Below are 115343 nucleotides of genomic sequence, written 5' to 3' on the forward strand. Positions count from 1 at the left end.
TCCATGACATGAGCATTGACGGTTCCGCAGCATTACCGACTAAAGCACCTCTAAACATCAGAAAAGGATTATCATCCTTATCAAAGGTAATGAAGAAGCTGTCTTGAACTGTATCCACTTTTCTGCTCGTCTTACCATCATTCCAACTGAAATCAGAGATAGTAGATACTGGTCTCCACCACTTATGTTCATCATTATAATTCTTAAAGCTTACTTTACCTGAGCTATTCTTATAAGCAACATAAAGCTTGTCCTTACTGTCTATTCCGAGCGATATAGCTGAGCTCCCTAATCCTCCCGCTTTTTCAAGATCGCTTTGATTGCCAAAGGACTGCCACTTGCCTCCCTTATATTGCATCACAAATACTTCGTAATTGTCCTTTATATAAGCCACGTAAGGAGTCCCTTGACTGTCGAAAATGACATTGGACTTACTATTCAATTCCAACAAGTCACCTACTTGCAGCCACGATGTCATGGTCCACTTCGCGTACAGAGTGATGTTTGACGTCACCGGCGTCATGAAGTCGTAGACGATCTCCAGCTCGGGATCGCTGTACCAACCTTCAAATCGATACCCTGCCCACTTCAGTGCAGCAGGTGCCACAGCTTTGTCGCCAGTAACCACCGTCTGACTACCTACTGCTGCCCCACCGTTACTGTCAAAGTCCACCGTGCGGCTGTTAAATGTCCACTTCGCGTACAGCATGAGATTACCCGTCACCGATGTGGTGAAGCTGTAGGCTTCATTCAGTCCAGCGTCGCTGTACCAACCGTTGAACGTGTAACCATCCCTCGTCGGTACGGCAGGCTCCGTAGCATTACCGCCGGTTTGCATATTCTGTTCAGCCACCAGTGATCCGCCGTTACTGTTGAAGGTGACCGTATATATAGCCGTCCACTTCGCGTACAGCGTGAGGTTATTCATCACAGGTGTCATGAAGCTGTAAGATTCATTCAGACCAGCATCGCTATACCAGCCTTCAAATATATGCCCTGCACGGGTCGGTGCGTCAGGAACTGTTGCCGTGTCACCTTCACTCACGGACAGACTGCTCACCGACGATCCGTTGTTACTGTTGAAGCTCACTGTGTAGCTGTTCTTTGTCCACTTCGCGTACAGCATCACATTCGCCATTACACCTTCTGTGAAACCATAAGGTATCATCAATTCGCTATCGCTATACCAGCCGTCGAACGTATACCCTTCCAGCATCGGAGCGCCAGGAGCAGTAGCCACGGCACCTTCATTCACAGTCTGTTCTGTGACCAACGATCCGCCGTTACTCTCGAAAGTTACAGTGTAACTATTCGGTACATATACCGTCCACTTCGCGTACAATGTCAGGTCTCCCGTTACCACCATAGTCGTGAAATTGTAGGCGTTCATTAGCTCACTATCGCTGTACCAGCCGCTAAACACATAGCCGTCTTTCGTCGGAGGGGCAGGAGCCATAGCCTTGACGCCTTCATTCACTGTTTGGGCATCTACTACCGACCCTTCATTACTCTCGAAGCTTATCGTGTAAGGGATCAGCCACTTCGCATACAGTGTGAGATCTGCCGTCACCGCTGCAGCGAAGTCGTAAGCATTCGTCAACGTGTTATCACTGTACCAACCGCCGAATACATAACCATCTTTCGTCGGTTCAGTCGGCGTACTAATCGTGGCGCCAAACCCTACAGTCTGAGCCGGCACGTCTTCGGACCCACCGTTACTGTCGAAATTTACAGTGTAGTCGTTAATTGCCCACTGAGCGGTAAACTGGACATCTTCGGCAGGCATCGTGGTCGGAGGCGTTGGCGACCAACCCGTAAAGCTATATCCCTGCCATGTCGGAGTGCCTAGACGCAACAGCATCGTCGCTCCGAAAGGAACATTATCCGTTTTATTTGTTGCCCCAGAACCGTTATAATCAACCGTCATTTGGTATACATCACGCTTATAATATACCTTCAACGCCGTTTTGCCGTTGCTCGTGATTAGATCCGTCAGTACCGAAATGCTGTCGTCCCGCACGAAGCCCTCATAGGATCTCGGCTTGACATCCGCCAAATTCGCCTCGGTACCCGTAACTCCACGATACGATTCCGTATCTGCAACCGTATAGGTGTCACTTCCGATATTTTGTAGCAAGTACACGACCTGATAAGGCGTACCCTCTCTCCCCGTCCACTTCGCTGTATACGTAGTATCCTCAATCGGCATCGTACTTGGAGCTTCTGGCGACCAACCGGCAAACGTATATCCCTGCCTTGTCGGCACAGGTATACGAGCAGCAATGTTCTTGCCAACGGCTTCCGTTAGCGAGATTTGGGGCGCACCGGCATAACCCCCAGCGAAGGTCATCTTTCGATTCTCCGGATAGTAATTAACTCTTACGACTGTCGAGCCGTCTCCCTTGATTAATACGCCGCTTACCGTTCCGGTCGCATAGCCCTGCTCCTTAAACCTGTCGGAGCTGATTCGAATCTCTGTGTCCGTTGTTCCAGTTCTATTTTCAGTATCCACAGGCGGAGCCTGTATTCTGCTGTTCGGGTCTAGCACATAATACTCAACCGTATACGGCGTATTCTTGTTCGCAATCCAGTGCGCGTACAGTTTCCGATCCTCCGCAGCCATTCGGCTCGGAATCGTAATCTTCGTGCCGCCGGAAGCGGCCGTATACCAGCCGTCAAAGGTGTATCCTGGATATACCGGGGTGACCACGCTGATTGGCGCGTTATAAGGAGCCGCCACAACCTGGGTCACTCCGCTGTTCTGTGGATCCAGCTGAAGGATGTAGTCACCCACTCTGGCAAGCCAGCTTAACTGAATCGTACGCTTGAGTGGCTCGGACATGAACGACGCCGGTGCCCCCTTCCAGGTGATAACCAGATTGCCATCACTCACCTGAATGTTCTTGTCCACCACTTCAATCATCCCGTTTGCTGCGTCATACTTGAAGTTTGGATTGTCCACCTGAATATCGAAATTCGAGCGATCATACGCCTGTTCATCCGTATCGCCTGTCTTCAGATCAAAGGTATTCATCGTGACCCACAACTCCGGTACAGCGATGGATGACGCAGAACCCGCCATGTTCACTTTGAGCGACTTATCCTGTGGATAGGCGAAGTCGTAGACGTTCTGTTCTTCTCCAATCGTATACAGTGGCCACTCTTCATCGACCAGCTCCACTCCACCTGAGAGCGCTCCATCTCCTAATTGAGCGCCGAGTTCGACCTCCAAATAGATGCCAATCTCAACGAACAGAGCACCTAGAGACTTCGTACTCTCCACCCCGCTAATATTTTTCAATTGATAATAGAAGTAACCCCACAGATTCACATACACACCAGGTTCTACAGCAAGCCCGATACTATTCAACTTGACGCTTCCAACCCCCGCTTTGACCTCCATATGAATACCAGCTCGTAAACCGATCGTCCCCATTACATAGAAGGTAAATTGGTAATCTCCGTCTCCCGGCAAGCTAACCGTATTGCTCGAACCACTGAAACTCAATACGCGCAAGCTAACCGAGTAGCGCTTGGCCATCTTATAGTAGAAATCTGCCCCCACCGTCAGGTTCACCTGGGCGCTGACCACAAACTCCGCTTCAAATTTGACTTCCACAATACCTAAAGCCACGCGTACGCTCTTTTCAAAGAGCTCTTTCTTGATTAACGGAACCCACTCCGTGTCTTGCTCCAACATCTCTTGATACTTTTCCTTCAACGATTCCGCATCTACGGCAGTATCCTGCACACCCGCCATTACCGCTTTAATCTGTGTCGCAATGTCCTGAACCTTTCCCAACCTGCCAGCGTTCTTCTCGCCCAGCCAGTCATTCAGTGCATCATTTAACTTATCGTGTTCAACAAGAGCTATCTCTGCCGTGATGTTCATTCCGGTATAGCTATAAGCATCCAGATTCGCCGTAATTACATAATCATCAATGCTGTACCAGTAAGGAATTCCCCACTTTTTCAGCCAGTGCCCTTTCATATCCCCATTGATACCGAGGTCCAGGCTCATCTCCTGAACGAATGTACCCGTCATATGGATGACAAGATCGCTGTCTTCATTGATATTGACAACAATATCGGCACCCACTTGTAATGTAGCGCTTACGCCCGAGGTTCGGCCGTCAATATTCTTCAGCCTCGTGCCGAGTGAAGCAACAACGGTCAGATTCTCCACACTTACCCGGCTCCCTTTACCGGACGCTAGGGAGGACTGAGCCTTGATCTCCTGAATTTCCTTCGTCTCCATGGCGATGTCAGACAGATAATCCGCGGCTTCATTGACGAATCCGCTGTCTCTCGCTTGCTGCTCAATTTGCTCTTCGAGCTCCGCGATCTGCTCTTCCGATAACAGATCGTCGCCGTCAATCGCTTGCTTCTGATAGATGTTGAAGACATTCTCAATATCTTCAATCGTGGCATCAGTATATTCGATGACGTCCATTTCTGCTATAGGCGTAATCGAAGTGATACGTCCATAACTGACAATTCGAGAACCTTCTTCAGCAAAGTTGCCTTCGTAAAAGCCGATAAAGTCACCCACATCCACCGTGGTTAACTCATCCAAGCCGAAAGGCTCATACAGGCTGTCGCTATAATTCATCTGGGTATGCTCAACTGTGATGGAGTTGTTATTCGGATTTCCATCTGTGTCCGCTTCCACACTCACCGGCAGAACATCCGGCTTGAGCAACACTTGCTTGGTATCTGCATGGTCATAGGTATAGGTGTTTCCGTCTACCTCTGTGATCTGGACATAGGCAACATCGCCATTGTCTTCATCCGTTGTTGCTAATGTACGCAGATCAGGGCGAACCCCTTGATAGATGGCGACTGTATTGCCCACTTGAATCACGGTGCTGCCGGAATATACGAACGTTCCGCTGCTTGCATTCGCTTCGGCAAGCGTATCTTCGCTACCGCCCACCGTCGTGGTAACTACCGGAATCGATGGTGAACCCACAGCTGCACCATCCAGCATCATATTCGTTACATCCGCAAACCGAAGGTAGATCATGTTCGGGTTCAGCGGAATGTCCAGAACCTCTTGCTTAGCGACACTAAAAACGTAAATGCTCGTTGTCTCATCATGTCCTTGGAAGGACAGGTTATCGCTATTCAACGTCAGTTGATACGTATTACCTTCGACGAATTTTCCATCTTCAGCTGCGGACGCTACCGTGAAGGCCCCGTTCCCGCCAGTGACCGTAACTCCCGCAAAGTCGGGATTCGCCGTGTCTGTGAACGTCATACCCGCTTGAACCTCGGATACTGTCAGGTTTCCTGATGCATCGTGTACCGCGATCGTGAAGTCTGGTGCCACATCCAGCACCGAATAGCTTGGTGTGCTCTGTACGGCATTATCTATGCTATCCGTATACTTCGCATACAACTTCATATCCTCAGTTAGCGTACTCCCCTCTGCAAAGATGAGCGAGAAATCGCTATCTGTAAACCACCCTTGGAATATATATCCTTCTTTTGTAGGAGCCGGCAGGTTATTTAGTACCTGGCCTTTTCGTACCGTCTGCGCAGCAATCACCGTGCCTCCGTTGCTCTCAAACGTGAGCGTATACGCAGTGGAACCCGTGCCCGGGTTACCTCCGTTATCTCCAGGCGTTACGCCACCGTTATTACCGCCGGATGTTGGTGTCACCGGCGATGTTGGTGTTGGCGTTGGATTAGGCGTTACAGGCGATTGATTCTGATTTTTCCACGCCTCCACAACCTCGTTGTTGCGCATGAAAAGAACCGCTGCTTCCGCGCGAGTCGCTTGCGCACGCGGATTGAAGTTGCCCTTGGCGTCTCCGGTGAACACACCGGCTTGCCACAGCTTGACGACCGCGTCAGCCGCCCAAGGCGAAACATCCACAAGATCGCCCGGCTCTGTCGTGACCGGGTTCTCGGTCTGATATGGAATCTGTTCACTTTCGAAATACCGCAACGTCATCGTTGCCATCTGCTCCCGAGATACGGTGGCATTTGGCGAGTATTTCCCTCCGCCTGTACCGTCGGTAATTCCTTGCTTAACTGCCCACTCAACATACGGCGCATACCAACTTCCCGCCTGTACATCGGCAAAGCTTGAAGTAGAATACATCCCTGTATCCACCCCGGCCATCCGTCCGAGTGCCGTCACATACATGGCACGCGTCATTGTCCCTTTAGGTGAGAAGTTGCTTGCGTCTGTCCCGCTGAATATGCCCTTCCCCTGCACATGGACGACCGCATCATAGAACCAGTCTGTCGGACTCACATCTTGGAATCCACTGGATTTGGTTACTGTTGTCTGCTGCATCGGCAGTTCAGCCGCTGCAGCAGACTGCGTCGGAAATACTGGTACAGCAGTCACTAGTAGGCAGATAATCAGCATCCACATCAGGATCTGCCGACTCACCTTCCACCCCTGTCTTGTTGCTTTCTTCACTTTCATTCATCCCTTCTATGTATAGATCAAACTATAAAGACCATCTAAAATTGGTTTCTAACCAAGCTAATCAACAAAGCCAGTACGATATTGCCAACTTTATAGATTGAATTCGTTCACCGACCTTTCTTCTCAGTCGCAGTCGAATTGTGACACCAATACATGCAAATTATGTCGTTTTTTCTTCCGTATTTTATCATGCGAGATAGGGGTGCTCGTGAATTATAAAGAAAACTTTAAGTAAGCAACTACTTGCAAGTGAGAACATCAATGACATCAAAAAATAGCGGCGTAGGGAAGGTAACTCCCACACCACTAGTTTTTCATGAATTTCTATATTCACCTCATCAACCATCGTTCTCGTAAATGTCTAAACTGGAAATCTACTCATGCAACCTTCATGGAAGCACTGTCTCACATTGACTATATCGAACTGTTCTCCCCCGAGCGAAGTCTTTGAGAAAGCGAAAAAATTCTTCTATGCCTCTTGGATTTCAATGAGATAAAAGGCTCCTGCTGATTCTTCGCCACATTGTGGGCGATATGCCTGAAGCGCAGCCCGCTTTCGAACTCGGGATTAAGCACAATCGGGATGCCCTTATGTACGGAACGTATAATTTCTACATCGGCATGGATCACACCAATCACACCGATATTGAGAATATCGATAATATCCTGCATCTTTACCGTTGCCGAACGGGCTTCCTGTCCGTCGGCCATATTAATGATGAGCTGTGGCGGAGTCGGAATCATATCTTCTAATAATCCGATTACGCGATCCGCGTCCTGAAGCGATGTACGATGAGGCGTAGTAACGACAATAGCCTCATCTGCTGCCAAAGCCGCATTCCAGAATCCATTTTCAATACCTGCCGGCGAATCGATCAGCACATAATCATAGCCCTGAGCTATTTGCTGCACAACCTCGCCAAAAACTTGCGGATCATCGTGATGCACGGCGTCGTTACTACAGGAGATAAAGGACAAGGTACTGATTCGCTTATCTTTGACGATCACTTGATGTAAAGCACATCGACCCGTCAGAAAATCAGAAATATAATACCTTACCCTATTGCTCAGACCAAGCGGAATATCCAGATTTCTCAATCCAAAATCAGCGTCGATCAGGCAAACGCTGCTCCCCGATAAGGCAAGGGCAGTCCCGAGATTAGCCGTGACCGTTGTCTTGCCAACTCCACCTTTCCCTGATGTGATACATATAACTCGTGCCATTGGATCCACTTCTTTCTTCACGTACTAATGCCTTCTATATCGACCACTAAGATTTTATCATGCTGGATTATCCTACTTGAGAAACCTAAAGAAAACTTTAAATCCGTGCGTATTAGATCGTTTAATTCTTCGGAGAGATGGCACATCATTTTAATGAGGAAGGAAAAGCGCAGACTGGTGTTGAGAAATTCAATACTTTGAGTCGATTACGAAGCTAGTGGAAAGAACAAAAAAATGGGTCAATAGCGTCAGGTACTGCTCCAACGCCATTTTCCCATTTATAATAGATTAACACCCTTACTGCTATATTCATGCTTGTGACGTACTGTTAGAAACCAGCATATATCCGCTACCCCGAACCGTAATGATTCGCTCGGGGTCGGCAGGGTCAGACTCAATTTTTTTGCGTAAATTACTGATATGTACAGCAACCGTTCTCGTATCCTCCAGACTTTCCATCCCCCAGATGATTTGAAACAACGTATCGACACTGACGACACGATTCACGTTTTGCGCCATATAGGACAGCAGACTGAACTCTTTTTTCGATAAAAAGACAGGCTTACTCCCCATGTTGACGGACTGCGTATAGAAATCCAGTGTCAAGCCCGGTAACTCCAGCAGTTGCTCTCTTCTGCCCGTCGACACTCTGCGAAGGTGAGCCTTGATCTTGGCCATGAGCACTCCCGGACTGAACGGCTTGGTCACATAATCATCCCCGCCATAGGATAATGCGCTAATTTTTATTTCGTCTTCCTCTTGGCTGCTCAGAAACACAATCGGCGCACTGGTGAGATTACGCGCATTCCTGCACCAGTCAATACCGTTTTCATTAGCCAGCAATATATCCAGTATAATTAAATCCGGCTCAAACGATGCAAGCAGCTCCATCGCTTCTGACCCGCTATGACTGCAGGTGGAGACAAATCCCTCCCTATCACAATACACCTGCACAATCTCGCATATATGAGGATCATCATCAACGATCATGATTTTGTGCGTGTCCATCTCATCACCCCTTTCCTTCAATCACCACACAAGGAAACGTTACATAAAATGTCGCCCCCATCTTGCCGTCGCTCTCCGCTCGAACCATGCCTCCGTGCGCTTGTACGATTTCCCTGCAAATTGCCAGCCCCAGTCCACTACCCTCTATGCCCATTCCCGGCCGATCATATCTGTAATTACGTTCGAAGATTTGCTCAAGCTGATCGGGAGGAATTCCCATGCCAGAATCCTGTATGCTAATGACTGCATGGGGAGCATGATTCACCTCGTCCACAATTAGCGCAATACGTACCAGCCCTCCGCTGGCGGTGAACTTCATGGCGTTGGATACTAGATTAAATAAGGCCTGTTCTACTCTTTTCGCATCCATCTCGACAACAAGCACATTAGATCGTCTATCCTCAGTATCTCCGATATCCAGTATGAAGTCTAATCCTGCGTCGCGCACTACCAACTCATATTGTTCAAAAAAACCATGCAAGAAAGGAATCATCTGAACCGGCTCCATACGGTACGAGACTTGTCCGGTCTCCAAATGAGACAAGAAGGACAACTCCTCGATCATACGGTTAATCCTTATCGTGTTCTCCCGGATGTACTTCAGATATTGCTCATTGCGTTCCGGCTTGACCCTGTCCTGTATAGCTTCTACATATCCAAGCATACTGGATAACGGCATACGCAGATCATGCGTAATATAAGCAAGAAGCTTCTTCCTCCCTTGCTCGGAGTGAAGCAGTCGGTCATACGAGGTTTGTAGATCATCATGCACTATGGATAAAGCCTGTGTTCGCTCCTGAACGGTCTGTTCCAGATTCATATTCATTTCAAGCAGCTTGTCATTAACGTCCTGTAATTCACGTGTAATTCTCTCTTCGTTCGATGCCGTCCTCGTAGATCGCGAAGACAGCAAAATCAGCTGCGCGATCGTAAATATCAATATGCCAAGCGGAGAAGTATTTCCAACTAACGACCATCCGTTAAAATACAAAAAATCGTTGACAACCGTGACCAAAGTAACCACCGACACCAGCAGGAAGATCAATGCTCCCTCCATACGTCGCACAGCCACCTGAACCAGTCCGATCATCAGATAAATCATATGTAGAACTACCATCACACCGATGACCAGCAAAAATTTTGTATATATAATTGCAGGGGTTACCACTACAAGGATACAGAATGCACCAGTTACGATCCGGGTGCCAAGACGAAACCATCGCGACACATAATTCGGAAAAATACAATCAAAATACATGGTGATGATATAACCACTGACACAAAGAATCAGATATTCGATCTTGAACTGCAATTCCCAAGGAAAATGAGGCAACCATTGTGTAAAGATAAGCTCGCCGTTGAACAAGGATCGAATACCAAGCAGTACAGTAAACAGGCCAAAATATAACGGAGCTCTATCCTTACGTCGCAGCATGAACAACAGCAGATTATACAAACCGATCACTAGCAAACTTGCCGTGATGAACATATCCCTGGCAAGATTCAGATTGGTCTTGGTCGTTAGTACGTCACTGCCGCCCAGCTCGATATCCTTCGTAATGCCGCCCCGATGATGTTGGAAGTTGGATACTTGCATGACCAGCTCTAACGTGTCGCTTTCAGGCTGAAAATACACCAGCTTCGTTTCCAATTGCGGGGTCATGCTATGCTTGTCCTGACCAACCTCACCAACTTCTGCCAGCGGCTCGCCATTGACCCATAATTTGTACGCATTAAAAATGCTAGGCAGCCGCAGAGCAAGCATCTCATCTCGATCCTGCTCGCTTAGATGAACGACCAGTCCAAAGGTTGCATAGCCTGTACCACTCAGCCGCTGACCTTCAAACGGGTAGCCCAGCCAGGAGCTTGGGATGCTGATCCAGTGGTCCTGATTTCCTTCCCTTGCCGAACGAACCCGCATATCCTCAGGCGACAGCAGTTCTTGCCAATAGAACGCCCACTTGCCTGTTAATTTTTGCGGATTCGTACTAAGTTGAGCCTGCGTTAAATCCAGAATACCTTCTTCACTTTGGAGCCTAGGAGAGTCCGGCGAAGAGAGGACGACGTAGCCTGTAACCAAACCAATAACAGCAGCAATGATATACAACCAAACCTTACGAGAACCGACTCGGGGAATCTCCCTCATGATGAACCCAACCCCATTCTACAAGAGCGCAATAAGTAAGTTGATCATCCAAATAATATCATCATTACAGGAGAATGTACCCTGCAAATTTCATGCAAAACTACGCGCTCGCTAGGTGGGTCACCAAAAAAGTACACACTTTGAAGTGCGTACTTTTTTTTGAAGGATTTATTCGTAATGGAACATTCGAGCAGATTCCCTGTGGAAACATAAACTCCATTCGACTACACACTATCCATTATCGGAGGGAAGTGGATGATGGAGATCATGTATAGACTTGCCTTTCATTGGGTGACACGCTACGGCGTACTCAAAAGATGGGCCCTCTGCAGCTGTCGTAGAAATACGTGATTAATGTGTTTGTTTCAACCAATTCGATTCGCTTAAATAAGCCCCACTCCAATTACTTCCTCTCCCTTGGACAGACACTAGCGAACTGAACTGAGAATTTACGGGATATATCCTGAATCTTAATCGAACTAAAGTATCTGATCTGTAGAAGAGGATTTAAGAACTGAAAGGTGAGATTTTTCATGAATTCACTACCTTTTTGCGAAATCAAAAAATTTACTTTTTTTTACTTTACTTATATATATATCAATGGTATATTTTATGAAGAATTCCGGGATTCTACATAATATGTATAGAGGAGATTATACAAATGAAAAAAAAGCTTGTTAGTCTTTCACTTGCAGTAGCCGTTCTTATGGTTCCATTGAGCCAAGCAATGGCAGATACTATCAAACCAACCGATGGAGGATCTGTAGATTTGACTAATGTAAGATTTGTTTCAAATGATCTTACTACTCTACAAGATGATTTTGGTGGTGGCACTTGGGATTATGGCACTTCTCCAGTGTTATCCGGTTTTTCTATTAAGAAAAAAGTATGGTCTAACTACAACCATCCTACAAAAATACATTCATCTACAGCCAGTATAGGTACAACTATTTCACGTAGCGGGCAAGTCAACAAAAATTTAACCTCCTATGCTAGTGCAACCGGTGAAACTGGGGATTCAACCCATGCTTACTGGAATACGTACTAAACTTTAAACTTAATATAACGTTGTTATATTGGTAAAACGAACTAAATTCCATGATTAACTACGGAGTTTAGTTCGTTTCCATTTATTCTGCATTCTTGGAAAGGAATTATAAAATTGAAAAAAATTATAATCTTTTTTATCTTGTGCGCCTCTTTGTTAACATTCTATAGCAATTACAAACTCTATGATCAAAAGGCTTTAGAACAATTCTATTTACTAGATGAACATATCGGTTATGAGTTTTTCATTCCAGAGACTGAGTTACTGGCTGATCCAGACGTAATTTATCCTATTTTGGCAGACACATCTTCAGACCTTCAAGTAAATATATTTCGCTCAGTTATTAACAATAAACCTGATAACCAAATGGAATTCATGAAATACATATTGCTTAATCGAGAAAGCTCTATGTTTGATAACATTAAACTGGAATCAGGAAGAGTTCTTAATACTAAAGACTCTCAAAATAAAGAAAGATATATTTCAACCACATCTAGTCTAGATTCCGATCAGGTAGGAGTAATTAAAGAGTTTGGTGGAAATAACACTATTACGATAAAGCCTCTTATAAGTTCTTATGATTATTTGCCTGTAAGCGGATACTACTACATTGAAACCAGTGAAAACAACCTGATTCCCTTTTTAAAACAGTTCTCTCTTAATCTTCGTGAGTTTTACATCCAAAAAGGGATATCCGTTCAATATACACCTGCTACATTCACAAATTATAATTCTACAAAAGTCGGTTTCCCTTCAATATCCATGGTTGATGTAACCAACATGTTATATATTCTAGTTATAATAACAGCCTTTTATATGCTATATTATAATTTCAAGGAAACCAAACGTGTGGGTATCTACAAGTTACTGGGAATTCCTACATTGAAAATATGGTATTATTTCATAGGTAAAACAGTTGTTATATCTTTCTTTATAAATTTACTCATGATTCTAATATTATCTATTATGATTCCCAACTCTACCGCACATTTCCTTTTATATTCGCTTTATGAACAATTGAAATTGCTAATAATAATAGTTGTTCTAACATTGCCATCCTATATTTACATTTCTCGTACTAACATAAAAGAAGCAATTAAGAATAAAAAGTATACTAAAATCATATTTGCAATGAATACACTGCTTAAAATAAGTACTACGATTATTGTCATATCTCTATTTTCTACATTATCTGGTCAATATAGTACTCTCAAAAGTGAACAAGACGACCTTGAAAGTTGGAAAAGAAGTAATCAATATGGTGTATTTTATCCTGTAAGCGCAGGTTATGATTCCAATGATTTTCAGAACAGCGCAGTACAGTTTATAAAAACAACTGCTGGCCAACTTTATCCTATTTTGAACCAACTCGGCTCCGTTTTAATTAATTCACGACAGTACGAGGAAATGGCACTTTTGTTAAATGAAAATTATGAAGGAATGCGTTCTTTGCAAATTAACCCCAATTATTTAAAGGAATTTCCCGTATACGATACAAAAGGTGCACCAATTTATATACCTGAAGAAGAAGTAAGTTGGATTATTTTGGTTCCTGAAAAATTAAAAAATCAGGAAAAACAGATTGTCCAATTCTTTAGGGATGAACGCGATCAAAGAATTGTATTTGAAAGAGAACAACTTAAAAATAAGATTTCACCATCTAATGAAATGCAAAACATTCAAATTAAGTGGTATGCCAATCATCAGGAAATCTTTAGCTTTAATCCAGATGTGAACCCCAGCAATAATAATTTAATAACAGAGCCTATTATTCAGGTCATTACTGAAAACAATAGTTTAGTAGGAGATCGGGATGCAATTCTCGGTAACGGAAGTTCAGATCCCATTAAAATCAAATTAATCGATGGTGATACTGCTAAAACATATCGCTTTTTAGAATCAACTTTGAAAGAATTAAAATTGGATGATAACCTGCACTATCTAATTACTGTTGATCAGTACATTGCAGAGAAAGTATATGCACTTCAGCAACGTTTCTATTCTACTTCGTCTGCTTTAGCAATCAGCGTGCTCACTCTTTGCTTTCTTCTTATTCAAAATCTATCTATTATGTTCAATAAATTTCAACAGAAGTTTATTATCAGGGGAGTATTTGGCCTGTCTATATCCAGAAAGTACAAAGAGTTCATTTATATTTTCGGCATCTCTTGGATAATAACGGGAATCTGTTGCTGTTTATTGGGTATTTTGAATTTGGCACTACCTATATTTTTATTCTTTGCTCTTATTTTGTTAGAGCTATGCTTCTCAGTATTTTGGCTGACTCGGCTTTCGTCTAAACATATCATCAAATTATTGAAAGGCGGGCAATAAATTGAACCTTCCATTGGTATACGAACTTCGCAATGTATCTAAGCGTTACGGCACTCACAACGTATTGAGTAACCTTAATCTGAATATTCTACAAGGTCAGATGGTAGCCATCGTTGGAAAGAGTGGTTCTGGTAAGTCAACACTATTGAACATGCTTGGCATGATTGAGAAACCTGACAACGGAAGTCTCAAATTTTATAATGAGCTTTTCCCTAAACCAGGTAGCAAAAAGCAGTCCATTATATTACGCAATAGAATTTCGTATTTATTCCAAAATTACGCTTTAGTAGACAATGACCGTGTGGATGAGAATCTAAATATGGCTCTTTGCTACAGTCTTAAATCAAAAAAGGAAAAGCATGAGCTGAAAATAGGAGCTTTAAATAAAGTAGGGTTGTCTATCCCTTTGAGCAAAAAGGTCTATGAATTATCCGGTGGAGAGCAACAACGTGTGGCACTAGCCCGAATATTATTAAAACCTTGTGATGTTGTTCTGGCTGATGAGCCAACAGGTTCGCTAGATGTAAGCAATCGTGATTTTGTTATAAGTATGCTGACTGAGCTTCACCAACAGGGTAAAACAATTGTAATTGTTACTCACGATGAAGTTGTGGCTGGACGATGTGAACACATTATTGAACTGTGAATAAAACATGTAACAGATTGTAATGTGAAATATGATACCTACTGGAAATAAATAAAAATGGTGATATGTATTCTGGTACCAATGCACTAAACTTCCTCTTTCAAAGAGTCCAGTCTATGGATGCCAGAATACTTCCACAAAGGGAGACACACTCTCTCTTTTACGTGATAGAGACCCGTACATTTTCCGATAGTTACCTTCGGTATATTTAGCCACCGTTTTCCGCCAGAAAGATTGGCCGATCTTATTGTTCTCCGATGGATTGGTGAACAATATACAAAGATTCCTTAATAATCATTCTCTACATACGAAAAAGCCACATTCGATTGCTCGAACGTGGCTTCTATAACTTCATCCCTTTTTGCAATATACAATTTTCTTGATGCTATCGACGGATAAACAGTATTGCTCCGCAAGCTGATCGATGGTTGTTCCCGTAGCAAAAAGCTGGCGGATCTCGTCGTTCCGCTCCCGGACAATCCTTCTGCCACCCGAATTCTCACCCCACTTCTTATGGGCATCCTTGGGCCTCGGAATATAGATCAGGCCTCCGGGGATATAACGCTGTATTTCTTTGAGCAATTCTTCCGGGAAGATTGTATCCGCATTAATATATTTCACGTTGCTCCACTCCTTAAAAGTTAAAATCTTTAAGGCAGCAGAGTCGTAAGATGAACGCATTAGATATGCACTATAGGTATGGCGGAAAAGAATTTCAAGCTCTATGCAAACAACCGCCGTTGTTCATCGCATGGACTCTGCATAGAGCGGGTCGTTAAACTTATTATGAATCGAATCATGGTAGCCCCCCATTCAGTTAATCTTATTCGTGCTGAAGAACTTTTAACTGTCCATTCCATAATAAGGGTTACTTTCCTTAATGGCAAAATCTACACATCGAATCTGTAATATACCCCTGTTAATTCTTCTGAAACACTCCATAGCTTGTTTGAAATGCTAGCATCATATAATTTTTCAATAATCTTAGCGCTCTTGGGATAGCCCTTCGTGCCGCCCATACCACTGGGAGCAATATACTCCCCTCCCGTGATCGTCGGATCTGCTGCAGCATACAAGGTAGGTAATGCTCCCATATGTGCCGGTTGACTAATGATTTTCAAAAGACTGCGCATGAATATATTGGTCTGTTTCCCCGAACCGAAGGAAAATAGATTGGTATGCGAAATTCCTGGATGAGCGGCAATACTCATGGAATCAATATGGGCGGAATTAAATTTATTCTGCAGCTCTCTCGCAAACATCAGATTGGCTAGCTTGCTTTGACTGTAGAACTTCATGGGATTATATCCTTTGGAGCCATCTAAATTATTAAAATCAATCGCACCATTATGAGCTGCCATACTACTTACAGTGACAACTCTCGATTTCGGAGTAGAGATCAATCGAGGCAATAGAAGACCCGTAAGCGCAAAATGGCCTAGATGATTACTACCAAATTGTAATTCAAAGCCATCCTTCGTCAACTGGAATGGAGGGTTCATAATTCCTGCATTATTAACGAGAATGGACAACGAATCGTATTGCTCAAGAAAAGCGGCTGCGAACTTACGGATACTAGCTAAATCGCTAAGGTCGAGTTGCATAACGATTACCTCTCCAGCTACGTGCACAGACGACTTTATTTTATTAGCTGCCTCTTTACCTTTTTCCAGATTACGAACTGCAAGGATAACTTTTGCGCCTTTTTCAGCTAACGCTAATGCTGTTTCATACCCTAACCCGCCGTTCGAACCCGTCACAATCACTACTTTATCGGATACCATCGGGATGATGTCTTTAGTCCAAACTTTGCTCATTTTTCTACACACCTTTCCTATCTCTTCCTTGATACCCGAATAATCAGCGTTTAAAGCTTTTATCCCCCACCATACTGACTTAAACTCCGTTCCAGCAACTCTCTAACCTGCTGCTTCAACTCAGGTGGCGAGATTACCTTCACTTCCGGGCCATAGGAGAGTAACTTTCGTGCTGTAAAAGAAAACTCCTCAGGCGGAACCAGTCCGCGCCATTCATGGCCCTGAACCGACTTGAACAACACATCTGACGCAGCAATCCTTGCTCCAAATTCCGTGAATTGCAATACCACTTCTACGCTTACTCTGTCTTCTTTGGCAGCTAGCCATGCCTTTAGACTCGGGACAGATTCATCGACCGATTCCATCACAGCCAACTGCTGCATGCGATCCACCCGATACAACAATACGCGGTCCTTATTTCCGGCTGGCATGTACCAATGTCCCTGCTCATAGTAGATGCCATAGGGAAAGACCTGGACTTTTTTACGACCACTACGGGCATGATACATAAATTCGATTTCTCTCTTTTCTACCGCTGCACCCAATATCGCTGTTGTTAAAGGCTCGGCATGCTCACCGGGATGCTGGACAAAGGTGATATGCTCTCTCATTCGCATAATCAGATCCTGTACATCTTCGGGCAAAGTAGAGAAGTATTGCTCAGCCAGATGCTCACGCATTGACCCATATGGAAAATCCGGGACTTGCTGTAGATATTCCAGCATCATAAACAGCCCTAATGCCTCCTGCTGTGTCAGTTGAAGAGGTGGCAAAATCCGATTGGGCAATACCCGGTATCCACCGTTCACGCCAACTTCTGTGTACAAGGGAAAACCCAGCGCCTGCAATGCATCCAGATCTCGCTGAATCGTACGAACCGATACGTCGAACCGTTCTGCCAGTTCCCGGGCAGTGAACTTCTGTCTGGAATCCATCAGGCGCATGATCGCCAGCTTTCGATGATTCATGAATTCAACACCCTAACTACGTCAACTTTTGTCATAGTTAAAGTGTATCATACATTGTAGAAGGGAGCGATGAACATGTCTGATAACAAAACAATTTTGTACATTGCCATGAGTTTGGATGGATATATCGCAAGACTGGACGGTTCGGTGGATTGGTTGTTCGATGTGGAGGGTGACGGCGGAGATAACGGGTATAATGCCTTTTATGAAACGATCGGTAGCATCGTTATGGGACGTTATACGTATGAAGAGGTGCTCACACTGTCTGAAGAATTTCCCTATGCGGATCGCTCAACGTATGTGCTTTCCCGCTCAGAACAGCCGCCCGATCCGCATGTACAGTTTACAACCGAGACGGTAGATACGCTCATTCCCCGGTTAAAGCAGACTTCTGATGGAGACGTATGGATTGTGGGTGGGGGCATATTGGTTCAAGCTGTGTTAGCAAAAAAATTACTGGATGAGATTGAAGTAGCCATCATTCCCAAAATTCTTGGTGCAGGCATCCCGTTATTTCCAGCAGGCACTGTACCAAGCCAATTCAAAATGATTGGAACCCAGACGCTAGGACAGATCGTTTCGATTCGTTATAAGGTACAAAACAGTGGCACAGCGGACACACCTCCGAATATCTAGATAAGCAGAAAAGGGAAAAGACCATTCTTATCATGAAAGAGTGGTCTTTCCATTACCATGTAACAAGTATCAAGTTATCCTATCAATCCTCGTACATATTCAGCTAACATATCTGCCGTCCTACGGTGAGATAACTCGCCTGGATGGGTGCGCGCGCCTACCGTCTCTTCGGTTGTATCCGGAAGCTGGATAATCGTAACCTTGCGATCCCCTGTCTCCTTTACATACGCATCAACCGCACGGTAGATGGCAGGCATCATGGGAAAACCGAGCATGCCATAAGCCCATACGAGATGTGCCGCCGGATTGTTTTTCCGAAGTTTGAACAGGAACTGTTGCACCGCTTTCTCAAAAGCGGCCAGATCCTCTTCATGATACGTACCATCTTCGTTCAGACGTTGCTTGTACACCTTGCCCGTGTCGGGGTCTTTCCACTCAGGTGATTGAAATGCACCCCCATCATTGCTACCCAGATTCACGACTACCACATCCGGCTGCCAGGAACCAAAATCATGCTGATCTCCTGCGCCTAACGCTTTGTTACGTTCACCGGTAAGCAGGCCACAGACCTGTTCGTAATAATCGGGAATGTTGCCCTTCGGATTATTATCCCAACTTGTCAGCACACCCCAGCCACTTTGCGAGATCACCCGATACTCCGCATTCAATGCCTCTGCTGTCATAAACGTATAATTATGTATGGCGCTGAACCACATCGGAATCCAATCTTCCTCCGCTTTGGCTCCAATCGCACCTTCACCAGATGTAATACTGTCCCCGATAAACTCGACCTTGTAGGGTTTTTCCTGCACAGGCAGGAACACTCCATCCGATTTCACGGCATGAATCTGCAAGGAACAACCCGGGTCGCCACTCATCGCTTGAACATCTTTAACGATCCGTACATTCTTCACCACATCCGCGTTCATGCCCCGGAATACACAGACCCAGTACCTTCCCGTCGTTAACATCTGTCTGCTCACCGGAACACCGTTGATCAGAATGCTGATCCATGACTCATATACATCATATTCGGACTCTACCTCAACCCATAGTTCAGCGCCCTGTACATTGAGTTCGACTGCACTCCCTGTCCAAAATAACGTCAGCGGTGACCGCTCTCCAGTTGTTCTACCATGCACTTTGAGATAAGGCATTTCCGTTAACTCATAGATCTTTAACCCGGTATTCGCTTGTACACTCATCCTTTATTCCCCCTCAACGATTCATAAAAAATAGTTATTAAGCGCTCTCCTTTGTATCAATAACATGTTCGTCGTGCTGCATCTTATTATGTATTACGCACAGCACCAAAAATCCCCTGCAAGCAAGCCATGTTCAAGTCCATCATATCAGATGTTCTGGAACGATCGTTCGCCCATAGGGGATTTTTTCAGTTCTTTTTTTGTTCAAGTATCGTTATAAAACCTTACCCAGAAAAGCCTTGGTCCGCTCATGCTTGGTATTCTGAAAGAGCTCTTCTGGCGTGCCTTCTTCTACAATATATCCGCCGTCCATAAAGATCACCCGATCCGCTACCTCACGGGCGAAGCCCATCTCATGCGTAACGACAATCATCGTAATCCCCTCGTGAGCGAGGTCTTTCATGACTTGCAGCACTTCTCCAACCATCTCCGGGTCAAGTGCAGACGTAGGCTCGTCGAACAGCATCACACTCGGGTTCATGGCAAGTGCACGCGCGATGGCTACACGCTGTTGTTGTCCACCTGACAACTGCTCGGGATAAGCATCTCTCTTCTGCGATAGCCCGACCTTGCCGAGCAGCTCCATTGATTTTTTCTCATTCTCGGCCTTACTCAGTTTCTTGATGTGCTTCGGCGCAAGCATGATATTCTCCAGTACGGTCAGATGCGGAAAAAGGTTAAATTGTTGGAACACCATACCCACATTGGTTCGCAACTGGTCGATATCGGTCTTGGGTGAAGTGACCTCCACACCACCGATTGTCACCTTTCCAGACGTCACACCCTCTAGCAGATTGAGGCAGCGCAAGAAGGTACTTTTACCCGACCCGGAAGGGCCGATGACGCATACAACTTCCTTCTCCTGAATCGTTGTGGAGATGTCCTTCAGCACCTCATTGGCACCAAACTGCTTTTTTAGATTCTGTACGGTAATCATCGGATCGCATACCTCCTTTCAATGAATCGGGAAGCCCGGGACAACAGAACAATGATGATCAGGTAGAATATACCCACCACACCCCAGATTTCGAATGCCCGGAAGTTGGAGGAGATAATAATTTCCCCGCTTTGCGTCAATTCTGCAATACCTATCGCCGATAGCAGCGATGTATCCTTAATCGTAATAATGAACTGGTTCACAAAGGTAGGAATCATGCGCCGGGTTGCTTGAGGTAACACGACCAGCCTCATCGTCTGGAAACGAGTTAAGCCCAGAGATCGTGCCGCCTCATGCTGCCCGTTGCTAATCGAATTAATCCCTGCTCGGAAAATCTCCGAGATATAAGCTCCGGCATTCAGACTAATCGCAATAATACCTGCGGTCATCGCCGGAATCCGCATATCCAGGAACACTGGCAGCCCGAAGTAGATGAAATATACCTGCACCAGAAGGGGTGTGCCACGGATGATATCCACGTAAAGTGTGGCTACCAGCCGCAACAATCGATTCAAAGAGGTGCTCATCAGACCTGAGATCAATCCGATCACCATCGCAATGATGAGCGAGATCGCGACTAGCTTCAACGTAACCACTGTACCCTCTAACAGAAGAGGCAGTGCGTCTATTATGACTTGCAAGGAGGAGTCCATCCGTACCACATTCCCTTCTATTTAGCCGTTGTTCCCAGATAGTTGCCGACAATCTCGTCGTACTTTCCGTTTTCCTGCAATTTCTTCAGTCCATCATTGATTTTCTTCTGTAACTCCGCATCGCCTTTGGCAACAGCAATCCCGTAGAAGTCACCGTTCAACCGGTCTCCAACGATCTTGAGCTTGGCGTTCGGGTCGATGGCAATCTTATAGGAGATGACCGGGAAATCCTCCAGCGTAGCATCTGCGTTTTTGTTCGCGACTTCCTGATACATCGATGGGCTGTCATCAAAATATTTCACGGTTGCCCCATAGGTTTTCGCATATTCATCTGCGAGATTGGCACCTGAGGTTCCTTTTTTAATCGCAATAATTTTTCCTTTTAAATCTTCAGGACTTTGGATGTCCGCGTTATCTTCATGCACGATCAAGGACAGACCGGCCTGATAGTACGGTTCCGAGAAGTCCACGACTTTTTTACGTTCGTCCGTAATGCTAATGCCTGCAATGGCTCCGTCCAGCTGATTTGCTGTGATGGCCGGAATAATGCCTTTGAAGTCCATCGGTTTGATCTCTACTTCGAAGCCCTCTTCTTCCGCAATCGCGTTCATGAGATCAATATCGATTCCTACATATTTGCCGTCCTTCTGAAACTCAAAAGGGGGATACGTTGCATCGGTACCAAATGTATATTTCTCAACAGCTGAACCACTTGCCGATTGTGCATTACTCTCTTCACCAGACTTTGCTGCACCGCAGGCACTAAGTGTTAGAGCAAGAACGGACGCCATTACAATGGATGCTACCTTTTTCATAGAAAAACCCCTTTTCCGAATTAGATTGGGATCGACCGAATCGACCGTTTGTATTTCAGCATTTTGCATAATTCGAATCAAACTCGCTTCCGGGTATAAGACTTTCTGATTGAAAGACGCTCACCGGATTTATGCAAAATGCTTATTCATGTACGTATTGTAGTTCGTTCCCTACGCAAACTTACATGATCCTACACAAATTAATTACAACTCATGAAAATTAAATTAACATGTAATGTTTAAAGATAGGTAAACGCGCAAAAAGTGCTAATAAAAAGTCCGATTTCAATATTTAATGTAAGGTTATATAACAATAGAATAAGGTGATAAACAAAAAAAGCCGAGAATCCATGAAGGTGTTGCCTTCGGGAATTCGGCTTTTGGATAAGAGATAGCATATCTCAGTTATTTAATTATTCATTTTTTCAATCGTCTCCATGTAGAACACATGCAGGAACTTTTTGATATTCACCTTGCCTTTGTCGCCTGCCTGATCTTCTTCCATGGCTCTCATCTTCATCCGTACATCCTGGAAGTCAAAGTAGAGGGGCGCGTAATGCTCAAACTTGTGGTTGCTATAATCGGTGAGTCCAATCGAGGCCATGTTGGTCAGGGCGGCAATTACCGTTCTGCGAATACGTTGTTCCATCGCCTTGCTCTCTTTCTCCACGTCTTTGGGCGTAGACTTGTACGTCTGGGCCACCGCTTCATACGACTCCTTCAGCGGCGGCCACTCCCCGGCACGCTTCTGATCAATCGCATACTCCATAAGGGCCACAATATCCTTGCTACCACTTTCTCCGATAATCCCCAGATCCATCAAAATGCTTCTTGCCGCATCTCGCACCGTACGACCTTGGGCAGGAACGGGCGCTTCCACCAGATTTAATCGGGCCATCGACTGCTTGATCTCCAGCACGTAACGTTCATACTTCCACTGTTCATTCACTTTGCTGAGCACATGCTCCACTTCCACCCGATTAATCGGTTTATGAATAAAGAATTCAATCCCGTTCTGGTAGGCCGCCCCTACCATCTCCTTATTCTCCACCTGAGAGATCATAATGAATTTCCCGGTATATCCGCTCTGCCTCAGCTTCGCAACGGTCTCAATTCCGTCCTGATCCGGCATCAACAGATCAATCAGCACCACATCGGGACGAAGATCCATGATCATCCGCGCCCCTTCTATGCCGCCCTCTGCCATGCCTGCTAGCTCGCCGATTCCACAGGATTCAATGATATCATGCAGCATGCTCCGGCTTACCACATCATCATCCACGATCATGATAGAAAGTGTCATTGACATCGGCCCCCTTTATTAGATTCATCTTGGGAATAGCTATACGAAATGTAGTGCCTCTCGCTCCCGGAGGCGCCGATTCCACCGTAATCCGTCCCGCCAACGACTGTACGATATCACGTACATGGGACAGGCCAATACCCGTCGCAGCAATGCCGACTTCATTGAACTTCGTTGTGTATCCTGGTTCAAAAATGACATCCCGTTTGGCTTCAGGTACGCCTTTTCCAGAATCCATCACGATAAAATGCACGTCGTCTCCTTGCTCATATACACGAATTCGGATCGTTCCATCATGCTCAATCGCCTCTACCGCATTGGCAATCAGGTTGTTCATTACCGTTAGAAGAGGGATGTAATACGGAGAATCACAATCATACTGTTGCTCAATATCAATCTCGACCTGCTTATGCAGCATCTCGCTGTATTTTCGGTTTGCTTTACTGGCAAAGTTAAGAACTTCAGATAGGCTCATGTTGACCGCTTTTTCATTATCATACAGCTTCAGCAGACCCGCCAGAATACGTTGTGAATCCTTCTTTACTTCATGAATCTGCTGAGCAATGCCCAGCGTGCGCTGACTGTATTGGTTCAAGTCCTGCTCCCGGAGATCGCGATATAGATCATAGCTGTCTGCCGTAATGCCTTCAATCGTATTCATCGCTTTCTTCAGGTAAAATACCTCGCCATACAGACCGGAGTTCACATTCAGCATCTGCTCCATCCGCTTCTCCTGCTCCGCATGCAAGAGCCGCATCTGCCTCACTGCAAAACTGTTATATAGCCCAATGACGAAGTAACTTCGCAGACCGCCCACCACAAGCAGATACAACCATTCCTTCATATAAAAGATATTGGTCCCGCTTAACATTCCGCGAAGCAGCAGCTCAACAAGATTAGAGGAGAAATCGATACATGTGATTAACCCGCCGAGCAGAAGAGGCTGCATCTCATGGAATCGATGCCTGAACTTGCTAAGCCCATAGGCAAAGACCACGTAATACACGCCTGCCCCCAGGTTATCCCGCATGCTTTCCAGAATGGACACGGTCTGTACATGATTGATGAGATCTGCCGACTGGAACAGCAAATTCGCGATGCCTGTCAGGATTCCTGTCTTCACATAAGACAGATGCGGCATGATCATCAGCAGAAATAGAAGGATGCTGACCCCCAGCCCGATTCGGAAGTAGTCTTCCCGGAACGGATTAATCTTAAATTGCGCCCCTACCGCTGTGGCAAAGGCAATGGCCGTCATCTGCACATTCTCATTTTTGACCCAATTGCGCATCGATCTCTTCACCCACTATAACAACGTTTAGCGCCCACTACCGGAATCCGCGCTTCTAATGTTAAATATACTAACATATGAAACAAGCATTAGAAATAATTAAAATTAGGGAATGAACACGCAAGCACAACAAAAAAGGCCGGAAGTCTTCACTTCTGCGGCCTTTTCCTTATATCTCATCCGGAATATCAAATGACACCATCGTTCCCTCACCCGGTTCACTTACGATCGATAATCCTTGACCATACCGTTGCAGCAATCTGCGGTTCGTATTCACAATGCCTATTCCGCCTTTTCCACCTGGCGTAGCTTGTAACAGCTCTGCAACCTTCTCCGGTTCGATGCCTTTGCCATTATCCTTCACCTCAATACGGGTATAACCTTCATGGCGAGTGATGGACAGGCATACCGTCCCGCCCACATTTCGACTTAATAACCCATGTCTTACGGCATTTTCGATCAAGGGCTGAATCGATAGCGGCGGTAGAAGCAACGGAAGGTCTGGCTCTACGTTTAATACCACCGATAATCGATCCTCAAATCGCGTTTTCTCAATAAAAAGATAGGCTTCCACGAGTTCCAGCTCGTATGATAATTTCACCAATTCCCCTGTATTGAGATAGTTGAAGCTGATCCGCAAATAGGATGAAAAAGCTTCACCAAGCTTCCGCATATGCTCTGTATCAATATCACTTAGGACCATAAGCGAATTCAGCGTATTGAACAGGAAGTGGGGCTGAATCTGTGCCTGCAAATAGGCAGCCTCCATGCGCAGGCGCTCTTGAATGGACTGATTCAACATGGTCAATGCACGTATCCGATATTTCAGCTCCACCGCATCTACAGGCTTCGTGACATAATCATTCGCGCCCGACGCGAAACCCGTGTAGATGTCTGGCGGCTGACTTCGTGCAGTCAACAGCAGTACGGGAAGCTCCGACATGGAGAATTGCTCCCGCACCTTCTGGGTTAATTCATAGCCCGACATATTAGGCATCATCACATCTGTAATGAGCAGATCCCACTGACGTGTGCCGAGCAATTCCATCGCTTCCTGTCCCGAACGTGCTGTAGTTATATCGTATGGCTCCGTCGAGAGAATACTGACCAACACATCCAGATTCACCGGATCATCATCCACAGCCAGAATAGTGGCTCTCCCCTCTTTTAACAACGGAGCCATCTCCGCTGTAGCCGAGGTTTCCACGTCATCCATACCGGGGCGGGGTAACAGGAATCCGCCAGGTGCACCTTCCATCATCTCCATTGCCTGCTCCCAGATCAGGGGAAGCTGCGACTCAGCCTGATGGGTAGTTTCATTCGCGAGCGGCAGATCGAAACTGAACACGGAGCCTTTTCCAAGTTCCGAGTAAACCGTTAGTGCCCCACCATGCAATTCTACGAGTTGTTTGCAGATATTCAGTCCAAGCCCGATGCCTTGTCCATCACTTATTCCATACGACCCTTGTTCATACGGAAGAAAAATGCGCATCCTCGTGTCTTCATCCATGCCAATGCCCGTGTCTATCACATGAATTAGAGCATGTCCTTCACGAATCTCGGCACTTACGGAAATCGTTCCTTCCTCTGTATGCTTGAGCGCGTTGTGCAGCAGATTATACAAAATCTGAACCAGTCTTTCTTCATCAGCCATAACCTGAGGGAAGGACTCCGGAATCTCCATATGTAGGCGGACCGGTTTTCGTTCTGCCATGAATTGCAGCATGGCGATAATGCCAGGTACCACTGACTGTATGGAAAGAGGAACCTGACGCAGCACAATGCGATGCTCCTTCAGCCGGACTACATCCAGTAGATCGCCAAGCAGATGGGACATCCTTCGACCGATCGTGATGAGCAGTTCCATATCCTCCAGGCTCCGTTCATCCAATCTGCTCTTCTCTCGGGTGACGACGTTATGGGCAATGTTAATGATCCCATGCAGCGGAGTCCTCAGTTCATGGGATGTATTCGCTAGGAACTGATCTTTAATTTTGTCACCCTTCTGCAATTCTATATTCAGCTTCATATTCTCACTGGCATTCCTGAAGTACTTCTTGAACCAATAGGCGGAGAAGCCGATAATCGCAAAAATGATATCAATTGGATAATACACCGTTGTCACATCCTTGGCCGTCTCGGCCACACTCCATAACAGATTGGATGTAATACCTCCTGCGGTAAGCAGCAGAAACACAATGTCCCGATCCCCCTGTTTCCTGAAGATCATCGTTCCGACGATGTATAGGAACCAGACCATGGATACAAGAAAGAATACGTTAATGACATTGTAATGGATCATGGCATATGTAATATGAACGGGCACCATCACGATTATGGCAGTATAGATCAAGGTAATGAGCACATGTAACTGAAGCCATGCCTTTCGAACATGAACCATCGTTAATCTCTGGAATAACAGAAGGATACAAGCATTTTGCAACAACAATGAGATCAATCGAATTTTAATGCCCCAGGTATAATTAATAGGAAGCCATAACATCAATATGTTATCATGACCCATCATAACCGCGATGCCAACCGATAACGTTAATATAGCTCCAACCAGCAAGGAACGTTCCTGTGGATTAAATGCATAGAGAATACAGGCATACATACCATGAAGGATCAAAATCAGAAAAATAACCATCTGAAAACCAATGGAGTACCAACGCGAAAAATCAACAGCTGCCTGTGAACCAAAGCGAACAGGTTTGCTGATTCCGCCCATATACGGGCTGTCGTAATTGGCTACACGGACCAATAATTCAATGGAGGTTGTTCCTTCCTGATCATAGGTCGCTGTATATGATGTACTTCTAGGTATATATGTACTGCTATCCGCGGAGACCTCACCCATACCCCCGTCGTTGTATCCATTCATCTCAATCTCGGATGAACTTCGGATTCCCTTAAACCAGAAGGTGACCGGAGTCTGAAGCGGATCTGTCAAAATACGCAATCGATATGTTCCGTAACCGTACGAATTCTCTTGTTCCTGATTCTGTGCACTCCCCCAGTCTCCTGGGACCTGGACACTCTTCGCACCGCCATTCCTCTTCGCAATATCTTGTTGGGTCAGCAACTCATCCGGGTAAATTTCCCATTCGCCATTCAAGTACATGACTGGAGATTGATCCAGATCGATACCTCTCAGATCAAGCACCCCATTAACGGCACGATGCTCATCTGCTGTGTAGAATAGCTCGGTCCATGCTGAGCGCATGCCAATCAATACGCCAAAAATGATCAGCATGATGATCATATATCTGTAACGGTTCACAGGTTTCGTTTGAAGTGATTTCATTATTTACGTTTTCATGACTTTGGTTAAACCGAGCTTCCAGTCCTGATACCATTCGCTAATGTTTTCACTGATCGGTATCTCCAAATCTTGCTCCATTCTGGTGGTTAAGAGACGATACTGCTCCTCCACACCGAGATCATTGTTCATTTCGTTGTATAGTTTCATTAAAATGAAATAACTTTCTTCCTCATCCGGAAGCATCTGCTGGATACGCCGCGTGCTCTCGATCACTTTCTCTCCCAGCCCCTGTTGCTGGTAATACAGACTTAGTTGTCTCATATGATACAGCCACAGGTAGCGTAATCTTTCCCGTTCGGGCTCAGCCCACATGTATTCGTAATTGCCAAGATACGTGCCCTTGTATAGATGAAGCGCTTGCTCATAGGCATCAATGGTACTGGCTTCCACGACTTTCCATTGTCTGATCTCTTGCTCCCACTGCTCACTATCCAACTGAGCTTCACCCAATTCGAGCCGATAGCCAGCTTCCAAGTGTCCACTCTGAATGGTGATCATATCCATGTTGCATGCTTTCAGAGTTTGGCGGACATGATACATTGCGGTATAAAGCTGATGTACCGTCTTGTCCTCTTCCAATTCAGGCCACAGCATCTCCAGCAACACACTGCGATGAATCGTCTGATTCCGGTGGTGAAGTAAATAGGCAAATAGCTCCTGCGCCTTGCTTGTGCGCCATTTGGCAACCTGGATATCCTTGCCCGGAAGCTTAAACTGAATCTGATTGAAACAGCAAATTAGAGGCACGTTCGTATCCTTTGACCGTTGCTCGCGTTTTACGCTCAGTTTCTCCCGGACTCGGCTCACCGTCTGCTTCAACCGATCCTTCTGGATGGGCTTCATCACATAGTCCAAAGCCTGTAATTCGAAGGCATGCACCGCATATTGATCGTAACTGGTCACAAATATAATTTCGGTGCCCGGTGTTGCTGCCTGAATCTGCCTTCCCAGATCCATACCATCCATCTCCGGCATATGAATATCCAGAAATACAACATCAGGACGGTGCTCCACAATACCTGCCATGGCCTCTGTCGGATTCATATATGTAGCGATAATTTCGATGCCGCTTACTTCTTTTTCTAGTGATTTTTGAAGGCCTATCAACGCTAGACGTTCGTCGTCAACCAATATCACTTTCACCGGAGCTTCCTCCTCGACCCTGAGGTCTTGAGATTTATTTCCACTATTATATCATAGGAATTTTAAGTATTTAGGGTTCTTGGTTATCCATTTTTAATTTCTTGCAATTTAATTGTATAATATATAATGCAGGTTAATAGATCCGGTCTAAAAGAGAGGAAGGTTCCATATGTCAGATGCTAATCATAGCTTTGGGCAAGCCCTTGTCAAATCATTGGTGGGCGAACGCGGTCATATCCGCATCGCTCGTGCTCTACCCGATATTGATGTCACACTTGCTGCTCGTACACACGATGCTATGCCATATACGATCTATCAGTTGGTGAAGCACATGCATTATTGGCAGCAATTCATGCTCGAACACTTGGAGGGACGCAAGCCGCAGCTCCCTGCTAACGTGAGCGAGAGCTGGCCTGAAGAGAAAGGACCACAGGATGAAGCCACGTGGAAGGCGGATATTCAGGCATTCTTGGATGGGGTTGATCAAGCAGTAGCCATTGCGGAAACGGCACAATTGGATGATGCACTGCTCTATTTCCCAGGGGAAACCAAGGCAGGACTTTTACGCAATATCGCATCCCATAACTCGTACCATCTGGGTGAGATTGTTCTGCTTCGCCGCTTCTACGGCGCATGGCCTCCTCCAGGTGGTGGATTCCCGGCGTAAACCATATTTACAACAGATCTATTGCACGGACATACAGACACATCTAAGCTGTGAAAGGACGATTGTTCCTTTTACAGCTTCTTGTGGTCACGGGCAAGTAGCATCACATTGAAGTGCCAATTCTAACTCTTATATCCTGCGCCAAGCTCATATATTACTTCAAAGTACGTATATGACTTTGAGGTGCGTACTTCTCATCCTTCTTTTTCTGACCCACAATATGATCAGAAGAAGAGAGGAGCATGTCCATTGAAACCCGAACAATCCGTTACCCGTCACACCGCACTTGTCATTGGTGCTGGAGGCGTCATTGGAAGAAACCTTATTGATTATCTGATGACACTTCCCGAGTGGAATGTCATTGGTGTATCTCGCCGCGGAGGGGAAGATGCCCCTGGGTTACGTTATATATCAGCTGATTTACTGAACGAAGCAGACACACAAGACAAACTGAGTCATTTAACGACAGTTACTCATATCTTTTATGCTGCTTATCAAGATCGCCCGACCTGGACCGAATTGGTGCAGCCCAACTTGGCTATGCTCGTCAATGTGGTGAATACGATTGAACCGATTGCCCCAAATCTTCAACATATCAGCCTAATGCAAGGTTATAAGGTGTACGGTGCACATCTGGGTCCATTTAAAACACCTGCCAAAGAAACGGACGCACATCATATGCCCCCTGAATTCAATGTCGATCAGCAACAATTTCTTGAGGATCGGCAACCCGGAAGCAGCTGGACCTGGTCAGCCCTGCGCCCTTCTGTTGTATGCGGATTCGCCCTGGGTAATCCAATGAACCTGGCTATGGTTATTGGCGTTTATGCATCTATCTCCAAGGAGCTTGGCCTGCCACTTCGATTCCCTGGGAAACCAGGAGCGTATCATTCGCTTCTTGAAATGACTGATGCCACATTGCTGGCTCATGCAACCGTATGGGCAGCAACCGAACCTCGCTGTGCCAATCAGGCATTTAATATCACCAACGGCGATCTGTTTCGCTGGAATGAGCTATGGCCCAAAATCGCTGCATTTTTCGAAATGGAAACGGCTCCTCCACTGCCCCTCTCCCTTGCAACGGTAATGGCAGATAAAGAAGCTCTTTGGAGTTCCATGATTGAAAAGCATGGATTGATACACACCCCTTATGATGATGTCTCTTCCTGGGCATTTGGTGACTTTGTCTTCTCGTGGGATTACGATTTCTTCGCAGATGGTTCCAAGGCTCGCCGCTTCGGATTTCACGATTTCATCGACACGGAGGCTATGTTTATGGATATTTTCAGAAATCTACGTGATCGCAAGATTCTTCCTTAACGTAAATAAAATGCAGAATAAGCCGATTCCTGAATTCCAGAATCGGCTTACACATGTATCTCAACGGTCAGTAGAAATTGGCGGTTTGAACAGGATTTTTCCTCGATCACCATAAACATTCTCCACGTGTATATCGCCCCACCTACACATCAGATGAAGAATCTCTTTAAGGCTACACCCATACTCTGTTAACTCATACTCCACTTTAGGCGGGACCTGGTGATGGGAGATACGGACGATGATGCCCGCCTCCGTTAGTTCACCAAGCTGCTGCGTCAGTACTTTCTGGGTGATCGCAGGGATCAGCCTCATCAGCTCACCATTGCGTTTCTTGCCAAAGGTAAGATGGAATAGAATAACGGGCTTCCACTTTCCCCCGATCACTTCAAGAAAAGCTTCAACTGCGGTGTTATATACTTTGAGCGGTTCCTCCATATCACCTTCTGTCTCCCTTCCAGGCTATTGCTCAATCTTCCCGATTCATCTTCTCAAAAATACGGACTAATTGCGCTCGATCCTCTTCGTTTAATTTCTGGAATAAATTCTTGCGCAGCTTCTGGCCCTCCAATATGGCTCTTCCGAGGACTTCGGCTCCTTTATCCGTAATGTTCAAATAAATAATGCGACGGTCCGCTTCATCTACCATTCTGACGACTAATTCCTTGGCTACCATCTTGTCAGATAAATAACTGAGTGTAGGCGGCGTGAATCCTAATTTTTTTGCAATATCCGAAGGTCGGCTTTTTCCATTCTGATGGAGATGGCTGAGTACAAGCACATGAGAGACACCGAGGTCCTCATTGAATGATTTGTTCCATTGTATGATCAATTTATTGGTGAAATTATCCATGTTGTGTATAAGCTCAAAAATGTTCTGTTCTTCTTCCATTAGATCCTCCTCGAAAAAATAAACAACAGCCCTCATTTAACTTAAGGGCTGTCATCATTTTACTCGCTATTGGGCTGAGTAGCCACCATCGATCACCAGTTCAGATCCGGTAATGTACGAAGAATCATCCGATGCCAGGAACAACGCGGCTTTGGCTATATCGATAGCCTGGCCCAGACGTTGCAAAGGCGTTGCCTGAATCAATCGTTCAAGCAGTTCTTTTGATGTGTTCAAGGATTGGGTCATTGGTGTTTCGATGATCCCAGGAAAAAGAGCATTCACCCGAATACCTTGACGTCCGAAGGTGGTCGCAGCGGCTTTGGATAATGCACGTACCGCGCCTTTGGATGCCGAGTAATGGTTAAAGCCTTGTCCAATTAAAGCCGTATATGATGAGATATTGACGATGGAACCTTTCTTCTGTGCTGCCATATAAGGAGTGACGTGTTTCATGCCAGCGAATGGGCCGAAGCCATTAATGGAGAGCATTTTCTCCCAATCCTGTGCATTGATTTCCTCAAATGGCTTCTCCGAAGAAATGCCTGCATTGTTGACCAGAATGTCAATTTTCCCAAAACGTTCATTCACTACCTTCGCCAGTGCCTGCCAATCTTCATCCGAAGATACATTCAACTTCAGTCCGTACACATTCTCTTTTTGGCTTGCTCTCTCCAGTGCTTCCTCATTAATGTCTGCAGCAATGACGATGGCGCCTTCCTGCGCAAAAAGATCAACCATGCCCTCCCCGATTCCCGAGGCTCCGCCAGTAATAATAGCTACTTTATTATCTAATTTTCCCATGTAAATTGCTCCTAACGTATTTTATTTATTTGTAAGTAACAAGGGCTACTTTGTCTTTCATTCTTAACATGATGCATAAGCCCCTTTCTTGAAGAAACCAAAGTATTTAGACATGAAATATTTAGATGACTAATTATTATATGTCTAAATACTAGCAAATTAACTGCCTTAATGCAACGAGTACAGCTCTATATACTTATTTTGGATATCTTAGCGAAGCTAACGCAGTTGAAAAAAAGCTCGGTTTGAGCGACATTTCCGACTTATCCCACATAACTAGGCAACAAAAAAACTGCATCCGTCATTACGGATGCAGTTTTTTCAACGTTTCGTATAATGAGAAGCTCATACCCTCTTACAGTGCACCTTGAAGGTTTGCAGGTTGATTTTCCTCATTCACCAGACCTTGAATAAAGGTTTCAAAATTGGGCGCAAGCCAAGTGATCTTGTAGCTTTCATTTTTGTCCACATGAACAACCTCGGGCTCACCAGCATTGCCAGATTCACGATAATCCAGCATCACGATCTCCGAATCGGAAGGGCACTCACATAACACAACACCAATCTCGGGGTACCCTCCCTGCTCGATGATGTACCGGCTACCCAATTGACCACCTAACGAATGTGCTTTCTCACGTCCAATACCCAGTATTCCCTTGACCTCAACGCGGATTTTCTTGGCAGCCTCTGCTTGGCTAACAGGATAATACCGATAGTGGGGAACACCACCATTATGTAATTTCATCATGTTTATATAGGATGTTGGCAGCTTGAACACCAACTGTTCCTCCATTGACTCGATCTGTCCATCAGTAGGTGGGGCCAGCACATATTGATCCACGGCTTCAGCACTATCATTCCAAAAACCCGTTGGTTCCAGATGGCTAACACTAAAAGGTACGGTTGAGGTCTCAGAGACAGATGGGTCGGGACTCACCGATTCATCTACGGATTCCTCCTCCATTTTGCTTCGAATCCATCCCAGAAACTCCAGCGTATCTTCATCCTCAGGGTCCAATTCATCCGCTCTTTCAAACGCCTGCAGCGCATGCGCATATTGCTCCAGATAATAATAAGCCAGTCCAATCCGGTAATGCCAGAGTGGGTCACCTGTGCCCTCTTTAGCAACTGTCAGGAACTGTTCAACGGCTTCATCGTACCGTTCCAGGTTATTCAGCGCTCGTCCCAAATGGTTAACCAGCTCATAATCTCTTTCTTCCACAGGAATCGCTTGAATTGCATCTACAATTTCCTGAAATTCATCTTCTTCATGCCACTCTTGCAATTGAACCAACAGATCGTCTCTCATTCCTTTGGCCTCCCCGTTCATTCACTCATGATTACGTATTGAAAATTATACCACTATACGGATTACCATCTCCAGTAACGTAAGATTCTTCGGCATATTATGAATCGATATCTTATCATTTCCAATGCCAAAACTAAAAAAGGTAACCTGAACCCTGTTATGAAAACCAGGCAGGCTACCTCCTTTATTCCTTGCACAAAATTTGAATGCTTAACTTAATTCAGCAGCTCAACACAATCGTAGACCCAACCTGCACTTAACCAGTTACCCAAGTCACTGGAACCACTGATCGGCGTAATCGTGATCGTGTTGGAACCATTGACGAAGTAGGATGCTGGAACATTCCAGCTAAAGGTTGTGTTATTACCACGATAGGTACCAATGGTGAAGCTACGAGAATTGGGCTGTGAAGACGCGGCAGGATTAGTTAATGCATGTCCATTAACCGTTACACTCGGTCTGCCATTATTGTAGGCTGCGGTAATCCCGATATTGAGCATATGAGAAGATGCCGCTTGAGATGCATTCAAGTTAAACGTTATTGTGGTTGGAGAATTCTGACCCCGGAACTGGATTGCTGGGAATCGATTGGTCGCGCTTCCGGTAGCATAGGTGACAGGTCCCCAGCTTGGGTTGCGACTATCGGAAGGGTGACGGATCGGAATTGTCTGTCCATTCAGGAACTCCCGTGGTGTACCATCCCAGTTACCGATACGCCAGATGCTGGAGGCTTTGCTTGGGTCATTGTTGATCGTACGTGTATTCAGAGTCGTCGTTTGTCCTGCCGTGACATTAACCGTTTCCGTATATACGGCCAGTTCTCCCTTATAGGCTGTCATAGTGTACGTGCCCGGGATCATGCTGTATTTGGCAGCTGCCCCACTAGAAGAGGTACCCACCCAATACTGGGCGTTGCTATTGGCGAACCCAATTGTATATGCATAACCCGTATCCATCCCGGAGAGACCATTAAGCACCACGTTCCCCCGACTGGATACCCACCCCTGCAGATTCAGACCAGACATCCAGCTGAAATCGGGTACACTCGGCGTACCTCCCGTTGTAAAGATCAAAGCGTACGGCCCATGCAGACCAAGGCGCCAATTCTCCGTCTGTGCATGTCCCGAGTTCATATAATTATATACTTCCGTCTCTGTTCCACTTTGAAACTGGATATCACGGAAGAATGGACCACCCGAGCTTTTTTCCCGATTGCCGTAGGCCATAAATACACCGACGCCATTCCCCGTCACCCCACGAACGGATAAGTCTTTGGCCTGATCATTACCATAATATTTGGAGGCCGACTGTCCATTTGCAAACCCGAATACATCCTGACTTTCAATCGCTCCAGTGTTGCCCCGGTTGTTAGAATTCGCCGGAACACCTGTCAACACACTACCATTACCGCGGAAAATGTATCGCAGCTCCCCGATCGAAGGTTGAGCCGTGATATGCGTTGCCATGTATATGATGTTCTCGCCACCACGCGAAGCATAATAGTGAGTCAATGTGTTGGTGGAAACGGTAATTAGCACCGTTGAACCCGAAGGTGACTTATTCCACGTTACATTTGCAGAAGATCCCAACCCCGAGCCAATATGTGATCCCCTATTGCTATTCAGCTCCGTACCGTTCATTTTGGCCGAGATAATATCCCCATTGGTTTTGTTCACCACATAGACTAATCCTGATCCGGTGTTTACTTCAATTCTGGAGCCGTTATCGGTCACATTAATAGTTGCCGCGTGTCCAGTAGATGCAGGGTATACAGCGGCTGTTGCGATCATAACGACAATTAAAAGCAAACCAAGCGCCTTTCTCACTATACTTTTGGTCATGAGTAATTCCCTCCTTGGAATTTCTTTTTATAAAGCGCTTACATTATAATGTATAATAATTGACACTTCCGTCTCATATCGATATGTCTGCTATGCGGGCATGTCCATAATCACTGAAATGTTATGTCTGCGTGCGTATAGAATAGAGTCATCACTTCATGCAAACCTGATCTCGCCACCCCCTTTTTAAATCACTCTTCTACGTACAAGTATTCTTACAATTCCAATAAAATAATACCATTATATTACATAAATTTGCAATGAAAACGGCTCGTATATCCGATAGCAAATTCTGAAAACAAAAAACGCAGCTTCAAAAGCTGCGCCCGCAGATACCAAGATAGAGACAGTATCATCTCTTCCGAATAGGTATCCATATCTCACTTCTATATTGCTCTACAGTAACATCCTTATGCTCGTTCCATAACATTTCCGGACCCTCACTCAGCTCATAGTCCGATGAAGGAAACCACTCTGCGTAGATCCGGCCCCACACCTCCTGAAGCGTGCCTGGAAACGGGCCCACGACGGTAAATACTGCCCACGTCGAAGCAGGAACCTCCAGCTGTTCCAGGCCTTCAGGCGTCTCTTTTGTCGTTGCTGCACCAATGTAATGATCCAGTTCTCCCTGTTCCGCCATACGTCCCTCACTGAAATGGGCTGAAGCACTGATTAAGCCCAGAGGTTGGACGTTCGATGCCCCCTTGATCGAATCAATCAACTCCGGTGTAAGACTCTGGTACATCGCAGCGATCTCCGGATTAACCCCGTTGAATACGATTGGCACCCTTTTTCGAATACCCACGATTCGAAACGCCTCTTTATCTTCAATACGGTAGTTCATTTCGCTTCCTCCTTGAATGGTCAGTTGAAATCTCATCCGTGGGAAGGCTTTAAGGGATGGACCATGGTTTCGCGCTTCGGAGGGCGTAGTTCCATGCATGCTTTGAAAAGCACGCGAGAAAGAATCCGGCGATGTATACCCGTATTTTAGTGCAATATCAATGATTTTGCTGTCACTGTGGCTTAACTCCATGGCTGCAAGTGTCAAGCGGCGACGTCGAATATATTCCGAGAGCGTTACACCACTAAGAAAAGAGAACATGCGTGTAAAATGATACTCCGAGCAGCAGGCAATCCGGGAAATCTCCTTCATGTCCACGACATCCATCAGATGCTCCTCAATATGATTCAAGGCTTCATTTAACCGCCTGAGCGTATCCATATCATCCCTCCCACGTTAATTCAAGCTTAGCAAAGTCATTCTCTTTGCATCCGACATTACCTGCACCATTCTGCAGGCTCTGTGTACCTAAACCAGAAAAAAGAGCAGCATCAGCTACTCTTTTCTAACCTCGATACTTACATCTCGCTAGCATTTAAGTCAAAAACGTCAAGCCAGATACTCCGCCATAATCTGCTCAATATCATACGGCGTAACGCCTTGATCCACCGAATAGATTGTATCCGCCTGATCTATTGTATCCACCAGTTCTCCTCTAGCTTTCGCATGGAGCATGAACAAGTCGTGCAGATCGGGTTTGCGTAAAGTCGTTAGTGCTTTACCCATCAGGACCATACCTTTTTGATTGCCTTCCACATTATTGTAGTAATCCGGATGGCTTGTCAGCGCCAGGTCTGTCCAGATGACGGTACGTTCAACCAGGTCCATAATGACAGGGATCGCAATCTGCGTATCCGCGGTAATATCGATTTTGTTCGCTACGGTAGAAGGTTCGAAAATCTCGCCAGACCCCGGCTTCTTCCGCATCATCCAGCCTACAAAACATTCGGGCAGATCACAATACGGATGGCTGGTAAATGAAAGCAGTGTCGCCACCACATAACGTCCACCATAATCCACAATGGATGGAATATGCAGATCAATGAACTCACTTGCTCCGTTAGGTGCAGTCACGATATCTCCGCTATGGACAGCCTTATAGTTAGAGGATCGCAGATTCGTATAGGAAATATGCTCCACATAGTTCCAGTCCTTATCGTACATCACCGCAGACAAGTCAATGTCCACGCGCCCTGTAGACTTTCCATCCACGTCCCCCTCTTTCCACCAGTTGAAGAAACGAATCGTATCTCCCTCGGCCATCGGCACACGGCTTCCACGAACGATAGTATGCAGAGCCTTGCTCGCCGATCTCTGGGAAAAGGGTACCAGATAATCATGGAGCTGCGGATCAACATAGGTCTTTCCAAGCGGGGCAAGGGCAGCGAATCGCTCTACCAATGCCTGCTCGCACAATTGCACGACATCCTGACACGTGGCTTTATCGATCTCTGGCAGCTCATTCGGAACGGCAAAAGCTTTGGCTACATTACCTTTCGGGAAAAAGACACGCAGATCCTGCGGTTCATTACGCTGCGCAAAGTGCTGTCTCACCTGCAACAGCACTGGAGTAGAGACTTGCTCCAATACCTCACCAAATGCCAGCAGTACATACGCTTCATCTTCGGTCATCCGCAGCAAGTGATCCAGTCTTCTCGCGAACTCACCTGGACGCTGTGACAACAGATCGATCAGACTCCAGACATTCCGATATTGGAAGGCAAGCTCCACACTTCCGTTAAAGGTCGAATAAGGCTTATTATTACGCAAAATATCAAAGGCTTCTTCGCATCGCGGATACCGAAGCTTATATTCCGAAGGATGCAGAATTTCGCCAAGGCGAATCCAGCGATCCTTATAGCGCAGCATATCCTCCGTTATTGATCCACATTGCTCAAGCAATCCGAGTAGCAATCGTCTCTCACGCCGTTTGAATTTTCGGAAGGGAGAAGCCATTGCGAGGCTGACATCACCATCGGACCAGGCAACAGCCAGACGCAGGACATCACTTGCCGTTTTGAAATACGGACTGATCCGGTCGATGTTTGCTTTTTCATGCTTCAATAGCGAGGCAACCACGAAGCCCACATTTTCTTTGAACGGAATCTCGGCGGGTAATAGCGCATCCACTTCTTCTGGGTCAGCATGTTCCAATACCGTATCGATATCTGCCTTGTCTGTTTCCGAGATGGAACCCTTAGCTTCAATGATCTGGCGGATCAGCGCCTGGAATGCTTGTTTGTTTCCCAGACCAATGACTTTCAAGTCCGTCTTCTCCAGCAAAGGCATTCTTTCCACAGATTGTTGATCCGGATAGACCACAGTCAGGTTGGTCAGATAATGAATAATGGCATTAAGGTATAACTCCGCTTCATCCGCTTGCATCACCTGCATTGGGAATCCTGCATACATCGGAGTGTACTTCACATGTGCGCCGACCATGACTCTCAGATCAGCCACAAGTTGAATATATACTGTTTCAAATTGTTCCTTGGACAGCTGCCGCATCGCCTGCATTAACTCATCCGAGAAGGTGTAACCGAGTGCTTCAATATTTTTAAGGGCGGTCGCCAGATGAGTCTTCGGCAACTGTTGTTTCCCTTCATTAGATTCGATAATGAGTTTGCTCGCTCTGCGCAAATAGATCGTATTGTTCATGATAAAAGAGTCCAGGAAAGCCACATCCCTATATAACGTGAAAGGTTAGGGTTAGAAGGAAGGAGTGTGATAGCCTGGACGCCTCCTCTCTGAAATAAAATCTTCAGGAGAGCTGCGACCCTATGATCTCCAATGATTGTAGAAGGAAGGATCGCAATAGCCTGAAGGCCAGCGGTTCGAAGTTCGTCACCCGAACCTCTGGTGAACCCATCATCTCAGATTCCACGATCTGCCAACAGGGCGAAAGTATTACGACATGATAAGATGACCTAATTTGTACCGGATAACGATTCCGCCCACTCGCTTACAGATCTAACCTCTGCCTGAAGAGGGAACACTTTTTCCGTGAGCACACGATGTACCTCAGGATCGGCATCGATGCAGGCATCCGAGAGCACGGTGAGCGCATAGTCTTTATCCGCCGCCTCCCTCAGAGTCGATAGAACAACTCCGCTTGTCGCAATCCCACTAAGAATGAGTGTGTCTATCTGGCGGGACCGAAGGATGACATCCAGATCACTTCCGGCGAATGCACTGACCCGAACTTTGGTCACAATAGGCTCGTTCGGCTGGGGTTGTACAGATTCATCAATCTGCACCGCTGCTTCCATGGCCGCCACCGCATCTGCTCCAGCTCCAGCCCGATCAGGAATTCCGCCAAACATTTTGTTGCGTGAACTAATCTCTGGATAACCCGGGCGGAACGCTACTCTTACGTAGATCACAGGAATCGCATGACTACGTGCAGTCTCAATTGCTTTTTGAAATGGTAGCAGGTCCTCTCTGTCTTTAACAAACTGGGACACGACACTCTTTTGCATATCCATGATCAGCAACGCACTTTTGCTTATTGAATGTGGCATGTTATCCTTCTCCTTTGGAATTGAGTTAAGAAATTCAGATTAGATCGTATAATATTCTCCCGCAATAAACGGAGGTTTGTCTCCGTTTAAAATTATACGGAGATCATCCTCCGTTTGTCAACAAATCAACAGTGGGGTATATTTATGAAAGAGGTGTGATCCCATGATGTCTAAAAACAATAATCCTACTCCTGACGGTGAGGTTACGGATACTGATTCCATCGTCACTCAGGTTCCAGAGAAGACACTGCGTGCAGATGCCAAGAAAAATCGGGATAAGCTGCTTCGTGTCGCGCATGAAATTTTCAAAACGGAGGGCATTGCTGTCTCCATGGATGAGATTGCAAAGCGTGCTGGTGTCGGTATAGGCACGGTCTATCGCCATTTCCCAACAAAGGAAGATCTGTTCGGGGCCGTCATCGCCAGCCACAAGATACGTCTGATGGAAGAGGCGGATCAACTGCTTCATCACAACGATCCGGGCGAAGCATTTTTTCAATATTTCACCAAGATCATAAGCGAGGGGATTGCCAACAAGGCGATTACCGATGCTCTTGTTAGCAGTCTGACTATAGATACTGGCCGCTCAGAGATAGCGAATGAGTTCTGGCGTGGCATTACCCTACTACTTGAGCGAGCACAGCAACACAGCTCTGTCCGAGCAGATGCAAGCATTGAGGATATTAAAATCATACTGATCGGTGTGCTTCAGGCCACTGGAGATCGAGGAATTTTCCCGGAACGCGTTGTGTCGATCCTATGTGATGGTCTGCGTAACGGTTAGAGAGAAATTCATACAAGAACTGAGGATGCACGATGCCGCTTCAAACACTATATAACGAATATGTCAATATCAAATGGAAACGTAGTCGAACGCCTGCCCATACTGAACCTTTTGAATATGGAATATATGAAGATGATAGCGCAGACTTATTTTTGACTGATTCATTCGAGGAGACCTTTACGAACTGGATGAGTCAACTCCAGCCCAAAGATCCGTACTATGGCGCCAAACCAAACGGGAAACCCGTTCTCACCGATGTGTTCAACCAACTTGATATGTATGACGAACTCACCCTGTATTATTTGTTGTTTACAATTAATACCACGATGTCGATTAACACGTATAATTGTTACAGCGACATGAATGATTTCATGAAAAGTTACAGCTTCTTTCAGCTGTCCCAACTGAGCGAAGCCATCAGACTCAACGATGAACAAAAGCAACAGTTACGAGACATTTTCTACTTTTTCTACCTGTTTGCCCATCCGGTCAATGAAGAGACTCTGTATGCCTGCTCATTCACCGAGAACCGTTTGGTATACACACAAAAAGCCATCTCATTGGAGCGTTATTTCTCGGCGTTTCATGACCACTATTGTGAAAATAGAGAGCTATACAGTGAACATATTGTTATCACTCCTCATGAAATTCAGGTCTGCAAACACCTGACACTGGAGCTGTTAGCTGTAATAGAGGGTAGATCACCCAAGCTTAGTATGCCTTCAGAAGTGGGGTTGGAGTCCGTCGTAGCGTTAATCAGCGACGTGGATCAAATGCTAGAGATGTACGAAGGTGACCCGATCGCGTTGTTTAACATCATCGGGGACTTTCTGGCTGAAGATGGTTCCAGTCTGTATCGTGACCATTGCTTCACGACATTGCTTCAAAATTATGCCTTATATATTCTGTATTTTAATTTTGACGAGCTTCATACACTGGTCGATCATTTCAAAGTCACCCCTTTATCGTGCGAGATTATCATCAATAAAATGTTCACGGATACCATCTTCATGCGGTGGTTTATGAAACGGAAGGATATCGAAATTACGACTTACCCCGATGTCATTCAGTTCTTCAACGAAGAAGCTCGCAGGATGTATCTGTAAATTACAGCATCTTTATTGTTCTTGTTACCACTAAAAAAAGCCTTTGCCGACCCCCAATGTCAGCAAAGGCTTTTCGTTTTAGATTGTGTTTATTGATCAATCAGGTTTGTTACTTTCAACATTCTTGCAATCAATGCGGTAACCTCAGCACGGGTCATCGTTGTCTTCGGACTCAGAACTTCTGGCCCGTTACCTTGGATGATTCCAGCTGCAATCAACTGGGCTACATCTTCTTTGGCCCAATTCGATACATTGGCTGCATCACTGTAATGTTCCAGTTCAGCATTCGCCTGATCCGGGCTGATTGAAGCTTCCGGTTCAATCAGACGGTAGGCACGAGCAACCATAGCAAATCCTTGCTCACGTGTGATTTCCTGATTACCGTAGAAGTTGCCATTATCGTAACCGCGAACGATACCAAATTCATTCGCAAGGGCTACCGCAGAACGGAACCATGCGGAATCGCTAACGTCAGGGAATAGATTCTGTGGTGCATCCTGACGCATTAAGCCCAGTCCAAGCACAACAATCTCGGCAAACTCGGAACGGGTAACCTGACGGTTCGGCGAAAATGTGTTATCTCCGTTACCTTGCAAATCTAATCTTGCAGCGATGTTGTTCACATCGGTTTTACCCCAATGGGATCTGGCATCTTCAAAATCCTGCGGATTCCAGATAACCGAGTAGCTTCCGCTGCTACGCAAGTCATTAATGAGTGCATAGTAACGACTATCGATCTTGGTGACAACCGTCGGTACATGGAAGATGCTGCCGTCCGGATTGATGATTACGCCTGTTGTGATCCGGTTCGGATCGATACCTTCTGGAAGTGCAATATACTTCGGTGCATAGCCGTTAAGCTGTTCTGATCGAACGGTTTGTCCGTCTTTCGTAAACGTCAGATCCAGATCAACCGGTGCGACTAGCAGCTCATAACCTTGAGATGCGGCTCTCGTTTCGGCACTGTCAATCAAAGCATCCGAGGAACGTGCGATATCGATATGGACATCAATATCATTCAACGCTGCATTACCAAGCTGTCTGGACACACCGTTCAAGTCCATTTTACCGCCAGGTACCGGATAGATCGCCAGCGGATTGCTAATGTTCAGTTTGGAACCTTGATCTACTAATTGTTTTAGTGTTTCGAGGGTTAAACCGTCCACCTTCATATCACCATCATTCGGCGAATGAATCGCGAACTGTTGTCCTGTACCTTGGGACATAGCAACATTCAGCTTAGTTGGATCAACTTCAACCAACGTTTCTTTGTTGTCAGATGGCTTGGACGTAGCGAACGGCTGATGACTGCCATCCCGGGTGGTTTCCAAATTATCCTTCACAGGTGCCGGAGTTGGTGTTGGTACTGGCGCTGGTGTCGGTGCTGGTGTACTTCCGCTGTTACCGCCCGTATTTCCACCGCCGCCATTGTTGCCTCCACCATTGTTACCATTGTCACTGGATGCTCTGTTCACGTTGATTTTGTACTCCGTAACATGGCCAAAGGAGTCCGTGACTTTAACAACAATCGTATTTCCACCGACTTGGAGAGATAGGTTCTCACTTGCATCACCACTTGTAACCTCGTTCCATTCCCCATCTCCAACAGCTATTTCAATCTTTGAAAGTGGATCAATTGCTGTTGGTGTTAACTGGAATTGATATACGCTATTCGGCACTGAGATGGTGTACGTATCTTTAGCCGGATCAAAGGCCGGAGACAAACTTCCTGAAGATGGAATCAACGTTTGTAGCGTAGATGTGTCGACACCAGTACCAGGCTTTTTGGTAAGACCCTTCCGGGCATCCACCAAATCCTGATACGCTTTTTCCACTTGCTCCGGTGTTGCATGTTCATTGTCGAACACAGATTGAGCAACTTCTAAGGCATCTTGTAGCGTTTGCCATGATTCTGGCGTGTACTCCTCTTTGTCCAGTTCACCTGTTTCGGTCTTACCGTTAATCTCATCGATTTTGGCCTTCAACTTCGCTTTATCAATAATAACAACATAACTTTTCGTATTTGATGCTTCTGAATCTGCATATGCTGGATTGTTCGTCTTCGCTGTGACTGTCACCGTGTAGGCGCCAGCTTTCAGCGGAGGTTCCAATTGCGACAGGTTAAGCGCCGTTCCGGTTACTTCCACCGTCCGCGTTGTACCATCTTCCAGTTCAATCGTTACCTCATACTTATCCGCATGCTCAACGACTTCCCATTTCAACTCATCATCGATGAGTGTGATGTCTGGCGCTGTCAAAGAAGCAGCAGCAGTTGCAATGGTAAAGTACGAGTTCGGACCAAAATTCGAGGTATTAAGAGTTACTTGGCCGTTCTCAATTAAATGTAATGTGTTTGGATTACCAAATTGAGTATCATCGCTGATCACGACATATTGAGGCAACGCCGGGTTACCTCCCGTTCCGTCTACCTGAAGTGTAATCTGTGATTCAGCCCAGTTTGCTTTCTGTACCTTGTAGATACGCTCCATCCCAAGCAGTTTTTTCTCATCTTTCGTAATCGGTGTTTTAAATTCAGCACTTGCTCCATTGTCACCAAACGTAAAGAAAGAAGAATCGTTTGAAATATCATTTTTATTTGCAGAATTGGTATCCTCAACACTGTTGCCCAATGCAATCGTCAACATAGATCCCTGTTCCTGAGCTTTAGCTTGTTTCTGCAGCAAGCCGCTCTGATCATCTCGACCAATGCTTGTAACGCGATGGGTATAGACTGCGTTCACAGTTGAATCCCAGATCGTAGCCATGTTTGAATCGACATATGAATTGGCTATCGTCTGATCCAGCGTATACCCGTATTTTATCGCCAGGTATGTGCTGACTTTTTGGCGTTCTGCGTCCGTAAGAGCATGATCATATACGATAATTTCTTCAATGGTACCCTGCCAATGTTCAACGCCCGTAGCTGCTGGAATCAGCTTACCGACTACTGCTCCGCCAGAGTTCCCCGTATCCCATAGCTTAACATTATCTTTTCCCCAGTCATTTAGTTGCTGTACCTGCTTCATTTTACTGTACAATCTGGCTTGGTTTATACCAGTATCCCCGCCTGTCCAAGTAACAAATTGCTCGTTCGGGAATGTCGTTCCCATAAATCCTTCGGCAGTATATAATGTCTGGTTCTTATCACTGTTAAATGTCGTCAAGCCGCCTCTTGTGTTATTCTGAAGCATCCCTATTCCAGTATAACCACTCGTTTGGGCTCCCCAGGAAATGATATAATTGATGCCTCCAGGTTTACTGGTTTTACTAACGGTAATAATTGATCTGGGAGTCTTCCCTTGTGGAAGCTTATTTACATCCAGATTCATAAAAGTTTTCGTTCCGTCATATTCCAATACCGGATTAAAATTAATATTATGACTCTTATCATCCCAATAGGTCGGTTGATTAGCGGCCACATTTTGTGTTGCGTTATTTACTTTACTGCCTTGATCTTCCCAAGTACTCACCTTCTGGCCGCTGGAAACTTCCATGCCAAGATCTGATCGTAGCCATAGTGCAGGGGCATCAACTCCACCCGGACCAGCTATGCCTCCAACTGACTTATCTACTACAACAATATCCCTGCGTACGGGTTCAGCAGAGATCCCGTTATTTGTTGCTGTAACCCTCAATGTATATTCTCCAGGTGGTAACACAGAGGAAGGGGTGAATTCCCATGTCCCGTCTGGGTTGACAGTAGCTTCCCCGACTACGTTTTTATCTGGGTCGGATTTGTTTACCATTGTAATGGTTACCACGGACCCAATTGTAACTGAACCTTTCAAAGTAGGTTTGGTACCCACAGTAGAAAGATCCCGGGGAGTATCCAGATCCAAATTGACTGGCAATCGGTATGTTAAAACAACCTTGTTAGCTTGATTATCATATGCAACCGCTGCCGTCGTATTAATATCAGATACAAAGAATGTCTGGTCTTCTTGCACTGCTTGATACGGGGCTCGACCTATAGCAATGTCGACCACCGGATTCGTGCTTTCATCAGGCATAATCTTGGCATACACACCAACCTTCGATCCCGATTGCATAGGACCAACCAAGGTTAGATAAGCACTACCAGTAGCTGTCGTATTCTTCAGGTACACATTACGTTGATCCCCATTGGCATTAAAATTATCGTAGACATACGCTGTGCCTCCGAAATCAAATCGAGCTTGGCTCGCATCCCCACGCATAAATACAGCAACATTCCCTATTGTTTCACCTTCGCTTAATTCGGTTCCCAACAACTTGTTGCCCGTTATCTTGCCTCCGGTCATCCTGAAGTTAGGACTTTGATATAGTCCCACCCCAATAATGACTCCATTTCCATCTGAAATTTCATTATCCGTAATCAGACCATCCTCAATGACCAGAGAGCCTCCTGAACCAGCACCCAGTACTGAAGAGGGATTCTCTTTTACATTGCCTGAAATCTTGTTACCATGAATGATGGTACCCTCTTGTATAACCACCATTGAATTACCGCTGCTAGTTGATATAACCGTTGCAGGCTGACTGACACTTGCTTTCACGTAGTGATTTCTAATCTCAGCCTCTTTAAAATTCACTGTTCCGCCCGCACTACTGATTCCATATATCTGGCCGTTGGTGCTTACGTGATTTCCATCTATAATGATTTTCTCAAAAGTTACACTATTCGCTCTACTCCCACCACTGATCTGAATCAAGTTTCCATCAACAAAGCCTTCACCACGTATAATGGAGTATGTATGTCCCTCGGCAGAGGTTATCGTAATATTCTTCCCAGCAGAAGAGATAACCAAGGTGGACTCCTGGATGATGTTACTTTGCAGGATTATTGTTCCTGTAGCATCGACCTTTTCAAGTGCCTTTTCTATTGTTGCCACTGGCGCTTCTGTTGTACCCGTGCCAACGATATCACTTCCCGTCGATGATACGTAGATATTTCCATCGGCTGCGCTTGCTAGCGGAGCAAACAACGATGATATTGATGATAATAGGACCACAAAAGCCAAAAACGATATTTTCATTGCCTTAAATACTTTCAAATTAACTTAACCTCCTATGTGATTGAAATGTTTTGGTCATTACTGGGACAAGCATTAACGCAAAAACTCTGCTTCTTCTAAGCCCCATTTGCTATCTGACCCTCATCGTGCTTATTCTACACATAGCCTCTCACCAAACTCTTACCAAACCCTTCGCTAACAAAGACAACAAAAAACAGCCCTGCAAATGAAGCTGCAAGGCTGTGTATTTTCAATTACATATTCGATTGTTTCCATTGTTGGTACCACAATTCAACTTCCAAGCCAGGACGTATGCCAGCCTCTTGCTCTAACGCAGAAACCAACTGATTATATTGAGCGATTACAGGATCTTTATTGCCTAATCGATCGTAGGTCTTCATTAACGCCAGTCCAACTGGCTCCAATGATGGCTCGAATTGCTGTACCCGGTGATATAGCGTGAGTGCTTCTGTATTCTGTCCCAGTTCAATATAGTATTGTGCGAGTTGCATGGCATGATTACGCCATAGTGCATGCAGACGCTGACGTTCCAGCTCAGCCCATACGTAATCGTCCTCGCCATAATATTTGCCTTCATATTGATCTGAGTTCTGCCGATGTTCAGCTATTGTAGACGAAGATAATACAGACAATCGATTAAGACGATTTTCCCATTCTTCCGCGTCAATCCTGAATTCTCCGGTTTCCAATAGATAACCAAACTGCTGATAGCGAATGGACATCTTGTCCTCGTCCATGAATTCATTCATCATGCTGCGTAAACGATGGATGCCACTATGCAGATTCGATATACCTCTCCGCTCATCCAATTCTGGCCACAACAGTTCAAGTAGCGTATCCCGCTTAATCGGTTTGTTCCGATGGTGAAGCAAATAGGCAAATAACTCTCTGATTTTGGTTGTTCTGAACTTCATATGTTTTGGTGGCTCATTTGGATGCAGTTGGACCTGAAGCATTCCCAGACAGCGGATTAACATGGATGGTCCTTCTGCTACATTCAGACTTGCCGGCACCGTTCGGCGTTGATACATCTTCATCGTTTTTTCCAAACGGTCACGTGTTACAGGTTTCATAATATAGTCGAGCACTTCAAGCCCGTAAGCCGTCAGTGCATGTTCGTTATATGCAGTTGTGAAAATAACTTCTGTCCCAGGAGAAACCTCATGGATACGTTCGGTCGCCTCGATCCCGTTCATCCCCGGCATCTGAACGTCCATGAAGACGATTTCCGGCAGATGAATTTCGATCTGATCTATGGCTTCCTGTGCCGTCAGAAAAGAGCCGATAACTTCGCAATCCTCTCTCTCTAGCAACAGTTTGTTTAACCTGCTCAGAGCGAGATATTCATCATCTACCAAAATCACTCTCATATGCACAACTCCTCTGGCTCACTGATCACCCTTTAATCTATAATTTTACCATAAATCCGGACGTGGGACCGCTATCATTTGAATATAGAATCTATGTTCCGGTATTCAAAAAAATGTTGATCATTGGCGGAGGGCATGCAGGAATTTGAAGTAAACTGTCGAAAACTAAAGTCTGCCATGAAACCAATAACCTATAAAAAGATACCCCGATATGTAGTGCTGTCAATTCTATTCCTGACTATTTTACTTGGTTTTCGTTGGATATGGTCCGAGTCTTTCACTATACCCGCACATCCTGAACCCATTGAAGGCGTGTTGGACCTTCGAGGCTGGGACCTCGCCAACACTTCACCCATATCCCTGGATGGAGAATGGGAGTTTTATCCCCAGGCGTTCATCTCTAATCGTGACGCAAAAAAAGTGGGCACCCCCTCCACACGGATTCAAGTTCCCGGTGACTGGCGGAATGCGTTACCACAATCCTCATCGTCATTCGGATATGGAACGTATCATCTTCGCATACTTTTAGATCCATCTGTGAAGGAAGTCTCTCTCTGGGGGCAGAAAATTCAGTCATCATCGATCATCGAGATGAACGGGACCATTGTTGCTGAGTTCGGTCAACCAGCCACCCATGCCGAAGCTTATCGACCAGAAAGGACTGCATTTACGACTTCCTATACACTTGGCGGGGCCAATGAACTTACGCTTCTGGTGCAGACAGCCAATTTTGACGATTCATATAGCGGTGGGATCACACGCTCTCTCTATTTTGGTTCTCCAGAAGCCATTGGAAGTGAGCGAGGATTATCTATCGATTTGCAGAAAATTACGTTCGCGATACTGCTCCTGCACAGTCTATATGCTTTTGTCATGTTTATGTTTATCCGGAAGGAACGAGCTCTGCTGACGTTCTCGATGTTAACGCTGGTAGCTGCCCTAACGGTCGCCTCCGACCATGACAGTCTGTTATTGAGTTGGATTCCACTCAACTTCTCTTGGATGGTCAAAGCCAAAGCGTTGTCCTATCCGTTGTTCGCATTCTTTCTTTTACAGATGGCTAGAAGCTTCTCCCATAGTCTACAAGGACGTAAACTGTTCCGTATCTATGCCAGTGTGCTTGGCATCTACTGTGTATTTTTGCTCGTCGCACCCGTGACCCTGATCTACCATGTACTTGAGATTGGGATTTCTGATTTCCTGTATCTGTTTGCCATTGGTTGGTCTGTGTACCTGTTCTTCCGAATGGCCGCCGAGAAACGAAGTGATGCAAGCTTTTTGCTCTTTGCGGCAACCAGCAGCTTATCCAGCGTATTGTGGGGAATTGTGAACTCACTTAATGAAATTACTAACGTGTATTATCCGATTGATGTGATCGCGGCCATGTTCGGCTTCTCCGCCTATTGGTTCAGAAAATACTTCCGCAACTCAAGTGAGATCGAGAAGTTGTACGAACAGCTCAAAGAGGAGGATCGCCAGAAGGATCAGTTTCTTGTGAATACGGCTCATGAGCTGCGTACCCCGTTACATGGCATCATCAATATCGCCGAGAGCATCGCGGTTCGTGAACGGCGTACATCAGGTGGTCAGCAGCAGGCAGAAGACATGAAACTGTTAGTTACCATCGGCCGACGCATGTCCCAACTGGTTGATGACCTCCTTGACGTAATTCGCCTGAAGGAAAAACGTATTAAGCTTCAGAAAAAGCCTTTATCTCTTGCATCCGTTATTCCAGGCGTGATCGGTATGTTCCGATTCATGGCGGAGGGTCGGCCGATCCAGATGAAGGTGGATATTCCAGATTCACTGCCGCTGATTCAAGCCGATGAGAGAAGACTTGTTCAGGTACTCTACAACCTATTGCATAATGCGCTCAAATTTACCGATGAGGGTACGATTACTATATCTGTGCGTGAACATGGAGAGCACGTCTTAATTCAAGTTTCGGATACCGGCGTTGGTATGAGTGAGGAGATACAACAGCGAATATTCGAGGCGTATGAACAGGGGACACCAGAGGCTCGCTTAAGTGGAGGAATCGGCCTCGGTCTAAATATCAGCAGACAGCTCACCGAACTCCATGGCGGCCAACTCACCGTGCAATCTATACCTGGGCAAGGATCCATCTTCCAGATCTCGCTTCCACGGGAAGATACCGCATCGCTATCGGATCAAACGGAGCAGCGATGGGCCGCTCACAGCTTCGAGGAAGTTGCGATTGCAGAGCCGCAGCAGCAGAGCCTATCTCAATCTCATGATAAGACTGCCGCCCGTATTCTTGCCGTCGATGATGATCCTGTAAACCTGCGAGTACTGATCTCCATGCTTGCGAATGAACCGTACCAGATTCAACCTGCGGCCTCGGCACTTGAAGCACTTGAATTGCTGGATAAGGAGCCGTGGGACTTACTGATTGCCGATGTGATGATGCCTCATATGTCCGGTTATGAACTGACAGAAAACGTACGCAAGCGTTATTCGGTAACGGAGCTTCCCATCCTGTTGTTGACGGCCCGTAACGAACCAGCCGATGTGTACGCTGGATTCATGGCTGGCGCTACGGACTATGTCACTAAACCCGTTGATGCCGTTGAGTTAAGGCATCGGATCGGATCATTAATTGTGCTGAAACAATCCATCGATGAGCGGCTGCGCATGGAGGCTGCTTACTTACAAGCACAGATTCAGCCCCATTTTCTTTTTAACACGCTCAATTCAATCATGGTTCTTAGTGAGATGGATACGGAGCGAATGCAGAAACTGGGCGATGCTTTTATCGAGTATCTTCAGACCAGCTTTCATTTTGTCAATTCGGAGAAGATGGTGGAGGTCACTCATGAGTTGGATCTTTCACGAGCCTATCTCTACATTGAGAAAGAACGATTCATGCATCGATTAAACGTCATCTGGGATATCCCCGATGATCTTGATCTATCCCTGCCGCCACTCACCATCCAACCACTCATTGAGAATGCCGTTCGACATGGTATTCTCAGCAAAGTTGAGGGTGGAACCGTGCATATCCGAATAATCAACCATACAACGGGTACCTTGATCGAGATCGAGGATGACGGTGTGGGAATGCAGCCCGAGCAGATCGAACGGGCATTGGCATGGCCCAAGAAAGGACCCGGCGGAACCGGAGGCATTGGATTAACGAATACGCATCGCCGGTTGACTCAGATGTATGGACAGGGTTTAAGCATCGTCAGCTCACCGGGTCAAGGTACGAAGGTTTCCTTTGTCATCCCTTTGGACCGCAGTACAGGAGTCTGAGTGATAAGATAATTCTATAACTCTACACTTGGCATTTCGTAAGTTCGTGTCCGTATGCTTTGTGTAAGGTCTAAAGTGGAAGCCATGGTGCAGGCCGGGCAGGTTCAGGTTCAAATTCAATTCCAAGCTCAAGTTCAAAGTTCAAAGTTCAAGTTCAAGTTATGATATATCAAATAAATCAAAAAAGAGCTAAGCACGGGTTTCATCCCGGCTTAGCTCTCTTCTTTGGCTTGATTCTTATTTAACACGATTAGATTAATCGTTATACGTGCAGGACATGTTTTTCATCCGATAATCCCAGCGCTTTGGCTGTTGAAGAATGAACCTCTTTGAGAAGATCCAAGTTCTCCACAAGCGAGATGCCGTAGGAAGGAATCATTTCCTTGATCTTTGGCTCCCATGCCTCCATATGCTGCGGGAAGCACCGCTGAAGAATCTCAAGCATGACCTGAACTGCGGTGGATGCACCTGGTGATGCACCTAGCAAAGCCGCAATCGTTCCATCTGCAGACGTGACCACTTCCGTACCAAATTGGAGCGTACCCTTGCCACCTTGGACAGTATCCTTGATCACCTGCACACGCTGTCCCGCCAGAACCATATCCCAATCCTCGCTCTTCGCACCCGGAACAAAGTCACGCAATTCAGCCATACGTTGTTCTTTCGATAACATCAGTTGCTGGATCAGATATTTGGTCAAAGAGATTTCTTTGACACCTGCTGCAAGCATCGTAAGCAGATTATGCATCTTAACCGACGTGATTAAGTCGGCATTGGAACCTGTCTTCAGGAATTTCGGCGAGAACCCGGCAAACGGTCCGAATAACAGCGACTTCTTATTGTCGATAAATCGGGTGTCCAGATGCGGAACGGACATGGGCGGAGCCCCTACCGAAGCCTTGCCGTATACCTTGGCATGATGCTGTTCCACGACCTTTTGATTTTTGCACACCATAAAGATCCCACTGACCGGGAATCCGCCGATATGTTTACCCTCCGGAATGCCCGTCTTCTGGAGCAAGTGCAGACTTCCGCCGCCCGCGCCGATGAAGACGAATTTCGCCTTATGGCGTTCGACTGCACCACTCTTCAGGTTTTTCACGGATAATTCCCATTGTCCATCGCTGGTGCGTTTCATATTCTTCACGCTATGTTCGTAGTGGATACCCACGTGTTGTTCCTTCAAATGTTTGATCAGCATACGCGTTAAAGCACCAAAGTTAACGTCCGTACCGGAGTCAATCTTGGTCGCTGCAACAGGTTCATTACTTGTGCGATCTTTCATCATCAGCGGCATCCATTTCGCCAGCTCTTTCTTGTCATCCGAGAATTCCATGCCTGCGAACAGCGGGTGATTCGATAAGGAGTCATAACGTCGTTTCAAAAACTGGACATTACTCTCTCCGTGCACATAACTTAAATGAGGAATCGGCATAATGAAGTCCCGCGGATTACGAATCAGACGGCTATTGACGAGATAGGACCAAAATTGCTTTGAGATCTGAAATTGTTCATTCACTTTAATCGCTTTGCTAATATCTACGGTTCCGTCTGGTCGTTCAACGGTATAGTTAAGTTCGCACAATGCAGCATGCCCGGTTCCGGCATTATTCCATTCATTGGAGCTTTCCTCTCCTGCAGTGGCGAGCTTTTCAAAAACCTTAATATTCCAGTCTGGTGCCAATTCTTTTAGCAAAGTCCCCAAAGTTGCACTCATAATTCCGGCACCAATCAAGATAACATCTGTACTCGTTTGTCCCTGGCTCATGTCTACCGTCCTTATATCCTATATTTGCCAAAAGGATGTAAGCGTTATCGATTTGGCATTTGCAGCAAGCCCATTCTTGAACGGGGTCGCACCTTCTCTGAATGAATATACCTTGATCTAGTGTATCAATAATATGGAGCAATTTAAATATGCAATTTCAAGATATTTGCTATTCCATCAGTATACGCTAGTTTACATCGGAACGTTAGCCCGGTTATAGGCCTGAAAGATATATTTGTTCAAAACAAAGAAAGGTGCTCGGTTTTAGTGGGACTTGGGTGATCAAATGGATGCGCCAAAAGCCGCTTTCGAATTTCTTCGTAAGGCGGCATATATAAATTAACGATTACCACCCCCGGCGTTTCCGGGAGTACTCAGAAGATCGAAATCAGTTCTTTTGTATACGAATGGCGTTCTTCAGCGAACAACGCATCCGCGCCAAAGCGATCAACAATCTGACCTTCCCGCATGACGATGATGCGCTGGCTCATGCGATGTACCGCAGCCAGATCATGCGAGATGAACACGTATGACAGACCAAGCGATGTCCGCAGATCGGTGAGCAACTGCAAAACGGCACCTTGCGAGATCACGTCCAGGCTGGCCGTCGGTTCATCCAGAACGACAACGTCCGGCTCAATGCCAATGGCACGCGCGATCGTTACACGCTGACGCTGTCCACCACTTAGCTCGTGGGGGTAACGTCCAGCCAAATCGCTTGGAAGCTCAACAGCTTCAAGCAACTTTTGGACGTAAGCCTCCTTCGACGTATAGGTAAAGTGGGACAACTCGGCGTTCCGTCCAAGCTGTTCGTACGGATCGATCAGCGAATCGGCAATCTTGAGCTTTGGATTCAGTGCAGCCATCGGGTTCTGGAAAACAATCTGAATCTTCCGGCGATGAGGTCGCAACCGTCGGCCGCTCAGCCGTGCGATATCCTGTCCGCCCAGTGTAATCGAGCCTGTGTCTGCATCTTCAATCCGCAGCAGACAGCGGGCGAGCGTACTCTTGCCGCACCCGCTCTCGCCAACCAGGCCAAGACACTCGCCGTAGTTCAGAGTGAAGGAAATATCATTCACAGCTGGTCGGTCTGCACCATCATACGTTCGGCTAAGATGTTCCACGTGAAGCACAGGATTGCTGAGGATACTGGAAGATGAAGCATTGTCTGAAACGGTGGTATTTATATCCGTATCTGTATCCGCAAGATCTGTATCTGTAGTAGTTATGACTGTATTGTCTGTGTCTGCATGGTTTACATTTTTAGCAAAGTCATGGCTTCGCACAACAGTTCCTTCTTCGGACTGCATGAGTCCACGGCGTTCATCATTTTCCGTTGTCTTCATTCCATTCCCGCCTCCTTCAATCCCGACTTCAGCGAGCGGCTCAGGACGGGAGCCGCTTCAATCAGCTGGCGAGTATATTCATGCTGAGGATGATCGAGAATGCGATGCTTTCCGCCAGATTCAACGATCTGCCCTTCCTTCATGACAGCCAAACGGCTGGCATAGCGACGTACATGACGCCAATCGTGTGTGATAAACAGAATCGCACAGCCTGTCTCCGCTTGTTTACGTGCCAGCAGTTCCAGTACGCGATGCCCAGACACACTATCTAGCGCGGTCGTTGCCTCGTCTGCAATCAGTAGACGAGGAGACAGCATCAGCGATGTGGCAATCGAGGCCCGCTGAAGCTGTCCACCGCTCAACTGGAACGGATAGCGGCGCAGCAATTCAGCGCCAAGGCCAACCGATTCCAGCGCTTCCTCAGCCCGTTTTTTGCGGATGACAGAAGACTTTTCCCCATGTACCTTCTGGTACTCATCAAAGTGCCCACCAATACTGCGAAATGGCGTAAATGCTCCCTGATAGTCTTGAAAAATATACGAGATGCGGCTTCCCCGCAGGGCGCGCATCTCCTTTGGTTTCCGTTCGAGCAGATTACTGCCTTCGAACATCACTCGACCCGATGCATGCAGGTTGGGCGGCAGCAGACGACCAATCGCTTGCGAGAGCAAGCTTTTGCCACTACCGCTCTGTCCAACCAAAGCCATGAATTCACCTTCACGAACAGCCAGAGAGACTTGCTCTACAATCGTACGATCCCGACTGGAGATGCTCAGTTCCTCAATGGAGAGAATCATGGCTGCACCTCCTTCTTCACGTCAAACCGGTCTCGCAGATAGTCGCCCAACATGTTGGCAAGCAGCACTACCGAGACAATGGCAAGACCAGGGTAGATCATCAGCTCTGGCCGAGACTGGAAGTAAGGCCGTGAGTCATTCAGCATCGCACCCCATTCAGGTGTTGGCGGCTGTGCGCCAAGGCCGATGTAGGACAATGATGAGATGAGCAGAATGATTTTGCCCAGATCGAGACTGGCTAACACGAGCACATGGCCTGCGATATGCGGAAGCAGATGCTTTCTCATGATACGACCGTCCGAAAGTCCGTTGGTCCGGGCGATGCGAATGTAATCCTTTTGGGACTCCGATAAAACCGTACTCCGAACGAGACGCGCATAGCTGACCCACTTAACGATTACAATCGCCAATACCAGATTGCCGATTCCCGCGCCAAGCAGGCCACTGAGCACAATCGCCACGATGGTATCAGGAAAAGCTAGAAAAGCATCAGCGATCCGCATGAACAGCTTATCGACCCAGCCACGTTTGTAACCCGCGATCAAGCCAAACGGAATGCCGATCAGCAATGCAGCACCGAGTGCCAGCAAGCTATACCCCAGTGTTTGGCCGCCGCCAAGCAGCAGACGTGTCAGTACATCGCGGCCCAGGTGGTCGGTACCGAACGGATGGAGAGCACTTGCGCCCTGCAATCGTCCGCGCAGATCGGTTAAGGTATGATCATGCTTCAAGTATAAAAAGGCATATAAGGAGGCCGCGATGACCAGCAGTGCAAACAGCAGACCAATGATCGCCTGCCAGCTATGTTTTTTAGATTTTGTCGTCGGAATGGGCAGGGGCATGGTTTTCATCGGTGGGCCTCCTTTTCCTTGAGTTTCATTTCAGGATTCAAATAACGATAAGATAGATCAACCGCCGTATTCACGAGGAATACTACGATAGCCATGATCAGGATGTAACCCTGAATCAGAGGATAATCACGCTGGCGGATGGCATCAACGACAAGCTTGCCGATCCCCGGATAAGCGAACAACACTTCAATCACGACAACTCCGCCAATCAGGCTGCCGAGACTTACGCCAAATACCGTAATGACAGGCGGAAGACTATGCCGAAACGCGTGAAGCATGAAGATCCGGCCTTCGGATAACCCTCTTGCTCGAGCGGACCGAACGAACTCCTGACTTAGTGAATCCAGCAGGCTGGAACGCAAAAGACGCACATAAACGCTGGAGATGGCAAGTCCCAGAGTCAAAGATGGCAGAATAAGTGATGTGAATCCATCCCGGCCCATGGTCGGCAGATTGCCAAAGCGTACGCCGAACATGTCGATCAGGATCAGACCCAGCCAGAAACTCGGCACCGCCGCCCCCACAATGGAGAGCATGCGGCTGCCGCGGTCAATCCAACTGCCACGATGGAGCGCTGATAGCGAGCCGAGCGGGATCGCTATAACGAGCATGACCAGTAGAGCACCTATCGTCAGTTCAGCCGTAGCTGGCAGCGCACGCATCAAGGTCTGCATGACAGGCTGGCCTGTCGAATACGATACGCCGAAGTCGAGTCGAACGAAATCGAGCAACCAGTTGCCAAACTGGACAGGAAGCGAATCGTTGAAGCCCATTTCTTCGCGTACAGCTTCGACCTGCTCCTGACTAACGGACAGTTCGTCCACGTTCAGGATCGTCAGCACCGGATCACCGGGAGCCAGACGAATGAACAGGAAACTCACAAACATAATGAACAGCAGAAAGATAAATACTTCAAGGAACTTCCGAAGCAAAATGCGAAACATTACATCACATCCAGCTTATTGGTAATCATGTAATATTCACTGCGAGTGGTAACCCAGTTCTTGATCTTCTTGCCGTTGTAGGCAACAATTGTACCTGGATGAAGCACAAATGAATTCAGCACGTTGTCATGAACGTAGTTGGCTGCCTTCTCGGCAAGCTCTGCGCGTTTCTCCGGTGCAACTGTGAGATTCAGTTCGTCGATGATCTTGGTCAGTTCCGGATCTTCCGATCCGCTGAAGTTAAGAGCACCCTTCGGATGGTACGTTGCATTCAGGTAATATCCAGCATCGCCACGCGGGGCCGTCAAATTACTGTACGTTGCAATATCCCAATCACGATTGGACGCCATATAATCTTCCGGCGTGTCAATCTGGCGAATCTGCACGTCGATACCGATCTTCTTCGCATCAGATTGGAACACTTGAGCAATCAGTGGCAGATCGGCACGGGCTGAATATGTCAGCAGCGTCAGCTGCAATGGTTTGCCATCCTTGGTCATCACGCCGTTTTGCTGCGTGTACCCTGCTTCGCCAAGATATTTTACAGCGACATCAGCTCCAGATTCCGTTGCTGTATCGGTATAGGTTGGCGCAAATGGCAGCGATGGCAGGAACGGTCCGATAGCAGCTTCGCCATATCCTAGCAGGATCGTATCCACGATGCCCTGACGGTCAATCAGCGCGTCCAGTGCACGACGAACATTAAGGTCCTTCATACTCTCCCGCTGCATGTTCATCGTTAGCTGATGCACGCGGAACGTCGATGTAGATTCAACGGTCATGCCGTCCATCGCTTTGAGCGATTCGAGGCTTTCGACTTCAGGACGGTATACGATATCTACCTGTCCAGATTTTAGCGCTAGTGTGCGGGCATTGGCATCCTCATTGAATGAGAACGTGATGGAATCCAGAGGCGATGCTCCGTCCCAATATTCATCATAGCGATCCAGTTGCAGCTTGCTACCTGGGGTAAAAGAGGTCAGCTTGAACGGGCCCGTACCAATCGGCTTGTTCACAATGTCCGGCTCACTCACGTCGATAATCGCCGTGTTCGGATTCACCAACTCGGAAGCGAACTCCGGGAACGGCTGAGTTGTAGTGATCTCCAGCTTGTCGCCCTCAGCTTCAATCGTATCGATCTTCAGTGCGTTCTGGATGGCTACATTCTCTTCCAGTGCACGTTCAAAGGATGCCTTAACGGATTTACCCGTCATTGGCTTGCCATTCTGGAAGGTCACATCATCTCGCAGGTCAATCGTCCAATGCTGTCCGTCTTCGCTCTCCCAGCTCTCGGCGAGCCATGGGGCAACCGTCAGATTCTCTTCATCGAGACGTACCAGCGTTTCCGTAATGCCCGCGCGCAGCGGTACATAGCTGGAATCGACATGCGGATCTAGCGAACTCGTGGAGAAGTTATATAGGAAGTGAACATTTTTATTATCGGTGGATGGTTGCGCAGCGGGACTGGACTCAGATGATCCGCAGGCGCTCAACAGTCCAGCGCTCAAGGCCAAGGAGACCAGCGCTAGCAGTGGCGTCTTTTTATTCAAGGTAATGCCCCTCTCTCTTAATCGTAATCATTATGATCTAAACAATGAGTATTATCATATCGTAATGATTACGTTTTGACAAGAGTTATATTAGTGTTAGAACGAGAAAAAATCCGACTCTCGGATGAGAGCGGATTCTTCATGTTTTTTGTTACATATGAGGACTTTATTATGGTTTATTTCCTTTGCGATCCGGGATTGTTTACAGGTGATACCATGCAAGATTTTCTCGAAGAGTTACAACCCAGTTTCGTAGTCTTCCAGCATATGTGACCAGTAAGCTTCGACATTATTCATTGCTATCGGATCAATCTTCTCAAAATAACCACGAAGTGCTCTAGCATACTCATCTGAGGTATATGTACCTTCCAGTCTCATTTTAGTTGCCAGTTCATTTCTAATTAGATGAAACAAAAAGAAGGTTCCCAAATTCTTATTGAGTATATATACGTTGGATTTATCCAATGATGATGTTGTGAAAAACATATCGCTCCCTTGTTTTAGATAGAGACCATACGAGTCACGCATACCATAACTTGCAAATTGACCAATCTGAATATATTCCTCTTCCTCAATAAATTTCAATTGAAAAGCTTCAGATGTATAAAAGAAAAAATCATCATATTGTTCCGGAACTCCTATGTCGATTAAAAAATGAGCATTCTCTTCACTTATGCCCCGATCTTTTAGATTAGTAAAGTCATAATGAATTATTTCCGTGTCATAGTAGTCCTTTATCTCAACGATATCAAAATTCATGCTCTCACTCCTAAGCGTTACGAAAATGGTAACGACTAAATAACGCAGCCCTAGCAACTGCGTTATCGTTTGATGGTGAATTTTTTCATTCTACAATTTCACCTATTTTAACCCCTTAAGAAATTCCTCTAATATTTTTTGGCTGGCAGTGCCTGCTCCTGAAATTGCATTATGCACACGATCTAATATCATTGGATGATTTATAATTCGTTGCTTATGTTTAGTAGATGTGTAACTTCTTAATGTATCTATACATATTTCAAACAACTCGCTGTCTTCAACAGAAAGTAGAGAAAGCAGGATTTCAAATTCTTGTGTGTGCTGTGTACTATCCAGACAGTAAGCCAGCTTTTTCTTCCAGTAGAGTGGCTTATCCAGCACCTCAATGGTTAACTGATCCCAATCACTTTGTCCGAAATCCTCCAATATTTCTGCTGCTATAATACAACCGTCATCATACCAGGAATCAACTGTCGTCACAGCCGATAAAAGATTATCTAATTGTTTGTACATATTAAAAATTAACCTCTATCTTAGTCATCTCCCAGTTTGATCCTGTCTGGATACCGGTAAGATTAATCCATGTAAGAAATGGCCGTCTTGATAATATTCGTTAATTTTAATTCAGGATATTTTTTATCACATTCCTTGAGGGTGTTGATATATTCTGTACTTTGGAGATTATAAGCTATTTCTTCAAACACCTCACTAACCCAAATAAGTTCGTCCTTACTACAGTTCTTGAGGAATTGAATCGTCTCATCTTCATTTTGGCTTAGTATATTAATTAGTTCAACTCTGTAATGCTCGATTACTGGATCGTTCATATGAAGAGCCGCTCTTTTTCGTATTACTTCTCTAGACTCTACAATCATTTATTGTGACCTCCATTTAGAAGATCCAGCCCAATCGATTTATTCAAATCATTTTAGGATCTTTATAGCACCAATCAGAGTCATAAGTCTCTGAATATATCTTTTGTATGTCTTCCCAAGTGTAGACCCAATCGTAATCAGACACCCAAAAATAGTCGGATCTATTAAGATTCAGATATTCATAAACGAAACGAAGAATGACCTCTTCTGCTCCAAACACTTCTTCTATTGTACCTACTCGAATGAGTTCGTGATCAGGATCCAAATCAAGATCTCCATAGTCACCGAATATTCCACTCTTATTTTCCTTTGCCTTCACATATATAATGAATTGATGATTATTATCGTCGCTGTTGTAGGAATGAGCCAGAATGTTCAACGTTGTAGAAGAGAATTTTCCATTTTTAAGGTTTTTATGATTATCAAAAATAATCCGGTTGTCGGAGTTAAATGCTGCAATCATAGTGTCAGACAAAAACTTTTCTGGCGTATACTTTTCACGCTCCGTTAAGAAAAATGCAGTGGTTCCCATTAGTTATCCTCTTCTTTATTAGTTTAAGGACTCTAGAACTGCTATGAACGGAGGATGTCCCGTTTCTTGGTTTTGTAACAAACTTGGTTTACGAAATCTTAAACTCGTCTGCAGTTCAATTACAGGTGCTTCCGCCCTGACTTCTTTAAGCAAAACTTTTACCCAAAGGGGGCACAAGGGTACTCTACAACCCAACATCTTTATAACAGAATCAATATCGAACTCGCGTCCATCTAAATTATTCGAATTTAACATTCCCCGGTAAAGATATTCGTCTGTAGAATTTAAAGATTTACCCCACTCCTCAATCGGAGTAATTATGAATTTACTGTTTTCACCCAATACTTCGTTATGATAGGTGGATAATTCATCTACAGTTTTTAGTAAGTATTCCTTAAAAGAATCTAATTCCATATATGTTATCAACATGCCTACTCCGTTAATTTAAATTCAGTACTTGTCTTGAAGATATAATTTAAAATTCATTCTCCCACAATAGCTTCTAACCATTTTGCTGCATCTTGACCTAGAAGGACTGTTGGGTTGTCAGGGGTGCCGACATTAATGCTATGGAAATTCGCAAAGTTGCATTAGAAAATTCAGTATAAGATAGGTCCGACTTATAAAAATCACAATTCACTAATTCTGCGTCGTTATAAGTTGACGAACTTAAACCTGAGGCATGGAAATCCATGTTGTTCAGACTAAGATTATCAAAATTACAGCTAGTCATATACGATTATTCCAACCACACACCAGTTAACTCATAATGTTGAAAATCAACTTCCTGTAATCTTAGCTTCTCACCTTCTTGACCACTAGTCTCAACCCATTTTTTGTGAAGCTCAAATTTAAGGTCTAAATTTATTTCATAATTTTAAAGGCCAACCTTTTTCAAAAAAAGTTCTAATAACTCAGCGTACTCTTCCTGATCTTCTTCATCAGCCCATTCGAATTGAGAAAGATCTCTCTTGATAGTCTGGAGTAATCTTTTTAGTTGTGATAAGTCTCTAAAATTATTCGTTTCAATAGAATAAAGAAGCTTCAACAGATGTCCATCATACATCTCCCCAGCAAGAGGATCTTTTGATAAAATTTCTATAGCCTTTTCTATACCAAGATCTATAAGCACATGTTGGCCCAACATTCTACTAACATCTTCTAAGTCAAGCTCACTCACTTTCTTATTAATAAGTCTATCGTACCAATGATCCAAAGATGAATCAGAGTTATCAGTCTGAATATTTTGATCTATTGAATATATTTCTTTAATTAATTTACTCATTTATTTTGTTCAGCTCCTGCATTTAAAAAAGGCCTATCTACGATCTTATAGGACGCAGGTAGGCCGCTTCATTTAAAAATCGCCTCGAAGGGCAAGGAAGTTATTGGTTTACCCAAGCTTTCAAGCCTTCTTCACTAATATCAATAGGTGCCTGTTTTGACATGTATTCAGCGTTTGCCAGAGGAAATGCATAACCCCCAGCAATAATATCGCCATGCCGTCTTCTGAGGGTTCCTCCTCTTTCAATCAGAAGAATTAGAGGTTCGTACAAATCATGGAATTTCAATGCAATCTCATTTCCAGTATCCTGCAAGTTTAACCACTCTAGATAAGCTTCACATGTTCCTTTCATAAACGTATTTTTCAACCCACTCAACCCAGGACACTTTTCTGATATACCCAGATCACTATTAAATCCAATTGCATGAGAAGCTTTAAAGAAAGGATACGGTGTTTCTAGATCATATAATGTAATTAGCACTGCTGCTCGTCTTATATATTCTTGTATCAGCGCCATATGTGAAGGCTCGTCTACAGTACCAGATAGATTCCAATCTATTTTATTTATTCTTTCTATTCCTTTGGAAAAATAACTCATCACTGCCTCCATTATTCCGAGTTTTTATTTGGTATTTTTACGATTATTTAAAAGGATCAAAGCCTTCAAATGTACCATATTCCGGTTGCTCAGGTGCCTTTCGATGTGCGCCATCATTCGGAGGTTGATCAGTATACGTTCTCTTATCATCTGACCATGACTCTATACGTCTGTACGGAATTCCCTCCTTCATTAATTTTGCTTCAGTAAGTTCATGATCGGCTAATTGTTTAAACCAATCCTTCTGGGCTTGATTGAGTTCTTTTTTCTGAGCTAACTGCCAAGCATATGCTATTTCATCGTCAGGTGAGAAATGTTCTTTCTTAATCAGAATGCCTCCTGCTTTCGGAATTTCATGTTTCTCTAAAAATAAATGTTTCTTTAAATTTGTAATGTCTGAAATATCTAAGCCCGTATTCTTAGCAACATCAGGAACATCCTCTAATTGCATATTCCTGATTTTATCATATGATTTCATACCATAATCTGAAATGCTATCTTCAAAGAGGATAAGTTCATCCAGCTTGTTAAACGAAGAATTCGGCATGTCATCTTTATTGATTCTTACTACTTTATTATCATGTGTAACAATTTCAGAATAATTATCATATACAGTCACCTTTTTAGCATGTTTACGAATGTCCTGTACATTATCTCCAGAGACTATTTTTCTTATCGCATTTTCTGTTTCAATGTTAGGTTTTCTTAATACCTCTGTAGCTTTACCCTCTATCTTACCATTCTTAGACTTAGCAGCCTCAATATGCTGCTTAATCTTCGCCACAGCAGGATTAGAAGAAGGCAATCGAAACGGCCCCTTACCACCCGGCATACTCCCACGAACCATCTGAATCCCCATAAAAATCTGACTGAACTTCAGAGACGCAACCATCATCTGAGCATATCTATCCGATACAGGCTCTCCCGTCGTAGGATGAATGCCCATCTCAAACGCCTTGATCTGTAACGCAAAGATATCTTCCCCAGGCGGTTCAACGTTCACAGCTTGCATGCGATTAAAGTCCAGATGTCCCTGGTCCCTCTCATAAGCCTGAAGGGCAGCCTGATCCGTAACACCTTTCTCGTTCACAGGCATCATTTTGCCAAGCATCGCGTTATACGCCATCCGATAGCCCTTGTCACCCGAACCTGAGTCACCTGATGATTTGGTCATCATAACTGCGGCACCGACTGCTCCAAACGCACCACCCAGACTTCCCTTTTGAGCATCTGCATCTTGGAAACGGGTGGCGATATCCTTCAATTCCTTGGATGTGTTCACCATACTCTCCAGCGCTTTATCCAGTATAGGTCGTGACTGCTCGAACTCATAGTAAAATCGCTCCTGCGTCGCGCCCATCCACATCGCCTGAACGAACATGATCTGTCTCATCAGATCACTTCGTATACTCTCCAACTGCTGTCTGGCCTGATCCACCTGATTCGATACGTGATGTAGTTGTTCAGGGGTAACTTTGATTGTACTCATAACGTTTCTCCGCTCATTCAAAATAGGATTATCCTATGTTAGCAGAAGTGTAATATGTAAACTATCCGGCTAACATCCTGATTTCACCATGGTAAAAACACAAGCTGTGCTCCTCATCGGTGCTATGGTCCTATATGCATATACCCACTTCAAGGCATATCCTACCAGTTTCAGTAAATTCCTTTCCTACTTCATCCCCTCCAACAACTCCCGATACCGCCCAATCTGCGCCTCTGTCGCCTCTTCCCGCAATGATTCCAACAATGCTGTGCACCTTATAAAATACCGATCCATCCTTAGCTTATCCGCTAACCTGATTGCCTGCAAAATGAACTCCACGGCCTCCTGTTGTCTTCCCATCCACTGTTCATACAAAGCCCGCTGATAACAGTAATGGTACATATCAACGTTGTTTGAAGAATCCATTTCTCTGCCAACACCCTGTATCTGATCCTCGAACACATGTAAAACCCGATCAATCTGCCACCTATGCCGCACTGCTGCTTCCGTAATCACCTTCAGACCTGCCAACCATCCCTCCGGATGCTCAAGCAAAAAGTTCACAAACTCCTCCAGCAGTTGCACCTGCCCGGCTTCAATCTCAAGAACATACCGATTCGCCTGTGCCTTATGCCTGAACTCCTGCACCACCTGCATGCCTACCTCATCCAGATTCTCCATCCATCCCAGATCTGCATATTGATCGATAGATGCTCGCGCCCGATCTACCTGTCCCATCTTCTGGTGAGCCATACCCCGCATTAAGTGACTGAACCCGTAATAGTAGACCAAGGGCCGCTCGATGTGTATATGTGGTGCAGGCACTCCCTTTGACTGATACTCCTGCCGCTCTTCATGGATGGACTGCACACATTGATATAACATGTCCGCCCGCTCCATCACCTTGTTCCAATTTTCAAAAGCCACAGCCATGTCCAACATTTCAACAATGATGTCCGGTTTGAGTGATTTTAGGATAGAAGATCGCAAAGATAATCCTCCTTAATTATCGATTTTCTTATAATTGTATAGATAAACCAAAAGAAGATCAATATAAATTGTACTTATAAGTACTTTTATTTAAAGATTCAGTTTGCATATATTAGTCTGTAAGGATTCCATAACCTCTTCTAACCTTAAGTGGAGGTGATCAAATGAGTTTACCAGAGTATGTAGGCAATCGAATACGTGAATTAAGGAAGGCCAAAGGCTGGACTCAGGAACAACTAGCGGAAGCAGCAGGTCTTCATTACAGCTATATTGGTGGAGTTGAACGAGGAGATCGTAACATTTCTTTGGAGACTCTTGAGAAAATAATCAATGGATTGCAGGTCACTGCTGAAGAAATCTTTAAATTCAAAGAAGACTCTGAGTACAAAAGAGCCTTGGATGAACATATAACTTTAATAAGCGGCAAAAGTACAGATACAATCATATCATTGACCAAAATTAGCAAAGAAGTTTTATATGCTATCGACAAATCACATAAAAATTCCGAATAAATATCTCTACATCAAAATCATACGCTAACACCAAAAAGAGTGGAGTACGTCTCCACTCTTCTCTTATTTCCCTTTTCAAATAACTCCCCGCTCAAACACCCCAAACTCCACCCGGTTCCGCCCATTCTGCTTCGCCTGATACAGTGCCTTATCCACCGCAGCGAACAGCTGGGTCAAATACCCCTCCGGATTGTCCGGTACATGCTCCATTTCAAAGTCTTCAAAGGACAGAATCCCAATACTAATCGTAATGGACACCTGCATAATCTCGTGATCCACCATAATGCGATTAGACTCCACAGCGGTTCTCACGCGCTCCGCGATCTGGTTCGCCAAGTCATGCTCCGTATGCGGAAGGTAGATCATGAACTCTTCCCCGCCATAACGCGTCAAAATATCCGTACTGCGAATGGATTGTTTGACCGCCTCCGCTGTGCGGACGAGTACTTCGTCCCCGATGACATGCCCGTAGCGATCATTGATCGCTTTGAAGTAGTCGATATCAAGCAGCAGGAGGGAGAATGGTGTTTTGTATTGAATATTGGTAATGACCTCGTGATTCAGGTGTTGGGTCAGATAACGGCGGTTGTAACAGTTGGTTAAACTGTCCGTCAGCGCGAGTTCCTCCAGTTTGCGATTGGCCTCGGATAACTCCAGACGGATCAAGTCTAGCGCCTGATTTCGCTCCTGAAGCGTTACGTTCTGACGATTCATCTCTTTCACGTAGAAACGCTCCTGCGAGACATCCTGGAACGTGAGGATATGACCGATCGGCACAAGAGCCGAATCCACAATCGGAGACGATTGCAGGATAAAGTGCCGGATATTGCTATCCCGCTCCACGATTACTTCAATGTGAGAGAGGGTATTTTCTTTTTTCTTATAGTGATTCACGAACTCCCGACAGCTGCCCACAACATGAACAGACTCCAGAAAGGCTTCCATATCAAAAGAATCCCCCACATGCAGATCCATAAAGGATCGTGAGGCTTTGTTCGCTTCAACAATGACTTCATTCTCATCCAGTACCAGGATGCCGTATGGAATGGTATTGATTACGTCCTCATGGGCGATGGAGACCAGATCGAACACATTGTATCTTTTGATCACATAGACAAAGAACAAGTCCGACAGAAAGATCCCCAGCGAAGTCATGCCAGGAATGATCGGCAACCAGCGGGCTAGAACGACATTCAGAATCGCATCAATCGTTGCAAACACAGCCAAGACTAAGATACCCCATAGGGTGATCCTAACCTGTTTTTTAATCATGGCAGACGTCTGCGAAGAATACACTGCCCGGAATAGAACCACGAGAGACGTCACGAAATAGCTCACCAGAATAACCATCACAACCCAGAACCAAGGGCCGTAAGCCCGCTCGATGTACCCGCCCTCCAGTGGGATGACGAACTCATTCCATGGATTTGCGACCACACCTATAGCCCCGATCACCGCTGGGACAAATAGCAGGAACGTTCCTTTTGCACTCAAACGCTCTGAATAGCCGGTAATAAAGATCGTCAATAGAAGCCATCCGCTCCCAAGCAGGGAGACCGCGACGAATGATAACGTAACGTAGAACAACTGCAGACCGGAATCATCCGTGAGCGTACTCGCAAATTGGCAGAAAGGCCAGAGCATCATCAACCCGTGGAATAAAAAGTACACCTTATGTAAGTTCGTAATTCTAACCGTAGCAAATACATATACACCTACACCAAACAATAGGACGAATAAAAAGAGATCATACCATACTAATGGGTTCACGAATCTTCTCCTTCTTAGATGCTACAATGACAACGTGGTTGTTCATGATTCTATATGACATTCATTTAAAACTTCAATAAACACTTATATTCTATACTGCTATGGCAATCTTATTGGTTAATTTAACCATATCTTATCACACCACCAAAAGGGTGAGTAGCCCATACACTGGAAGTCCGACCAACCTCTGATCGAAATGCTGATCTATTTCTGATTATTTATGAATGCTTTTGAAGGTTTGGAGTACAAACAGGAGAGGAAGATCAGCTGCTCAGGAGTTATTCAGCTATCATCAAGTGGTCGATATTGAGCCATCCGGCTACCGGACGGCTCTTACATCATTCGTTTACTGCATCCAGAGGGAGATTATCCGTGAAAAGATCAGGGTTATCCTTGAGCATCTTCGTAATTACCTCTGCCGTCTTAGCCGCATCACACACTCTTACGACCGCATCGCCGAGCTTTCCTTTACGCATCGCACCTTCGCGAACCAGTACCTCGTCTACTTTCCAGAAATGCTCCGACCATGGCAATCCACAATGTCTGCGAGACGGTACTGAAATCTGGCTTCCATCTGGTAAAACCGTATACAGCATCTCATGCTCGTCCATCATTCTGCCAGGGATGTCCACCCACTCTTCGACCCCATGGATAAATGTGTTCCGCTTCAAGTCTACGCCTACTAACAAGATCGTCGCTTTCCGATCCAGCAGCTTGCCCCATGCTGAACCTCTCGCACATGGTGTATCAAAGAGATGATCGTCCTTCGTAAATACCTCTGCATCCCTCCCGAGTGCTGCTACCGAGTGCGTTGGGTGCCACGAACGAACCACGCCCGGACGTTTACGGAAAAGTTCAGGCAGAATGCCCACGCAACAGGTAGAATTTTCCACGTGGAACAATGGGTTATCCGCATTAATGGTAGACCATGTATGGGTGGGAAGCACCAGCAATCCCTCTTTCATATAGTCGGTAAAAGCATCCAACACCGTATCCGCTCCACCTTCAACCTCGCCTATACTTTTCATCGAAGAGTGAATGAGCAACGTGCCTTGTCCATCAACATTAAGCTGCTCTAGTTGCTGCATTAAGCTTTCTTTTGTGTACATAATATCCTCCTCCATTTCTTATCCCATCTCTATGAAAAAGTAAAACCTTGCTCAGCTTCACATCATGCTTCTCAGCATAACAAACAAAGGGCCGAGGGTTAACCCCCGGCCACAGAGAAAAAAAATGTATGAGTTCAGGCAGTAGCTGCCAATCCACTTTTACTTAATAATAACGTAATCCAGATTCACCAGCTTCGCATACGTCACGATTTGATCTGTCGTCAGGTTCAAGGATACGACTGTATGGTGACCACCACCATTTTCGATCCATGCTTTTACCCCGTCCTGGAAGTTAGGCTTCACGCTCCACAGAACACGTGCTACCGGCAGGTTAGGGGCTGGAACAGTTGGCTCGAATGCAGATACTTCGTTGATCAAGAGTTTGTAATGTGTACCGAAGTCTGCCATGGATACCACGACACCTTCACCTGCTTTGCCGTCGAATACGAGACGAGCCGGATCTTCACGATCGCCAATACCTAGTGGGGACACGATGATTCTTGGTTTCGTGCTGGCAAGTGTAGGATCTACTTCAAGCATGTGAGATTGCAGGATCGCTTCCTGTCCAGCGGCCATCTCGTATGTGTAATCTTCCATGAAGCCCGTGTTCTCGTTATGAGCCATGATTTTCAGCAAGCGATCCAGCGCAGCTGTTTTCCAGTCACCCTCACCGGCAAATCCGTACCCTTGCGCCATCAGGCGTTGCACGGCCAGACCCGGAAGCTGCTTCATGCCATGCAGATCTTCGAAGTTTGTAGTAAAGGCGCTGTAACCACCCTCGTCCAGGAAACGTTTAATCGCAATTTCATAGCTCGCTTGCACACGTACACTGGCTTCCCAAGCTTCCTTGCTGTTTGTGCCATAATCGAATTCGTAGAGGTCTCCATACTGAGCAATCAAATCATCAATTTCCTGCTCTGTTACAGCGTTCACGTATTGCACGAGGTCGCCGATGCCGAAGTAATCAACAGTCCATCCAAATTGGATCTGTGCTTCTACTTTATCGCCTTCAGTTACGCCCACGTTGCGCATGTTATCACCGAAGCGAGCGACTTTAAGGTTGAAACCTTCATTATAAGCTACCGCTACGTCCATCCAGTCTGCAACCTGCTGTTGCACTTCTGGGCGCTCCCAGTATCCAACAACGATTTTATTTTGTTTTCTCAGACGGGCATTAATGAAGCCATATTCGCGGTCACCATGTGCAGCTTGGTTCAGGTTCATGAAATCCATATCGATGGTTGCCCATGGAATGCTTTCGTTGAATTGGGTCGCTAAGTGCAGCAAAGGTTTTTGCAGCAATTTTGTACCACGAATCCACATTTTCGCCGGGGAGAATGTATGCATCCATGTGATGACACCCGCTACTTCGTCGCGATAGTTGACTTCCTTCATCGTGCTCGTGATTTTATCTGCGCTTACCGCCAGATCCTGCAATACGAGCGGGTAAGGCAGTACGCCGCTTGCATTAAGAGCATCCGTGATTTTCTGTGCGTTGGCTTTTACTTCACCCAGTGCTTCTTCTCCGTACAAATGCTGTGAACCGACCACAAACCAGAATTCTTTTGCTGCTGACATATAATCATCCTCATTTCATTATTTTATAGTTGAATAAATGGGTTACACTAGCACACTGCGCAGCCAGAATAATCTTTCGATCACTGGTTATCCCCGGATTTCTTTGATTCCCTTTTTGCAAAGGGAAAATCCTGTGATAAAGGCGAACGCTCCGCTTCTCCAGCTTTCTTCTGTCCTCTCCGTTATCGTGTAAAAGGTATAGTTGAACAAGTCATTCCCACACCAAATCACTTGTAAGCCAGAACATGCTTCCAGTCACTGTTTTAACCTAATTACTTTTGTCCGTAATACGCGTCTTTTCCGTGTTTTCGCAGATAGTGTTTATCCAGAATGCCTTGTGGCAGTTCCTTCGCGAAGTTATTCAATTGCCGAGCATAAAGGTTCATTTTGCACACTTCCTCCAGCACAACACTGTTCACCACCGCTGACTTGGCATCTTTCCCCCACGTAAACGGCGCATGCCCATGGAGCAATACTGCTGGAACAGCCATAACATCAATTCCACGCTGCTCAAACGTTTCAATAATGACGTGTCCTGTCTCCGCTTCGTATCCACGATCAACCTCGTCCTGGTTCAGGAAACGCGCGCAAGGCACCGCCCCGTAGAACGTGTCTGCATGTGTTGTACCCATTACAGGTACGTCCAGTCCGGCTTGCGCCCAGATGGTCGCCCACGTGGAGTGTGTGTGCACGATGCCGCCAATCTCCGAGTAATGCTTATATAGTACGGCATGAGTTGCGGTGTCCGAGGAAGGTCGCATCTCACCCTCAACTACGTTACCGTCCAGATCAACTACAACCATGTCGCTTGCTTTCATCACATCGTAGCTGACGCCACTTGGTTTGATGACGAACAGACCGCTTTCCCGATCGATTGCACTGACGTTACCCCATGTGAATTTCACAAGTCCGTGCTTGGGCAGTTCTAGATTCGCCTGGAATACCTCTTCCTTCAGTTGTTCTAACATGTTATTCCCTCCCGTTCTCTAATAGTGCGTGTTCAAAAAGTCGGTTTTCAGTACCGAGAAGATGGGATGAAGCTAGAAATGGAGTAGCGGAGCGTAGATAGAGCTACGTGAGCAACCGCAATGTTTCCAAAGGAAACATACTTCGTAAGCCCCTACTTATTTCGGCTGAATTCCATATTCGATGTTGATGATGCCACTAGGCATCCTTCGTAATCAAAAGCGGTCTTTTTGAATATCCTCTACCAGATGATCTACAGCTGATTGCTCAATTGTGAGCCCACTCCGATAGCGTTCGATAAATGCTTCAAACCCTTTCACATCCGATGCATCCGGTGCCACTTCCACTCCCTCAACATCGCTAAATACCTTCTGCTCCAGGAACACATCCAGGCTCTCCTCTTGATCCTTGTTGATCATGTACGATGCCAGAAGCGCCATGCCCCATGCGCCGCCTTCACCAGCTGTAGACATCACTGATACCGGTACGTTCATCGCAGCAGCTACAATCCGTTGTCCGACGACGGGAGTCTTGAACAGGCCACCATGAGCCAAAATACTGTCAATGGCTACATTCTCTTCCTCCGTCAAAATGTCCATCCCCAGCTTGAGTGCACCGAAGGCACTGAACAGATGTGTCCGCATGAAGTTTGCCAGATTGAAGTTGCTTTCCGGGGAGCGGACGAACAATGGACGGCCTTTCTCAAGTCCCGTAATGTTCTCACCTGAGTAATAACCGTAGCTGAGCAAGCCACCACCATCTGGATCTGCCTCCAAAGCCTTGTTAAACAACACGCTAAACAACTTTCCGTTGTCCACTTCATATCCCATCGCTTGAGAGAATTCACGGAACAGTCCCACCCATGCGTTGATATCACTGGAACAGTTGTTGGCATGCACCATCCCTACTGGACTACCATCCGGTGTGGTGACCATATCGATCTCGGGATACACTTTGGACAATTCCTTCTCCAGTACGATCATCGCAAATACGGATGTGCCGACGGAGATGTTCCCCGTACGTTTTCTCACGCTATTCGTTGCCACCATACCTGTTCCAGCATCGCCCTCTGGCGGACAGAGCGGAATGCCTGCTTGCAGATCTTGCGAAGGGTCAAGCAACTTGGCTCCCGCTTCCGTCAATGCACCTGCGTTCTCACCAGCGAGATATACCTTCGGAAGAAGGTCCTCGACCTTCCACGGATAACCTTTGCCTGCGATCCGTTCATCGAACTGTTGAATCATGGATGGGTGGTAATTATGTGTAGACTCGTCAATTGGGAAAATGCCTGAAGCATCGCCGATCCCAATCGCCTTATTGCCCGTCAGCAACCAGTGGATGTAACCAGCCAAGGTTGTCAGGTGATCGATCCGTGGCACATGCGCCTCTTCGTTCAAAATCGCTTGATACAAGTGGGCAATGCTCCAGCGTTCCGGAATATTGAATTGCAGAAGTTCCGTTAGCTCCCTTGCAGCTGCTCCTGTCGTAGCGTTACGCCAGGTGCGGAACGGTACCAACAGTTCACCCGCGCTATCCAATGCGATATATCCGTGCATCATGGCCGAAAATCCGATGGAACCGACCGTGCGCAGCGTAATTCCGTATTTCTGTTCCACATCTTGCTTCATCTCACGATAAGCCGTTTGCAGACCTGTGATGATATCCTCCTGGTTGTACGTCCAATATCCATCTTTCAGGAGGTTCTCCCATTCATAACTGCCTGATGCGATGGTCTCAAAACGCTCGTCAATCAACACCGCCTTAATCCGCGTTGATCCAAATTCAATTCCAAGCGAAGTAGCGCCCTTGGTAATGGCTTCTTTCAAGTCCAGTTGACTCATAATCAGGTGTATCCCCTCTCCGGTCGCGATTTCACATCCCAAAGGATGCATATATAAATTGAAGCTTCTACTCATGGCAGTGACTAATCACGAATTTTTGTATAAATGCTTCCTGTTGTGTTTTCAAAGAATGCGCTTTCCTTTTCTGACAGCCTTAGTATATTTTTTGTACGTACATTTGTCAATAATATATAATAGTTATACTTACAAAGTGTGTATATTGCACTCTATTTGAACATTCAAAGGTCTTAATATAGTTATAAATCGGCTATGCTGTAAGGTACACCTCTATCTAAAAAGGCCGGATATGTACGGTTTATTTCAAAAATTGTGCTGTTTTATATGCATTCAAACTGAATCATGCTAAAATATGTACGTACAACTATTTGAACAACAACGTTGATATAGATGAGTAACGATGAAAGAAGTGGACTACGTGAAGCCAAAATACCAGGTCATCATTGATGATATAAAGAGTTATATCCTTTCGGGGACATATAGCATAGGTGAACAGATCCCTACGGAGTCGGCATTACAGGATAGCTACAACGTGAGTCGCCAGACGGTGCGGAAGGCTATTTTGGAGTTATCGAACGAAGGGTTTTTACGAAGCGAAAAAGGGTCAGGAACCTACGTCAGCAATCAGTATCGATCACGATCAGGCGGCCATACGTCAAAGAAAACGATCGGTGTGATCACGACGTACATCTCAGATTACATCTTTCCGTCCATTATCCGCGGTATTGAAAGTCGTCTGAATGAGGACAACTACTCGTTACTGCTGGCCAGCACCAATAATGATGTGGCACAGGAGAAAAAGGCACTCGAAATGATGCTCTCCTACGGCGTGGATGGCCTGATCGTCGAACCGACCAAAAGTAATCTGTACAACCCAAACATTGCATACTATCTGTCCTTCAAAGAGCAGGATGTGCCGTTTACGATGATTAATGCCTTTTATGAGGAGTTGGAGGTTCCATTCTTCTGTCTGGATGACGTGCAATCCAGTTATCTTGCCACTCGGGAATTAATCTCCAAAGGCCACACCCAGATTGGTATTATTGCGAAAATGGATGACTTACAAGGAAAGTATCGGATGAAAGGATACATCAAGGCACTGGGTGAAGCGAAGTTAAGGTTCCATCCTGAGCAAGTGCTTTCCTTTGATACCGCATCGAAACCGGATTTATCCTCTAATGTAGCAACGTATCTGGACGAAAACAGGGATTCGCTCACCGCGATCGTCTGTTATAACGACGAGGTGGGACTGGAGGTCGTGCACGCCTGCAGGCAACTCGGCATCTCGATCCCGGATGAATTATCCATCATTGGACAGGACAATTCGTACATCGCCAAGAACGCCAACATAAGGCTTACAACGCTAACCCATCCCCAAGAGCAAATGGGCCGTGATGCTGCCGACTGGGTAATCAAGAATCTGCAGGGCAAAAAGGATCTGCCAACGAACACCTACTATCAGCCCGTGCTGGTTGAGGGAGAGACGGTGAAGGAGATCGAAGTGGAATAATATTGTTGTGGGACGGGCGGTAAAGTGTTACCGAGCGTTTCTGTTCAGCATCCTTAAAGAAGGCCGTCAGAATTATCTGCGGCCTTCTTTGTTCTTGTTCAATATAATGAGGGATTAACCTCTTCGTACATATACATCTTCTCTAATAGAAACTACTTCGTCTGATCCGCCTCATCACTTACCAAACTTACAACGACGCCTTTCTTCTCCAAGTTTTCAGTTAAGAACGGATATTAGAATACCTTTCCAACAAATGTGGCCCTAAAATGATATGACCCTTTACAATTTTTTCATTGACACTGCCTTTAATAAAAAGATATATTTATTGATGTTGATAATCATTATCAGATATATAAAACGTTTTATATATCTACTTTTTGCATTCCAACGGATGTAATTGTTCAACCAGGATGTTCAGCACTACCAAATACATTTTAAGATTCAGGAAGGGGAAACACATGAATACAAAGAGAAAGTTTCCATTAATGGCGTTACTGATATCACTGGTCTTTATCCTGGCATTAGTTGGTTGTGGAAGTAAGACTGCAGAGCCAGCAGCAACTCCTGCAGCAGGTGACACAGCAGCTACCGAAACACCAGCAGCTACAGATGAGAATGCCGGATATCCAATTACAATTAAACATGCTTTGGGCGAAACAGTTATTGAGAAAAAGCCTGAACGTGTAGCTACAGTACAATGGGCGAACCAAGATGTCGTTCTCGCGCTTGGACAAGTTCCTGTAGGTTTCTCGGCTGCTAACTTTGGTGTGCAGGATGACAGCGGACTGCTGCCTTGGACTGCGAAGAAACTCGATGAACTCGGTGTAACCGACCCGAACGTTTTCCAAGATACAGACGGTCTTGATTTTGAAGCGATTTCCGATTCCAACCCAGATGTTATTCTTGCAGCATACTCCGGTATCACTCAGGAAGACTACGATCTTCTTAGTGAAATTGCTCCGGTTGTAGCTTACCCAACGGCTCCATGGGCAACGACATGGCGCGAGCAGGTTACTTTCAATGCGAAGGGTATGGGTATGGAAGCAGAAGGCGAGCAACTGATCAAAGATACGGAGGCCATGGTTAACGAAAAATTAGCTGCATATCCTCAGATCAAAGACAAAAAAGTAGTTTGGGTTAACTTCTCCGCTGAAGACATGTCCAAACTTCATATCTATACACCTGTAGATTCTCGTGTATCTTTCCTGGGTGAGCTGGGATTGGTTATTCCAGAGAGCATCACAAGCCAAATTACAGACCCTAACAGCTACTCCCTGAGCTTAAGTGCAGAGAATGCTGAAGCCCTTAATGATGCAGATATTATTGTTGGATACGGAAATGCTGAGTTGCTGAAAGCCATTCAGGCTGATCCGTTGCTGGGTAAAATCCCTGCGGTTAAACGTGGTTCTGTAGCGTTCATTGAAGCAGATACACCTTTGGTTGCTGCTGGAACGCCAAACCCATTGTCCATTTCCTACACGATCGATGATTATTTGAAATTAATTAGTGGAGCAATCGACAAAATCAATGAATAGTACATCGGTTCCGAATGAAAACCGAATACGTGCACATGTCCCCAAGAACTTCATCTTGGTGTTAGTGATTTGTTTTATCCTGCTCGGTGCAACTATGATTGCCTCACTGGTCTTTGGCTCTAGACCCGTGAGGTTTCATGAGTTAATCGACGGATTATTTCACCCGGAAGTAGACTCTTATGGGGCAAACATCGTGCGCAAACGGATCTCCCGAACAGTCTTCAGTTTGTTATGCGGGGTAGCACTCGGCGTATCAGGAGCACTTATGCAAGCCGTTACCCGGAATCCACTTGCCGACCCAAGTATATTGGGTGTAAATACAGGGGCATCTCTGTTTGTGGTTATGGGTATTGCATTCCTGAACATCAGCAGCGCCAATCAATATATCTGGCTGGCACTGGCCGGAGCTGCAATAACGGCTGTGTTCGTATTCGGAATCGGCTCAATGGGGCGTGGCGGAGCCACGCCCATTAAGCTTGTTTTGGCCGGAGCGGCCATCAGCGCCGCGCTCTCCTCACTCGTCACCGCCATTATGATCCCTCGTTCGTATGTCATGGACCAGTTCAGGTTTTGGCAAGTGGGCAGCGTAGGATCGGCAACCTGGAGTGGAATCAGTACATTCATCCCGTTCCTGCTCATCGGCATACTCATTGCGTTTCTTACAGCTCCGGCTCTGAATGCGCTGGCTTTGGGTGACGATGTTGCAACAGGACTCGGTGTTCGAACAGGGACACTTCGATTCATTGCGGCTCTTGCAGGGGTTCTATTATGCGGAGCAGCTACTGCGCTCGCTGGACCGATTGGTTTCATCGGATTGTTATCTACCCACGTCATACGCCTTATACTGGGTCCCGACTTGCGTTTTGTCATACCCATGTCAGCCGTTGCTGGAGCGATCATTCTAACGATATCCGATGTCGGTGGCAGACTCATCAGCAACCCTGGAGAGCTTGAAGTCGGCGTCGTTACCGCCTTTATAGGTGCTCCAATATTAATCATCCTCGCGATGCGATCGAAAGTGCGTTCATTATGAGAGATCAATCGATTGAATTTATTATGGCGGGCAGACGTCATCGACGTCGCCGCTGGATACTTGTCACCAGTCTCCTTGCCATACTTGCATGTGCTCTTTGCTGCGCCATGCTTTTGCTCGGCAACACAATCTATCCGGTTAAAGATGTCATCAGCTCCCTTTCGGGAGAGAAGATCAAAGGTGTCTCTTTTGCCGTAAATACCATACGTTTACCGAGAATGCTCACAGGTCTCTTTGCCGGATTTGCCTTCGGTATTGCAGGTTATACCTTCCAGACCATGTTGCGGAACCCGCTGGCGAATCCTAATGTTATCGGGATTACGTCAGGTTCAAGCGCTGCGGCTGTGTTTTGTATCGTCGTGCTTCATGCAAGCGGAGCCATTGTTTCCCTGGCTTCAGTGATTGCAGGTCTGGCTACGGTGTTGTTCATCTATGTACTCTCCAGAGGAAAAGTGTTCTCCATCGGAAGGTTAATACTTATCGGGATCGGTATTCAAGCCATGCTTGATGCGGTCATCTCCTATCTCCTACTGGTTAGTTCTGAAAAGGATATCCCTGCCGCAATCCGATGGCTCACAGGTAGTCTGAACGGTTCTCAGATGAGTGCACTACCACCTCTCGTGATTACCGTGCTAATCTGCTCACCCATCATCATGATGCTGGGCAAACACCTCAGTATATTGGAACTCGGAGAACAATCGGCGTTTTCACTAGGTGTAGACACGGACAAGACCAGAATTGCGCTTATTGTGAGTGCGGTCTGCATGGTTGCCATCGCTACGGCGACTACAGGCCCGATTGCCTTTGTCTCCTTCCTTGCGGGACCTATTGCGAAGAGACTCGTAGGTGTTGGTTCTTCGAACATTCTCCCGGCAGGTCTGGTTGGCGTTAATCTGGTTCTTGCCTCAGATCTTATCGGACAGTTTGCTTTTGAGTACAGATTCCCCGTAGGCGTCATTACCGGATTACTCGGAGCACCGTATCTGATCTTCCTGTTAATCCGAATGAATCGTAAGGGGGAGTTATAATGAAACCGACACATGTATTTGAAGCGAAACAACTCGTTGCCGGATATGAAAATAAAACCATTATCCACGGTGTGGATATCGTTATACCGAGCAATCAAATAAGCGTCATTATTGGCTCTAATGGTTGCGGTAAGTCTACCCTTTTGAAAACGATGGCCAGGCTCATTAAGCCTACCTCCGGCAGCATTACGCTGGACGGCAAAGCCATCAGCAAGATCCCGCCCAAGCAATTGGCTCGTGTAATCGGACTACTCCCGCAGTCTCCCATTGTTCCGGAAGGCATTTCGGTAGCGGATCTGGTTGGCCGTGGAAGATTTCCACACCAGTCCTTGTTCAGTGGCTGGACCAAGAAGGATTATGAGGCAGTAGCCGAAGCCATGACCATTATGAACATTACCGAGTTTGCCAATCATAATATTGATGAGCTTTCAGGCGGTCAGCGTCAGCGCGTCTGGATTGCCATGGCGCTGGCGCAACAGACGGATATCCTCTTTCTCGATGAGCCGACGACCTTCTTGGACATCACGTATCAAGTCGAGATTCTGGACCTGCTTACCGAGCTGAACCGCAAACATGGAACGACTATTGTGATGGTACTGCACGATATCAACTTATCGGCACGGTATGCAGATCATATCTTTGCGCTTCACACCGGAAAACTTGTGGCTGAAGGCAAGCCCGCAGAGGTCATAACCGCCCCACAGGTCAAAGATATTTTCGGATTGGAATGTACGGTTATTGAAGACCCCGTTTCGGGATCACCGATGGTGGTGCCTAAAGGGCGATATCATGCGAAATAGACAAATAGCGGCAGTTGCGACAAAGATCCCTTTGTCCTAACTGCCGCTAATTTATTTTGGCCTAATCGATTTTAGCTAGAAAGCGAATAGTTACCGAGGTCCCCTGACCTTTGGCGCTGTGATATTCGATCGTTCCCTCATACTTTTCCACGATATTGTAGCAGATCATCAATCCCAGTCCCGTCCCATTCGTTTTCAATGAATAAAATGGAGTCCCCAGCGATTTCACCTCTTCCTCTGTCATGCCACTTCCCTGATCCGTTATTCTCATCTCCACCCACTGCTTCACTCTCTTCGCAGTTACTTTGACGGTTGTACCCGCCTCCGAAGCTTCCAATGCATTTTTGATGAGATTGATCAGTAACTGCTTGAACTCTATGGTGTTAATAAGAATTGTACAACTCTCTTCTACCTGTACATCCATATGCTTGTCCGACAACATCGCATAGGAGCTGAGCAGACCGGTCACACCCTCAAGAACCTCCTTAACATCCACCTTCTCTGGTCTCAGTTCTCTATTAGGTTTGGCAAGGGTTAGAAATTGAGAGGTCACCTGCTCGACGGTATTCAGCTCATCAATCATTAAAGCAAACTTATTTCTGACCGGTTGTTCAAAAGAGGTATCTTCTCGATACAGCTGCAAAAAACCTCGCACAACCGTCACTGGATTACGAATCTCATGTGCAACAGCAGCAGTTAAATGGGCGATCATTTTCAACCGCTCCGATTGCTGTAATTGTTCAAAATACAGTTGTTGCTTCCTCATCCGAGAAAAGGTCAGGTGGAAAATAAGAAATAGAATGATTTGGCTCGCCATAATATTGATAAAATTGCCGACCACATCCGTATGTATATATGCATACTCGTTACCTTGGTTATACAGAAGATTGTATCCAAACGTAATGAGAATCAAAATTCCATTTAGAATCAACGAGCAATAGAATAATTTCAGGTCATAGAACAAGATGGCGAGAGCTGGAAGGAGACAAATGAGAATATAGGTTGTCCACGACTGGGGATACAAAAAAGCAAGCGTATAGAAGTATGCAAACCCGATCAGAATGATGCTTAATCTAAAGAGAAACGTCTCCACCTTTGGATACAGCAATAGACATACGGCCAGAACGGTTACGCATAGGCAATGGATCACATACCCCACCGTAATCCCGTTCAGTTCGGTCGTGGACAGGATTAATCCCGATAACATCAGAGCAATAATCGTAAGCATTGAGATGTAATACGTTTTCCGATTGATCTGACTATGCATTTCTTTCATGAATTCACCACTTTTAGATGGAATTGGATGTAGTCCACTTTTGGCTCTCTACAATATCATTGTATCTTATTTAACGACCTGCATATATGGGCTCTGATTAAACACCCCTCAGAAAAGAGGATTACACTAAAAAGCCATACGGATGACAGTCCGTATGGCTGAATTAACGGTTTATTTTACTTATGCATAACACATGCGTGAATGATAAATGACGATATGAAGGTTATTTCCAGAGCTCTTCAGCAATTTCCTTAATAAAGGCTAGCTTGCGCCATTGCTGTTCCTCGGTCAGATGGTTACCTTCTTCCGTGGAAGCGAAGCCGCATTGCGGGCTCAGGCAGATTCGATCCAGATCAACATATTGTTTAGCTTCCTCGATCCGTTTCAGGATATCTTCCTTGCTCTCCAATTCTCCGAATTTGGAAGAGAAGAGTCCCAGTACGACCTGCTGATTGTCCTTCAGGAAACGAAGCGGCTTGAAATCACCAGCCCGTTCGGTATCGAACTCCAGGTAGAAACCAGAGTAGTTATCGATGCTCAGAAGTGTTTGCGCAATCGGCTCGTAGCCCCCACCGACTCCTGCAAATGTTGAAACATAATTACCGCGGCAGACATGGGTGGTTACCACGAGGTCTTCTGGCAGGCCAGATACCACTTCTTCGTTCAGTTTTGCAAGTTCATTTGCATACTCTTCCACATTGACGCCAACTTGCTCCATCACTGCGATGAACTGTTGATCACATAGTGCGCCCCACGTGCAATCATCAATCTGGATGCTGCGGCAGCCGGCTTCATAGAAGGCCAGGATGGATGCTTTGTACGCCCCAGCGATGTCCGAGAGAAGCTCTTGGCGGTTCGGATAGATGGCCTGTGTGCTTTCCTTATTATCTGCCCGGTCCAATTCGAACAGGAACTGTGCAGCTGCTGGGATGGATTGACGGGCAACAACATCTTCGCCAGCCGTAGCTTTCAAGAAGGCATAATGTGCTACAAATGGGTGACTGCTGTAACTAATTTTACCGGTCAGACGAGCTGTTTCCGGTCTGGATGTCGCACCGTTGAATCGATAACCCTCATCAATAATTGTCCGCTCTACACCATCCAGTCCCCAGAAGAAGTCCAGATGCCACCAAGAGCGGCGGAATTCGCCGTCGGTTACAGCTTGAAGGCCAACTTCTTTTTGTTTTTGTACGAGTTTCACAATCTCGGCGTTCTCGACTTCATTCAACTGTTCCGTGGTGATTTCGCCGTTCTGGTATTTTAATCGGGCATCTTTCAACGCACTCGGGCGCAGGAAACTACCAACAATATCATATCGAAATGGAGTGACGGTTCGCTGTTTAGGTTCTGTTTGTATGCTCATAGTTTAATCTCCCCGTATATCATTATTTGATTAAATATAACATATCCGATCGGAATAACTGTTCTACGAAAGAGTTATAGCCCGTTATAGTTATTAGCTATAACAGGCTATATTTAAGGGGAGTCTATATAATAATTAAGTATTCAATTCAATCTAATCTTACCTGACCTGATGATCAGAACAGACCTTCAACGCTATGATCTCAAGTCAAAGTAAGAACGATCTGATCACCGGAACGGGTGATTTTGTAGATACCCTCCTGCATGTCGATCCCATAATGCTTTTTCAGCAACCACTTGGCGTTGAGATCCGTCTCCACGACCACCAGATAATCGTAGCCGCTCAACAAGTTGTCCATATTGTCCTCATAGAACAACACGATCCCGTCCACATGTGGAGCATACAAGAAATACTTCCCTACATATTGCATGTAATAGTTCGTGACCTGCTGGTCCCTGTCTGAGGCGTAGAAGAGATACCTGTTATTATCCTCCTGCCCACCTGAATACCACCGATCACCAGTAACCGCATGAATCTTGTAAGGGAGCGTTGTATCATAGCTTTGAGCGATAGAGACGATCCCATTGTATTCGGACAAAAGGATGGTGGCGGCAACCGCCATACAACCGATAATGCCTTTTTGATAATGCCCCTTCGTCTCAACCGTCTTAAAGGATTGATAATCAGGCACTTCACCAATCCGATAGTGGAATGAACGCTCCAGATCGATCGCAGCGCACAACACTAGCCCACCGGCGAACAGCACCACGATACTCGATGCATAACGCTCAAATCCAGCCAGAACAATCGCTTCATCCAGTGGCATGGAGAAGAGGTACAACGCCAGAATGCCTGCATAGTACAGTAACAGAACAACGTCCAGCGCAATTAGTGCTTTCCATAAGTTCCACTTCTTCTTGAGCACGACGATGGCAAATATAGAAGCTGCGATCGCGATAAGTTGGAAAATAACAATCCCGATCACGGGTCGTGTTGTCAGATCCGTACTGGCCCTCAGGAAAGTCCACAGAATCTCCTGCATCTGCTCCGGCGTTTTGCCGGCCTGAATCCCCGAAGTAGCGACATCGAACTTGTTATCGATGCCATGGAATACCGTTGCCATTCGCCAGCTCCAGCCGAAGTAGGGAATTAGCGCACCACAGATCGTTCCCACAACAGCGAGTGCTGTTTTCCATTCGAACTTTTGCTTATGTTTTAACCATGTATACACCAGGAAGATTAGGCCGATGGCGGCGAAAATAACCCCAGTGCTTTTGATGATGGTTAGTAATCCCGCAAGCGGAAGAACGACAATACATGCCTTTTTGATCTCATTCCGATATTGGTAGATCACCGCCAGGATCGCGAGCGCGTAGATCGGAAGCAAGAAATCCACGAGCAGATTAGTGATCCGAATCGTAAGATTGAAAAACGAAAGTGTAGATAACCCGAGTCCAAGAAAAGCGTACAAAAGAAAACGTTTCTTCTCCGAAACGATGCCGAACATGGCATAAAAACAGGAGAAGATAAGCAGACCTTGTGCCAAGAGCATCACGGACTGGGAATGCCCCATGAAGCGACAGACATAATAAATAAATGACGAAGTCCCCAGCGGATAGTTTTTAAAATCAATCAGGCTGGAGTCTGGCGTCGGAAAGGCATCTGTACTCAACATCTGCTTCAATACGATAGCCCAGTGGGAGAAATTATCGTAGTGTGTTAATTGGTTCTGAAAGAGTACCAGCAAGAAAACGAAAGTCCCTGCCAGGAATGAAAATTGGAATATGGAAAAGGACATGCGCAATGATGCCCCTTGGCGCAGTCTGAGAAACAACCGCCCCCCATACAAAAGCAAACCTGCAATCAGAATGACAAGGCTGCCCGTAAAGAGCTGCCCTGCCAAACCACTCAGAAAAACAAGGCAGGCAATCGAGGAAAACACGAATACAGGGATGAACTCCCAACGTAGTGAAAGTGCCTTCCGTACAAACTGCATATAACCAAGAAAGGAGAATATCAATAAAACTCCCATCACAAAATGAAGCACAATGAGCATCTTTATCTCTCCTAACCCTCTCTGGTGGCACGATCGGAATGTGGCTGTATCAAATCAGTCAGCAATTGGTCAATCAGGCCCTTCTCCACAATATCATCGATATTCTCCACCGAGAGAAGCACCTCGCGCTCACGGGCTGTCGTTTTTCCCGTATGCTTCAAAATAACTTCAATATCACTCTTCGTATAAAAAGTAACGACCGCTCCTGCCGCAATGTCACCATGGAAACCCGTCGCGGAAAAGAAACGATAATTAAAGCTGCGCAGCGTACAGCCAGCATCATTGGTGAAATGAACTGGAAGTTGAAGGGAAAGCCGCGGCATTTTCCGCTGATCCGATCGGGGTTGCACGATACGTTTTTTCACATTGCGAAGCATATCGTCGTAAGCCGTGTCCCATAGGTTCATCTGCTCTGGCAACGAGTGTTTACGGTCATAGATGATTTGCATATATTGGCGGTTATCATTCTCATCAATCGGCTGAACCGTTGCGGAGTAACGCCAGCCTTCTCCATCCTGTTTCACATAAACGATGACTGCATCGAGGTTGGCCTCATACCGGTCGGTTTTGACGACCAGAGAGATGATTTTCTGTTCAGCCAAATAAATGGGATAAGGTACATAGAAGGCAATACCTTGTTCGGATACATCAACCGTTTTGGCCTGATACCGCAGATTGTTGGCTTGGTCGTGGATCGTGACATCCTCCTGCGCCCGAATCCGTTCTGTCTCCCGATACGCACGGCGGCCGACCATGAAGAATAGGGCGTAACATAGCGCAATCATGTTATGAATGAGCCAGAAAATAATGATACTGCTGAAGAACAGCGCAATGCCATACTTGCCATTGACATATCGAATCACGGCTGCAATGGAAAGCAATAGCAGGAAGATATGCGGAAGCGCATATAACAGCGCAGACATCCATTGTCTGCCACTCGCTCTGCTTTTGTTGGTAACCTTGAATTTTTTCTCACGAATACCCAGTGTCTCCAGGAGAACCGGCCAGATCAGGTAAGGCATAAATATGGTATCGATAACCTGACTCCATCGCTGATTTCGAATATTACTGGACAGATATCGCATGGATACACTGTAGAAGAAATAGGATGGAAGCCAGAAAATTAAGATTTGCCAGAAGGTTGTATTCACAATCTGGAAGTCGAATAACGCAAACAAAATAGGTGCCAAAATGAAAATCAACCGGTTAAAGAAGGACCACCAGTATAAGAAACTGCTCAAGTAGGTCACTCTCGTCCAGAAAGGGAGCTTTCCAGATATGGGCGCACGCGTATTCTGCAGGCTCTGAATAATACCCCTTGCCCAGCGAATCCGCTGCTTAATCATGCTCTTAACTGTTGTTGTTGTCTGCCCGGCAGCTTGAACCTCTTGAGTCGCATAGGTAATATAACCTTCCTGCTGCAAGCGGATGCTTGTCTCAAAGTCCTCGGTGATGGTATTGAGCGGAAAACCTCCGATGTCTTCCATGCCCTGCCGGGAAATGATCGTATTGCTTCCTGTATAGGCTACCGCATTGGAGGCATTACGCAGGATGTTCACTTCTCTGGAGAAGAAATCCTGTTCATTCGGAATGCCTTGCTCTGCATACAGATTAAACTGGAATAGGTCTGGATTGTAGAAGCTCTGCGGAGTCTGTACCAGACCAAGCTTGAACTTAGGGTCCATTTCATCCTCGCGGCGAGGACGCCATTCCTCATTCTCCTTAATAAACGTGGAGAGCAGGAAGTAAGGGACTGTTTTCATCAGAAAGGTATGCTGTGGAATCATATCTGCATCAAACGTTGCAATGAGCGGAGAAGAGCTTTTACTCAGTGCATTGTTCAGATTACCAGACTTGGCATCCTTATTTCCGGGAAACCCCAGATATCCGACACCAAATTGTCTGGCAAGCTCCTCCACCTCAGGTCTTGCTCCATCGTCACAGAGATAAATATGAACCTTCTGCTTGTCCGGATAGTCCATGAACGTACAGGCATTGACCGTTTTATATAACAGATCGACAGGCTCGTTATGGGTAGCGATAAATACATCCACATCCGGATAATACTCCGGCGGAACGGTTGGAAAGTCGAGCTGTGTACGTTCTTTTTGCATCTTTTGAAAGAATAATTCAAAGGTTGTCAGTACGGTGACCGTTTCAGCTACAATCAGCAGCATACCGAAAATGACGTTTAGAACGCCTTCACCCCATGGCAACGTAAAGAACGTACGCCATACCAAATAAATCGACATCAGAATCATCGTGATGACAAAAAAGATATTCTGTCTTTTTTCGTTTTGCACTACAGCTGCTTCCTCCTTGCTGCAAATACCCATCTTCGCTGCAATTGGAAACTGAGCAGGAACAGCAAGGCATCACAGACGAATTTCGCCAATTTCTCATCTACGAAGAGAACGGTATGGAATATATATACGCCGGTACTGGAAAGCAAAATCACCACTCCGCATAACGTCAGATAGCGCCATAGACTTCCCTGGCTTTCCTCCTTGCGGAATACAAAGTGTCTGTTCAGTACATAGTTGACTACAATAGAAATAATTCTCGCAATCACGGTTGCCAGCAGAATTCTTAAATAGTGCTGTTCACCCAACACAGGCCGTAACGCGTCAATCAAAAACCATGCGATACCCAAATCGACAACCGAACTGGCCACCGATGATGAAATGAACCGCAGAAAGTTGGAGAACAACACCCCCATGACCCGAGCGCTATCCTGGATCGCTTTAAAATGAGTTCCCGCATTACCATTTTCATAAATGACTTGGATTGGCATGGTATGAATCGGTATACCGGATTGGATACAGGAAATGAGCATCTGCAACTCATATTCAAATCGAGTGCCGCGAACATCCCGCATAAACGCAAGTAGCCCGGGACCGAATGCACGAAGCCCGGTCTGGGTATCCGATAGTTTCTTTCCATATAGCATGGCAAAAATAAAAGAGGTCATTCGATTGCCTAGCAGGGACTTTGGTGGTATGTTCCCCTCGCTGAAATTCCTTACCCCGAGCACCAAAGAGTCTGGATGAAGCCTTGCTTCCTGGGCAATCCGGTATACATCTTCTGCTGCGTGCTGACCATCTGAATCAGCGGTTACGACAAAGGAAGATGCATCAAATTGCTGCGCAATATACTGAAATCCCGTCTTGAGTGCTGCACCCTTCCCCTGATTTTCCGTATGCGTCAGCAGAGCACAACCATTCTCACGAAGCTCCTCGAAAATTGACTGGTAGGCCTCACCAGATCCGTCGTCCACAATAACAATATTGGTCAAGCCATACTCTCGTAATTGCCGTACATAGGCTGGAAGTCTCTCATCCGGTTCAAGCGATGGAATGAGGATGATCGTTTCGCCGTTTTGTTTACCCATAATCATCCTAATAAGCCTCAATTCGACATATTTTCACAAATTCTTTTGGAATATTGTGAGTATAACATCGAAAGGGTGGTCAGTAAACGAGCAAATTTGTAACCTACTGGTAAAAAAGTTGTATCATTATATGTACTCCTATATAGGCGAAAAATACTAGTAAAACGTTAGTCTAGCACTACTCAAATAACTTCACATTCGGCTCTCGTTTCAGCACATGTACCAGCATGGCATGCAGTTGGCAACGGTGATGATAGAAGTGCGCCTGTGTGTCGAGAAGCCACTCGAAGCGTGAATGAACGCCTCCCAAGAATGCAGTCGTTTCTCGTAATAGTTCATCTTCCTTCTCCATCGACCGATTGGACATGCTTCGACTTACAAATCTAGACGAATGGTCGCTTATGCGGATCACGATTTTGAATTAGAATTACCGTAGACGATTGAAAAAAGGCTGTGATTCTGATGTTATTCGAAAGAGACAAATGGTTGCAGTATGGCATTCTGCGCGATGAGCCCTCTCTCGTTGCACGGTTGCCAGAAACACAGTTGCTTGAGAAGGATACGCTAACGAAGATGCTTCTTCAATATCCCAGCGTTGTACTGAAACCTCGCAATGGCAGTTACGGAAGGGATATCCTGTTCATTAAACGAAGCGGTGCAAATGCTTATCGTATTCAAAATGAAAATAACACCGTCACCATGAGAGATAACGAGCAGTTACTCAAATGGTTCGAACAAACAATTAAAAGTGATGAATATATTGTCCAAAAGCGTCTACAGCTTGCTCAAATTAAACACAGGCCGTTCGACATTCGGATCATGGTTCAGCGCAAAAAGGGTTCCTCGTCCACATGGAACGTGACAGGTTCCTATGCTAAAGTCGCAGCACAAGGATACCAAGTCACCAATGTGAATAACCGCCCCATTCCAGTGCTTAAAGCACTGAGACTAGCTCGAATTGGAGATCGGCGCTTACTTGTCAGAGCGGAACAGGTTGCACGATTAGCTGCCAAACGATTGGGAGAGCATTACCCCATGCTTAGACAAGTCGGGTTCGATATAGCCGTCGACAAGAAACGGCGAATCTGGATCATCGAAGGAAATTATCAACCGGATATGCGCCCTTTCCGGCTCATGAAAGACTCCTCAATGCACCGCAGAATATTATGGTACAAGGAACATTAAAGCAAAAAAATGACGACCTGCCTTCTATCCTGGCAAGTCGTCTCTTCATTTTTGATAGCTAATCTCGATACTGACCTGCTTCGGTTATTTCCGGCAGTTTCTAGTCGTGCTTGTAACGCGTGTCACTCGGAACTGATTTACCCCTACCTGTATAATGGCGAACTGGCTGTACGAAGTACCGGATGACGTATACGGCTCCGCTTCAATATTACCACTCGGTGTTCTAACTGTTGCGGTGATTCTGGTTACCAGGCAGACTCCACGGCCAGAAGATCTCCAAGTCTGGTCACGCTGAACACTATAACTATCGTTACTACAAAAGATGGACGCATACTCGACTCCCCCATACGCATTAAACGAAGTGGAGTTAAAGATCTGAACGGGGTCGTAACCACCTCTAGGTGCTCCAGGTCTTCTATTTCCCATTCTCAAAACCTCCTTATTATTGATAGTCTATTAAATGCAAATTAATCGTTTTGGTAAGGTATAAATGTGGACAAGGCAGAAAAAGTGTGTTTGTACAGTGGTAGAGGGGGAGGTAGGAGCTCAAACACGAAAAAGAACCACCCTTTAATGTACAAAGGTGGTTCGGGAAATTGGATCGTCTACTAAATCTCCGATTCAATAAGATTGTCGAGATTGAGTCGTATGTACGCCTTGCGAGCATCGTAGTAACGCTCCTGATGCCCTATTCTGCTGTCTCCGCCAACCATGCTTGCATAGCTGGAGTCTCCGCACGATTCAAACGTAAGGCGATTTCAGTATTGTTCTCATCTGGCGGCATGACTTCAACAAGGACACATACGGACTCTCGCAGTTGATTTAAGGCAAATATGCCTTCATCATCGAGCATTTTCATTGCCAGCTCCATGGCTTTCAGCCTCACATCCAACTCGCGATTCCATTCATCAATCTCCAGGTCTGTAATGAAAGGGCGCTCGTTATATCGTTGTTTAACACCGTCAAAGTTATCATCCCCAAAACAACAATAGGGCGAATCCGCATACGACCATTTGATGAGTTCCGCCATCGTTGATACCGGCGTGTCACTTTCCTCTGCTTGCCTGGCCGATTCCAACGCCAAAGCTTCCCACGACCAGGCAGAGATGCTTGGCGCATGTCCCTCGCCAGTAGTGTACAGCGTACAATAATAGTACCGTTCACCATTTTCAAAAAGAGTGCAAAAAGACATTCTGGCAGCAGCGGCGATCTCTATGGCCAGCGTCTCTATTTCTTGCATTGGTTTCATGATTAGAGTTTCCTTTCCATTCGTCGATCATCTGCCACTTCGATATGAATTGGCTATTTGGACTAGATACCAGACACCCGCACCCACCAGGGCAGCGAACACCAGATTGATGCAGCCGAACACGATGAGTGACTTCGCTTGGCTTGGACCGATCCAGAAGGCAGTAACGAGCTGGAACACAGCGGGCAGCAGAAACGCCAGCCATGAGATGGTTATAAGCTTTTCTGTTCTGAAGCTCCACCATACTGCGGAACAAGAGGCAGCGAGAAGTACCCAGGTACAGATAATCTTTAGGGCGAACATCATTTCGTCCCCTCCTAATTACCACGAACTACAAGTCCATATTTACCGAAAATCCACGATTGGCTCAATTCGTGCATTGCATCATGGCTTATACGCACAGAGGGCTTCTGTTCCTTCATCGCATCTTCGTCATGGGTTGAGAATCGAAGCGGTTTGGTCATTTTTTTAATAGAGCCTGTTATTTCATCGAAAAGCGCATAGGTCAGCGGCTTATGGTCCCGAATATCCTCATAAATATAGTACTTTCCTTTTTCATCTTCCAAATTAACTTGAAAACCTTTCGGAAATGAAAGCAAGATACACGGCAGTTCATCCTCTGCCCATTGTCCGTGATATGGAAAAGAAACAGCTTCATTTCTCACAAAAAATCCTGAAGCTTCTTGATCTGACGAAACTATTATCGAGTAAACAAAGAAGGGGTCAACATCATTCTTCTTTTCTTTTGCCACATAATACTGATAGAACGTCTGATACGTCTCATACACTTGACTATAATCATGCTCTGTCCGGGCAGAATTGGTACGAAAGAATTGCACTTGCCTCTGCTCCAAAAGCTGTAGAAGGCTTTTAAACTCTTCAGGAGTTATGAAGAATTTCAGTTTATAGAATCCGCTGTGCTTTAATTTGTCCATTTTCGCTCACCACACTTCATATATTTCTGAGACTTATCATTATCTGAGAGATTCTTCGTGCAGTAATATCCGTTCTATATATGTATCTTATTTCCATTATAGTGTTTACTCTCGCTGAGTCTACCTACTTTACACCTGAATTTCGATAATGAAAAAACACATCCTAATCGGGATATGGCATTCTCCTAGATTAAGAAGCACGCTCATTCACCCAATAGGATGTGTTTTCCTGTTTAATATAAGGTTTGAATAATTCCTATATTATGAAGCTTTTGCTGCAACAGCTTTCTCAATTAATGCTTTGGCATCGTTATTAGAAAGACCTTGTTTAGGTTGGAGCGATTTCTTATCTGCTCCACCAAGAATACCTTTATCAATCAGTTTTGCCATAGGCTTAATCGCGTACTTAGACACCGTTTTGCCATCCTCGAAACCAGCAATGATCGTAGCAGCATCTTTATCAGAAGCTTGATCGTTTACCAATTTAGCCAGAATGGTAGCAGCTTCTTCAAGCGTGATATCCCGATCAGGATAGAAGTTTCCACCGTAACCTTGAATGAATCCAGCATGCGTAGCTTCAGCAATCGCATCTGCATATGCAGCATTAGCGGCAACATCCTTGAATGCAGGTGCTGTAGCGACTTCGTTTAGTTTCAACATGTCGACCAGCGCACTTACAAATTCAGCACGAGAAATGACTTCTGTCGTTACTGGTGTTTCCGTTTGCTCAGTAGATGCAGCCACATTTGTGATACGTCCTTCATTTGTAGCTTCGATGCTACCACCTTTATATGTTTCGACAATGTACTCATAGAATACATCCAGATCGATAGGACCTGCCAAGGATGATTTAGCATCCAGCAGCACTTTGTAGCTGTCCCCACCTGCGGCCATGAAGTTGTTAACTACAGCCGTATATGTTTTTGCAGAATCCAATGGTGTTCCATCTTCCAGACTAAGACCGGTAATGCGCTCTGCAACTGGCTTGTTGAAATCTGCAGCATATTTCAAACCAGAAATTTGCAGAGTTTTGGTGTTTGGCGTACCGTCAGCATTAGTTCCCCATTGCTGTTGCAACAAGGTTTTAACCTGTTCACCAGTCAGCTCCAGTTTCACTAATGTATTACCGAACGGTTGAATTTTCGCAAGATCAGCAAAGGTCACATCGCCTTGTGGCAGATCTGCACGAATACCACCTGGATTCATAAATGCAAAGTCAGCAACGCTTGCTTTATCACCAAAGTCTGCTTGGCGCATTGCATCTGCAATCAAGTTACCTAGAGGGGCTTCGTTATTATAAGCATCTGTACGAGTAACAGAACCATCCGTTGTACCTACTGGCTTCGTCAGCTCAGGATGCTTGTCCAATGATTTTTTAATAATAGCCAACGTCTCAGGGTCTTCTTTTACACCTTCTTGGAAAGTCGTTGTAACCGTAGCTGATTTTTCAGTTACATCTCCGGTAGCAGGGTCAATCATCAGCTTGATATCTTCAAATGCCGTACCATAGGAATAAGCTTGAACGATCAGCTTTCCATTCACTTCACCGTTAGCCAAAGCATGATTGTCACCTGCAACGATAACGTCAACAGGGGAATCCGCCGGTAAAGCTTTTGCCAAGTCAGCCGCTTCTCCAGTAGTCACGCCTTCTTTGGTGGTTGCCGGATCATGCGCAAGCACGATGATCGTTTCTACACCCTTATCTTGCAATTCTTTAGCATATTTATTAACGGCTTCAACTTCTTCTTCTACACTTAAGAAACGTACACCAGCTGTCCCAGATGGAGATACTTTGGCAGGTGTAGACTTCGTCACTAGTCCGATGAATCCGATTTTGACTCCACCCACTTCTTTGATCACATAGGGCTGAATCAATGTTTTACCCGTAGCGGTTTCAATGACGTTTGCATTGACGTAATCAAATTTTGCACCAGCATGTGTTACCTTACCTTCCTTTGGATCAAGGCCACCAAAGATCTGTGCCTTCAAAGCAGCCACACCTTGGTCAAATTCATGATTACCCAAGGAGCCTACATCAAAGCCCATCATATTCATCCATTCCATGGTAGGCTCGTCACGATCCAAAGATGAGGCTGGAGCAGATGCACCAACAGAGTCTCCATTATGGAAGAGTAGGGAGTGTTCATATTTGGCTTGAGCTTCTTTGAGATAGGTTGCTAGAATTGGAGCCGTTCCTGCCTTCTTATCACCCACGATTGATGTGGTATCTAACTGACCGTGAAAATCATTGATTCCAATCAAGTGTACTTCTACATCGTTACCTGCGGCAGAGACAGAACCTGCTGCGCCAAATAGTTGCGTGAGTAATAGTGCAGTAGTAGCGATACGTATCGTGCTTTTGCCCAGAACTTTTTTCCAAGACATGAAATACAAAACCCCTCTCCAATTTTAGATCCTGAGATATTTTACCATAGTTCAATTCATAAAAATCGTAAAATATATAAAATAGATGTAAAAAAGTTGGGAGATTGATAGAGAAGATGCAGACGAGATGTCATATAGCATTGGAGGTGAGTGATAGATTCGGAATTTTATAGAAAAATATGGATTTTATATTTCATGGTTGCTATAATGGAAAATAAAGTATTTAATCTCACCTGGTGATGCACGTCCTCTACTAAAATACGAATATATACGTAGCTTCTCTCTCCTAAAAAGCACAAATCCCATTACATAATATGTATCAAAATTTTTCACACTTTCTATTAAAGGAGGTGCCCGTTGGGAGCATTTTAGATCTAAGTTCCCGTCTTTCACCAATCGGGGCTAGCGTTAACCATTATAAAGAACATAGGAGCGTGTCCAATGATCAAACAACTTTTCCCAAAATCTTTTCGAGTACTTTTGGCTTGCTTATTGATTCTTGCATTTGCCGTACCAGCGACAGCTTCTGCCGGCTATCTTGGAGATAAGCTCACGATCGGACAAAGCATGGCGAAGGGTGACTATCTCACCTCCCAAGATGGCAGGTTTTCAGCCATTTGGCAGAATGACGGGAACTTCGTTATTTATCAAAACGGTTCTTCTCTTTGGAGTAGTGGGACTAGTAACACAGGGGCTCTTTCGTTCAAATTTGAATCGTTTGGAAGGCCGGCAATGTACTCCTATGGTGGAAAATATCAAGATGTATACCAATATGGTTATCGCTTTGGGTTCAATCCGGCTACTGGTAAATTCGAATATTACACCGGTTGGGGGTATGACCGGGTTTGGGTAATTGATACATCAACACTGCAATCCATTTGGACTCCAAATACCATCTCTTGGATTCCAGGCCATCACGGAAGTAGCTTGCCGACTAACACAACAGGTGACTCACTGGTCATGCAAAGTGATGGCAATTTAGTTCTCTATAACACAACCCTGACCAATGACTATTATCCTAACAGTTGGATTCCTGTCTGGGCTTCCAATACGGGCGGGCGCTAAAGGTAAAGGTAAAGGTAAAAGAACTCCAACGTAAAGAAACACAAAAAAGAGCCGCATGATTTGCGACTCTTTTTTGTGTCTAATGTTTTGGAATCCAGTCACCAATTTGTATGCACATAAACAGCTAGTAAAAAATCTGAGGAACCTAATTAGATTCCTCAGATTAGTTTAAGACAGCATGCACTTATCACTAAGTTTGAGTGTATTCACGATGCAAAATTACCACAGATCTTCTGGGATGTACTCGATCATCGTTTCGGAGGCATCTTCATTGATCTTATACGTATGGGTTCTTGTGGCTTCCTCGACATGTCCATATGACCATTTGTCCAAACGGTTGTCCGGATATGAAGGTTCTGCTCCAGTCAGAGGACCTCTATACAGCATCCCATTAATCATCTTAACGGCTTCCTCTCGGGTAATCTGATTTCCGGGTTGGAAAGAATCATCCTTATACCCTGATACGATACCGAAACGGAAAACTTCATCGATAGACTGCTCCGCCCAGTTCCCCTCAATATCTGTAAACGAGCTGATTCTCAAGATATGGTCCATCTTCAGCTCTTTGGCAACGCCGAGATAACGCGCAATGGCTGTCGCCAGCTCTGCTCTTGTAATGGGCTGATCCGGTCTGAATGTATGATCCGCATATCCTTTGAATATCCCTTTATTTGCAACAGCTTCGATATAATCGGCACCCCAGTAATCCGTAGCGACATCGCTGTACAGCTTGATGTGTCGAACCTCATCTTGCAAATGAAGCGTCCGGGCAAAAATAGCTGCAATCTCTGCACGAGTGATGAGCTTTTCAGGTTTCACCTTACCGTCTGGGTACCCCATAATATATCGATCATGTTTGTGCTCATAACGGTTAGAGTACAACATCACTTTAATCAAGGACGTATCGTCTTGCGCATTCACAAGCGTAAGCTTATGATCTGAGCCAACCACAGCCTTAACAGAAGCATAATCCTCACCTTCTGTCATTTCGTTAACCTTTAATTTAAACGTCAGTTGACCACGCGTGTCTCCTGCCAACTTCCCAACATTCCATTTTATTTCTTGGCCGGTAACGACGCCGCCGTTTGCATCCACTAAACTCATTCCCGCCGGGATAGTAGCTTTAACATACAAGCCATCAGCCTCGGTCAACGTTTTATTGGCATAAATCACCGTGAAGGTTAGAATATCGTCTTCTCTGCCCTTCATTTTGTCCACAAGGATAGCTGTGGCAAAGTCAATGGACTTGGTCGTTATGGTCTTCGGTGGTGCAGGCTCAATCGTTGTGTCTGGTGGCCCTACAGGGTCAGTCGTTACAACTGGAGAGCCCCCTCCGTTGGATGACGGTAGTGGCATCATGCTAAAGTCGTACAGCACGATCTCCGTACCTACATGAATTAGTGGCTGGTTCGTATCGACAACTCTGCTGTCGAAATCCTTATATCCTGCCTTGGTCGCGGTTAAGTAGTAGTCCGTATGCGGAAATACCATGAACGCATACTGCCCAGTCGCATCACTCGTCTGCGGGTTCGCGTTATCCGCTGGCGGGAAGCTGCTCACAGGTGGCAAGTTGACCACCGTTCCGTTGCTGTAATGAAGTGTAACGATTGCACCGGATATTGGATGACCCGTCACGGAATCGGTAATTGTACCGTAGGGGTCAATGAGCACCTCACTAATGCTGATTTGTCCATCTGAACTGATTTCAATATCTGCATGACCAACAACAACAGGTTGTGTTCCACCGCCCGGAAGCGGAATATTATAGATGACATCGGCAGTGTAGATGCCCTTAAGTACACTGTCGATATTGAATATTCCATTGGAGTCAATTTGGCCTGTATGAGCCCCATTGCCGTCATTGATCAACACCGTGTAACCGCCGCCCACCGTTCCGTTGAGTGCCAGGGAGCCACCCTGCGATGTTTCTACCAAGACAACACCAGAGACTGTTTTATTCCCCTCAAAGGATCGACCATCCACACTAGCATTTACTGGAACACTCTGATTAAACGTGACGGATTTTTTCTGTCCACCAATCTCTACTTGCTTGGTAATGGATACATCATATGTCACACTACCCTGCGGTATAGCTAGAGTATATGCCCCATCGCCCGCTGTAACTGCAACAGCATGAAAATCAGTAATACCGTCACCATCAAAATCTTTGCTCACTTTGATCAAAGCGCCTGCTACGGGGTGACCCGCTTGGTCTGTGACGATACCCGTAATAACACCAGGGGTGATCGTAATATGAATCGTATCACTCACGTAGAGATCTTTTGGGCTATCAGCAACCGTTGCCGTTAATGGTATAGATGCGGATTCCGTACCGCCAAGTATAGCCGCCGTGAAGGTTGTAGTTGCGATTCCCTGTGCGTCCGTCAAGACGCTTATCGTATTCAGGTTCCCAGCAAAATGGCCGTATGTTGTATCCGGCACTTTAAATACGACTTGAACCCCTGCCTGAGGATGACCCTCTTTATCAGTCACCACCGCCTTAAAGACGGATGTTGACGCGCCGTTACCAAGTATGGACGATGGGTTGGCCGTCAATGTCATTTCAAACTCGACAAGCTCAAAGTCTTGGATGACAACTCCATTCGTATTAACGTTGACCGTGGATACTGAGATTTCTCGATGAGCAAAGCTGTACTCATCGCTAACCACTTCTAGAATATATTTATTGATCACGACATTCTCAAAATTGTATTTACCATTTGAACCTGTCGTGAACCGTTCCTTCTCTTTACCTGCAAGGTCACGTAAAATGACTGTCGCCCCGGATACCGGCTCTCCGGTTTTCTTATCCGTCACCGTTCCAACAATGCTCGGGTTGATAATTGTGATCGTCACCGTAGCTATGTTGGACTGACCTGTTCCGTCAGAAGCTTGATACGTGAACGTCACACTTCCTGATGCTTCCTCTTTTGCCTCAAACGCGAATGAGCCATCCGAGTTGGCCGTCAGCGTACCCTTGCTTGCGTCGCTAACTGAACTAATATTCACTGCTGTGAGCGTATCATTCCCTGCGCTAGTGTCGTTGAGTAAAATTCCTTTTTCCGCCGAGACAGTAAGTTTACCCCCTCTTGCAACCTGATAGCTGTCATTCTCGGCAACTGGCACCGCTCTGAATTTTGCATAATAGTCTCCGGCTGTATGAACAGTAAAGGTGTATGACGCATCCGTGCTTACTGGAATACCTGTGCCTTCTTCGTTCTCATACCATCCCACGAATGAATAGCCCAGACTTGGGTTAGCCGCAATTGTTGCCGATTCTCCAAGCCCATAAGCATCGTCACCATTAGTCGTTCCCCCGACATTTCCAATGACATGTGTATTGATTGGCAACGTAATTGTGATCGTCACCGTAGCTACACTCGAATAAACGGTTCCGTCAAAGGCTTGATAGGTAAACGTAACATTACCGGAAGCATTCTCCTCCGTAATGAACGTGAACGATCCGTCAGGGCTCACATTCAGCGTGCCCATGCTTGGATCACTGATTGAGCTGACATTCATAGCCGTAAGCGGATGATTCTCATCATCGGTATCGTTCGTGAGTATACCTGCCTCAACTGGAACAGTGAGCGTATCTCCACTCTTAATGCGATAGGTGTCATTCTCCGCAATAGGCTCATGCGTAGAAACTGGTAGAGTAATCGCAATCGTCACCGTAGCTACGTTTGACTGGGCGATGCCATTGTCTGCTTGGTAGGTAAACGTCACGTTACCGGACGCTTCCTCATCTGCCACGAATGTGAATGATCCGTCAGGACTTACATTCAGAGTGCCCTTGCTCGGGTCGCTGACAGAGCTGATAGCCACCGCCGTAAGTGGACGTCCCTCCGTATCCGTATCGTTCATCAAGATGCCCTCAAGTGCCGAGACGGTGAGCGTATCTCCTCTTAAGACACTATACGTGTCATTCTCCGCGACTGGCAGCATAACATATTTAGCATAATAGCCTACATCCGTCTGAACGGTAAACGTATATGTTGCACTTGTACTTACTGGGGTGCCTGTGCCTTCTTGGTTGTCATACCATCCCACGAATGCATATCCTTGATCTGCGCTTGCCTTAATTGTTGCTGAGTCACCAATATTGTAGGTGTTATCCCCTTCAGTTGTGCCTCCAATGGCTTCGATGACATGCGTGGTGACTACAGCTGTTGTCACATCTGTTACATTGGTAGTTACTGTATTAGAGCCAAGATTAATCCCCGAAATTACAGCATTGTCGCTAATCACAGTTTGCGGTGTATCTGGTGCCGTTTTCGTAAAGCTCAGCACCTTACTGCTATTCGCGGGTACATCAATTCCCGTTTGTGTTTGGCCTTCACTGGTGACACTAAGACCTGTTTTTATCGTATTCGTATAGTTATAGATTGTAACTGTGTAGTTTATAGATCCGTTGGTCTGAATCGTTGCGGGACCTGTCTTGTCAATCCCCATCTTCAGATCAAGCTTACCGTTGTTTCCAAGTTTCATCGTCGCTCTTCCATTATTCAGTGACTCCTCGGTTACATAGGTTGCACCGATTCCATCTGTTTTGGAGATCGTCTGCTTACTCGTTAAAGCAAGATAGTAAGGGCTGTCCGTAGGCGGGAAGAAATAAGCCGCCGTTCTGGCCCCATCCATGGCATTACCTGAATTCAGGTAGCGAGATATGTTTCCTACATTATTAGGAGATACCTGAAAAGTGGGTTTTACCTTATAGTTGAGTGCAAATGAACCGTCTGTTGGTGCACTATATTCTCCTGACTGTGGGCTTGTCCGGTTCTTGAAGCGATAAATATGCGGTTGCATATCTTCTGCGTCGATATACCAAGTGAGATTGGTAACACCTGCGACTGTCTTAATGACGGCTTTACTTCCGTATCCAGCGAATTGATACGCTGTACCGCCATTTATCGTTGTAGTTGCATCCACCGTTGCAGCAGCGTCACCGATTTTCAACGTGGACAGATCAACATTAAAGTCCTCGCTGATTTCGTCTGCAACGACAATTGCACTTGCTATATCGGCTGTCTCTGAGCCAAGATCGGTAGTCTCCGGTATATTGAGAAGCGGAAGTATGGTCGTAGTAGCTTCTACATCATTGGCCAACCCAGCAAAAGCTGAACTGACAATGTCATAGGTTGGAGCGAATGTGTAATAATTACTGTATACAAAAGAATCTGTGTAGTTAAAACCATTTGGCCCCTGAGCAGCATACGTTTTCAGCTTGTCATAGGTATTCTTTGCCGTACCATAGTTATAACTACTGTCTTCCTTATTATCGTTGACTCTTTTCGGGTCAAGACCTGCCCATGCATAGACTGGCTGGCTACCACTATACGGTCCGTTAATTGCCGTTGTGGAACCCAGTCCCACTGTATACACTTTGGCCTTAGTGGATTCTCCTCCATTGTATGCAGTGTACTGATTATCCAAAAGCCCCTTCATATATGCGCCCGTGAGTATAGTCAGCGCAGCGATTTCCGGATCACCTGTATTGGCCAGACTGGTACCGGCAGTAGCTGGTACGTATTTAGTACCATCAGTACCACTCTGATTGTAGTTTGCGATCGTTGTAGCTTCGGTTACCGCATTTTGAAAATCTGTTTCAAACGATTTGCCTTTGGGCGAAGTATACCATGCCTTCTTGGCATGAATTGCCGCCCCATCCGATAGAAGGAACAAGTAAGGCTGGCGCTTAGGTCCCGTACCCTTTGTTCCCACACTGCTCATCGTCTTCGAGACGCCATACATGATACCGTCCTGCGTTGGCGTTCCTCCCCCTAGCGAGACTGGTGACTTCGTTCCAACGGCCGTACCATCCTTGACTAGATTGCTGTTCAATGTGATGTTTTGATTCGATGTTGCATATTTCAAATAATCTTCCGTTCCATGTCCTGAACTAAATACGTAGTGTCCTAGTTCCATAAACGTGCCAAGGTGGTTGGAGCTAGCCGATCCTCCAAACCAATAAACCGCAACGCGGTTATTTGGATTGGCATCCATGACTGTGCGAATTGCATCATTGGCTGCCTTGGCCATCGCTTCGACACGATAGTACACACCAGGTCCACCTGCTGTTTCTGCTATTTCTCTCCCATTTAGATTTCCCATAGACGAACTCATGTCCAAAATAAAGGTTACGTCCGCCGCAGGACCGTCAGCATTGCCGCTCCCTCCGACACCTGGATTGGTCGAATTTGCCGTCATATATTCTTGTGCTAACGCTGACAATTTGACATTAAAACTGCCATCACCCTCTGCCGTAACGCTCTTGTCAGTCCAAATACGTCCGTCTGATGCCGCTGTGCCAAAACCGCTAGGTGGCGCATCCGTCACGGGGTCGGCAGTTAACTTGACTTGGTACTGGTCGTAGTTCGTCTCCGCCATAGTTGGAGCGATTGCCGCATTGGCCACTGAGCCGTCTAAAGGAGCAAGGCCACTAACCCCAAATATTAGACAGACCGTAAGCGCAATTGAAATAAATTTTCTAAATCCATTGTTGTTCATACTTAGTGCCTCCGTACAAAATTGAAATGTAATGATTCCTAATACAGCAACGTTCTTGTATATCTTCGTCCACAACCTACCCTGTTCAAAAAAGAACTATCGCAACATTTATTACCTTCTTCCCATCTCCAGATATATTGCGAGTTTTAGTATAATCATTAACTCTAAACAAAAACTGAACAAACTCGTATGACATCATTTCGTTCTGTTTCTCGCAGTTCATTTCTAAAGCTGCTTCTAGGGTAATGTTCATGTGACACTATTGGCACTTGTATGGGATTAAGAATTCAATGATTATTTTAGATTAGTGGAAATAGAGGTCGGATCTGTGGTGGGGACAGTTTTTAGAGTGGTGTTCTTACTGTTTTTTATATTAGACTAATAGTTAACATATAGAGGATGTGATTCTTTGACAGGAATTATAGGTGTTTTAGTCTTAATCATAGGATTAATTATGGCTATTTGGCCTTACTTTGCTTGGTATGTACGACTGGGATGGAAGTTTAAAGATGCGCCAAGTGATTTAGCACTGAGTACCGGACGGATCTCAGGTATTGTGTTTGTGATTGTCGGTTTTATGCTGATTGTTTCAAGTTGCTCCACAGGAAGCGGAGCGGACAGCAAATGGGCAGAACAATTTAAAGAGAAACTTGATGCAGGGCAAGTACAAGAAATCAGTATCGGCATGAGTAATCCCTCCATATTAAGCGAGGAAGAAAAAAATACGGTTATCCAAATGATACAAGATGCAGAACTTAGACCTTTTGATGCAGGTAATGTGATTGGATCGAACAATGCTGGAAAAATTACATTTACAGACGAAACGAGCCTAGAAATCGTTATTTTCGGACCTTCTGGAGGAATCGAATTGCATCCGATGGCTACTGAAAAGGAATTTGAGATAATGAGTGAAGAGTTAAAAACTTGGATTCACACAAATTATAGTGATTAGTAGTGTCATAAAACTTTTGAAATTGCCCTCCAAGAAAAAGGGATCTGGAAGCTTACTTCCAGATCCTTTTTTTTCATATTGAGGCTTTGAATTCTTATTTTCACATCAGATACTAATGAATATTTCACAGGGGCAACTAATTCTTATTTCGTTTGTTAACTTCAATTGCAATGAACTCTGGCAAATAATTAGGAGTACAACCCTTTGATACCATTTCATCTTTATAAAGACCTGTATTCTCACCAAGTTTTATACAACGTGCACGATACTTTTGATCATAAATGCCTATCCAGCCTGCAATGAAATTCATAGCCCACTGAACTTCCGGCTCTTCCTGCGTGATATTAGCTTCAATTGCAGATAGTAAGTCCTCGGTGTTATCAGGAGGCGTTTGTCCAGTCCATCTCAATCGCGCTTGATAATACCAAAAAGCTCGCCTTTGAAGAGCAGAAGGGCTATTCTCCCATGACTCCATTAATGCTATGGTCTTCTTGTCTTTGGTGAGCTGATTAGCCATTAACCAATCCATTAAGTTATTTCGCTCATCAAAAGTGTGAGTCTGCATATCCTTATCAAACTTATCAAGCACTTCTTGTGAGAGAAGTTTTTTATCCATAATTAAAATAGCTAATAGTCTGGGCAAAAACGCTGCTGTCGACCAAAGTTCCATAGCTAGTTCGTGATCTTTTTTAATGTCCTTCGCAATTTTTCGTAAGTCGCCTAGCTTAGTTTTACTATTGATCTGTTGTAGAATGTTCTCTGCTTTTGAAGAGTATTTCATTTCAATACTTTTATCTTTATTCATTTGATATCACAGCTCCTTTATGGCGAAAGTCTTTGAAAAGCGGAAGGGCTATTTCCCGTGATTCCATCAACCTCAGTAAGATAAGCTTATTTTCATATATTGACATATAAATGTGTTAGACTACTAAAAGAAGAATTGCCGATCTATACTAAAGAACGCTACACAACTGGATGCAGACAGTTATTACGATAAACGTAGTTAGAAAGGAAACCCCATGAATAGTTCCTTGAAGCAACGAATGAAATCATTAATAGCATCAGTGTTTCCCGGTGGAATCATAACCATTCTGATATTTTCCCTTGATTACTTCCAATTTGAACTTGTTGAAGAATTTCTGCTTTTTGCGGCTTTTGTCATTGTACCTCTTGTGATTTTAGTTTTGAACCATGATGAAAAGAATAAACATCAACGAATGATTTATGCTGCTATGAAATGGCTTCAATTTCCCGCTGCGCTTCTTACCCTGACCTCCGTAATGAGTAGTAAGATGTGGGGCTTAGAAAGTACGGCAATCCCAGGGATCCTGTCACTTGGATGGTTACTGTTCACATTGCTGCTTGGCATCTATGGCTTGACCACGATTGTGATCGCTAAAGGAAAAGCAGCGGAAATAGCGATTGGTGCGGGGCTCGTTTATTTTTTTATCGGGGGCATTTGGTTTACCTTATATCAATATCAATTAACCCTCTTCCAAGCTAATCCTGCAACGCACGCGTTAAGCTCGCTTCACTTTCATTTCTCATCTGCGATCGTTCCAATTTTTATTGGTGCACTAGGACGCATCATGACGAAGAAGAGTTGGTATCCCTGGGTTGTTGCCATCGATATCATCGGACCCATCTTGATTGCTATTGGTATGATTTTCTCCAAGCCAATTGAATACATTGGTGTCACTTTGTTCGCCTGTAATATTGTGGTTTACACCGCTTATCTCCTTGCTTACTTGAGGAAAAACGCCTTGGATATAAAGGCAGCCTTCTTCTTGGGCCTTTCTTGCCTAGCCTTTTACACGGTTGTTGTCATTTCCATCTTCTATCCGTTACTGAAAAATATGTACTCCTTAACCATACTCGATTTTATTCCCATTTATGGATCTCTGCATGCATTTGGTTTTGTCTTATGTGGACTGATTGGTTGGGTGTATATGGTAGGTTTTATTAAGGAAAAGGCTAACCCATCGGCTTCATAGGAGTAGTTTGGTCAGGTTCGTGCTATAATAGTGATCACATAAATAACATTCATCATTCTGCCGAGATGGCGATGATTAAGGAGATTGAATTTTGACGAACAACCATGATATTGGAGCAGTTAACGAACTACCGGAGAACCTTGAAGAGCTCAAACGAGCGGCTAATCGGACGTCAAGCTGGAGAGACAGACTGAATGCGGTGAACGAATTGGGGAACTGGAATACAGAACCTACCATTAAGTTGCTGCAGCATGTTTTGAAAAATGATCAAGTGTTCCAGGTGCGTGAAGCCGCATATAACAAGCTGAAGCAGTTGGATGAAGATGTACAAATGCCTGCCAAAAACAAAGGCGAGCTGTTTAAAGGTACTAACAAAATTTTGCTACGGATTAAAAAAAGCCTTCCTGAAGGTCACACATTCGAGCAATTCAAGGAAAAACTGCAAAAGACACGTCTGGATATTTATGATACTTACGAGGGCGACAAAGATGCTGAGTTCGATTCCTGGCTCCATGGCATTTGGGAGACACTAGGTAGAAGATAGCCGCCGTTCACCTTATAATAGCTAAGTACAAAGCCACTCCATCAATGGAGTGGCTTCTTTATTTCCTATGATCTGACAAAAAATGCCCCGTCTACTGATTCTTAAAAATCAGTAAACAAAGCGCAAAGTTAGAATCTTTTTGAACAACTTCTATACGATTTATTCTGGGATATAAGGAAGATCCAATGTCTTCGGAACGTTGATGACATGTTTTTCGGTATACGTGCGTATACCTTCCGCGCCGTATTCACGGCCAATACCCGATTGCTTGAAGCCACCGAAAGGGAACCGAACGTCGAGCCCCTGCACAGCAGCGGTATTGATCATGGTCGTTCCAGCTTCGAGTTGACGTGCAACAGAGATGGCATCCTCTTCTTTGCCCCACACAGAACTCGTCAATCCATATATGCTCTCATTGTGTAGATGAATTACCTGCTCTTCATCGTCAAATGGCAGAATCGGAACCGTAGGGCCAAACTGTTCCTCCACCACAATCGGATCATGAACATCGCAATTCAAAACAAGCGTAGGTTGTAAGAAGTAACCTTGGTCAAACAGCTTCTGATCCAGAATTTGACCGAGAGGGATGACCTTAGCCCCTCGCTTTTGCGCATCTTCAACCAAACCAAGCACAACATTTTTCTGCTTCAGGTTATTAACCGGACCTACTGTCGTATTTGAATCAAATGGATCGCCAATTCGAATCCAGCGATTTGCCGCCTCTATATATTTTTCCACAAACTCATCATAAATAGAACGGTGTACATACACACGTTTGGCGATCATACAGATCTGGCCTGCTGTCAAGAAATTAGAAATGACAATCCGGCGCATGGCTCGCTCATCATGAACATCAAAGCTTTCCAAGAAGATAGCCGCATCATTACCACCAAGCTCAAGCGTCATATCCTTAATCGTTTCCGAAGCCGCTTTAATAATATGCTTAGCTGTCGCGGTCCCACCTGTAAAGGCGATTTTCGTAACAAGAGGATTACTAGTCAGTTCAACGCCCACATCTGCATCACCATGAACGACATTGACTACACCAGCCGGGAACTCACTCGCAATAATCTCTGCCACCTTCGCTGCCGCCAGTGGCGCATATGGGCTTGGTTTAAGCACAATCGTGTTGCCCGCAAGTAAGGCAGGAGCGATCTTAATCGTAGATAACGCAATGGGATAGTTCCATGGACTAATCGCTGCCACCACACCAATGGGATCATAGGAAAGAATCGTTTTACCATTCTCATGCTCTTTGATCTCTTCCTGTAGAGCCGATTTGGCTTCATTACAAGCAAATTCCATCCACATTAACGAAACATAAATTTCACCGTGTGCATCATATAGGGGCTTGCCATGCTCTCTGGACAGCAAATGAACAATTTCATTCTCAGCTGCTCTAATCTTCTCGATCGCCTTGCGCATCATCATAATGCGTTCATCAATGGAGGTCTGCTTCCATGTTTTAAAAGCTCCCGCCGCTGCTTCAATCGCTTCAACCGCTTGTTCTTTCGTAGTGACAGGGAAATAGCCTACGATCTCCGTTGGGTTTGCCGGATTCTCTTTTGCTAACTGCGAAAGGGATTTTACATTCTGACCATTAATGAACGCTTCAACTACAATTGTCTCTTGGTCTGCTTGCGTCGTCATTGTACATCCCCTCCGTTATTTAGATGGATTAATTCCAAACTTCTTCTGCAATTTCCTTCACATAACGAAGTTTACGCCATTGTTGTTCTTCCGTTAAAATATTGCCTTCTTCTGTAGATGAAAAACCACATTGTGGACTCAAACAAAGTTGCTCAAGTGGTACATAGGTTGCCGCCTCTGCAATCCGAGCTTTAATGTGTTCTTTATCCTCTAACTCGCCTGTTTTCGATGTGAGTAAACCAAGCACGATTTTCAAATCTTTTCGATTCACATATTTTAATGGCTCGAAACCACCTGAGCGCTCATCATCAAATTCTAAAAATAATCCATCTACGTTTAAGCCTCCAAAGATAACTTCAGAAGCGTAATCATAACCACCCGTTGAGAAATAATTCGATTTATAGTTACCACGACAAATATGCATCGTCACAACTAAATCCGCCGGTTTATGAGCCAAAGTCTCGTTAATCATTCGCTGCATCGTTTTCAACTCTTCTGCCGGTTCCAGACCTTTGGCACGCAGCTTATCATGACCAGCTTCTGAGAACAGGTCTGCCCAAGCTGTATCATCTAATTGCAGATATCGACATCCTGCATCATAGAAGGCTTGAATGGCTTTTTGATAAGCCGCAATCGTATCCTGAAGGAATTGCTCTCGGTCCGTATAGATATTAGCGTCATTCTCCAATCGATATAGAAGCATGTTGGGACTTGGAATCGTCTGTTTCGCTACTGCGTCACCTGCATGCTTTTTCAAAAACTCAAAATCCTTAACAAAGGGATGACTCGAGAAATCAACTTTACCAACAACACGAATCCCACCCTTGCGCGTTTGCATATTGTGGAATTTCGGTCCATCTATTTGCTCATACAACTCTACGCCATCCAAGCCGCCCAGAAAATCAAAATGCCACCAGCTTCTGCGAAATTCACCATCCGTAACTGCCAATACGCCATTTTCCTTTTGCTTTTCAATAATTCGAATAATCTCTTGATCTTCCACAGCTCTTAATTCCTCATATGTGATGTTGCCTGATTTATATTGTTCACGTGCCTGACTTAAATTCGCAGGACGTAGAAAGCTACCTACATGATCATTACGAAATGGTATCATAAGTATTTCTCCTTCTAACTTTTTATTCTAATGAGTATAGCATGATGAAAAGGAATGCTTGTTATATGAAAAAGGCATGGCTAGTCATAGCTTTTAACAATAGCGATAAACAAGAACATCACTTATGGATTGAAGCCGCTACGGAAGAGCAGATTTAGAAGAAAGTTTGGAGGTTTTTTCTGAGTCGGTATCTTTTCAATTAGCCTCACAAGACATCAAAGTAAAACTAATTGAACCAGATGCTATTAAAACGGACTTTGGCGGAAGATCTATGGATTTCTACTTTAAATGATGATACATCAACAGACTGTAGGGTATTTACTACATTTAGGAGTAAATTGGGGGAGATGGAGAAACAACAGTCTTACGCCTCACTTCCAGAAATCATTGCGGAACCCATATACCAAGCGGCCACAGACGGTACAAAATCAATTCCGATATGTAGTAGCCCCGATACCAAGATGCTCATTAATATGAGAGAAAATACGGATGAAATAGAGTATCTAACAAATATAGCCCAACATCTTTCTTGAATTGGGAACATGACGTAGTGGTGAAAAATACAAAAGGAGCGCACCACGGCTGCTCCTTTTGTATTTATTATTTTAGTTAAGATCAGCTCTGAGCCATTCTGGGCACGAAACTTCGCTTGAAAAGATGATATTGCCAAACGATAGAGGACTAGAGAAGGAATCCATTGTTTACTTGATCTTTGCCCTGTACAAAAAACTTAGCGTCATTTGTGGTACAGTTCAGCATAACTTTTGTAGGGGAAATCATTTTAGTAACCATAAGATGACAATAAGAACAATAACCTCTTTATTCATGAACATCTGCAATCATTTCACACCAAAGAAATTTTGTTAGGACATCAGACTGTAATTGAGATCTATTGCATACCCTATAAGAAACTTCATCTCGGAATCCGTTAGGAGAAACCTCATAATATAAATGCTATTAAGCATCCCCATTTCATATGATTTCAATAATAGAGTATTCAACCTCTCATGCTGTTATTCATTATTTATAATTTTAGGTTAAGAAATGAATTTCACTTTATTATCTACTCATTATCTTCTTGTTTCATATCTTCTTTAGGGGCGTCAATTCTCTTTAACTCAATATTTTCATTTAAAAAATCATGTCTATTTAGAGTTTCCAATGTTTTAGTATTAATATTATCATTCATCTTATTTATAGTTTTCTGGACCTTATAGTCTTCAAGACTAACGACCTTCTCACCAATGTCATTAATTCCATCTCGTAAGTCCTTAAACGCTTCAATAACTTCTTCTAATTTCAATAGTTCGGGGTTAGTCTGAACTTCTGTTTTCGTTATTTCTTTTTTCTGCTTTATCTTCTTCGTTTCTAAATTTGTAACAAATAAAGAAACAAGCCACGGTAACACAATAACACCTACAATGAAGGCCATTGCTGTAGGACTATTCTTGCTTAAATCTACCATTTCAAATTTGTTCTCATTTTCATTTTGTAAATCTTCTTTGATAAAATCTTTAGCTAATACTTCAAGAGTGCCTTTTTCTATATCTACTATCCCCACAATAGGACGTCCTAGTTTGTTGAAATTATCTTCGAAAACTTCATAATAATCTTTATAAATATTTTGTTTTTTAAATTTATCTAGATACGTCACTAATTCTTTTTCATCTTTAAAATCATTAATTATTTCGAAATCATCAATACACCTTACATAATCTGATAATTTTTTTTTGAATCCTGCCACTATATTATCACAATCATTTTTAATTTTAATATTGTCTTTTTCTGTCGATGATAGTCTCTCTATTAAATATTTTTCTAGTGAGTCCAAATTAAATTCCTTATTATCATTTAAATTTGGATTAATGTATTCATACATCTTATCTCTATCCATCATGACTTTAATGGAGTTTAATTTAGTGAATAATTTTCTATGCATTTCAAAAATTAATGACATTTTCATAATTCTTAAACTTGGTTTTAGGGAAATTGGATTGCCTAGATAATATATGTCTAATATATCTTCTTTCTTTCTAATTGAGAAATTTTTGAGTTTTGCATACTTGTTATACATATCAAAACTTTCATTAAATATTACTAAGTGTTCATTTTCATTTAAATTTGCTACTCTGTCTGTAATTATATTTAATAAATACTTTTTATAATATTCTCCTGCTAAGTCATCAATCACTTTAGAAATCTTCCATGGACTGATATATTCATCAGAACCTTGTTTAATCTTTAAATTGTATTTAGTCAATGTCTTTTCTCCTTATACTTTCTATGAATGTTGTTGCTTTAATAATTCCCTTTTCTAATTCAACTTTTTCATTTTCCAATGTTTCTATTCGTTTACGTAATTCTCTTTCGTTCTCAATTAAAGAGTTATTCAAATGATTTTCAAACTGCACAATTGATGCTATTGTTATTCCTAAACAAATTAATACTAATGGATTTGTATCAAATCCAGCTAAAAAACTTACTAAGAAAAAATTATTTTTGAATCCTGGCATCAAGAATCCAAAGAAAACAAGAACTATCCCTAAAATCAAGAGCACAAAACTAACTATGCCCAATAATATTCCTGTTTTCTTATAAATTACAGTTCCAACCATTGCAGAGGATACGGTTAAAAGAGCCGCTCCAATATTTATAGAGTTCATTTGGGCTGAATTTAAGCCAAAAATTTCTGCCACCATTAATATTCCTATTACTACCATAGTAAACGAAATAGGGTAGAAAACATTTATTTGTTTCTTCATAACACCTCCCCTTTCCATATTCAAACCAAATTATACCATTACTAATTTATAATTTAAGTAAAGCTTTACACTTAGCTGTTTATTATTATAGATTGCCGAGATATATTAATTATTCTTTGAATATCAATATAAATCCTCTACCCAAAAGAGAATAAGCGAGCCCACAAAAATTAAAGGATTTAATGAAACAGTTCTTTTATAATAAAACGTTGGGGATCCAATTTGAAATTGATCTCACTTCTGATGCAATTAACAAAATAAAATTTCCCTTTAGATGTTTCTCATATTCTGTTTCATCCATTCATTCGAAAAAACTCGCCATCACTAATGTTACGGTGAAATGAAGGACACCCTAAGGGTGTCCTTCATAGTTTGTGTGACAGAAATTTAAAACGGAATCACTGTTACAGATACTCGACCAAGCTGGCCGTCTTAGGTTCATATACTACATTGGTAATCGAGCCATCTCGAATACGGCTCACTGCTTCGTCAATCACGTGCAGCGGTAAAAGGAACCATTCTTTCGGCTGTACAGGGTGACCAAACTGGTCATGAATGGTTATGTTAAGCTGGGCCGGTGCAAAGATGCGGTGGAATATCCCCTCCAACTTCGTTCGATTTATGCTGGCCAGTTTATAAGTGGCCACAACTTCGACATCCGCCAGCAAGTAAGTTGAATCATTTACTGCATTTGCGATGCGAGTTTCAACTTTACCACCAGTAACCCCAATCTTGTGAATCAAATTGCGATGCTCGGCAACAAAAGGGTCACTGGACAGACTGCGTAGCACATAGATAGTGCCACTTTCCACATCACTCTCGTCCCAGGTCCCACTGAATAATGCCCCTAAATCAGGATCAGTCAAACGACGTCCAGCCTCATCTTTGTATAACGCGCGCTGTAAGGATCTGAGGAGAAGATTACTTTCGGTACCATTAGAATAGATGACTCTAAGTCTTGCATCAGGATGGCCATTAGGTGCCTTAAATTCATCACCCTTCTCAGCCACGTAGGCAAGTTGCCCCCCCAAAATAAAGAAGTTCCCTTTAATGATGCTCGCATCCTTACTAAATGGCCGCGATTGTCGATCGCCAGATTTAAGTTCCCGCTCAACCTGCTCAAACAGCGGTCGAAATCGATCAAAGTCTTCACATCTCTCGCGATTGGCAATTTCCTCTGCAGCTTGTATTTCTACTCGTGAGCGGACATAACGTAGTTCTGTAATGTCTGATGTACCAATCGCGCCTTCCAGTTCGGCGAGCAGATCATCATCATTCAGTGTTTTCACTGAATCAATCTGTGTAATCTCTTCCCCACTTAGCAATCCTTGGTTATCAAGCGGAGCAAGAAGAGCACGGCAATCTTCCTGCTCACGCAGGCGATCGAGTCGCACAGCATACATTCTCTCAAAGATGTTATTATCTTCACCATGCCGTGGAGCATGACCATAGTTTTTTACAAAATTCTGGATTTCTTCAAACCCTACAATGATCCGCTCCTCACGTGGTGTGTGAGAGCGTACCTTTACTACCTCATATTCCACACCAAGTTCTCTGAGAAGTTCGTCGTCAGAAAGATTAGGCAAGTACATCCCCTCCACTGCCTTCAGCGACCTTCTGTTGTGCAGAATAACGTTGCAAAGCTACCACACCTTCCGCCATACGTTTTTCCCACGGATCTTGAGCGTTTATGTCTGGTAGTCTCCCGCGCTCCTTCTTGAATTGCACAGCCCGTTCAGTCAACGCTCTAGCCTCTTCATAGGGTATACTTACACGCTTTGCCGCGATAACAGCTGCAACTTGTTTCAGACTATCCTCGCTTAACGTCTTAGCGAGAATTGCATATGCCTCGCTGAATGGATTAATACGGTCGATTAGGTCGATGTCCAGTTCACGCACATCCATCACAAACTTACGGACTCCATCAATGAGGGCAGTATTGGCAACCTGCTCACTGCTTCCCTCATTACCTCCAAGCGCAGTTTTCTTGGCTTGTTGCGTTAGATTGAGCGCAGCAATGGCGTGCTGGCGAACCGCTTCCTGATCTTCTATTTCGAGTTCGGGATACTTTTCCTTGATAATTTTGCCCATCTGAACCTGAGTCAGCTCCTCCGGCACCATTTCGTCATCAAACAAGCCTCGCTCAATAATATTTTTGTCCTGAACGAATGTTGCAATGACTTCATTTAGGTCCTCTCGACATATACGCACGGCCTCCTCACTCTTGGGTTCAAAGAGGCCCTTGATTTCGATTTGTAACTGCCCTGTTTCTTGGTTAAATCCGACATTACACTTTTCTGGGTCATAACCTTCTTCTCCATAGTCGAAGCCTTCCAACGGACCGTTCTCTGGATTCTTCGATTTAAACTCAAAGCGAGGCGAAAGGACCTGCTCCATAAGCAAGCTGGCAGCAATGGCCTTCAAGGTATCATTCACCGCCTCGGTAACGGCCTGCTCGGAGGCATCAGGCTCAGCAATAAGATTAGTAAATCGAGCTCGAATTTTTCCTGGCGCGTCTCGGGTTGCCCGGCCAATGATTTGCACAATCTCAGTTAGACTCGCTCGATAGCCTACTGTAAGTGCATGCTCACACCATATCCAGTCAAAGCCTTCCTTCGCCATACCAAGAGCGATGATGATGTCTACATGGTCACGATTGTTCTTATGAGCAGGATCTTTCAAAGCGGCGGACACTCGATCGCGCTTGGTCGGGTCGTCATCCACTAGATCGGCGATCCTGAGGATTTGGCCGCTTGGCGTCTTGACCAGTTGAAAGCCAGTCACGCGGTCAGTCCCTTGCCATTCCCCTAATTCTTCAATGATGTGCTCCACCTCCCTGATCTTATCCTTTGTGCTCTCGCGCGAATTGACATTCGGGATATGAATAATAGTCTTCTCAGCCGAGTCGAGTACTTTAAGGATGTCATCGGTGTATGAGCCGGAGTAAAAGAAATAGCCAATGTCGAGTTGCTTAAGATACTCGTAACCGTTGAGCTGCTCGTAATAAGTGTAGGTGACGGTATCGAAATTTGCCTCGTCCCTCGGGGCCAGCACTGCCTCAGCATCGCCTCGGAAGTAGGAACCGGTCATCGCCACGATATGCACGCGATCGCGCGCAATTAACTGTCCGAGATGCTGCCCGAGTTTATTATCAGGGTTTGCTGAAACATGGTGAAACTCATCCACGGCAATCAGTCTGTTATCAAATGCCTCCACCCCAAATTCATCGACAGCAAATCGGAAGGTAGCATGGGTACAGACCAATGCCTTATCGTTGCTTTCAAGGAATGCGCCAACCGACTTAACTTTGCCGCCATTATCCGAGCCTAATGCGTTACATAAGTTCCATTTTGGCTCCACGTTCCAGTCGGCCCAAAAGCCAAACTGACTCAGTGGCTCGTCGTTGAAGCTGGAACCGATAGATTTTTCTGGCACTACAATGATCGTCTGCTTGAGCCCTTGATTCTGGAGCTTGTCGAGTGCTATAAACATAAGTGCCCGGCTCTTGCCTGATGCCGGTGGCGACTTAATAAGTAGGTACTGCTCACCTCGTCGCTCATAGGCACGCTCCTGCATTGCTCGCATTCCCAACTCATTGGCCTTAGTCGAATTTCCATTATGAGAGTAAGAAACGGAAATTGAGGGGATTGATCTATTTCCATTTGCCATATACCTGCCTCCTTCTTAGATTTCTTAGTCAGTTACGTAGATGTCGTCGTCTTAATGTAAAGCTCAAACAGTTTTCCCAACCGCTCGGTATCGTTACGAAAACTACGACCTATGTAGATTCGCTCCAACACCTCGTCGTTGCGTCTATGTGCCTCACGTAGATCAGATGGCATACTTTCAGAATTGTATAGATCAGCAATTGTCGCTGGGAAGTGTGCCTCACGAACCAACAAAATGTCCTCGGCACAACGGGTAAGGTCGGTCTTATTCTTCTCGGTAAGATTCGGGACTGGAAAGGCATTCCACCCGAGTGTATTCGAATAGCGGAAGTCCGTTTTCAACTTACCACAGACAGTTGCGACCCATACCAAATGAAGGCGCGACGCAATCAAAGCCATACTCCATATGGGGGCATCGTAAAGTGCAAATGCATTATCGGACACAATTGAATGTGACTGTAAAATCCCGACCGGAAGGTATGAGCGAGATTCCGAGGTAACTTTAGGAACAACAATTGAAAAGTTAGTGGCCCTACCTTGGATTTGCCTAAATCTATGAGGTTTTTCGGCATATGCTTGTGTGGAAGGTGTGCCACTAGCGGCTCGCATCGCACTTACTGCAGCCAAACGTTCAATGACGAACGTTGATTTAGTTGCCTCATCAACATCAGTATCCTCGATCCACAAGCATCTCCTGACCACTCCTTTCACAAACTCCTGAGAACCGACAAAATCAAATATAAATTTAGATAGAAACGGCTCACGTTTTATCGCTTCGTTAGCTTCGGACATCGAAAGAATTAGGTTACCCCCATCGGTAGGCATGTTTCCCTTAACCATGAGTGCTCTATTCGCAGAATTACGTGAGGCTGCATTTACTATTACATCCTGAGCTGCCACCAAATATGCATTGATGTGCTCGGTCTCCTTGGCAATCGCGCTTCCGTCGTCACTGACCGAAAACAACTGTCTTACCTTCCCTGGGTTATTGGAGATTCCGATGATAATTACTGTCACACCTGCGTTGTGACTCGCGAGATTCGTCCATTTGAATGAAGTATGTGCGAAAGCGATCTTATGCCCTGTTTCAAAGATCAACGGCCATAAAATTGGCACTTGTTCACCTTGACAGATTGAATTTGTAGAAACAAATGCAGACACAGCATTGGTTTGGGTCCCGTAGTCAGAAGCTTTAATGAACCAACCCGCGACGTAGTCGAGTGACTTCCAGCTTTTTGTCCTTCCCTCAAAAAGGGCATGTAAGTCGGATTTTTGCTCCGCTGACTGAAAAGTAAAGCCAAGGTATGGTGGGTTGCTACATATGTAGGTCTCCCCACCTTCAGTCTTAACGTCAATCTCCATATGGTCAATCGGTGTGTGAAATAGTTCGTCAGCTTGGATCTCTACACCTGTTCCTGTCGGCGGACAGACGCTAAGCCAATCTATTCGCAGAGCATTTCCGCAGGTAATCCAGTTATTTGAAGAAAGTGGCAAGAAATCAGCAAGAGCAAGTGTTGGTCCACGATAAAGCACATCGCATTGGTATTCAGCGATAATAAGGGCGAGACGCGCGATCTCTGCTGAAAAGTCACGCAATTCGATTCCTAGAAAGTTAGTCAACGGTATATCACTCTCACGCCCATGTTCGCTACGTCGTTCGTTGATGATGTTTTCTATCTCCCGCATCTTCTTATACGCGATGACTAGGAAGTTGCCTGAACCGCAAGCCGGATCAAAAACTCGAATCTTAGATAGACGCTTGCGCAAGTTGAGCAACATTCGAAGATTGTCCCCAGCCGCATCAAGTTGCGCTCGCAAGTTATCCAAGAACAGCGGATTAAGCACCTTTAGGATGTTTGGCACGCTCGTATAATGCATACCGAGAGCACCACGTTCCTCGTCGTCTGCAACAGCTTGGATCATCGAGCCAAAGATATCTGGGTTGATCTTTGTCCAGTCCAGGCTGCCAATATGAAGCAGGTAAGAACGCGCGATCTTACTAAACCTTGGCACATCTACACTGCCCGAGAAAAGTCCCCCGTTCACATAAGGAAACATATCGGCCCAACGCGG

85 protein-coding genes and 1 pseudogene (2 of these 86 running past the window's edge) are annotated in these 115343 nt (G+C 45.2%); 21 read left to right on the forward strand and 65 right to left on the reverse strand.

The window, feature by feature from the left end; translation table 11 throughout:
- The 4 genes from NYE45_RS29565 to NYE45_RS29580 all read right to left on the reverse strand — a co-directional run.
- Positions 1-6442: the 5' portion of an InlB B-repeat-containing protein gene (locus NYE45_RS29565; protein WP_340015030.1), read on the reverse strand. It extends 626 nt beyond the left edge of the window; only the first 6442 of its 7068 coding nucleotides appear in the window; it begins with the start codon at positions 6440-6442; its stop codon lies off the left edge, out of view.
- A gap of 417 nt (positions 6443-6859) precedes the next feature.
- A complete protein-coding gene (minD, locus tag NYE45_RS29570) occupies positions 6860-7690 on the reverse strand; it encodes a septum site-determining protein MinD (RefSeq protein ID WP_340015031.1) in 831 nt (276 codons plus the stop codon).
- A gap of 288 nt (positions 7691-7978) precedes the next feature.
- A complete protein-coding gene (locus NYE45_RS29575) occupies positions 7979-8677 on the reverse strand; it encodes a response regulator transcription factor (RefSeq protein WP_340015032.1) in 699 nt (232 codons plus the stop codon).
- A 4-nt stretch (positions 8678-8681) separates the two neighbouring features.
- A complete protein-coding gene (locus NYE45_RS29580) occupies positions 8682-10784 on the reverse strand; it encodes an ATP-binding protein (RefSeq protein ID WP_340015033.1) in 2103 nt (700 codons plus the stop codon).
- Positions 10785-11060: 276 nt separating this feature from the next.
- On the opposite strand from NYE45_RS29580, the pseudogene NYE45_RS29585 reads away from it, so the two are divergent.
- The 4 genes and pseudogenes from NYE45_RS29585 to NYE45_RS29600 all read left to right on the forward strand — a co-directional run.
- Positions 11061-11141 (forward strand): annotated as a pseudogene (locus NYE45_RS29585) (hypothetical protein); the annotation flags it as partial.
- Positions 11142-11484: 343 nt separating this feature from the next.
- Positions 11485-11871, forward strand: a complete 387-nt coding sequence (locus NYE45_RS29590) for a lactococcin 972 family bacteriocin (RefSeq protein WP_340015034.1) — start codon at positions 11485-11487, stop codon at positions 11869-11871.
- A 114-nt stretch (positions 11872-11985) separates the two neighbouring features.
- Positions 11986-14205: a DUF1430 domain-containing protein gene (locus tag NYE45_RS29595; protein WP_340015035.1), complete on the forward strand. Its 2220-nt coding sequence runs from the start codon at positions 11986-11988 to the stop codon at positions 14203-14205.
- 1 nt (position 14206) lies between these two features.
- Positions 14207-14851 carry an ABC transporter ATP-binding protein gene (locus NYE45_RS29600; protein ID WP_340015036.1) on the forward strand — a complete coding sequence of 215 codons (645 nt, stop codon included), beginning with the start codon at positions 14207-14209 and terminating at the stop codon, positions 14849-14851.
- Between the two features lie 351 nt (positions 14852-15202).
- On the opposite strand, the gene NYE45_RS29605 is transcribed toward NYE45_RS29600, so the two are convergent.
- The 3 genes from NYE45_RS29605 to NYE45_RS29615 form a co-directional block, all read right to left on the reverse strand.
- Positions 15203-15472: a CD3324 family protein gene (locus NYE45_RS29605; protein WP_340015037.1), complete on the reverse strand. Its 270-nt coding sequence runs from the start codon at positions 15470-15472 to the stop codon at positions 15203-15205.
- Positions 15473-15741: 269 nt separating this feature from the next.
- The gene (locus NYE45_RS29610) at positions 15742-16668 is read right to left on the reverse strand and encodes an oxidoreductase (RefSeq protein WP_340015038.1); all 927 of its coding nucleotides are present in this window, start codon (positions 16666-16668) and stop codon (positions 15742-15744) included.
- A gap of 59 nt (positions 16669-16727) precedes the next feature.
- On the reverse strand, positions 16728-17636 hold the full coding sequence (locus tag NYE45_RS29615; protein WP_340015039.1) for a YafY family protein: 909 nt from the start codon (positions 17634-17636) through the stop codon (positions 16728-16730).
- 69 nt (positions 17637-17705) lie between these two features.
- Between NYE45_RS29615 and NYE45_RS29620 the strand changes: the two genes are divergently transcribed.
- Positions 17706-18272 carry a dihydrofolate reductase family protein gene (locus NYE45_RS29620; RefSeq protein ID WP_340015040.1) on the forward strand — a complete coding sequence of 189 codons (567 nt, stop codon included), beginning with the start codon at positions 17706-17708 and terminating at the stop codon, positions 18270-18272.
- A gap of 74 nt (positions 18273-18346) precedes the next feature.
- On the opposite strand, the gene NYE45_RS29625 is transcribed toward NYE45_RS29620, so the two are convergent.
- From NYE45_RS29625 to NYE45_RS29660, 8 genes are all read right to left on the reverse strand, one after another.
- The gene (locus NYE45_RS29625) at positions 18347-19477 is read right to left on the reverse strand and encodes an SGNH/GDSL hydrolase family protein (RefSeq protein WP_340015041.1); all 1131 of its coding nucleotides are present in this window, start codon (positions 19475-19477) and stop codon (positions 18347-18349) included.
- 214 nt (positions 19478-19691) lie between these two features.
- On the reverse strand, positions 19692-20414 hold the full coding sequence (locus tag NYE45_RS29630) for an amino acid ABC transporter ATP-binding protein (protein WP_340015042.1): 723 nt from the start codon (positions 20412-20414) through the stop codon (positions 19692-19694).
- On the reverse strand, positions 20411-21067 hold the full coding sequence (locus tag NYE45_RS29635; RefSeq protein ID WP_340015043.1) for an amino acid ABC transporter permease: 657 nt from the start codon (positions 21065-21067) through the stop codon (positions 20411-20413). Before NYE45_RS29635 ends, NYE45_RS29630 begins: the two co-directional genes overlap by 4 nt.
- Before the next feature lie 17 nt (positions 21068-21084).
- Positions 21085-21882: a transporter substrate-binding domain-containing protein gene (locus NYE45_RS29640; protein WP_169482196.1), complete on the reverse strand. Its 798-nt coding sequence runs from the start codon at positions 21880-21882 to the stop codon at positions 21085-21087.
- 409 nt (positions 21883-22291) lie between these two features.
- Positions 22292-23185: a response regulator gene (locus NYE45_RS29645; protein ID WP_340015044.1), complete on the reverse strand. Its 894-nt coding sequence runs from the start codon at positions 23183-23185 to the stop codon at positions 22292-22294.
- Positions 23157-24488: a sensor histidine kinase gene (locus NYE45_RS29650; protein WP_340015045.1), complete on the reverse strand. Its 1332-nt coding sequence runs from the start codon at positions 24486-24488 to the stop codon at positions 23157-23159. The genes NYE45_RS29645 and NYE45_RS29650 overlap by 29 nt, the downstream gene beginning before the upstream one ends.
- A gap of 157 nt (positions 24489-24645) precedes the next feature.
- Positions 24646-27783, reverse strand: a complete 3138-nt coding sequence (locus NYE45_RS29655; protein ID WP_340015046.1) for an ATP-binding protein — start codon at positions 27781-27783, stop codon at positions 24646-24648.
- A 3-nt stretch (positions 27784-27786) separates the two neighbouring features.
- Positions 27787-28944 (reverse strand): response regulator, encoded by a 1158-nt coding sequence (locus NYE45_RS29660; RefSeq protein WP_340015047.1) that lies wholly within the window; start codon positions 28942-28944, stop codon positions 27787-27789.
- A 169-nt stretch (positions 28945-29113) separates the two neighbouring features.
- Here NYE45_RS29660 and NYE45_RS29665 point away from each other — a divergent pair, with 169 nt between their 5' ends.
- Together NYE45_RS29665 and NYE45_RS29670 are read left to right on the forward strand one after the other, a co-directional pair.
- Positions 29114-29611 carry a DinB family protein gene (locus tag NYE45_RS29665; RefSeq protein ID WP_340015048.1) on the forward strand — a complete coding sequence of 166 codons (498 nt, stop codon included), beginning with the start codon at positions 29114-29116 and terminating at the stop codon, positions 29609-29611.
- Between the two features lie 249 nt (positions 29612-29860).
- Positions 29861-30931: an SDR family oxidoreductase gene (locus NYE45_RS29670; RefSeq protein WP_340015049.1), complete on the forward strand. Its 1071-nt coding sequence runs from the start codon at positions 29861-29863 to the stop codon at positions 30929-30931.
- A gap of 60 nt (positions 30932-30991) precedes the next feature.
- On the opposite strand, the gene NYE45_RS29675 is transcribed toward NYE45_RS29670, so the two are convergent.
- The 8 genes from NYE45_RS29675 to NYE45_RS29710 all read right to left on the reverse strand — a co-directional run bounded on the left by NYE45_RS29675 (position 30992) and on the right by NYE45_RS29710 (position 40136).
- Positions 30992-31366: a helix-turn-helix domain-containing protein gene (locus tag NYE45_RS29675; protein ID WP_340015050.1), complete on the reverse strand. Its 375-nt coding sequence runs from the start codon at positions 31364-31366 to the stop codon at positions 30992-30994.
- A 31-nt stretch (positions 31367-31397) separates the two neighbouring features.
- Complete coding sequence (locus tag NYE45_RS29680) at positions 31398-31820, reverse strand: MarR family transcriptional regulator (protein ID WP_340015051.1); 423 nt, start codon at positions 31818-31820, stop codon at positions 31398-31400.
- Positions 31821-31886: 66 nt separating this feature from the next.
- On the reverse strand, positions 31887-32621 hold the full coding sequence (locus NYE45_RS29685; RefSeq protein ID WP_340015052.1) for an SDR family oxidoreductase: 735 nt from the start codon (positions 32619-32621) through the stop codon (positions 31887-31889).
- Positions 32622-32976: 355 nt separating this feature from the next.
- Positions 32977-33930: an SMI1/KNR4 family protein gene (locus tag NYE45_RS29690; RefSeq protein ID WP_340015053.1), complete on the reverse strand. Its 954-nt coding sequence runs from the start codon at positions 33928-33930 to the stop codon at positions 32977-32979.
- Between the two features lie 215 nt (positions 33931-34145).
- A complete protein-coding gene (locus NYE45_RS29695) occupies positions 34146-35771 on the reverse strand; it encodes a rhamnogalacturonan lyase B N-terminal domain-containing protein (protein ID WP_340015054.1) in 1626 nt (541 codons plus the stop codon).
- Positions 35772-36123: 352 nt separating this feature from the next.
- Entirely contained in the window at positions 36124-36996 is an 873-nt protein-coding gene (locus NYE45_RS29700; RefSeq protein ID WP_340015055.1) for an AraC family transcriptional regulator, read from the reverse strand.
- A 168-nt stretch (positions 36997-37164) separates the two neighbouring features.
- Positions 37165-39273, reverse strand: coding sequence for a TerD family protein (locus tag NYE45_RS29705; RefSeq protein WP_340015056.1), 2109 nt, complete (start codon positions 39271-39273; stop codon positions 37165-37167).
- 269 nt (positions 39274-39542) lie between these two features.
- Positions 39543-40136 (reverse strand): isochorismatase family cysteine hydrolase, encoded by a 594-nt coding sequence (locus tag NYE45_RS29710; protein ID WP_340015057.1) that lies wholly within the window; start codon positions 40134-40136, stop codon positions 39543-39545.
- A gap of 166 nt (positions 40137-40302) precedes the next feature.
- On the opposite strand from NYE45_RS29710, the gene NYE45_RS29715 reads away from it, so the two are divergent.
- Both NYE45_RS29715 and NYE45_RS29720 read left to right on the forward strand, forming a co-directional pair.
- Positions 40303-40920 (forward strand): TetR/AcrR family transcriptional regulator, encoded by a 618-nt coding sequence (locus NYE45_RS29715; protein ID WP_340015059.1) that lies wholly within the window; start codon positions 40303-40305, stop codon positions 40918-40920.
- 32 nt (positions 40921-40952) lie between these two features.
- Positions 40953-42026 carry a hypothetical protein gene (locus tag NYE45_RS29720; protein ID WP_340015060.1) on the forward strand — a complete coding sequence of 358 codons (1074 nt, stop codon included), beginning with the start codon at positions 40953-40955 and terminating at the stop codon, positions 42024-42026.
- 89 nt (positions 42027-42115) lie between these two features.
- Here NYE45_RS29720 and NYE45_RS29725 read toward each other — a convergent pair whose 3' ends face one another.
- Together NYE45_RS29725 and NYE45_RS29730 are read right to left on the reverse strand one after the other, a co-directional pair.
- Positions 42116-47059 (reverse strand): S-layer homology domain-containing protein, encoded by a 4944-nt coding sequence (locus NYE45_RS29725; RefSeq protein ID WP_340015061.1) that lies wholly within the window; start codon positions 47057-47059, stop codon positions 42116-42118.
- Between the two features lie 215 nt (positions 47060-47274).
- Positions 47275-48411 (reverse strand): response regulator, encoded by a 1137-nt coding sequence (locus NYE45_RS29730; RefSeq protein ID WP_340015062.1) that lies wholly within the window; start codon positions 48409-48411, stop codon positions 47275-47277.
- A 177-nt stretch (positions 48412-48588) separates the two neighbouring features.
- Here NYE45_RS29730 and NYE45_RS29735 point away from each other — a divergent pair, with 177 nt between their 5' ends.
- Positions 48589-51687, forward strand: coding sequence for an ATP-binding protein (locus tag NYE45_RS29735; protein WP_340015063.1), 3099 nt, complete (start codon positions 48589-48591; stop codon positions 51685-51687).
- Between the two features lie 262 nt (positions 51688-51949).
- On the opposite strand, the gene NYE45_RS29740 is transcribed toward NYE45_RS29735, so the two are convergent.
- The 15 genes from NYE45_RS29740 to NYE45_RS29810 all read right to left on the reverse strand — a co-directional run bounded on the left by NYE45_RS29740 (position 51950) and on the right by NYE45_RS29810 (position 65471).
- Complete coding sequence (locus NYE45_RS29740) at positions 51950-53455, reverse strand: malate:quinone oxidoreductase (RefSeq protein WP_076332169.1); 1506 nt, start codon at positions 53453-53455, stop codon at positions 51950-51952.
- 374 nt (positions 53456-53829) lie between these two features.
- Positions 53830-54801, reverse strand: a complete 972-nt coding sequence (locus NYE45_RS29745; protein ID WP_340015064.1) for a dipeptide/oligopeptide/nickel ABC transporter ATP-binding protein — start codon at positions 54799-54801, stop codon at positions 53830-53832.
- A complete protein-coding gene (locus tag NYE45_RS29750) occupies positions 54798-55598 on the reverse strand; it encodes an ABC transporter ATP-binding protein (protein ID WP_340015065.1) in 801 nt (266 codons plus the stop codon). Before NYE45_RS29750 ends, NYE45_RS29745 begins: the two co-directional genes overlap by 4 nt.
- Entirely contained in the window at positions 55595-56449 is an 855-nt protein-coding gene (nikC, locus tag NYE45_RS29755; RefSeq protein WP_340015066.1) for a nickel transporter permease, read from the reverse strand. Before nikC ends, NYE45_RS29750 begins: the two co-directional genes overlap by 4 nt.
- Positions 56446-57393 (reverse strand): nickel ABC transporter permease, encoded by a 948-nt coding sequence (gene nikB, locus NYE45_RS29760; RefSeq protein WP_062836581.1) that lies wholly within the window; start codon positions 57391-57393, stop codon positions 56446-56448. Before nikB ends, nikC begins: the two co-directional genes overlap by 4 nt.
- Positions 57393-58943 (reverse strand): nickel ABC transporter substrate-binding protein, encoded by a 1551-nt coding sequence (gene nikA, locus NYE45_RS29765; RefSeq protein ID WP_340015067.1) that lies wholly within the window; start codon positions 58941-58943, stop codon positions 57393-57395. Before nikA ends, nikB begins: the two co-directional genes overlap by 1 nt.
- Before the next feature lie 237 nt (positions 58944-59180).
- Entirely contained in the window at positions 59181-59702 is a 522-nt protein-coding gene (locus NYE45_RS29770; protein WP_340015068.1) for an SUKH-4 family immunity protein, read from the reverse strand.
- A gap of 102 nt (positions 59703-59804) precedes the next feature.
- Complete coding sequence (locus tag NYE45_RS29775) at positions 59805-60215, reverse strand: hypothetical protein (RefSeq protein WP_340015069.1); 411 nt, start codon at positions 60213-60215, stop codon at positions 59805-59807.
- A gap of 62 nt (positions 60216-60277) precedes the next feature.
- Complete coding sequence (locus tag NYE45_RS29780) at positions 60278-60577, reverse strand: hypothetical protein (RefSeq protein ID WP_340015070.1); 300 nt, start codon at positions 60575-60577, stop codon at positions 60278-60280.
- 43 nt (positions 60578-60620) lie between these two features.
- Complete coding sequence (locus NYE45_RS29785; RefSeq protein WP_340015071.1) at positions 60621-61109, reverse strand: hypothetical protein; 489 nt, start codon at positions 61107-61109, stop codon at positions 60621-60623.
- A gap of 18 nt (positions 61110-61127) precedes the next feature.
- Complete coding sequence (locus NYE45_RS29790) at positions 61128-61523, reverse strand: hypothetical protein (RefSeq protein ID WP_340015072.1); 396 nt, start codon at positions 61521-61523, stop codon at positions 61128-61130.
- A gap of 463 nt (positions 61524-61986) precedes the next feature.
- Complete coding sequence (locus NYE45_RS29795) at positions 61987-62394, reverse strand: contact-dependent growth inhibition system immunity protein (protein WP_340015073.1); 408 nt, start codon at positions 62392-62394, stop codon at positions 61987-61989.
- Positions 62395-62494: 100 nt separating this feature from the next.
- The gene (locus tag NYE45_RS29800) at positions 62495-62992 is read right to left on the reverse strand and encodes a hypothetical protein (RefSeq protein WP_340015074.1); all 498 of its coding nucleotides are present in this window, start codon (positions 62990-62992) and stop codon (positions 62495-62497) included.
- 43 nt (positions 62993-63035) lie between these two features.
- Complete coding sequence (locus NYE45_RS29805) at positions 63036-64481, reverse strand: WXG100 family type VII secretion target (RefSeq protein ID WP_340015075.1); 1446 nt, start codon at positions 64479-64481, stop codon at positions 63036-63038.
- A gap of 186 nt (positions 64482-64667) precedes the next feature.
- Complete coding sequence (locus NYE45_RS29810) at positions 64668-65471, reverse strand: DNA-binding protein (RefSeq protein ID WP_340015076.1); 804 nt, start codon at positions 65469-65471, stop codon at positions 64668-64670.
- 164 nt (positions 65472-65635) lie between these two features.
- Between NYE45_RS29810 and NYE45_RS29815 the strand changes: the two genes are divergently transcribed.
- Positions 65636-65983 (forward strand): helix-turn-helix transcriptional regulator, encoded by a 348-nt coding sequence (locus tag NYE45_RS29815; protein WP_340015077.1) that lies wholly within the window; start codon positions 65636-65638, stop codon positions 65981-65983.
- A gap of 75 nt (positions 65984-66058) precedes the next feature.
- Here the strand turns inward: NYE45_RS29815 and NYE45_RS29820 are convergent, their stop codons facing one another.
- The 5 genes from NYE45_RS29820 to NYE45_RS29840 form a co-directional block, all read right to left on the reverse strand.
- On the reverse strand, positions 66059-67753 hold the full coding sequence (locus NYE45_RS29820; RefSeq protein ID WP_340015078.1) for a diguanylate cyclase: 1695 nt from the start codon (positions 67751-67753) through the stop codon (positions 66059-66061).
- 338 nt (positions 67754-68091) lie between these two features.
- Positions 68092-68862: an AAC(3) family N-acetyltransferase gene (locus tag NYE45_RS29825; protein WP_340015080.1), complete on the reverse strand. Its 771-nt coding sequence runs from the start codon at positions 68860-68862 to the stop codon at positions 68092-68094.
- Between the two features lie 159 nt (positions 68863-69021).
- Positions 69022-70440: an L-arabinose isomerase gene (gene araA / locus NYE45_RS29830; protein WP_340015081.1), complete on the reverse strand. Its 1419-nt coding sequence runs from the start codon at positions 70438-70440 to the stop codon at positions 69022-69024.
- Positions 70441-70712: 272 nt separating this feature from the next.
- On the reverse strand, positions 70713-71408 hold the full coding sequence (locus NYE45_RS29835) for an L-ribulose-5-phosphate 4-epimerase (protein WP_340015082.1): 696 nt from the start codon (positions 71406-71408) through the stop codon (positions 70713-70715).
- Between the two features lie 213 nt (positions 71409-71621).
- Positions 71622-73247 (reverse strand): FGGY-family carbohydrate kinase, encoded by a 1626-nt coding sequence (locus tag NYE45_RS29840; RefSeq protein ID WP_340015083.1) that lies wholly within the window; start codon positions 73245-73247, stop codon positions 71622-71624.
- A gap of 436 nt (positions 73248-73683) precedes the next feature.
- On the opposite strand from NYE45_RS29840, the gene NYE45_RS29845 reads away from it, so the two are divergent.
- The 5 genes from NYE45_RS29845 to NYE45_RS29865 all read left to right on the forward strand — a co-directional run bounded on the left by NYE45_RS29845 (position 73684) and on the right by NYE45_RS29865 (position 79171).
- On the forward strand, positions 73684-74775 hold the full coding sequence (locus tag NYE45_RS29845; RefSeq protein WP_340017454.1) for a GntR family transcriptional regulator: 1092 nt from the start codon (positions 73684-73686) through the stop codon (positions 74773-74775).
- Positions 74776-75233: 458 nt separating this feature from the next.
- Positions 75234-76310, forward strand: a complete 1077-nt coding sequence (locus NYE45_RS29850) for an iron-siderophore ABC transporter substrate-binding protein (RefSeq protein WP_340015084.1) — start codon at positions 75234-75236, stop codon at positions 76308-76310.
- Positions 76303-77343: an iron chelate uptake ABC transporter family permease subunit gene (locus tag NYE45_RS29855; protein WP_062836571.1), complete on the forward strand. Its 1041-nt coding sequence runs from the start codon at positions 76303-76305 to the stop codon at positions 77341-77343. Before NYE45_RS29850 ends, NYE45_RS29855 begins: the two co-directional genes overlap by 8 nt.
- Positions 77340-78371, forward strand: coding sequence for an iron chelate uptake ABC transporter family permease subunit (locus NYE45_RS29860; RefSeq protein ID WP_340015085.1), 1032 nt, complete (start codon positions 77340-77342; stop codon positions 78369-78371). Before NYE45_RS29855 ends, NYE45_RS29860 begins: the two co-directional genes overlap by 4 nt.
- A complete protein-coding gene (locus NYE45_RS29865) occupies positions 78371-79171 on the forward strand; it encodes an ABC transporter ATP-binding protein (RefSeq protein ID WP_062836569.1) in 801 nt (266 codons plus the stop codon). Before NYE45_RS29860 ends, NYE45_RS29865 begins: the two co-directional genes overlap by 1 nt.
- Positions 79172-79232: 61 nt before the next feature.
- Here the strand turns inward: NYE45_RS29865 and NYE45_RS29870 are convergent, their stop codons facing one another.
- From NYE45_RS29870 to NYE45_RS29895, 6 genes are all read right to left on the reverse strand, one after another.
- Complete coding sequence (locus NYE45_RS29870) at positions 79233-80447, reverse strand: HAMP domain-containing sensor histidine kinase (protein ID WP_340015086.1); 1215 nt, start codon at positions 80445-80447, stop codon at positions 79233-79235.
- Between the two features lie 223 nt (positions 80448-80670).
- Entirely contained in the window at positions 80671-81810 is a 1140-nt protein-coding gene (locus NYE45_RS29875; RefSeq protein ID WP_340015087.1) for a 5-methyltetrahydropteroyltriglutamate--homocysteine S-methyltransferase, read from the reverse strand.
- Positions 81811-82012: 202 nt separating this feature from the next.
- Positions 82013-83866 (reverse strand): hypothetical protein, encoded by a 1854-nt coding sequence (locus NYE45_RS29880; protein WP_340015088.1) that lies wholly within the window; start codon positions 83864-83866, stop codon positions 82013-82015.
- Positions 83867-83877: 11 nt separating this feature from the next.
- Positions 83878-86169, reverse strand: coding sequence for a glycosyltransferase family 2 protein (locus NYE45_RS29885; protein ID WP_340015089.1), 2292 nt, complete (start codon positions 86167-86169; stop codon positions 83878-83880).
- Positions 86169-87263: a bifunctional glycosyltransferase family 2/GtrA family protein gene (locus tag NYE45_RS29890; RefSeq protein ID WP_340015090.1), complete on the reverse strand. Its 1095-nt coding sequence runs from the start codon at positions 87261-87263 to the stop codon at positions 86169-86171. The genes NYE45_RS29885 and NYE45_RS29890 overlap by 1 nt, the downstream gene beginning before the upstream one ends.
- Before the next feature lie 172 nt (positions 87264-87435).
- A complete protein-coding gene (locus NYE45_RS29895; protein ID WP_340015091.1) occupies positions 87436-87624 on the reverse strand; it encodes a hypothetical protein in 189 nt (62 codons plus the stop codon).
- Between the two features lie 95 nt (positions 87625-87719).
- Here NYE45_RS29895 and NYE45_RS29900 point away from each other — a divergent pair, with 95 nt between their 5' ends.
- The gene (locus NYE45_RS29900; protein ID WP_340015092.1) at positions 87720-88442 is read left to right on the forward strand and encodes a YheC/YheD family protein; all 723 of its coding nucleotides are present in this window, start codon (positions 87720-87722) and stop codon (positions 88440-88442) included.
- A gap of 84 nt (positions 88443-88526) precedes the next feature.
- On the opposite strand, the gene NYE45_RS29905 is transcribed toward NYE45_RS29900, so the two are convergent.
- From NYE45_RS29905 to NYE45_RS29925, 5 genes are all read right to left on the reverse strand, one after another.
- Positions 88527-88868 (reverse strand): hypothetical protein, encoded by a 342-nt coding sequence (locus NYE45_RS29905; protein WP_340015093.1) that lies wholly within the window; start codon positions 88866-88868, stop codon positions 88527-88529.
- A gap of 262 nt (positions 88869-89130) precedes the next feature.
- Positions 89131-89691, reverse strand: coding sequence for a DUF4303 domain-containing protein (locus tag NYE45_RS29910; RefSeq protein WP_340015094.1), 561 nt, complete (start codon positions 89689-89691; stop codon positions 89131-89133).
- A gap of 27 nt (positions 89692-89718) precedes the next feature.
- Positions 89719-89997 (reverse strand): hypothetical protein, encoded by a 279-nt coding sequence (locus tag NYE45_RS29915; protein ID WP_340015095.1) that lies wholly within the window; start codon positions 89995-89997, stop codon positions 89719-89721.
- Between the two features lie 11 nt (positions 89998-90008).
- On the reverse strand, positions 90009-90626 hold the full coding sequence (locus NYE45_RS29920) for a hypothetical protein (RefSeq protein WP_340015096.1): 618 nt from the start codon (positions 90624-90626) through the stop codon (positions 90009-90011).
- Between the two features lie 261 nt (positions 90627-90887).
- Entirely contained in the window at positions 90888-93011 is a 2124-nt protein-coding gene (locus NYE45_RS29925; RefSeq protein ID WP_340015097.1) for a 5'-nucleotidase C-terminal domain-containing protein, read from the reverse strand.
- A 441-nt stretch (positions 93012-93452) separates the two neighbouring features.
- Between NYE45_RS29925 and NYE45_RS29930 the strand changes: the two genes are divergently transcribed.
- Positions 93453-94076 carry a hypothetical protein gene (locus NYE45_RS29930; RefSeq protein ID WP_340015098.1) on the forward strand — a complete coding sequence of 208 codons (624 nt, stop codon included), beginning with the start codon at positions 93453-93455 and terminating at the stop codon, positions 94074-94076.
- A gap of 219 nt (positions 94077-94295) precedes the next feature.
- On the opposite strand, the gene NYE45_RS29935 is transcribed toward NYE45_RS29930, so the two are convergent.
- Positions 94296-100586, reverse strand: coding sequence for an Ig-like domain-containing protein (locus tag NYE45_RS29935; RefSeq protein ID WP_340015099.1), 6291 nt, complete (start codon positions 100584-100586; stop codon positions 94296-94298).
- A gap of 409 nt (positions 100587-100995) precedes the next feature.
- On the opposite strand from NYE45_RS29935, the gene NYE45_RS29940 reads away from it, so the two are divergent.
- Positions 100996-101538, forward strand: coding sequence for a DUF6199 family natural product biosynthesis protein (locus NYE45_RS29940; protein WP_340015100.1), 543 nt, complete (start codon positions 100996-100998; stop codon positions 101536-101538).
- Between the two features lie 136 nt (positions 101539-101674).
- Here NYE45_RS29940 and NYE45_RS29945 read toward each other — a convergent pair whose 3' ends face one another.
- Positions 101675-102343, reverse strand: a complete 669-nt coding sequence (locus NYE45_RS29945; protein ID WP_340015101.1) for a DNA alkylation repair protein — start codon at positions 102341-102343, stop codon at positions 101675-101677.
- Between the two features lie 214 nt (positions 102344-102557).
- Here NYE45_RS29945 and NYE45_RS29950 point away from each other — a divergent pair, with 214 nt between their 5' ends.
- Positions 102558-103532 (forward strand): YndJ family transporter, encoded by a 975-nt coding sequence (locus NYE45_RS29950; RefSeq protein WP_340015102.1) that lies wholly within the window; start codon positions 102558-102560, stop codon positions 103530-103532.
- A gap of 91 nt (positions 103533-103623) precedes the next feature.
- Positions 103624-104076: a HEAT repeat domain-containing protein gene (locus NYE45_RS29955; RefSeq protein ID WP_340015103.1), complete on the forward strand. Its 453-nt coding sequence runs from the start codon at positions 103624-103626 to the stop codon at positions 104074-104076.
- A gap of 159 nt (positions 104077-104235) precedes the next feature.
- On the opposite strand, the gene NYE45_RS29960 is transcribed toward NYE45_RS29955, so the two are convergent.
- The 7 genes from NYE45_RS29960 to NYE45_RS29990 form a co-directional block, all read right to left on the reverse strand.
- Positions 104236-105726: an aldehyde dehydrogenase family protein gene (locus NYE45_RS29960; protein ID WP_340015104.1), complete on the reverse strand. Its 1491-nt coding sequence runs from the start codon at positions 105724-105726 to the stop codon at positions 104236-104238.
- A 28-nt stretch (positions 105727-105754) separates the two neighbouring features.
- Positions 105755-106840 carry a 5-methyltetrahydropteroyltriglutamate--homocysteine S-methyltransferase gene (locus NYE45_RS29965; RefSeq protein WP_340015105.1) on the reverse strand — a complete coding sequence of 362 codons (1086 nt, stop codon included), beginning with the start codon at positions 106838-106840 and terminating at the stop codon, positions 105755-105757.
- Positions 106841-107903: 1063 nt separating this feature from the next.
- Entirely contained in the window at positions 107904-109100 is a 1197-nt protein-coding gene (locus NYE45_RS29970) for a hypothetical protein (RefSeq protein ID WP_340015106.1), read from the reverse strand.
- Positions 109093-109602 (reverse strand): hypothetical protein, encoded by a 510-nt coding sequence (locus tag NYE45_RS29975; protein ID WP_340015107.1) that lies wholly within the window; start codon positions 109600-109602, stop codon positions 109093-109095. Before NYE45_RS29975 ends, NYE45_RS29970 begins: the two co-directional genes overlap by 8 nt.
- Positions 109603-110006: 404 nt before the next feature.
- On the reverse strand, positions 110007-111188 hold the full coding sequence (locus NYE45_RS29980) for a GIY-YIG nuclease family protein (RefSeq protein ID WP_340015108.1): 1182 nt from the start codon (positions 111186-111188) through the stop codon (positions 110007-110009).
- On the reverse strand, positions 111181-113271 hold the full coding sequence (locus tag NYE45_RS29985) for a DEAD/DEAH box helicase (RefSeq protein ID WP_340015109.1): 2091 nt from the start codon (positions 113269-113271) through the stop codon (positions 111181-111183). The genes NYE45_RS29980 and NYE45_RS29985 overlap by 8 nt, the downstream gene beginning before the upstream one ends.
- A 32-nt stretch (positions 113272-113303) precedes the next feature.
- On the reverse strand, positions 113304-115343 hold the 3' portion of the coding sequence (locus tag NYE45_RS29990) for a DNA methyltransferase (RefSeq protein WP_340015110.1). 708 nt of this gene lie beyond the right edge of the window; 2040 of the gene's 2748 nt are visible here — the last part of the coding sequence; its start codon lies off the right edge, out of view; it ends in the stop codon at positions 113304-113306.

This window comes from Paenibacillus sp. FSL K6-1318, assembly GCF_037976905.1.
GTDB lineage: Bacteria > Bacillota > Bacilli > Paenibacillales > Paenibacillaceae > Paenibacillus > Paenibacillus amylolyticus_A.

Coding starts and splice junctions, on each gene's coding strand:
- NYE45_RS29575 (WP_340015032.1), bottom strand. CDS start 8,677: ATGGACACGCACAAAATCATGATCGTTGATGATGATCCTCATATATGC.
- NYE45_RS29590 (WP_340015034.1), top strand. CDS start 11,485: ATGAAAAAAAAGCTTGTTAGTCTTTCACTTGCAGTAGCCGTTCTTATG.
- NYE45_RS29610 (WP_340015038.1), bottom strand. CDS start 16,668: ATGAGCAAAGTTTGGACTAAAGACATCATCCCGATGGTATCCGATAAA.
- NYE45_RS29615 (WP_340015039.1), bottom strand. CDS start 17,636: ATGAATCATCGAAAGCTGGCGATCATGCGCCTGATGGATTCCAGACAG.
- NYE45_RS29620 (WP_340015040.1), top strand. CDS start 17,706: ATGAACATGTCTGATAACAAAACAATTTTGTACATTGCCATGAGTTTG.
- NYE45_RS29625 (WP_340015041.1), bottom strand. CDS start 19,477: ATGAGTGTACAAGCGAATACCGGGTTAAAGATCTATGAGTTAACGGAA.
- NYE45_RS29630 (WP_340015042.1), bottom strand. CDS start 20,414: ATGATTACCGTACAGAATCTAAAAAAGCAGTTTGGTGCCAATGAGGTG.
- NYE45_RS29635 (WP_340015043.1), bottom strand. CDS start 21,067: ATGGACTCCTCCTTGCAAGTCATAATAGACGCACTGCCTCTTCTGTTA.
- NYE45_RS29640 (WP_169482196.1), bottom strand. CDS start 21,882: ATGAAAAAGGTAGCATCCATTGTAATGGCGTCCGTTCTTGCTCTAACA.
- NYE45_RS29645 (WP_340015044.1), bottom strand. CDS start 23,185: ATGACACTTTCTATCATGATCGTGGATGATGATGTGGTAAGCCGGAGC.
- NYE45_RS29655 (WP_340015046.1), bottom strand. CDS start 27,783: ATGAAATCACTTCAAACGAAACCTGTGAACCGTTACAGATATATGATC.
- NYE45_RS29665 (WP_340015048.1), top strand. CDS start 29,114: ATGTCAGATGCTAATCATAGCTTTGGGCAAGCCCTTGTCAAATCATTG.
- NYE45_RS29675 (WP_340015050.1), bottom strand. CDS start 31,366: ATGGAGGAACCGCTCAAAGTATATAACACCGCAGTTGAAGCTTTTCTT.
- NYE45_RS29680 (WP_340015051.1), bottom strand. CDS start 31,820: ATGGAAGAAGAACAGAACATTTTTGAGCTTATACACAACATGGATAAT.
- NYE45_RS29685 (WP_340015052.1), bottom strand. CDS start 32,621: ATGGGAAAATTAGATAATAAAGTAGCTATTATTACTGGCGGAGCCTCG.
- NYE45_RS29690 (WP_340015053.1), bottom strand. CDS start 33,930: ATGAGAGACGATCTGTTGGTTCAATTGCAAGAGTGGCATGAAGAAGAT.
- NYE45_RS29695 (WP_340015054.1), bottom strand. CDS start 35,771: ATGACCAAAAGTATAGTGAGAAAGGCGCTTGGTTTGCTTTTAATTGTC.
- NYE45_RS29700 (WP_340015055.1), bottom strand. CDS start 36,996: ATGGATACGCTCAGGCGGTTAAATGAAGCCTTGAATCATATTGAGGAG.
- NYE45_RS29705 (WP_340015056.1), bottom strand. CDS start 39,273: ATGAACAATACGATCTATTTGCGCAGAGCGAGCAAACTCATTATCGAA.
- NYE45_RS29710 (WP_340015057.1), bottom strand. CDS start 40,136: ATGCCACATTCAATAAGCAAAAGTGCGTTGCTGATCATGGATATGCAA.
- NYE45_RS29715 (WP_340015059.1), top strand. CDS start 40,303: ATGTCTAAAAACAATAATCCTACTCCTGACGGTGAGGTTACGGATACT.
- NYE45_RS29720 (WP_340015060.1), top strand. CDS start 40,953: ATGCCGCTTCAAACACTATATAACGAATATGTCAATATCAAATGGAAA.
- NYE45_RS29730 (WP_340015062.1), bottom strand. CDS start 48,411: ATGAGAGTGATTTTGGTAGATGATGAATATCTCGCTCTGAGCAGGTTA.
- NYE45_RS29735 (WP_340015063.1), top strand. CDS start 48,589: ATGAAACCAATAACCTATAAAAAGATACCCCGATATGTAGTGCTGTCA.
- NYE45_RS29740 (WP_076332169.1), bottom strand. CDS start 53,455: ATGAGCCAGGGACAAACGAGTACAGATGTTATCTTGATTGGTGCCGGA.
- NYE45_RS29745 (WP_340015064.1), bottom strand. CDS start 54,801: ATGAAGACAACGGAAAATGATGAACGCCGTGGACTCATGCAGTCCGAA.
- NYE45_RS29750 (WP_340015065.1), bottom strand. CDS start 55,598: ATGATTCTCTCCATTGAGGAACTGAGCATCTCCAGTCGGGATCGTACG.
- nikC (WP_340015066.1), bottom strand. CDS start 56,449: ATGAAAACCATGCCCCTGCCCATTCCGACGACAAAATCTAAAAAACAT.
- nikB (WP_062836581.1), bottom strand. CDS start 57,393: ATGTTTCGCATTTTGCTTCGGAAGTTCCTTGAAGTATTTATCTTTCTG.
- NYE45_RS29770 (WP_340015068.1), bottom strand. CDS start 59,702: ATGAATTTTGATATCGTTGAGATAAAGGACTACTATGACACGGAAATA.
- NYE45_RS29775 (WP_340015069.1), bottom strand. CDS start 60,215: ATGTACAAACAATTAGATAATCTTTTATCGGCTGTGACGACAGTTGAT.
- NYE45_RS29780 (WP_340015070.1), bottom strand. CDS start 60,577: ATGATTGTAGAGTCTAGAGAAGTAATACGAAAAAGAGCGGCTCTTCAT.
- NYE45_RS29785 (WP_340015071.1), bottom strand. CDS start 61,109: ATGGGAACCACTGCATTTTTCTTAACGGAGCGTGAAAAGTATACGCCA.
- NYE45_RS29790 (WP_340015072.1), bottom strand. CDS start 61,523: ATGGAATTAGATTCTTTTAAGGAATACTTACTAAAAACTGTAGATGAA.
- NYE45_RS29795 (WP_340015073.1), bottom strand. CDS start 62,394: ATGAGTAAATTAATTAAAGAAATATATTCAATAGATCAAAATATTCAG.
- NYE45_RS29800 (WP_340015074.1), bottom strand. CDS start 62,992: ATGAGTTATTTTTCCAAAGGAATAGAAAGAATAAATAAAATAGATTGG.
- NYE45_RS29805 (WP_340015075.1), bottom strand. CDS start 64,481: ATGAGTACAATCAAAGTTACCCCTGAACAACTACATCACGTATCGAAT.
- NYE45_RS29815 (WP_340015077.1), top strand. CDS start 65,636: ATGAGTTTACCAGAGTATGTAGGCAATCGAATACGTGAATTAAGGAAG.
- NYE45_RS29825 (WP_340015080.1), bottom strand. CDS start 68,862: ATGTACACAAAAGAAAGCTTAATGCAGCAACTAGAGCAGCTTAATGTT.
- araA (WP_340015081.1), bottom strand. CDS start 70,440: ATGTCAGCAGCAAAAGAATTCTGGTTTGTGGTCGGTTCACAGCATTTG.
- NYE45_RS29835 (WP_340015082.1), bottom strand. CDS start 71,408: ATGTTAGAACAACTGAAGGAAGAGGTATTCCAGGCGAATCTAGAACTG.
- NYE45_RS29840 (WP_340015083.1), bottom strand. CDS start 73,247: ATGAGTCAACTGGACTTGAAAGAAGCCATTACCAAGGGCGCTACTTCG.
- NYE45_RS29850 (WP_340015084.1), top strand. CDS start 75,234: ATGAATACAAAGAGAAAGTTTCCATTAATGGCGTTACTGATATCACTG.
- NYE45_RS29855 (WP_062836571.1), top strand. CDS start 76,303: ATGAATAGTACATCGGTTCCGAATGAAAACCGAATACGTGCACATGTC.
- NYE45_RS29860 (WP_340015085.1), top strand. CDS start 77,340: ATGAGAGATCAATCGATTGAATTTATTATGGCGGGCAGACGTCATCGA.
- NYE45_RS29865 (WP_062836569.1), top strand. CDS start 78,371: ATGAAACCGACACATGTATTTGAAGCGAAACAACTCGTTGCCGGATAT.
- NYE45_RS29870 (WP_340015086.1), bottom strand. CDS start 80,447: ATGAAAGAAATGCATAGTCAGATCAATCGGAAAACGTATTACATCTCA.
- NYE45_RS29875 (WP_340015087.1), bottom strand. CDS start 81,810: ATGAGCATACAAACAGAACCTAAACAGCGAACCGTCACTCCATTTCGA.
- NYE45_RS29880 (WP_340015088.1), bottom strand. CDS start 83,866: ATGCTCATTGTGCTTCATTTTGTGATGGGAGTTTTATTGATATTCTCC.
- NYE45_RS29890 (WP_340015090.1), bottom strand. CDS start 87,263: ATGATTATGGGTAAACAAAACGGCGAAACGATCATCCTCATTCCATCG.
- NYE45_RS29895 (WP_340015091.1), bottom strand. CDS start 87,624: ATGTCCAATCGGTCGATGGAGAAGGAAGATGAACTATTACGAGAAACG.
- NYE45_RS29900 (WP_340015092.1), top strand. CDS start 87,720: ATGTTATTCGAAAGAGACAAATGGTTGCAGTATGGCATTCTGCGCGAT.
- NYE45_RS29905 (WP_340015093.1), bottom strand. CDS start 88,868: ATGGGAAATAGAAGACCTGGAGCACCTAGAGGTGGTTACGACCCCGTT.
- NYE45_RS29910 (WP_340015094.1), bottom strand. CDS start 89,691: ATGAAACCAATGCAAGAAATAGAGACGCTGGCCATAGAGATCGCCGCT.
- NYE45_RS29915 (WP_340015095.1), bottom strand. CDS start 89,997: ATGATGTTCGCCCTAAAGATTATCTGTACCTGGGTACTTCTCGCTGCC.
- NYE45_RS29920 (WP_340015096.1), bottom strand. CDS start 90,626: ATGGACAAATTAAAGCACAGCGGATTCTATAAACTGAAATTCTTCATA.
- NYE45_RS29925 (WP_340015097.1), bottom strand. CDS start 93,011: ATGTCTTGGAAAAAAGTTCTGGGCAAAAGCACGATACGTATCGCTACT.
- NYE45_RS29930 (WP_340015098.1), top strand. CDS start 93,453: ATGATCAAACAACTTTTCCCAAAATCTTTTCGAGTACTTTTGGCTTGC.
- NYE45_RS29935 (WP_340015099.1), bottom strand. CDS start 100,586: ATGAACAACAATGGATTTAGAAAATTTATTTCAATTGCGCTTACGGTC.
- NYE45_RS29945 (WP_340015101.1), bottom strand. CDS start 102,343: ATGAATAAAGATAAAAGTATTGAAATGAAATACTCTTCAAAAGCAGAG.
- NYE45_RS29950 (WP_340015102.1), top strand. CDS start 102,558: ATGAATAGTTCCTTGAAGCAACGAATGAAATCATTAATAGCATCAGTG.
- NYE45_RS29960 (WP_340015104.1), bottom strand. CDS start 105,726: ATGACGACGCAAGCAGACCAAGAGACAATTGTAGTTGAAGCGTTCATT.
- NYE45_RS29965 (WP_340015105.1), bottom strand. CDS start 106,840: ATGATACCATTTCGTAATGATCATGTAGGTAGCTTTCTACGTCCTGCG.
- NYE45_RS29975 (WP_340015107.1), bottom strand. CDS start 109,602: ATGAAGAAACAAATAAATGTTTTCTACCCTATTTCGTTTACTATGGTA.
- NYE45_RS29985 (WP_340015109.1), bottom strand. CDS start 113,271: ATGGCAAATGGAAATAGATCAATCCCCTCAATTTCCGTTTCTTACTCT.